General features: G+C 37.5%; 104 protein-coding genes, 1 tRNA gene and 2 pseudogenes (2 of these 107 running past the window's edge). 58 read left to right on the forward strand and 49 right to left on the reverse strand.

Annotated features, from left to right (window positions below; genetic code table 11):
• The 6 genes from ANA_RS02930 to ANA_RS02955 form a co-directional block, all read left to right on the forward strand.
• On the forward strand, positions 1-29 hold the 3' end of the coding sequence (locus ANA_RS02930) for a YbjN domain-containing protein (RefSeq protein WP_015078557.1). It extends 451 nt beyond the left edge of the window; the window shows 29 of its 480 coding nt (coding positions 452-480); its start codon lies beyond the left edge, outside the window; the stop codon is at positions 27-29.
• Between the two features lie 35 nt (positions 30-64).
• Positions 65-790 (forward strand): lipoate--protein ligase family protein, encoded by a 726-nt coding sequence (locus tag ANA_RS02935; RefSeq protein WP_015078558.1) that lies wholly within the window; start codon positions 65-67, stop codon positions 788-790.
• Positions 791-1,433: 643 nt separating this feature from the next.
• Positions 1,434-2,282, forward strand: coding sequence for a hypothetical protein (locus tag ANA_RS02940; protein WP_015078559.1), 849 nt, complete (start codon positions 1,434-1,436; stop codon positions 2,280-2,282).
• Positions 2,283-2,340: 58 nt separating this feature from the next.
• On the forward strand, positions 2,341-4,449 hold the full coding sequence (locus tag ANA_RS02945; RefSeq protein ID WP_015078560.1) for an ATP-binding protein: 2,109 nt from the start codon (positions 2,341-2,343) through the stop codon (positions 4,447-4,449).
• A gap of 27 nt (positions 4,450-4,476) precedes the next feature.
• Positions 4,477-7,206: a DNA translocase FtsK gene (locus ANA_RS02950; RefSeq protein ID WP_015078561.1), complete on the forward strand. Its 2,730-nt coding sequence runs from the start codon at positions 4,477-4,479 to the stop codon at positions 7,204-7,206.
• Positions 7,207-7,303: 97 nt separating this feature from the next.
• A complete protein-coding gene (locus tag ANA_RS02955; protein WP_015078562.1) occupies positions 7,304-8,188 on the forward strand; it encodes a ParA family protein in 885 nt (294 codons plus the stop codon).
• 53 nt (positions 8,189-8,241) lie between these two features.
• On the opposite strand, the gene ANA_RS02960 is transcribed toward ANA_RS02955, so the two are convergent.
• From ANA_RS02960 to ANA_RS02975, 4 genes and pseudogenes are all read right to left on the reverse strand, one after another.
• Positions 8,242-8,781 (reverse strand): hypothetical protein, encoded by a 540-nt coding sequence (locus tag ANA_RS02960; RefSeq protein ID WP_015078563.1) that lies wholly within the window; start codon positions 8,779-8,781, stop codon positions 8,242-8,244.
• A complete protein-coding gene (locus ANA_RS02965; protein ID WP_015078564.1) occupies positions 8,778-9,059 on the reverse strand; it encodes a hypothetical protein in 282 nt (93 codons plus the stop codon). The genes ANA_RS02960 and ANA_RS02965 overlap by 4 nt, the downstream gene beginning before the upstream one ends.
• Complete coding sequence (locus ANA_RS02970; RefSeq protein WP_015078565.1) at positions 9,059-9,796, reverse strand: TIGR04255 family protein; 738 nt, start codon at positions 9,794-9,796, stop codon at positions 9,059-9,061. Before ANA_RS02970 ends, ANA_RS02965 begins: the two co-directional genes overlap by 1 nt.
• Before the next feature lie 101 nt (positions 9,797-9,897).
• Positions 9,898-10,223, reverse strand: a pseudogene (locus tag ANA_RS02975) (glutaminase); the annotation flags it as partial.
• A gap of 766 nt (positions 10,224-10,989) precedes the next feature.
• Here ANA_RS02975 and ANA_RS02980 point away from each other — a divergent pair.
• From ANA_RS02980 to ANA_RS02990, 3 genes are all read left to right on the forward strand, one after another.
• Positions 10,990-12,105 (forward strand): septal ring lytic transglycosylase RlpA family protein, encoded by a 1,116-nt coding sequence (locus ANA_RS02980; protein ID WP_015078567.1) that lies wholly within the window; start codon positions 10,990-10,992, stop codon positions 12,103-12,105.
• Positions 12,106-12,253: 148 nt separating this feature from the next.
• Positions 12,254-13,873, forward strand: a complete 1,620-nt coding sequence (locus tag ANA_RS02985) for a bifunctional pantoate--beta-alanine ligase/(d)CMP kinase (protein ID WP_015078568.1) — start codon at positions 12,254-12,256, stop codon at positions 13,871-13,873.
• 385 nt (positions 13,874-14,258) lie between these two features.
• Positions 14,259-14,861: a superoxide dismutase gene (locus tag ANA_RS02990; RefSeq protein ID WP_015078569.1), complete on the forward strand. Its 603-nt coding sequence runs from the start codon at positions 14,259-14,261 to the stop codon at positions 14,859-14,861.
• A gap of 108 nt (positions 14,862-14,969) precedes the next feature.
• Here the strand turns inward: ANA_RS02990 and ANA_RS02995 are convergent, their stop codons facing one another.
• The 6 genes from ANA_RS02995 to ANA_RS03015 form a co-directional block, all read right to left on the reverse strand.
• Positions 14,970-16,313, reverse strand: a complete 1,344-nt coding sequence (locus tag ANA_RS02995; RefSeq protein ID WP_015078570.1) for an O-antigen ligase family protein — start codon at positions 16,311-16,313, stop codon at positions 14,970-14,972.
• The gene (locus ANA_RS03000; RefSeq protein WP_015078571.1) at positions 16,295-17,137 is read right to left on the reverse strand and encodes a YaaW family protein; all 843 of its coding nucleotides are present in this window, start codon (positions 17,135-17,137) and stop codon (positions 16,295-16,297) included. Before ANA_RS03000 ends, ANA_RS02995 begins: the two co-directional genes overlap by 19 nt.
• A 235-nt stretch (positions 17,138-17,372) precedes the next feature.
• Complete coding sequence (locus ANA_RS03005; protein WP_015078572.1) at positions 17,373-18,620, reverse strand: DUF4912 domain-containing protein; 1,248 nt, start codon at positions 18,618-18,620, stop codon at positions 17,373-17,375.
• 324 nt (positions 18,621-18,944) lie between these two features.
• Entirely contained in the window at positions 18,945-19,169 is a 225-nt protein-coding gene (locus ANA_RS24030) for a hypothetical protein (RefSeq protein WP_083881415.1), read from the reverse strand.
• The gene (locus ANA_RS03010; protein WP_015078573.1) at positions 19,127-21,412 is read right to left on the reverse strand and encodes an IMS domain-containing protein; all 2,286 of its coding nucleotides are present in this window, start codon (positions 21,410-21,412) and stop codon (positions 19,127-19,129) included. The genes ANA_RS24030 and ANA_RS03010 overlap by 43 nt, the downstream gene beginning before the upstream one ends.
• Before the next feature lie 251 nt (positions 21,413-21,663).
• Entirely contained in the window at positions 21,664-21,972 is a 309-nt protein-coding gene (locus tag ANA_RS03015; protein ID WP_015078574.1) for a DUF3067 family protein, read from the reverse strand.
• Between the two features lie 36 nt (positions 21,973-22,008).
• On the opposite strand from ANA_RS03015, the gene ANA_RS24035 reads away from it, so the two are divergent.
• On the forward strand, positions 22,009-22,515 hold the full coding sequence (locus tag ANA_RS24035; protein ID WP_235081935.1) for a hypothetical protein: 507 nt from the start codon (positions 22,009-22,011) through the stop codon (positions 22,513-22,515).
• 224 nt (positions 22,516-22,739) lie between these two features.
• Positions 22,740-23,279, forward strand: coding sequence for a cytochrome b6-f complex iron-sulfur subunit (gene petC / locus ANA_RS03020; RefSeq protein ID WP_015078576.1), 540 nt, complete (start codon positions 22,740-22,742; stop codon positions 23,277-23,279).
• Positions 23,280-23,300: 21 nt separating this feature from the next.
• On the opposite strand, the gene ANA_RS26815 is transcribed toward petC, so the two are convergent.
• Entirely contained in the window at positions 23,301-23,501 is a 201-nt protein-coding gene (locus ANA_RS26815) for a hypothetical protein (protein ID WP_162471188.1), read from the reverse strand.
• Between ANA_RS26815 and petA the strand changes: the two genes are divergently transcribed.
• Both petA and ANA_RS03030 read left to right on the forward strand, forming a co-directional pair.
• Positions 23,404-24,405 (forward strand): cytochrome f, encoded by a 1,002-nt coding sequence (petA, locus tag ANA_RS03025; protein ID WP_015078577.1) that lies wholly within the window; start codon positions 23,404-23,406, stop codon positions 24,403-24,405. The genes ANA_RS26815 and petA overlap by 98 nt on opposite strands.
• A 235-nt stretch (positions 24,406-24,640) precedes the next feature.
• Positions 24,641-25,411 (forward strand): glucosamine-6-phosphate deaminase, encoded by a 771-nt coding sequence (locus tag ANA_RS03030; protein WP_015078578.1) that lies wholly within the window; start codon positions 24,641-24,643, stop codon positions 25,409-25,411.
• Positions 25,412-25,453: 42 nt separating this feature from the next.
• Here the strand turns inward: ANA_RS03030 and ANA_RS03035 are convergent, their stop codons facing one another.
• The 4 genes from ANA_RS03035 to ANA_RS03050 all read right to left on the reverse strand — a co-directional run bounded on the left by ANA_RS03035 (position 25,454) and on the right by ANA_RS03050 (position 29,373).
• On the reverse strand, positions 25,454-26,149 hold the full coding sequence (locus ANA_RS03035; RefSeq protein WP_015078579.1) for a DevA family ABC transporter ATP-binding protein: 696 nt from the start codon (positions 26,147-26,149) through the stop codon (positions 25,454-25,456).
• A gap of 6 nt (positions 26,150-26,155) precedes the next feature.
• Positions 26,156-27,331, reverse strand: coding sequence for an ABC transporter permease DevC (devC, locus tag ANA_RS03040; protein WP_015078580.1), 1,176 nt, complete (start codon positions 27,329-27,331; stop codon positions 26,156-26,158).
• Between the two features lie 138 nt (positions 27,332-27,469).
• Positions 27,470-28,672, reverse strand: coding sequence for an ABC exporter membrane fusion protein (locus ANA_RS03045; protein ID WP_015078581.1), 1,203 nt, complete (start codon positions 28,670-28,672; stop codon positions 27,470-27,472).
• 371 nt (positions 28,673-29,043) lie between these two features.
• Positions 29,044-29,373: a hypothetical protein gene (locus ANA_RS03050; protein WP_015078582.1), complete on the reverse strand. Its 330-nt coding sequence runs from the start codon at positions 29,371-29,373 to the stop codon at positions 29,044-29,046.
• A gap of 897 nt (positions 29,374-30,270) precedes the next feature.
• Between ANA_RS03050 and ANA_RS03055 the strand changes: the two genes are divergently transcribed.
• The 11 genes from ANA_RS03055 to proC all read left to right on the forward strand — a co-directional run bounded on the left by ANA_RS03055 (position 30,271) and on the right by proC (position 49,210).
• Positions 30,271-37,059 (forward strand): type I polyketide synthase, encoded by a 6,789-nt coding sequence (locus tag ANA_RS03055; RefSeq protein ID WP_041457612.1) that lies wholly within the window; start codon positions 30,271-30,273, stop codon positions 37,057-37,059.
• A gap of 113 nt (positions 37,060-37,172) precedes the next feature.
• Positions 37,173-39,857 carry a PfaB family protein gene (locus ANA_RS03060; protein WP_015078584.1) on the forward strand — a complete coding sequence of 895 codons (2,685 nt, stop codon included), beginning with the start codon at positions 37,173-37,175 and terminating at the stop codon, positions 39,855-39,857.
• Positions 39,858-39,996: 139 nt separating this feature from the next.
• On the forward strand, positions 39,997-41,595 hold the full coding sequence (locus ANA_RS03065; RefSeq protein WP_083881495.1) for a PfaD family polyunsaturated fatty acid/polyketide biosynthesis protein: 1,599 nt from the start codon (positions 39,997-39,999) through the stop codon (positions 41,593-41,595).
• Positions 41,596-41,741: 146 nt separating this feature from the next.
• Entirely contained in the window at positions 41,742-43,070 is a 1,329-nt protein-coding gene (locus ANA_RS03070) for a phthiocerol/phthiodiolone dimycocerosyl transferase family protein (RefSeq protein WP_015078586.1), read from the forward strand.
• Positions 43,071-43,376 carry a phosphopantetheine-binding protein gene (locus tag ANA_RS03075; protein WP_015078587.1) on the forward strand — a complete coding sequence of 102 codons (306 nt, stop codon included), beginning with the start codon at positions 43,071-43,073 and terminating at the stop codon, positions 43,374-43,376. It begins immediately after the preceding gene.
• Between the two features lie 140 nt (positions 43,377-43,516).
• Positions 43,517-45,376, forward strand: a complete 1,860-nt coding sequence (locus tag ANA_RS03080; RefSeq protein ID WP_015078588.1) for a TubC N-terminal docking domain-related protein — start codon at positions 43,517-43,519, stop codon at positions 45,374-45,376.
• 117 nt (positions 45,377-45,493) lie between these two features.
• Positions 45,494-45,868, forward strand: a complete 375-nt coding sequence (locus tag ANA_RS27320; RefSeq protein WP_015078589.1) for a hypothetical protein — start codon at positions 45,494-45,496, stop codon at positions 45,866-45,868.
• Positions 45,869-46,423: 555 nt separating this feature from the next.
• Positions 46,424-46,702, forward strand: a complete 279-nt coding sequence (pipX, locus tag ANA_RS03090) for a transcriptional coactivator PipX (protein WP_015078590.1) — start codon at positions 46,424-46,426, stop codon at positions 46,700-46,702.
• Positions 46,699-47,367 (forward strand): YggS family pyridoxal phosphate-dependent enzyme, encoded by a 669-nt coding sequence (locus tag ANA_RS03095; protein WP_015078591.1) that lies wholly within the window; start codon positions 46,699-46,701, stop codon positions 47,365-47,367. Before pipX ends, ANA_RS03095 begins: the two co-directional genes overlap by 4 nt.
• A 367-nt stretch (positions 47,368-47,734) precedes the next feature.
• A complete protein-coding gene (locus ANA_RS03100; protein ID WP_015078592.1) occupies positions 47,735-48,337 on the forward strand; it encodes a cell division protein SepF in 603 nt (200 codons plus the stop codon).
• A gap of 57 nt (positions 48,338-48,394) precedes the next feature.
• The gene (gene proC, locus ANA_RS03105; RefSeq protein WP_015078593.1) at positions 48,395-49,210 is read left to right on the forward strand and encodes a pyrroline-5-carboxylate reductase; all 816 of its coding nucleotides are present in this window, start codon (positions 48,395-48,397) and stop codon (positions 49,208-49,210) included.
• Between the two features lie 87 nt (positions 49,211-49,297).
• Here proC and ANA_RS03110 read toward each other — a convergent pair whose 3' ends face one another.
• The 5 genes from ANA_RS03110 to ANA_RS03130 all read right to left on the reverse strand — a co-directional run bounded on the left by ANA_RS03110 (position 49,298) and on the right by ANA_RS03130 (position 51,971).
• Complete coding sequence (locus tag ANA_RS03110; protein WP_015078594.1) at positions 49,298-49,669, reverse strand: DUF5615 family PIN-like protein; 372 nt, start codon at positions 49,667-49,669, stop codon at positions 49,298-49,300.
• The gene (locus ANA_RS03115; protein ID WP_015078595.1) at positions 49,666-49,896 is read right to left on the reverse strand and encodes a DUF433 domain-containing protein; all 231 of its coding nucleotides are present in this window, start codon (positions 49,894-49,896) and stop codon (positions 49,666-49,668) included. The genes ANA_RS03110 and ANA_RS03115 overlap by 4 nt, the downstream gene beginning before the upstream one ends.
• A gap of 34 nt (positions 49,897-49,930) precedes the next feature.
• Complete coding sequence (locus ANA_RS03120) at positions 49,931-50,173, reverse strand: DUF2281 domain-containing protein (RefSeq protein WP_235081938.1); 243 nt, start codon at positions 50,171-50,173, stop codon at positions 49,931-49,933.
• Positions 50,174-50,281: 108 nt separating this feature from the next.
• Positions 50,282-50,533: a hypothetical protein gene (locus ANA_RS03125; protein WP_015078598.1), complete on the reverse strand. Its 252-nt coding sequence runs from the start codon at positions 50,531-50,533 to the stop codon at positions 50,282-50,284.
• 208 nt (positions 50,534-50,741) lie between these two features.
• Positions 50,742-51,971 (reverse strand): GTPase domain-containing protein, encoded by a 1,230-nt coding sequence (locus ANA_RS03130; protein ID WP_015078599.1) that lies wholly within the window; start codon positions 51,969-51,971, stop codon positions 50,742-50,744.
• A 360-nt stretch (positions 51,972-52,331) separates the two neighbouring features.
• Between ANA_RS03130 and ANA_RS03135 the strand changes: the two genes are divergently transcribed.
• The 5 genes from ANA_RS03135 (at position 52,332) to ANA_RS03155 (ending at position 56,688) form a co-directional block, all read left to right on the forward strand.
• On the forward strand, positions 52,332-52,514 hold the full coding sequence (locus tag ANA_RS03135) for a type II toxin-antitoxin system HicA family toxin (protein ID WP_015078600.1): 183 nt from the start codon (positions 52,332-52,334) through the stop codon (positions 52,512-52,514).
• Positions 52,511-52,738, forward strand: a complete 228-nt coding sequence (locus ANA_RS03140) for a type II toxin-antitoxin system HicB family antitoxin (protein ID WP_015078601.1) — start codon at positions 52,511-52,513, stop codon at positions 52,736-52,738. Before ANA_RS03135 ends, ANA_RS03140 begins: the two co-directional genes overlap by 4 nt.
• 27 nt (positions 52,739-52,765) lie before the next feature.
• Positions 52,766-53,374 (forward strand): type I restriction endonuclease, encoded by a 609-nt coding sequence (locus ANA_RS03145; protein ID WP_015078602.1) that lies wholly within the window; start codon positions 52,766-52,768, stop codon positions 53,372-53,374.
• Positions 53,375-53,411: 37 nt separating this feature from the next.
• A complete protein-coding gene (locus ANA_RS03150; RefSeq protein WP_015078603.1) occupies positions 53,412-53,846 on the forward strand; it encodes a DUF29 domain-containing protein in 435 nt (144 codons plus the stop codon).
• A 160-nt stretch (positions 53,847-54,006) separates the two neighbouring features.
• Positions 54,007-56,688: a DEAD/DEAH box helicase gene (locus ANA_RS03155; protein ID WP_015078604.1), complete on the forward strand. Its 2,682-nt coding sequence runs from the start codon at positions 54,007-54,009 to the stop codon at positions 56,686-56,688.
• 212 nt (positions 56,689-56,900) lie between these two features.
• On the opposite strand, the gene ANA_RS03160 is transcribed toward ANA_RS03155, so the two are convergent.
• Complete coding sequence (locus ANA_RS03160) at positions 56,901-58,745, reverse strand: tetratricopeptide repeat protein (RefSeq protein ID WP_015078605.1); 1,845 nt, start codon at positions 58,743-58,745, stop codon at positions 56,901-56,903.
• 331 nt (positions 58,746-59,076) lie between these two features.
• Here ANA_RS03160 and ANA_RS24040 point away from each other — a divergent pair, with 331 nt between their 5' ends.
• Positions 59,077-59,310, forward strand: coding sequence for a hypothetical protein (locus tag ANA_RS24040; protein ID WP_083881416.1), 234 nt, complete (start codon positions 59,077-59,079; stop codon positions 59,308-59,310).
• Here the strand turns inward: ANA_RS24040 and ANA_RS03165 are convergent.
• The gene (locus ANA_RS03165; protein WP_148279018.1) at positions 59,261-59,902 is read right to left on the reverse strand and encodes a transposase; all 642 of its coding nucleotides are present in this window, start codon (positions 59,900-59,902) and stop codon (positions 59,261-59,263) included. The two genes, ANA_RS24040 and ANA_RS03165, sit on opposite strands and share 50 nt — an antisense overlap.
• A 355-nt stretch (positions 59,903-60,257) precedes the next feature.
• On the opposite strand from ANA_RS03165, the gene ANA_RS03170 reads away from it, so the two are divergent.
• The 3 genes from ANA_RS03170 (at position 60,258) to ANA_RS03180 (ending at position 63,803) form a co-directional block, all read left to right on the forward strand.
• A complete protein-coding gene (locus ANA_RS03170; protein WP_371260397.1) occupies positions 60,258-60,923 on the forward strand; it encodes an oxidoreductase in 666 nt (221 codons plus the stop codon).
• 179 nt (positions 60,924-61,102) lie between these two features.
• The gene (locus ANA_RS03175; protein WP_015078607.1) at positions 61,103-62,659 is read left to right on the forward strand and encodes a DEAD/DEAH box helicase; all 1,557 of its coding nucleotides are present in this window, start codon (positions 61,103-61,105) and stop codon (positions 62,657-62,659) included.
• Entirely contained in the window at positions 62,589-63,803 is a 1,215-nt protein-coding gene (locus ANA_RS03180; RefSeq protein ID WP_015078608.1) for a DUF790 family protein, read from the forward strand. The genes ANA_RS03175 and ANA_RS03180 overlap by 71 nt, the downstream gene beginning before the upstream one ends.
• Before the next feature lie 80 nt (positions 63,804-63,883).
• On the opposite strand, the gene ANA_RS03185 is transcribed toward ANA_RS03180, so the two are convergent.
• Together ANA_RS03185 and ANA_RS03190 are read right to left on the reverse strand one after the other, a co-directional pair.
• Positions 63,884-64,144, reverse strand: a complete 261-nt coding sequence (locus tag ANA_RS03185; protein ID WP_015078609.1) for a BrnA antitoxin family protein — start codon at positions 64,142-64,144, stop codon at positions 63,884-63,886.
• 38 nt (positions 64,145-64,182) lie between these two features.
• A complete protein-coding gene (locus tag ANA_RS03190) occupies positions 64,183-66,333 on the reverse strand; it encodes a peptidase domain-containing ABC transporter (RefSeq protein ID WP_015078610.1) in 2,151 nt (716 codons plus the stop codon).
• A gap of 200 nt (positions 66,334-66,533) precedes the next feature.
• Here ANA_RS03190 and ANA_RS03195 point away from each other — a divergent pair, with 200 nt between their 5' ends.
• A complete protein-coding gene (locus tag ANA_RS03195; RefSeq protein WP_051155164.1) occupies positions 66,534-67,475 on the forward strand; it encodes an HlyD family efflux transporter periplasmic adaptor subunit in 942 nt (313 codons plus the stop codon).
• A 492-nt stretch (positions 67,476-67,967) separates the two neighbouring features.
• Here ANA_RS03195 and ANA_RS03200 read toward each other — a convergent pair whose 3' ends face one another.
• Positions 67,968-69,626 carry a DUF3352 domain-containing protein gene (locus tag ANA_RS03200; protein WP_015078612.1) on the reverse strand — a complete coding sequence of 553 codons (1,659 nt, stop codon included), beginning with the start codon at positions 69,624-69,626 and terminating at the stop codon, positions 67,968-67,970.
• Positions 69,627-70,240: 614 nt separating this feature from the next.
• On the opposite strand from ANA_RS03200, the gene ANA_RS03205 reads away from it, so the two are divergent.
• On the forward strand, positions 70,241-72,856 hold the full coding sequence (locus ANA_RS03205) for a M1 family metallopeptidase (protein ID WP_015078613.1): 2,616 nt from the start codon (positions 70,241-70,243) through the stop codon (positions 72,854-72,856).
• 463 nt (positions 72,857-73,319) lie between these two features.
• Here the strand turns inward: ANA_RS03205 and mrdA are convergent, their stop codons facing one another.
• From mrdA to ANA_RS24045, 3 genes are read right to left on the reverse strand one after another with little or no spacing between them, the layout of a single operon-like run.
• Positions 73,320-75,098: a penicillin-binding protein 2 gene (gene mrdA, locus ANA_RS03210; protein ID WP_041457618.1), complete on the reverse strand. Its 1,779-nt coding sequence runs from the start codon at positions 75,096-75,098 to the stop codon at positions 73,320-73,322.
• 26 nt (positions 75,099-75,124) lie between these two features.
• Positions 75,125-75,322, reverse strand: coding sequence for a hypothetical protein (locus ANA_RS25600; protein WP_148279019.1), 198 nt, complete (start codon positions 75,320-75,322; stop codon positions 75,125-75,127).
• On the reverse strand, positions 75,267-75,410 hold the full coding sequence (locus ANA_RS24045) for a hypothetical protein (protein ID WP_168694533.1): 144 nt from the start codon (positions 75,408-75,410) through the stop codon (positions 75,267-75,269). The genes ANA_RS25600 and ANA_RS24045 overlap by 56 nt, the downstream gene beginning before the upstream one ends.
• Before the next feature lie 82 nt (positions 75,411-75,492).
• Here ANA_RS24045 and ANA_RS03215 point away from each other — a divergent pair, with 82 nt between their 5' ends.
• The 6 genes from ANA_RS03215 to recN all read left to right on the forward strand — a co-directional run bounded on the left by ANA_RS03215 (position 75,493) and on the right by recN (position 84,541).
• Positions 75,493-76,629, forward strand: a complete 1,137-nt coding sequence (locus tag ANA_RS03215; protein WP_015078615.1) for an ABC transporter ATP-binding protein — start codon at positions 75,493-75,495, stop codon at positions 76,627-76,629.
• A complete protein-coding gene (locus tag ANA_RS03220) occupies positions 76,630-77,712 on the forward strand; it encodes a polyamine ABC transporter substrate-binding protein (protein WP_015078616.1) in 1,083 nt (360 codons plus the stop codon).
• 152 nt (positions 77,713-77,864) lie between these two features.
• Positions 77,865-78,746 (forward strand): ABC transporter permease, encoded by an 882-nt coding sequence (locus tag ANA_RS03225; RefSeq protein ID WP_041457620.1) that lies wholly within the window; start codon positions 77,865-77,867, stop codon positions 78,744-78,746.
• Between the two features lie 60 nt (positions 78,747-78,806).
• A complete protein-coding gene (locus ANA_RS03230; RefSeq protein WP_015078618.1) occupies positions 78,807-79,913 on the forward strand; it encodes a Gfo/Idh/MocA family protein in 1,107 nt (368 codons plus the stop codon).
• A gap of 608 nt (positions 79,914-80,521) precedes the next feature.
• Complete coding sequence (locus ANA_RS03235; protein ID WP_015078619.1) at positions 80,522-82,618, forward strand: WD40 repeat domain-containing protein; 2,097 nt, start codon at positions 80,522-80,524, stop codon at positions 82,616-82,618.
• Positions 82,619-82,810: 192 nt separating this feature from the next.
• Positions 82,811-84,541, forward strand: a complete 1,731-nt coding sequence (gene recN, locus ANA_RS03240) for a DNA repair protein RecN (RefSeq protein ID WP_015078620.1) — start codon at positions 82,811-82,813, stop codon at positions 84,539-84,541.
• Between the two features lie 160 nt (positions 84,542-84,701).
• Here the strand turns inward: recN and murA are convergent, their stop codons facing one another.
• Positions 84,702-86,081: a UDP-N-acetylglucosamine 1-carboxyvinyltransferase gene (gene murA / locus ANA_RS03245; RefSeq protein WP_083881418.1), complete on the reverse strand. Its 1,380-nt coding sequence runs from the start codon at positions 86,079-86,081 to the stop codon at positions 84,702-84,704.
• A gap of 255 nt (positions 86,082-86,336) precedes the next feature.
• Here murA and ANA_RS03250 point away from each other — a divergent pair.
• The 3 genes from ANA_RS03250 to ANA_RS03260 all read left to right on the forward strand — a co-directional run bounded on the left by ANA_RS03250 (position 86,337) and on the right by ANA_RS03260 (position 88,342).
• Positions 86,337-86,420 (forward strand) — tRNA-Leu (locus ANA_RS03250).
• 55 nt (positions 86,421-86,475) lie between these two features.
• Positions 86,476-87,258, forward strand: a complete 783-nt coding sequence (locus ANA_RS03255; protein ID WP_015078622.1) for a TrmH family RNA methyltransferase — start codon at positions 86,476-86,478, stop codon at positions 87,256-87,258.
• A gap of 142 nt (positions 87,259-87,400) precedes the next feature.
• Positions 87,401-88,342: a LysR family transcriptional regulator gene (locus ANA_RS03260; protein ID WP_015078623.1), complete on the forward strand. Its 942-nt coding sequence runs from the start codon at positions 87,401-87,403 to the stop codon at positions 88,340-88,342.
• Positions 88,343-88,586: 244 nt separating this feature from the next.
• Here the strand turns inward: ANA_RS03260 and ANA_RS03265 are convergent, their stop codons facing one another.
• The 4 genes from ANA_RS03265 to ANA_RS03280 form a co-directional block, all read right to left on the reverse strand.
• Positions 88,587-88,802, reverse strand: coding sequence for a hypothetical protein (locus tag ANA_RS03265; RefSeq protein WP_015078624.1), 216 nt, complete (start codon positions 88,800-88,802; stop codon positions 88,587-88,589).
• Entirely contained in the window at positions 88,799-89,089 is a 291-nt protein-coding gene (locus ANA_RS03270) for a BrnT family toxin (RefSeq protein ID WP_015078625.1), read from the reverse strand. Before ANA_RS03270 ends, ANA_RS03265 begins: the two co-directional genes overlap by 4 nt.
• A gap of 319 nt (positions 89,090-89,408) precedes the next feature.
• The gene (locus ANA_RS03275) at positions 89,409-89,615 is read right to left on the reverse strand and encodes a type II toxin-antitoxin system HicA family toxin (protein WP_015078626.1); all 207 of its coding nucleotides are present in this window, start codon (positions 89,613-89,615) and stop codon (positions 89,409-89,411) included.
• A gap of 15 nt (positions 89,616-89,630) precedes the next feature.
• The gene (locus tag ANA_RS03280; RefSeq protein WP_015078627.1) at positions 89,631-89,834 is read right to left on the reverse strand and encodes a type II toxin-antitoxin system HicB family antitoxin; all 204 of its coding nucleotides are present in this window, start codon (positions 89,832-89,834) and stop codon (positions 89,631-89,633) included.
• Between the two features lie 510 nt (positions 89,835-90,344).
• Between ANA_RS03280 and ANA_RS03285 the strand changes: the two genes are divergently transcribed.
• Both ANA_RS03285 and ANA_RS03290 read left to right on the forward strand, forming a co-directional pair.
• Positions 90,345-90,593 (forward strand): hypothetical protein, encoded by a 249-nt coding sequence (locus ANA_RS03285; RefSeq protein ID WP_015078629.1) that lies wholly within the window; start codon positions 90,345-90,347, stop codon positions 90,591-90,593.
• Positions 90,593-91,009 carry a type II toxin-antitoxin system VapC family toxin gene (locus tag ANA_RS03290; RefSeq protein ID WP_015078630.1) on the forward strand — a complete coding sequence of 139 codons (417 nt, stop codon included), beginning with the start codon at positions 90,593-90,595 and terminating at the stop codon, positions 91,007-91,009. Before ANA_RS03285 ends, ANA_RS03290 begins: the two co-directional genes overlap by 1 nt.
• A 772-nt stretch (positions 91,010-91,781) precedes the next feature.
• Here the strand turns inward: ANA_RS03290 and ANA_RS03295 are convergent.
• Together ANA_RS03295 and ANA_RS26390 are read right to left on the reverse strand one after the other, a co-directional pair.
• On the reverse strand, positions 91,782-92,627 hold the full coding sequence (locus ANA_RS03295; RefSeq protein WP_015078631.1) for a DUF4238 domain-containing protein: 846 nt from the start codon (positions 92,625-92,627) through the stop codon (positions 91,782-91,784).
• Positions 92,628-92,844: 217 nt separating this feature from the next.
• Positions 92,845-93,021 carry a hypothetical protein gene (locus tag ANA_RS26390; protein WP_158310502.1) on the reverse strand — a complete coding sequence of 59 codons (177 nt, stop codon included), beginning with the start codon at positions 93,019-93,021 and terminating at the stop codon, positions 92,845-92,847.
• Between the two features lie 513 nt (positions 93,022-93,534).
• On the opposite strand from ANA_RS26390, the gene ANA_RS03305 reads away from it, so the two are divergent.
• The 3 genes from ANA_RS03305 (at position 93,535) to ANA_RS03315 (ending at position 99,053) form a co-directional block, all read left to right on the forward strand.
• Complete coding sequence (locus ANA_RS03305; RefSeq protein WP_015078633.1) at positions 93,535-97,521, forward strand: magnesium chelatase subunit H; 3,987 nt, start codon at positions 93,535-93,537, stop codon at positions 97,519-97,521.
• A gap of 154 nt (positions 97,522-97,675) precedes the next feature.
• Complete coding sequence (locus ANA_RS03310) at positions 97,676-97,918, forward strand: helix-turn-helix domain-containing protein (RefSeq protein ID WP_015078634.1); 243 nt, start codon at positions 97,676-97,678, stop codon at positions 97,916-97,918.
• Positions 97,911-99,053 carry a hypothetical protein gene (locus ANA_RS03315; protein WP_015078635.1) on the forward strand — a complete coding sequence of 381 codons (1,143 nt, stop codon included), beginning with the start codon at positions 97,911-97,913 and terminating at the stop codon, positions 99,051-99,053. Before ANA_RS03310 ends, ANA_RS03315 begins: the two co-directional genes overlap by 8 nt.
• A gap of 17 nt (positions 99,054-99,070) precedes the next feature.
• On the opposite strand, the gene ANA_RS03320 is transcribed toward ANA_RS03315, so the two are convergent.
• Entirely contained in the window at positions 99,071-101,386 is a 2,316-nt protein-coding gene (locus tag ANA_RS03320; RefSeq protein ID WP_200863840.1) for an N-6 DNA methylase, read from the reverse strand.
• 92 nt (positions 101,387-101,478) lie between these two features.
• Between ANA_RS03320 and ANA_RS03325 the strand changes: the two are divergent.
• From ANA_RS03325 to ANA_RS03340, 4 genes and pseudogenes are all read left to right on the forward strand, one after another.
• Positions 101,479-101,825: pseudogene (locus tag ANA_RS03325) on the forward strand (papain fold toxin domain-containing protein).
• 82 nt (positions 101,826-101,907) lie between these two features.
• Positions 101,908-102,198, forward strand: coding sequence for a PIN domain-containing protein (locus ANA_RS03330; protein WP_148279020.1), 291 nt, complete (start codon positions 101,908-101,910; stop codon positions 102,196-102,198).
• 3 nt (positions 102,199-102,201) lie between these two features.
• Positions 102,202-102,387, forward strand: coding sequence for a hypothetical protein (locus ANA_RS03335; protein ID WP_015078638.1), 186 nt, complete (start codon positions 102,202-102,204; stop codon positions 102,385-102,387).
• 295 nt (positions 102,388-102,682) lie between these two features.
• On the forward strand, positions 102,683-103,258 hold the full coding sequence (locus ANA_RS03340) for a Uma2 family endonuclease (RefSeq protein WP_015078639.1): 576 nt from the start codon (positions 102,683-102,685) through the stop codon (positions 103,256-103,258).
• 339 nt (positions 103,259-103,597) lie between these two features.
• On the opposite strand, the gene ANA_RS03350 is transcribed toward ANA_RS03340, so the two are convergent.
• The 11 genes from ANA_RS03350 to ANA_RS03395 all read right to left on the reverse strand — a co-directional run bounded on the left by ANA_RS03350 (position 103,598) and on the right by ANA_RS03395 (position 108,418).
• Positions 103,598-103,816, reverse strand: coding sequence for a hypothetical protein (locus ANA_RS03350; protein WP_015078641.1), 219 nt, complete (start codon positions 103,814-103,816; stop codon positions 103,598-103,600).
• Positions 103,817-103,924: 108 nt separating this feature from the next.
• Positions 103,925-104,182, reverse strand: a complete 258-nt coding sequence (locus ANA_RS03355) for a type II toxin-antitoxin system RelE family toxin (protein ID WP_015078642.1) — start codon at positions 104,180-104,182, stop codon at positions 103,925-103,927.
• Complete coding sequence (locus tag ANA_RS03360; RefSeq protein ID WP_041458214.1) at positions 104,183-104,398, reverse strand: hypothetical protein; 216 nt, start codon at positions 104,396-104,398, stop codon at positions 104,183-104,185.
• Positions 104,399-104,497: 99 nt separating this feature from the next.
• Positions 104,498-104,941, reverse strand: a complete 444-nt coding sequence (locus tag ANA_RS03365) for a type II toxin-antitoxin system VapC family toxin (RefSeq protein ID WP_015078644.1) — start codon at positions 104,939-104,941, stop codon at positions 104,498-104,500.
• Positions 104,929-105,150 carry a hypothetical protein gene (locus ANA_RS03370; RefSeq protein WP_015078645.1) on the reverse strand — a complete coding sequence of 74 codons (222 nt, stop codon included), beginning with the start codon at positions 105,148-105,150 and terminating at the stop codon, positions 104,929-104,931. Before ANA_RS03370 ends, ANA_RS03365 begins: the two co-directional genes overlap by 13 nt.
• Positions 105,151-105,263: 113 nt before the next feature.
• The gene (locus ANA_RS03375) at positions 105,264-105,614 is read right to left on the reverse strand and encodes a type II toxin-antitoxin system RelE/ParE family toxin (RefSeq protein ID WP_015078646.1); all 351 of its coding nucleotides are present in this window, start codon (positions 105,612-105,614) and stop codon (positions 105,264-105,266) included.
• Entirely contained in the window at positions 105,598-105,885 is a 288-nt protein-coding gene (locus ANA_RS03380) for a type II toxin-antitoxin system Phd/YefM family antitoxin (protein ID WP_041457626.1), read from the reverse strand. The genes ANA_RS03375 and ANA_RS03380 overlap by 17 nt, the downstream gene beginning before the upstream one ends.
• A gap of 211 nt (positions 105,886-106,096) precedes the next feature.
• Positions 106,097-106,228, reverse strand: coding sequence for a hypothetical protein (locus tag ANA_RS28080; RefSeq protein WP_256369479.1), 132 nt, complete (start codon positions 106,226-106,228; stop codon positions 106,097-106,099).
• A 110-nt stretch (positions 106,229-106,338) separates the two neighbouring features.
• Positions 106,339-107,316 carry a porphobilinogen synthase gene (hemB, locus tag ANA_RS03385; RefSeq protein WP_015078649.1) on the reverse strand — a complete coding sequence of 326 codons (978 nt, stop codon included), beginning with the start codon at positions 107,314-107,316 and terminating at the stop codon, positions 106,339-106,341.
• 281 nt (positions 107,317-107,597) lie between these two features.
• Positions 107,598-107,957 (reverse strand): DUF4870 domain-containing protein, encoded by a 360-nt coding sequence (locus ANA_RS03390; RefSeq protein WP_015078650.1) that lies wholly within the window; start codon positions 107,955-107,957, stop codon positions 107,598-107,600.
• A gap of 35 nt (positions 107,958-107,992) precedes the next feature.
• Positions 107,993-108,418 (reverse strand): Fur family transcriptional regulator, encoded by a 426-nt coding sequence (locus tag ANA_RS03395; RefSeq protein WP_015078651.1) that lies wholly within the window; start codon positions 108,416-108,418, stop codon positions 107,993-107,995.
• Between the two features lie 214 nt (positions 108,419-108,632).
• On the opposite strand from ANA_RS03395, the gene ANA_RS03400 reads away from it, so the two are divergent.
• The 5 genes from ANA_RS03400 (at position 108,633) to ANA_RS03425 (ending at position 112,955) form a co-directional block, all read left to right on the forward strand.
• Positions 108,633-109,205, forward strand: coding sequence for a peroxiredoxin (locus ANA_RS03400; protein ID WP_015078652.1), 573 nt, complete (start codon positions 108,633-108,635; stop codon positions 109,203-109,205).
• A 252-nt stretch (positions 109,206-109,457) separates the two neighbouring features.
• The gene (locus ANA_RS03405) at positions 109,458-109,709 is read left to right on the forward strand and encodes a hypothetical protein (RefSeq protein ID WP_015078653.1); all 252 of its coding nucleotides are present in this window, start codon (positions 109,458-109,460) and stop codon (positions 109,707-109,709) included.
• A 271-nt stretch (positions 109,710-109,980) separates the two neighbouring features.
• Entirely contained in the window at positions 109,981-110,232 is a 252-nt protein-coding gene (locus ANA_RS03410; protein ID WP_015078654.1) for a hypothetical protein, read from the forward strand.
• Between the two features lie 461 nt (positions 110,233-110,693).
• Positions 110,694-111,857 (forward strand): phosphotransferase, encoded by a 1,164-nt coding sequence (locus ANA_RS03420; protein ID WP_015078656.1) that lies wholly within the window; start codon positions 110,694-110,696, stop codon positions 111,855-111,857.
• 15 nt (positions 111,858-111,872) lie between these two features.
• On the forward strand, positions 111,873-112,955 hold the full coding sequence (locus ANA_RS03425) for a T3SS effector HopA1 family protein (protein WP_015078657.1): 1,083 nt from the start codon (positions 111,873-111,875) through the stop codon (positions 112,953-112,955).
• A 56-nt stretch (positions 112,956-113,011) separates the two neighbouring features.
• On the opposite strand, the gene ANA_RS03430 is transcribed toward ANA_RS03425, so the two are convergent.
• Both ANA_RS03430 and ANA_RS03435 read right to left on the reverse strand, forming a co-directional pair.
• Positions 113,012-113,800 carry a peptidylprolyl isomerase gene (locus tag ANA_RS03430; RefSeq protein ID WP_015078658.1) on the reverse strand — a complete coding sequence of 263 codons (789 nt, stop codon included), beginning with the start codon at positions 113,798-113,800 and terminating at the stop codon, positions 113,012-113,014.
• A gap of 209 nt (positions 113,801-114,009) precedes the next feature.
• On the reverse strand, positions 114,010-115,343 hold the 3' portion of the coding sequence (locus ANA_RS03435) for a glucose-6-phosphate isomerase (protein ID WP_015078659.1). It continues 253 nt past the right edge of the window; 1,334 of the gene's 1,587 nt are visible here — the last part of the coding sequence; the start codon falls outside the window, past its right edge; the stop codon is at positions 114,010-114,012.

Here is a 115,343-nt window from a genome sequence, read left to right on the forward strand (position 1 = left end):
ATCTGCAATCTGAGTTTGGTACAGTTTAAGTTTCCAGAATTTTAGTTTAGGGATGTGATATTTAATGCCGGATCAGCAGGTGTGGCGACTTATTCCGATTTTAGCAGCCGCTGGTGATGTTCAGATGGCTATAGACCGCTGGTTATTAGCACAGCATGAGTCAGGAAAACATCCGCCAACTTTACGTTTTTATACTTGGTCGCCACCCGCAATTTCTTTAGGTTATCATCAACGTCAATATCCCGAATTTTGGCAAAGTTTGCGGTGGAAAGGTGAAAAATTGGCTTTGGTGCGCCGTCCTACAGGTGGTAGGGCTGTTTTACATCAAGGTGATTTAACTTACTCTGTGGTAACATCTGGACTGAGGGGAAATCGGTTAGATGTGTATGGGCAGATTTGTGAGTTTTTGATTCAAGGATGGCGATCGCTCGATATAGAATTGTACTATGGTCAAGCTGGACGCGGTTATATTCACAATCCTAATTGTTTTGGGACTGCGACAGGTGCAGATTTAGTTTTAGCAGATGGTTCTAAACTGATTGGTAGCGCTCAATTAAGGAAAGGTGACGCAGTTCTTCAGCATGGTTCTATGCGATTGAATCCAGATGCAGATTTATTTGCAAAGGTATTTAATCAAGAGTTTTTTCATCCTATCCAATTTCCAGAAACTATCAATCAAGAAACAATAATTAAGGCTTTAATAGCCGCAGCTTGTGATTGTTTTGCTATGGAAATAGAGGTAATACCTTTGTCTCAAGATGAGTGGAATTTGATTTTGGCAAATTGTTGATTAGGGGAGGTTTTTATTCTACCCTATATTTTTTTCTCACGCCAAGATGCAAAGCAAGAAAGATATTAATTGCAGTCTGTAAGGTCTTTATCTCTAATAAATTGATACAGTGAATTTCCGGTAAATAATGTGCAAATATGAATAGTTAAACTTTTGTGAATGGGTAGGAAATGTCAAAGATAGAATGATCTGGTCATCTAAAAGATGATACATATAAATCTCGCTATATGGTGGAATTTATTTAAGTAGAACGGCTTGAATAATTCAAAGTTTGTAGTCAGGAATTTATTCGTCATTTGAGGGCTGAAGCCCTCACTACGAAATCATCTCCAGATTTTTTACATTACTTAATCTACTTTGATTTATTTTCGTCTACTTACTTAATATCTGTATAAAATTTTTCTAAAAAAGTCCAATGGATAGAAGATCCAAGTCTTCCCAATTTTTTGATGTCATGGAAGCTTGTAGAAAAACTCTAGAAAAAATCCGTCTTTTATTTAGAAAGTAATCAGTGAAAACTTGGATAATATTTTGAGTTTTTAGGGAAGAATCGCTCTTATTAGAGTTAATATAGAAACTGTGTGTTATTTTTTTGTGATTCGCGCTAAAGTAGTCAAGTATCGAATACAGCAAGACTAACCGTATGGAAACGAAAGAGTTAAAGTTCATCTTAAAACTGTTGGGATGTCCCAATTATCGTACTGGCTTGAGTTCCAGCACTTTTGATAGTTTTAAAAGTGAGAAAAACAAAATTTGTCGAGATTTGGGGGAACTGGAATATGTAGACTATTCCCGCGAAATTGCCACAGTCAAGATTTTACCTCCTGGTCAAGCACTACTGAAACTCGACTCGGCACAATTACCTATTGATGATAAAGAACTCAAGGTACTGGAGAAGATAGGTAAGAGTTCTGGAAAAATAGCCCCCAGTGAAATCAAAGTTTCATCGCTAAAATCAGATGAACGAGACGCAATCTTAAAAATCTTGAGTGAACGAGGTTTAATTGCTGCTGAAATCAAGATGAAAAGGGTTAAAGCTGAAGTTTGGTTAACGGAAAGAGGAATTGAAGTTTTGCGAGATGAATATAATCCCGAAGGAAAAGCAAATATAGACTTTAATTTGCTGGGTAATTATGTGCGGTTTTTACGGAAGAATTTGCGGGTTAAGTCAGAACAAGTTTCTACTCCTGATCATGTAGAATCATATTCTGATATTACTAGCAATATCAGTGATGAAGAAATTTTAGAGACTATCAAGAAATTAGATCGGGAATTGGGTACAGAGAATTATTTACCAATTTTCCATGTACGGCAAAAGTTACAACCGCCTTTATTACGAGATGATTTAGATCAGGCTTTGTATAGGTTGCAAAAAAGTGACAAAATTGATTTTAGTACCCTACAAGAAGTCAGTGCTTATACACCAGAACAAATTGACGCGGGAATTCCTCAAAATATTGGTGGACAACTGTTTTTTCTCATAGTTAATTAACAGTATTCCCGATATTTTTCATTTTTTCATTACTTCCTCCTCTCACTCACCCATATCTATGACAGACATTAACGACATTATTAAACGCGAGGTCAACCCTTTTGACATGATCAATTTAAAGCCCACTAATTTTTGGGCTGAAGAACAAGATTCAAAACTCATGGTTGAGTCAATTCATGAAAACGCAATCATAGAAATTGAAGGTTTACTTGATTTAGTAGGTAAAGATCATCGTAGCCGTACAGTTTTATTAGCTGGTGAGTCTGGTTCTGGCAAAAGTTATTTATTAGGTCGGCTTAAACGTACTCTTAACCCGAAAGCCTTTTTTGCTTATATTCTCTGCAACTGGCCTGATAGTAGCAATATCTGGCGGCATATTTTACGTCGTACTGTTGATAGTTTAATTCAAGTTCCTGAAGGAGAAAAAGAATCACAGTTAATGTTGTGGTTGAAAAGTTTAACCGCATTTACAAGATGTGATATCAAACAACGAATATTTAATGATAATTTTTGGGAAGCATTACAAAGTAATCGGCAAAAATTTATCAAACACCTCAAGGATAGTTATAAAAAAGCAGGTATTTATAACCCTGATATGTTTTTTGGAGTGCTACATGATCTCGCAAATCCAGAATTATATGATTTAGCTTGTGAATGGCTACGTGGTGATGATTTAAATGAAGATTCCATGAAAGAAATCAAGGTCAAAACTTGCATTGATACAGAAGATGCTGCAAAAAATATCTTAGCCAACTTTGGCAGAATTTCTACACAAACTCAACCGATTGTTTTATGTTTTGACAATTTAGATACTATGCCCCAGTTACCAGAAGGTTTTCTGGATATACAACCTTTTTTTAATGTCAATACCACAATTCATGGGGATAATTTAAAAAATTTCTTGGTGATAATTAGCGTTATTACAGATACATTGAAACGGCATTACGACCGGATTCTTCCAGCGGATAAAGCAGGAATATATAAAACAATTCAGTTGAAACGTATTAACATAGAACAGGCAGAAGCACTTTGGGCTTATCAACTTCAGCCATTACATCAATTAGCAAGTCCTAGACCTGAATCGCCTATTTTTCCCCTAAATCGGGAAATTTTAGAGAAAACCTATCCTGGTGGTAAAACTATGCCTAGAAATGCACTAACTCTAGGTCGTGAAGAATATCAAAAATATAAAGGTTCATTATTAGATGAAAAACCAAAGCCCGAACCAGTTACAATACAAATAAAGGTGACAACACCCGATGAAAAAACTATTCCTAAACCTATAATTATTGTTCCACCACGACATCAAGATAATCAAGATACAATTCAAGCAGAATTTCAATTATTATGGCAGCACGAGTATACAAAAAGCCAGGGGAAAATTACCAAGATTTCTTTGTTATCATCACCTGATTTAATTCAGATGTTGCAGCAGTCTATATCTACTTTAAAAATACAGGGAGTTAAGTCTAAACTTTTAAGCGGAAAATATGCTAGTTATTCCTTGAGTTATCAACATCCTACCAAGCGGGAAAAATTGGGTATAGTTTGGACAGAAGACTCCAATATGAATAGTTTTTATCATGTAATGAATGCTTGTCAAACAGTAATTCAAAAAAATCTCTGTCAAACTATGTACTTAATTCGTGGTGGGGATTTAGGAAAACCAAATCTGGCTGGAAATCAACTCTATAGACAGATTTTCACGGATACTAATCATGTTCATATTAAACCAAGTTTACAGTCTATTCACTATTTGGCAACATATCAAAGTTTGGTAAATTCTGCCAAATCTCAAGAGTTAGTAATTGGTGGAAAAACGATTAATTTACAAAGATTAGAAACTTTAATTAATGAATCTGAGATTTTGCATAAATGTACTTTATTACAGGATTTAGGTATTGTTTCTAAACAAGAAAAACAGTCAGATACAAATGGTAAGGTTAGAAAAGATTTAAGACCTGTTAAAGATTTCTTATTAAATCTCGTGAAAACTCAAGGTTATATGGGATTGGCTACATTGATTTCACAGGCTTCCAGTCAATTTTCTGATGTAAAAGAAACTGAAATTCGGAGTTTGATTGAACAACTATATCAAGAAAAAAAAGTGGAAACAGTCAATCCAGAAGCTAAATTATCAGAACAATTAATTTGTTTAATTCCGTAAGTTCATTTATTACAATATGATCAGCCAATGCACTACCTGACAGAAGCTTCTGAAATTTACAAGCAAATTTCCCAACTGTCCCTATCTAAAACTCTATGGATAGATACGGAAATTGCTGACTGGTATACTGATAAACCAAAATTAGCACTAATTCAGGTATTGGCTAATTATACAGACTTAACTGGTGAATCTGCTTACATTTTTGATGTTTTAGATAAACCTGATTTGGCTGTATATTTCATTAACCAAATTATGGTTAATCCGCAAATTGAAAAAGTTTTTCATAATGCTGGTTTTGATTTAAAATATTTAGGTAAGGAACTAGCCCAAAATGTCACTTGTACTTTAAAAATAGCGAGAAAAATCACCAAAGAAGTTTTAGAAACTACCAACCTAAAACTAAAAACTCTAGCTGCTGAACTCTGTCAATTTTCTCATGTAGACGCAGAAGAAGGAACAAGTGATTGGGGAAAACGTCCCCTGACTCAAAAACAGTTAAACTATGCAGCTATGGATACTGTTTATCTCGCTACTGTTCATTATCGCTTGCTTGAAATATCCAATCCTGATGTTATCAATCGTGTATTTAATATGGTAAATCACAAATCTGAAAATTCATCTTTAACTCCCACTAAAGTTAGATTAGCTTTTGAATGTCCTCGACTATTTTATCTCAATCACCATTTTAATTGTAAAGCAATATTCTCTCCTAAAGATACTCTTGGGGGTGTTGGTAATGTTTTTCATAAATTAGCAGATGATTTTATTAATTTACTGCTGATTGAACCCAGATTTAAAAATTTATTTAATCCATCTACAACACAATTAAATGTAGATCAAATTACATCGGAAATTCAACAATTATTCTATCAAATTAAGTTCTTTCCCTATTTACAAAATACAATTGTACAAGACGGAAGTAAAGCACCTGTATTATTACAAGTTTGGCAAGGTTTACAAGGATTAATTAAAAAGTTTACTGAATTGTTAGTAATTAATCGTCGTTATTGTAGTGCAGAAAAACTTATTTCTAATACGTTTATTTCTGGAGAACGCAATTTAGAACATTACTTTGATTTACCTAATGGGACAAAACAATTAATTAGAGGTGAGTTTGATTGTCTGGTTTTTAATTTTGAACTTAAACGCCTTTGTATGGTAGAATTTAAAACCTATCAACCTGTAGATTCAGCAGCACAATTAGCGCAAGTTTCTCTTTATAGTTATATGTTGTGGAAGCAGAAAAAAGCACCTGTTGATTCTGCTGTTTATTGTGTTTTACCAGAATTTAAAGAGTACAAATATTCTTGGGAACAGTTAGAAAATACGGTTCATCAATTAATTCCCTATAAATTATTACAAATGCAACAATGGTTAAGTTGGGAATCTCCCAATCCTAACCCACCACCTGCGACAACTCAACCTCATTTATGTGAAATTTGCCCCCAACAACAAAAGTGTCAGACTTTTTTCGATGTTGAATCTAATGCACCGCCAAATAAAGTTATTCCAGATAATGACAATCCTGATTTTATAGCACCTTCCAAAAAACGAGAAGATATATCTGACTTTTCACATTATTTGGAAAACCCAACACGAAACCTAACCCCCCAACCCCCTTCCCTACGAGGGAAGGGGGAGAATTCAAAGCCTCTCTCCTTGCAGGAGAGAGGTTTGGAGAGAGGTTTTTCAGATACTTTTAAAAGTCAGAAAGATACATTTATTAATGCTGATGAAATTGGCGCATCTTTAGTGGCAATTCTAGAATCTTTTAAGGTTAATGTAGATTATTATGGTGCTGATGTAAGTCCGGCATTTATTCGGGTGAAAATTAAACCACATTTAGGTGTGAAAGTTCCTTCAATTCTCAGATTATCCGCTGATTTACAAGTACAATTAGGGTTAGAATATCCGCCTTTAATTGCTCCCCAAGCTGGTTATGTAAGTATTGATTTGCCGCGTCAAGATAGACAAATTGCCAAATTTGAAGATTTTATTCAAAAGCAATTTTTAGCCCCAACAGCACCCGTAAAAATTGCCATTGGGGTGGGTATTGATGGTAAATTGTTAGAGGCTGATTTATCAGATCCAAATACCTGTCATTTTTTGGTGGGAGGAACAACAGGAAGCGGAAAAAGTGAATTTTTGAGATCCTTACTTCTCAGTTTAATCTATCGTCATTCTCCCCAACATCTTAAAATTGCCTTAGTTGACCCCAAGCGGGTAACATTTCCCGAATTTGAACAAATGTCATGGTTATATGCACCAGTTGTCAAAGATAGCGATCGCGCCGTAGAATTAATGCAGGAACTAGTTGCAGAAATGGAATCTCGTTATCAAAAATTTGAAAAAGCTAAATGTGCAGATTTAACCACCTATAATCAACGTTCTTCCCCAGCTTTACCGCGTATTGTCTGTATATTTGATGAATATGCCGATTTTATGGCAGAAAAAGAAATTCGCACCATATTAGAACAAAGTATCAAACGTTTAGGCGCAATGGCAAGAGCCGCCGGCATTCATCTAATTATTTCCACACAACGTCCAGAAGCCAGTATTGTCACCCCAATTATCCGTTCTAACCTACCTGGACGAGTCGCCCTACGTACCTCCAGCCAAGCAGATTCATGTATTATTCTGGGTGGAAAAGAAACAACAGCAGCCTATTTATTAGGCAAAGGTGATTTAGTTTACCAAGGTGGTTCGCACGGACAACGTCTTCAAAGCTTATTAGCACAAACTATTAAACTACCTTAAAAAAAAGATCCCCGACTTCTCTAAGAAGTCGGGGATCTAAATTTATTAGATAATATAAACGCTATATCATTGGGAAAGCGTCAGTAGGGGAATTAAAATGGGATATGTAATTGCAACCGCAAACATGAAAGGTGGAGTCGGTAAAACCACCATTACCGTGAATATAGCTACTTGTTTAGCCAAAAATCACGGAAAAAAGGTACTTGTCTTAGATTTAGATAGTCAAATTAGTGCCACGCTAAGTTTAATGTCACCAGTAGATTTTGCCAAACGTCGCAAACAAAGAAAGACATTTAGATATTTACTAGATCAAATTATCAACCCTGAACCAGAGGCAAAATTTACAATTGGGGACATCATTCAACCTCAACTTTGTAACCTGACAGGATTAAATTTATTACCGGGAGACATAGATTTATATGATGAATTTGTGGTTTCAGAAATGCTGCATAATCAATCAGTAGCATTAGGAGAACAGGATTTTGAAACCATCTGGAATCGCTTTGAAAGGGTCTTAATTAGAGATATTTTAGAACCTATCCGGGATGAATATGATTTTATTCTTTTAGATTGCGCTCCCGGTTATAATCTCTTGACTCGGAGTGCTTTAGCCACTAGTGATTTCTACATTCTTCCAGCTAGACCAGAACCCTTATCTGTAGTCGGAATTCAACTTTTAGAAAGACGTATTGCCCAATTAAAAGAAAGTCATGAACACGAAGCTAAAATAGATATTAAAATGTTGGGAATAGTCTTTAGTATGTCCAATGCTAATCTCCTGAATGGCAGATATTATAAACAGGTAATGCACCGAGTTATCGAAGATTTTGGAGTAGATAAAATCTGTAAAGCCCAAATACCAGTTGATGTTAATGTTGCCAAAGCTGTTGATAGTTTTATGCCAGTTTCCTTACTAAGTCCGAATACAGTCGGTTCTAAGGCATTTATGCAGTTAACTCAGGAATTGTTGCAGAAATTGTAAATTGAGAAATAAGGTATCTGACTTCGTTAAGAAGTCGGGTATCTGGGTATATTTTAAGAAAAAGGAGGTATTGAAGATGGTAAACCAACTCGCATAAATAATTTAGCAAATGCTTGAGAAAAATGTTCTAAATAAGGAGATTTTAACCGGCATCTAGAACCCAATTCTGTAGCGTGTTTTAAAATATATTCATAAGGTAAACTGTAAATTTGACGAAAATCCACAACTAACGCTTCCCTATTATTACCTGGATTTATGGGCGAAGCAAGTAGATGTAATCCCTCAATTCTACCTCTTAACACTTCATTCCATTTACCCTTTTTGGCAAATGCTGGATTGGCAATTTCATATTCAGATATTGAATAAATAGGACATAGTAAAACTTGACTAACTTTTTTATTATCTAAATCACAACTCTGAGTTAAAATAATTAAATCATATTCATTTACTTCTATTTCTATGTCCTGAGTTTCATAGTTTTTTCCAAAAGTTGTCGGATCAAATATTGGTAATGGCACAATACACCCAGGTAGGTAATCTCCTTGCCTGAGCGTCGCTTCATTTATCTGCACCCAAAAAGATTCTATCGTCATTCTTCTTCTAAAGGATATGGCATAGGTTTTCCACGCCCTTTAAATTTGGCACGCATAATTATACGTTCTGAGCGTTTTGGTAAAACAGGATTGTAATTTATTTCACTACTTATTTCAATAGATTCTAGATATTGCTTGATAAATATCAAATTACGCAAAATATCATCAATCTTGCGTCCTTCTGGACTTTGCAACTGTGAAGTTGCTTTTGTGTCTAACACTATTCGTCTTTGTGGGATAAGAGTCCCATTCGGACGTAGGGGGGTAATAGTAGCCATTAGTTAATCAACTCCCTTGTGCGTTCTGTAATACAAGCTTCAAAGGCTTGATTATTTTGTGTGTGCATTTGTTCTAGAAGTTCCCAAATTCCTAGTTCATTATTAGCAATATTCTGTTCCACAAATAAGTCTAAATCTAATAGTATAGAAACAACTTCTTCTGTAGGTGGTGTAACAATTGCTTGGTTAATAACTAGCATTGCTCCTAAATTATCCTGAGGAATTTGTAGCTGCATAAAATAGCCGCTTAGTCCTTGAGGTAAGTCACCAGAAACTTCAGGAAATGTCCTTAAATATTCTTGTAAATCACCAACAGGTAGAGGAATATCTAACCTATTAATATACCTAATTGCTAAACGAGTAATAGCTTGTGGATATGTCAATGATTGATATATACTCCACAATCGCTGGGCTTCATCTCGGAAGTTTTCCCAACAGTCGTAGGGCGCTAAACGACTGAAACTAAATCCATCCAATCGCATTTCTATAATATGCTTTTGGTCACTACTTAAGACTCTATAACCAATTTGAGATTGAGTGGCTGTGGGCTCTACAGTAGCAGCTACAATCATTTGTCCCTGCAAAATGAACACATCTTCGCACTTTGGGTACTCAGTTTGAATATTTGAGTACATTTGCCACAAAACATCGAGCTTAACTTTTGGCGACAGTTGAGCTTGGATGTTAATCACTGCTTCGGTGATTGGTGCGTGTGAATAGTGTTTTCTAGCTTCCATACTAGAACTATTGTAAACTGCCTTGTCAGTTGAAACAATACAAATTACACTACTTTACAATTTATATGGCTGTTTCTCAAGGCATTTTGTTTAAAAATAATTGCTATAGCCCCAGCATTTACCACCGGATGATCAGGACGCTTGGAATGTCCATCAAGGATAATGGCGTTAAATGCGCCTCCTGTCCATAAACAAAGACTTTGGCAATTAACTGAATAGTAAACAGTTGTTGAAAATCTCCAACTTCGTAAATTTGTCCGTTTGTGGTAACGCTACAAATCATCAATAAATCAGGATTTAATTTGGTAAGTTTGGGAATATAGTTGGCTACTACACCATCTTTCAGGGATTTATACTGGGAATGCAATTCTTTGAGCGTGTCTAAAAGTGCTGGTGGTAATATTTCTGGATTTTCTAGCTTAAAGATGGGGCTGATTGATTGATACAAAATTGATTGCTGGGGTTATTACGGTAAAAGCTACTATAAAGTAGTTTCTTATACCTAAAATGCTCATATATACGCGCTTACCACTCTTTTCATTGTCTCATTAATTATTTATCTCAGGATAAGAATAAATACTTACTGGAGATAAATCACTTTTATTGCTTGAGTAATTATTGTAATAATTAAAACTTATAAAGTTAAATACTTAATAGTATTTACTTATTTAGAATCTAGATAAAAAACTATCATCCTTGAGCGAAACAACCCAAGTATTTTGCAAATAAAATCTTTGTAGAGATTGGTTTTGCGCTAATTTTAGCTTCTAACAATCAAATTATTGAAAGTAAAATTTTATCTAAACGCAAATTGACTTGATCATTTTTCAATACTTAATAATTTACAACTACTGAGGATAAATGTTGGGGAGTAACCGTTGAATTATGTGATCAGCCAACATGAAGTTTCCCTAGGAAAATCTGGAAATTTCCCAAAAAAACGTTACATAGCCAAAATCCTGACTTGAACACGGTTTACAAGCTCAAACTCAACCGGAAATTTAAGCATTTCTTTCAGACTTCCGCTAAAACCCTGATCCCCAAGCCCAAAAATTCATGCTAATGTATTCGAGTTACAAAACGCAAAGTGAAAGCGGAACGGGTTCGAGTTTCCAAAGGGGATCACTATTCATCAAGTGAAAAACCCTAGCTAAATAAAACTTAAGTTCTATAGTCGCTTTAAAATCGGACGCATGAATCAAAGACATTTGTGGACTACAGTTGCCGTATTTCTAGCTGTTTTGGGTCTACCCTCAGTTGGTCGAACTCAAACCATTGCGGGAATTTCCCCAACTAGCCAAGCATCATCTGTGAATGATGCAGTCAAAGTAGGAGAGTACCAATCCCAGACAGAAAGCCCCATTTCCAATCCTGTGATTACCAGAATTCATCCTCACAGTATTCGCGGCTTACAAGCAGCAACTCTTTATATTCGGGATATTCCCGTTCTCACCTTTTTGGGTTCTAACCCAGTTACTAACAGCAAAACAAAAGTTGGAGTAATCGGCAATGGCGAGAATTTAAATTTTTACCCGCAGACTGCTACCAACTCCGCCAAAGTTACCAGTTTTAGCAATACTGGGAATGTAGTCAATTTTAACAAAAAAGTTAGATCCATTGACAATGATCCAGTTCAAAAAGCTAGTGTCATAGCCGCTAGAATCAATGAACTGATCGAAAAAAATGTAGACGCAAGTAAGATTACCGTCAGTTGGAAAACAGGAGATAACTCCACAATTAACAATAAAGCCCAAAAGCCAGGCTTCATCGTTCAACAACCGTCGGCAGATCGCTACACCATTACTATTGACGGTCAAGAACTGGTAGAAGTCAATAAAGTCACAATATTAGCAGATAGTACCAAAAATCTTGCCCAAGATGCCTTACAAGCAACTAATAGACTGCGGCGACTTATAGGTAACGCATCTCCTATTCAAGCAATTGCCAACTTACCAGTAGATAGATCAGTCTCCAGAGCCAGTCTACCGCAAAAGATTGCCTTTAGAAATATCAATCTCAGTTTTCAAGGGATAGCCTCTTGGTACGGATATGATGGCTCTGGCAATAAAACCGCCAGTGGTGAAAGATATAATCCCGAAGGATTAACTGCGGCTCACCGGAGTTTGCCCATGGGGACAAAAATCCGTGTCACTAACACCCGGAATGGTCGCTCTGTCGTCGTGCGAATCAATGACAGAGGTCCCTACATCCGGGGTCGAATTATTGACCTTTCCGCTGGTGCTGCCCGGCTATTAGGCATGATCGGCAGTGGCATTGCTCCAGTCAGTCTTGAGGTTTTAGGAAAATAACCCGTTTCCTCATTCCTACTCTCTTTTCGCTCTTCACTATTAAATTCCCCTGGTTCGTCCCTCCTATCCCCCAATTATCCTTTGCGCCACGCCGCGCTATCAGATATACACTAACGGGGGAAAGGATTATTGGAACTAGGGGTATTTTGTGCTTGTGCTGACAACAGTTGTAGCCTTACGCTGCTATTTAAATCGCCGTCGCTGGCCAAGCCATCTTAGGCTACCAGAGGATCTCGGACTTGATGAACAAACCAGTTGGTCTCCCACAGCAGTTGGTTTAGTGCCAACTATGGGGGGTTTACATCAAGGTCATTTAAGTTTAATTGAACGGGCTAAACAGGAAAATTCGACGGTGATTGTCAGTATTTTTGTCAATCCCCTGCAATTTGGACCAAATGAGGACTATCAACGCTATCCCCGCACTCTAGAGCAAGACCGACAATTTTGTGAACAGGCGGGAGTTGATGTGATTTTTGCCCCAACTCCGGAGGAAATTGGTGTCCCTGGGAAGAATATAGCAGCAACTCAGGTGACACAAGTGATCCCGCCATCTGATATGATATATAGTTTGTGTGGTAATTTTCGGCCGGGTCATTTTCAAGGTGTGGCAACGATTGTTACCAAGCTTTTTAATTTGGTACAACCTGACCGAGCTTACTTTGGACAAAAGGATGGTCAACAACTAGCAATTATTAAACGGTTAGTGGCTGATTTAAATTTGCCAGTAGAAATTGTTGCTTGTCCTACAGTGCGGGAATTGTCCGGCTTGGCTTTAAGTTCTCGTAATCAATATTTGACGGCTACAGAAAAAGAGCAAGCAACGGTGTTATTTAAAGGTTTACGGCAAGCTGAGGCGGCGTTTCGGGCTGGCGTTCGTGACAGTGGTGAACTCATAGCATTAACGCGGCAAGAAATCGCAAAAGTTAGCAATATCAGCTTGGAATATATTGAATTGGTTGAACCGAATACGTTGATGTTTTTAGAAAAAGTTGAGGATGAAGGAATGTTGGCGATCGCTGCTCGTCTTGGTTCTACACGGTTAATTGACAATACGATTTTGCGCGATGGCAACGACGGACTACGCCAACCAATCATTGCTATTGATGGTCCGGCTGGTGCTGGTAAATCTACCGTCGCTCGCCAAGTGGCACATCAGTTAGGTTTAGTCTATTTAGATACGGGCGCTATGTACCGGGCGATTACTTGGTTAGTGCTGGAACAGGGGATTGCCATTGATGATGATTGTGCTGTTGCTGAATTAGTTGCTGGGTGTAAAATTGAACTGACTCCCAGTCAAAGCCTGCAATCTCCCGTCAGAGTCCAGATTAATGATATTGATGTCACTCAGAAAATTCGCACAGTTGAAGTCACTTCTCAAGTATCAGCGATCGCTGCTCAAAGCACTGTGCGTCAAGCATTGGTTCAACAACAGCAAAGCTGGGGACAACGTGGCGGTTTAGTGGCGGAAGGTCGGGACATTGGCACTCATGTTTTCCCAGATGCGGAAATTAAAATCTTCTTAACCGCCTCTGTGGGTGAAAGAGCGCGTCGTCGTCAGCAAGACTTTCAAAAGCAAGACCAACCCGCAGTTAGTTTAGAACAACTAGAACGGGACATTGCTGAACGGGACTTGAAAGACAGCACTCGCAAGGTTTCCCCCTTGCAAAAAGCGGCTGATGCGATTGAATTACAAACTGATGGTTTAACAGCTTCTGAAGTAGCAGCACAAATTATTAGCCACTACAATCAACGGCTATCCCATTGGTAATTCGGGAATTTTTGAGTTGAAAATGGTGGTGAGTGCCGACGGACTCACCATTATTAGATTTTATTGCTTTGAACTACATCCTAAACTATTTGCAGATTGATTCATCTATCTTGAGATGGATATTAGTCTGAGTTAATCATTATATATTTTAGACTGGGCTTTTTTCTCACGCTTCAGGTGCAGAGGCAACAGAGGGAAGTTAGGAGTTTGGTCTAAATAGATGAAATTTGCTTTATTTATAAACTAATTGCTGGGAATTTTCAGTTTGGTAGTAGAATAATAATGTTAAGTTTTGTATAAAATTCCTGAATACGAAACCTGTAATTTGCCTAGCTCTGGCAATAGCTTTCAACTAGAAAACAGTAAAGAGAGGAGATCTCACACAATGGCATTTACCCAACTAGCTTTACCTTTTGCTTCTGATGCTTTAGAATCCTATGGCATGAAAGCGGAAACCTTTGAATATCACTATGGTAAGCATCATAAAGCTTATGTAGATAATTTGAATAAGCTTGTTGATGGTACAGAATTAGCTAATAAGTCTTTGGAAGAAGTAATTCAAATTGCTTTTGGTGACTCTGCTAAGGCTGGAATCTTCAACAATGCGGCTCAAGTTTGGAATCACTCTTTCTTCTGGAATTGCTTGAAACCAGCAGGTGGCGGCGCACCTACAGGCGCATTAGCAGCTAAAATTGAACAGGATTTTGGTAGCTTTGAGAAATTCAAAGAGGAATTTTCTACTGCTGCTGCAACTCAATTCGGTAGTGGTTGGGCTTGGTTGGTTGATGATGGTGGCACACTCAAGGTAATGAAAACCCCTAACGCCGAAAACCCCCTTGCACATGGTAAAAAAGCATTGCTTACCATTGATGTTTGGGAACACGCATATTACATTGACTTCAAAAATGCTCGTCCTGGATTCATCAAGAATTTCTTAGATAATTTGGTGAACTGGGATTTTGTCGCTGAAAATTTTGCAAAAGCTTAATGCTTAGATTTTAATGGGGAAAGGGGTAATTGATAATTGTTAATTACCCCTTTCCTCACAACTAATCCTCTTGTTAAGATTGCTTTACACATTTGGGTTTTCCCCAGTCTACCTACTTGTTTGACGTGATTGATATTCATACATAACTCCGCACAATGCAGCAACAAAAACCCAAGAGAGAGTATTCAACCGAATATCAAATGTGGTAACATCAACGGTATTAAATAATATCCACCCTATAAAAGTAATTAGATAACTAAAGAAGATTAGGCGATTTTCTGCTTCTATAGATGCAGAGATCCCCGATTTCTTTAAGAAGTCGGGGATCTTATTCTTATTGTTAAATAAAATTTGACTAGCTGCAATTAATATCCAAGCCAGCAAACCACAAAATAGCAAAGTAGTAATTAACCCAGTTTCCGCAGACAGCATTAAAAATAGGTTATGAGGATGGTTGACATCAATTTGCATTTGGGTTTTATAAAGTCCACTAAAACTGCGTAAACCTGAACCAGTTAAAGGATGTTGCTGAGTTAAATTCCAGGCAAATTCCCATTGGGTTTTCCGCATTAATTCCAGCGGTCTATCAGGAAACATATCATCATTTAACCGCGCCCAAATGCCGTAGGGAACAAAAAGGCGGAAAAATTGGGCAATAGGTGAAGGTGCAAAAGCTGCCAAGAAAAAACAACTTGTAATACTGACAACAGCAGCAACAATTAATCGCCAACCTTGATATAAAGCATAAACTAAACAGGCAAAAATAGTTATTCCCCAACCATTGCGAGAATTGGTTAATATCAAGGCGATAAAATTAGCAAATACCGTAATTGTTAAGAAGATAATCAGGCGATTTTTTTGCTTGAGTTTGTGATAGTTTTCCAGCAATAAACCTAAACCCAAAATAAAGATAGTTACTAAGTATGCGGCTAAGGTATTTGGGTGCATGAAGTTAGAAGCCATGCGTCCGGATAATGATTTTTCTGGTGCAACTATCCAATCAAAGACAATCCATAAAACCTGAAATCGGAAATTCCAACCGAGAAATAATTGCCCAAAACCGATGATTAAAACAGGTACAGAACCAAACACCATGATCCAAGAAATTTGTCGTAATTGGTTGGGTGTTTGCATCAGGGAAGTTAGTCCTGTAAAAAAGAAAAAGAAGGGGATGAAGTTGAATAAACCTAAAAAGGCATCTAATTTATGATAGGCAAATCCGGTAGTAATGAGTAGTAAGATACTCAAAAGAGCAAATCCCTTGTGAATTGGCCGATTGCTAATAAGCCGCGATTGTTTTCGCCAAGTTAACAATGATGCCACGACGATAGAAATACCGCCCAAAAATGGACTCAGGGGGCAAGATAATAGTCCAAATTGCAACCAATTCCAAGGGGTTTGCAAGCGGGAATTTGGATGATAAAAAGTTTTATTTATGCTATTTCCCAACATTCTGTACGGGTAAGACGAATTTGCGCGAGGGTGAAGACACAAGGAATAATTCTGCCATAGTTTGTGGCGATCGCTCTCCAACCTAAATCAGCAAAAAACCAAGCCCACATGACTGGACCGACCAAAGCAAACGCACTGCGAACCGCACCATAACGGGCTGCACTCATAGTCATACCTCGACGGGACATTTGTAAAGCTACATAGTTTTGAAACTGTTTGGTTGCTAATCCTGTACCTGTAATTGTGGCTTCTTTCGCTACCTGATAAGTAGCTAAATGAATAGCAAATTGACGGGCGATTTGTTGGAGAACAAAAGGTTGGATTACAGACGTTACAGCCAAGGCACTACCACCTTTAAATATTAATCCTAAAGGATCACGTTGCAATGATAATGGTAATGGTTGTTTAAGTTTTGATTGTGCTAATTGATGTTGAACATTAATAGTTAGTTGTTGTTTTTCCTGTTTTGGTAGTTTTTTCCAAACCTTTCCTAAGAGATGCAAAAATACTTCTGCTTCTAAATCAATTGTTGTTAGATCTTGATAATAGTGAATTTTCAAATATTTGCATACTTGAATTAGGGCTTGTCTGTAAGTTACTTGATCAGTACGTCCCCGTAATACTGTCATCCCGTCAGCAGCTAAAAAACGAAAGCGATTTTCTATTGTATCTAACCAAGTTTGACGATCTTGGCTTTGTACTGCAATGGGTTCGGGTGTGTGAACATAATCTAAGGGGTTAAACTTGCGACTAAACAGAATTGCTGTTAAGTCCTGTAGTTCCTCTTCTGTAGCTAGTTCCAATACCGCCCTGAGTTCTTCCAATTTCCCTTCCTCTCTTCGGTGCAGCTTATCTGTCCCCTATTCTACTATCTTATAAATCAAATCTTCCATATTTATTCTTAATTTATATTTTTCTTCCAGTCATTAACAATTGTGACAGTTGAGGTCGGAATGTGAGCTAAAGTTGTTTATTTTTTTCAGTAAAAAACCCGCTATAGGAATACTATAGCGGGTAAAATTAACAATTACAGTTATGGTTAATTTTCAGATACAAATATTATGCCAGCCATTCCAGAACAGCTTCATCTTTAGTATTAGTATGACGAGAAGGTGTTTCCCGCTCAAATTTCATGTGAATAGAACGGGTTTGTTCACCATCAGCCGCAACAGCTAAAATTGGATAGTCAATTAAACCATCTTGGAAGGACATTTGGAAGCGGAATGTACCATCGGAATTGAGTTTAATTGGACGACCACCAATGGTAACATTTGCATCAGGTTCAGTTGCACCGTAAACAATCAATTCAGCGTCAGCAACTAACCAGAATTTGCGAGGACGTGCAGGAACAGCAGAAGCGGAGAAACCGGACATTCCCACACCGGACATGGTTAAACCAGATACGGTAGGAACAGCCCACATACCCACACCAGATGGGAAAACGTAGGAACTGAGAGCTTGTTCGGGAGCAGCAGAACCGGGGACGTGCTGCATAGAACCGAAGATAGAACCTGCTACCCGTTGAGCTTCAGCGGATTCTGCTAGACCAAAGATTTGTTCGTAAATGGGATTTCCACCACCCGCAGTCGCAGCAGCAGCAGTTGCTAATTTCTTAGATGGGGGAACTAGTTCGTAGAAAGTCTTAGCACGCAGGTCTTCTTCAAAGTCTACGGTGATGAAGACATCTTCAATCCAATCGGAAGGATAGACGGGGGGAATATGTACTCTCGCCGAACGTGCTAATACTAACCAACCACCATCAGCGGTGCGATAACCAACATCTATCACATAATCGCGATCGCTCACGGGAATTGGCAAATACCATTCTCTCGCTAGTTCATCAGCAGGGTATTCTTGAATACTGTGGGGACTTTGATAATCTAGATCAACATCAGTGACATCATAAATCCGCAAAGCTAGGGTTTGTCCACCTTGACGACGCAGTGCTTCTTTATGGTCGTTAGGAATATCCCAGTAAGTGTAAGCCCATTGAGGATCACGAGGTAACAGAACAATCCGACTGTCACCATAACCAGCTGGTAAATCTGCTAGTGCTTCATCAACATCAGCGAGAGAACCACCAGTCCGATCTTCTTGACCTAACTCAAATTTTGCTGCTTCCACGGTTTCTTGTGCCTCCAGATTAGGGGATGAACTGAGCGAGAACTTACTATGCTGAACTTCTTCAATTGATGCTAATAACTGCGATTTCCGCATTCTGCTATAGCGAGATATACAGAATTCACTGGCAACTTTGCGTAATTGCCGTAGGGTCATCTCTTCTAGCGGTGGCCGTTCTTTTGCCATTGATTTGGACTCCAGTAGTTTACAAGGTAAATTATTTTTTCCGGGTTAAAAAAATTTTGATGAAATATCATCTACCCAGATTTTTTTATTCCTGACTCCTGGTTTGTCTCCAGTTTTAAATTTGTTTACTGTTTGTTTTTTATTAAGATACCAACTCATCGAAATTCCTAGTTATGCCGTTGTTTTGCATTTCTTTGGGATTGCCAAAAGTTGTTAAGTAAATATTAACCAGTAAAACTATCTAGGGATCAAGGGGTCTAAAGATAGGTTTTACTATATTTCACGTAGTTATCAGCCTTGCGGGGATCAGTTTGTCATGGAATCTTAATATAGTGATCTCAGATAGAGGATTACTGTCAAGGTTTGATGACATTGAGGGCAGGGAACATGGAAAAGAGTAGATTTAACAACGAACAACTGTACGGGCGAAGCATTTGGAGAACTATTTTTGGCAATGACCGATAATTTATCTTCCAAATGCTTCGCCCCTACTAACAACTGACCAATTACAAAAAATTCTGAATTACTGACATTCGCTGAATCAGCCATTTACCTTCTTTGCGAACCAAATCATAGCGAACGCGCAAGTTTTCATTAGAAGACTTTTTCTGCTGACTATTCTGATAGAACTGGGTAACTTCTTGTACCTTAGCGTCTACAGATACATAATCTTTATCTGTACCTTTTTTAGAAACAGCTACTATTTCTACATTATGTTTATATTGGCGATAGCGTTTCTCTTCTTGTTCTTGCTGGGCTACTGACTGCCATTGTGATAAAACTGCACCTGTTAAAATTTCCTTTAAACCATCAATGTCATGTTTTTGCCCTAAAGCTGAGGTTTTGACTGATAACCAAGTTTCAATTACTTCTTTTGCTGTCTCCTTGGTCAGTTCTTCGGTGCTTGATTCAGGTTCGCTGTTGGGGTCAGGAATGGTGATTGGTGGTTGATTTAGTTGTATTGCTAACTGTTCTCCCTGGAATGATGCACTGGGAAAGAAGATATTTTTGACCAAGCCAAAAGTTGTTGATACTAATAACGAAAAAATTAATACTCCTCCCAATGAGAAGAAAACTAGCCAAACTAAGCGTGTTTTTGGATCTAGACTACTGAGAAAATTAGTTTGAGACTGGATGAATCGCTGGGAAAGGTTATTAGCAGTAGGTTTACGTCTTCTGCGTTTGGGGGGTTGGTGGTTTGTTGCTGTGGTCGGAGTACCATTGGTTTGATGTGGTATTAGGTTCGGGGTTGCTGCTGTTGAGGGTATTTGTGATGTTTGATTTCCCGCATTTGCATTTGTTGGTGGATGATTCCATCTCGGTATGGAAACTTGGGTAGATTCAGGTTGAGGTCGAGGCTGGGTTTGTGGTAACTCAGGATTGACGGGTTGATGATGTTGCGGTGTTTGTGTGGTGTTATTAGTATGGTAACGAGAATTATTAATATCTGGTTGGGGAAAGGATTGATGATTAATTACTGACCATTCATTAGTAATTTGGGCATCGGTAGGTAAAGATTCTAGATAAGCTTGTACTTGTCTATCGGCAAAGTAATCTTTTAAAGAGGCTTGCTGTTTTGCTAAATCCCGAAAATGGGGAAATACTTCTTGCTGTAACCATTGTTCACTATATAAACATAGTCCTGGTAATAGGTCTGGTGAGTCTTGGGATTTTTCCCGAATAAAAGCTAAGGCTTCATATTCTTGACTTAGTTCTAAAACACGGGTGGCTTCTTCGGTTTGTCCCATTAGCAAAGCACAAAGCGATTGTTCTAAATGCACGTCTTGGCGTTTGCCTAATTGCATTAACATTTGCTTGGCTTGGCGAATTAATGCTGGTTGGCGTTGGGCAAAACCTCTGGCGATTAGGGAGTATACTGCTAAATATGTGGCCACGGCTGAGGGGCGTTTACTTTCTAATTCAAAGAGTTTATGCTGTTCTGCGACTGTTAAATAATGGCGAATTTGTTGGATAAATCGTAAAAAGTCATCTATATTTAATCCTGATTGATCATTGCCTGTACCATCAATACCGCCACGATCTTCTAAGATACTTTGTAATAATTCTAATCCTTGCCGACGTTTGGGAATTTGTGTTTGTGGTAGTGCTAATAGTTCCAAGATGCGGTAGGGACGCAGTTTGTAAAGATCAGCGGTCATTTCAGCGCGGACGCTGGGAAATAAGCCTTCTCGTGCTAATAATTCTTCACCTGTTTCTAAGGATACGGCGGCATTTTCATAGTGACCTTGTTGCCATTCTTCCCGTCCTAGTTCTAGGCAAGCTAGGGAGACGGTGAGGATAATATCTGGTAAGTCAGGGTTTTCGGGAATTTCTATTTGGGTAGCACGATGACCTGTTTTCAGACTAACTGAACTAGGTTTATTAACTAGGTACGGGCGACCAAGTTTTAATACTAATTCATATTCTCCTAGTTCTTGGAGGATTAACAAAGAGCCAACTAATCGCTCTGGGGTGATTTCAATGCTGAGACTTTGAGCATCTTGATCTTTGGAGTTATTATCTGTTAGGGTTTGTTGTGGAACTTGATCAGCAGTTTTGTTAGGAGTATAAACGTGAGCTAGATAAAGCTGATCGTAGGCTTTGCGCTCGTCGGTATCTAATAAAACCATATAAGCTTCTTCAATCAGCTTCTTGCGAGAAGATATAGATGTAGTCGAATATTCCCGTCGGGGCAATTGGACAATGCGATCGCTGTATGCCTGTCGCAATTGTTCCTCATTGGCCGCCAACGGTAATCCTAGAATTCGGTAATAATCAAGCGGAATTCGCACAGCTTACGTCCCCTGCACTGTGTTCTCGTAGCATCTCGTAAAAATTAACATAATTTACCCAGAGCGTTCCAGGCTTCTAAAACCGTCCCATAATCATAGCTTGATTAATACCGTGTTGACCTAGTACAATAAGTGTAGATAGTAACAGATATATTAGTCATTTCCGTTAATTTTTTTATATCTTCAGTTTAAGGTTATGGAGTTGGGAGTCAGGAGTTAGGAGTAACACCTTATTACCTATTGCCTAATTTTTAAACGATCCATTCTGAAGCGCGTTCACCTAAGTCCAGGGGGATACTAACTGCTTTACCAAGACGGGGACGCTCTTTGGTTTCTAGAATGAAAGTTTGTACTTGTTGTATTCCTCCCAAGGCATTGAGATAATTAGCAATGCTGTCAAGATGATCTTGGTAATCTGTTTCGCTTAAAGGGAAAGAGGCTTGTCCAAAGTATTTCCACATGATTTGTAGAAATATTTTGCCCTGAGTGCGGCGAAACTGGACATCATAAGGTTGTCCCCATTTATCAATCAACAGTTGGCGTAATTCCTTTCCGGTCATAGTAATTTTGGTCTGTTGTCCGTTGTCAGTTGTCAGTTGTTAGTAGGGGCGAAGCATTTGGAAGATAAATTATCGGTCATTGCCAAAAATAGTTCTCCAAATGCTTCGCCCGTACAGTTGTCCGTTGTCCGTTGTCCGTTGTCCGTTGTCAGTTGTCAGTTGTTAGTAGGGGCGAAGCATTTGGAAGATAAATTATCGGTCATTGCCAAAAATAGTTCTCCAAATGCTTCGCCCGTACAGTTGTCCGTTGTCCGTTGTCCGTTGTCCGTTGTTCGTTGTCTGTTGTTAGTAGGGGCGAAGCATTTGGAAGATAAATTATCGGTCATTGCCAAAAATAGTTCTCCAAATGCTTCGCCCGTACAGTTGTTCGTTGTTCGTTGTCCGTTGTCAGTTGTTCGTTGTCCGTTGTCAGTAGGGGCGAAGCATTTGGAAGATAAATTATCGGTCATTGCCAAAAATAGTTCTCCAAATGCTTCGCCCGTACCGTTGTCCGTTGTTAAGAAGTTTCCTTCTGTTCCCTGTTCCCTATTCCCTATTCCCTGAGCTTATCTAGATTTTACATTTAGTTATGATATTAAGTTCCGTGACTCCAGTATGATAAGGATATAAAGAAATGTAATGCTAACAGATAAAGATGCTCACTATGTCTTGCAACTGAGAATTAGGGTATCGCTGTGAGCGTTATGATTTCGATTCAGATAAGAGTGGCTCTTGTGCTGGTACTCTTGTCAAAATGATTAATAAATTACACAAACAGCGCGGAGATTATGGCTCAATTTTCTGAATCAGCAGATGTTCCCGATATGGGTCGTCGTCAGTTTATGAACCTACTCACTTTTGGGACTGTTACCGGAGTGGCGTTGGGTGCATTGTACCCTGTTGTTAGCTACTTTATTCCTCCTTCTAGCGGTGGTGCTGGTGGCGGTACAGTAGCCAAGAATGAATTGGGTAATGATGTTAGTGTTAGTCAATTTCTAGACAGCCATAATGTGGGCGGTCGCAGTTTGGTACAAGGACTCAAGGGAGATCCTACCTATATTGTAGTGGAAAGTAAAGAAGCGATCGCTGACTACGGGATTAATGCTATTTGTACCCACTTAGGTTGTGTTGTCCCTTGGAATGTGGCTGAAAATAAGTTTAAATGCCCTTGTCATGGTTCACAATATGACGCTACTGGTAAAGTAATTCGCGGTCCTGCACCAAAATCCTTGCCTCTAGCCCATGCCAAAGTGGCAGACGACAAAATTCTGTTAACACCTTGGACAGAAACCGATTTCCGCACTGGGGATGCCGCTTGGTGGGCTTAAATAGTGCAAAAGTTATTAGTCTCAAGTCAACAATCTAGGGCTTTTAATCAACTCTTGACTACTGACTACTGACCAATGACAACTGACAACTGACAACTGACCACTGACAAATGACTTTATAGAGATGAGAAATGCCCTTACACCTGCGAGGTTAACTCGCACTGCTAAAGCAATGGTTAATACATTGCTTATAGCGATCGCTACTGTGACTTTTTTCTTCACTAGCGATATAGCCGTCCCACAAACTGCTGCTGCCTATCCTTTCTGGGCGCAAGAAACCGCTCCTGCAACCCCCCGCGAAGCAACGGGTCGAATTGTTTGCGCTAACTGTCACCTAGCAGCTAAACCCACAGAAGTGGAAATTCCCCAATCTGTGCTTCCTGACACTGTATTTAAAGCCGTTGTCAAGATTCCCTACGATGCCACTGTGCAACAAGTGGGTGCTGATGGTTCTAAGGTGGGCTTAAATGTTGGTGCTGTACTAATGTTGCCTCAAGGCTTCAAGATTGCCCCAGAAGATCGCATTTCTGAAGAACTCAAGGCAGAAGTGGGTGATATGACATTCACTCCTTACAACGACAGTACAGATAATGTTGTCATTGTTGGTCCATTACCTGGTGAAGAATATCAAGAAATTGTCTTCCCTATTCTTTCTCCTAACCCCGCTACAGACAAAAATATCCACTTTGGCAAATACTCTGTTCATGTAGGCGGTAATCGTGGCCGTGGACAAGTTTACCCCACAGGTGAAAAGAGCAATAATAACGCATTCAACGCTTCTGCTGCCGGTACAATTAGCAAAATTGCTAAAACAGAAGATGAGGACGGTAACGTTAAGAATCTGATTAGTATCACAACTGCAACTGGTGATGTTGTTACAGATACAGTTCCTGCTGGTCCTGAACTAATTGTGACTCAAGGACAAGTAGTTACAATTGGTGATGCTTTGACTAACAACCCCAATGTTGGTGGTTTTGGTCAAAAAGATGCAGAAATTGTGTTGCAAGATTCTTCTAGAGTTGCATGGTTGGTTGCTTTTATCTGTTTGGTGATGTTGGCACAAGTAATGCTAGTTCTCAAGAAGAAACAAGTAGAAAAAGTTCAAGCTGCGGAAATGAATTTCTAAATCATAACTATGATTTGTGTGATTGATTTGATTGATTACAACAATCAGGGTTCAAGCTGCGGAAATGAATTTCTAAATCATAACTATGATTTGTGTGATTGATTTGATTGAGATGATTGATTACAACAATCAGGGTTGAGGATACTGACAAATTCTTTGCTAAATCATCAGCTATTTGACAGGCTTTTTGCCTGTCTTTTTTTATAATTGATAATTAGTAATTGGGAGTAAACAAATGATAGAACCTAGCAAATCTTTTTATGTTGATCATCTATTGGTAGAGGTTTATGCTTCTGAAATGGAAATGTCAGAAAGTGTGGCTAAAATCACACATCAATATTTACAAAATCTGCTTGATAAACAGGATACAGTTGCGATTTTATTAGCTACGGGAAATTCCCAAATTCGATTTTTGGAGGCTTTAATTGCTTTAGAGGGAATAGATTGGTCACGGATAATTTTATTTCATTTAGATGAATATTTGGGAATTACATCCGATCATCCTGCTAGTTTTCGGCGTTATTTGCGGGAACGGGTCGAAGAAAAGGTGTGTCCCCAACAATTTTATTATATAGCAGGGGATACATTACAACCAATAGCTGAGTGCGATCGCTATACTCGACTCTTAGAAAATCAACCTATTGACCTATGTTTTTTAGGTATTGGGGAAAATGGACATTTAGCATTTAATGATCCAGTGGTGGCAGATTTTCAAGATCCTGCTAAAGTTAAACTTGTCAAACTGGATCATGTTAACCGTCAACAACAAGTAAATACAGCATATTTTGCCAATTTAGCAGATGTTCCTCAATACGCATTTACTGTGACTATTCCCATGATTTGTCATGCTAAAAAAATAATTTGTTTAGCACCAGCAACCAGAAAAGCCCAAGTAGTTAAAACTCTGTTAACAGGAAATATTACTACTAATTGTCCAGCTTCTATTTTACGTCAACAACCCCAAGCTACTTTATTTTTAGATGTTAATTCTGCTAGTTTACTATAACTAGATCCCCGACTTCTTTAAGAAGTTGGGAATCTAAATAAATCAATCATGTTGGATTAAATAACCATCTTCCATATTAATGATTCTGTCAGCAATATCTAAAATTCGGTTATCGTGGGTAACAATTAAAATGGTGCAATCTTGTTCTTTTGCTAATTGCTGCATTAAATTAACCACATCTCTTCCTGATTTACTATCTAAAGCCGCCGTAGGTTCATCAGCTAAGACTAACTTAGGATGACTCACCAAAGCCCGCGCAATGGCTACTCGTTGCTTTTGTCCCCCGGAAAGATCGGAGGGGTAATAATTAATTCTATCTCCCAATTTCACAGCCTGGAGCATTGTTTCTGATTGGATATAAGATTCCCATTGAGAAATATTGCGTTGTAATTCCAAAGACATTTGCACATTTTGCATAGCTGTGAGGAAATCTAGTAAATTATGAGCTTGAAAAATATAGCCAATTTGTCGCCGTACCTGGACTAATTCTTCATTACTAGCACCTAATAATTCCTGTCCATTAAATTTTAAACTTCCCTCTTGGACAGAACGCAAACCACCAATTAATGTTAATAAAGTAGTTTTTCCTGAACCAGATGGTCCAGTCATAATCACAATTTCTCCAGCTTTGATAGTTAAATTAATATCAAACAAAGTTTGAGTTCGTAATTTACTATGACCAAAGTAATGATTAAGATTTGTGATTTTCAAAATATTGGCATCAGGTAAATATTGCATGATTAGTTAATTAAAGATTTCTGCTGGATCTACTTTACGGAGTTTATTGGTAGAAAAGAAACCAGAAGTTAAGCACATAATAATCACAGAAGTGAATACTAATGATCCCTTACTTAAATCCATAACAATTGGTAATTTAGTTGCATCTTTAGCAATATCATATAGCCCTAGAGAGATAGCAAAACCAGGAATAAAACCCAAGACAGCTAAAATTATAGCTTGCTGAAATACGACATTTAAAAGATATTTATTTCTAAATCCCATAGCTTTAAGTGTCGCAAATTGGACAAAATGAGTTGATATATTACTATAAAGGATTTGATAAACAACAATTACACCAACCACAAAACCCATCATTACCATTAAATTAAATACAAATCCAATTGGTGTTCTTAATGTCCAATAGCTTTTTTCAAAGTCAATAAATTCTTGGCGTGTCATTACCGTGACATCTTTTGGTAAACTATTAGATAAAGTTGTGAGAATTGTTTGGGGGTTAACATTAGGTTTTAGATGAATTAAGCCTATATCTATTTGATTTGATCTATGTTCTGGAAAGATTTTAAAAAAAGTAGAAGAACTGACTATTAAATTACCATCCACACCAAAGGAAGGACCAAGAGTAAATAAACCACTAACTTTAACTTTATAACCAATAGTTCCCAAATAACTAAATATTTCCATACCTATAGGTTGATTTTTTTGAAAATATTCAGCAATTGGTCCAAATTCTGGCCGGGCTGCGCGGTCAAAAAATACTTGATCAGGAATTTTTAGTAATTGAAAATCTTGATCTACTTCTGGTAATCTAAAGATAGATTTTACCGGATCAAATCCTAGAATGTAAATAGGATATTTGCGGCCATTAATGGGATTTTTGAGTTTAGCAAATTGGACATATAAAGGTTCAACAGATTCTATACCGTTAAAACCTAATATTTGATATAAACGACTACGAGGAAAGCTTTGAGTAGAAGTCAAAGATTTATATTGGGAACTAATTAAAAACAAATCACCTCGCAGGTGTTTATGGACTTGAGTAGCACTAGAATAAAGAGCATCTTGAAACCCAATTTGCATAAACATCAACACAGAAATAAAAGCAATCCCAGCCAATGCTACAAAAAAGCGCACTTTTTGTTTGATCAATTGTAGCCAAGGCAAAGGTATATTTAAAATCATGTTTTACCTCCTATTCCTTATATAAATGCACCCCACCCCGCAAGCGAGGAGGGGACTATGATGTATCTCATTCAAGTGCATACCGCTATATAAATCATCCAAATCAAATTAATCAGACAAATCATAGTTCAGACTTTGTTATATTTTAATAAGTGCCTGTACCTGTAAATTAGTTAAACTAGAAACTCGTTGATTATCTGCCGAGTTGTCAATGCGAATTTTCACATCAACTATTTTATTATCTGTATCTGAACCGGGATTAGTATTGAAGATATTTTGTCTACCAATTTGTAAACCAATATCTGTGACAGTTCCCTTTAATTTTCCGCTAAAAGCCTCACTGGTGATAGTTACTGATTGACCTAAACGAACTTTTTTAATATCAGTTTCGTAGACTTCTGCAACTACATACATTTGTTGAGTTTGTCCTAGTTCTACTATGCCTTTATTGCCAATTATTTCTCCTGGCCAAGTATTAATTTTTAGAACTTGAGCATCAATAGGGGAACGGATAGAACTTAAATTTAGCTCGGCTTGAGCTTGTTGAACAGATGCTATAGCACTTTTTACATTTGCTTGAGCTAGTTGCACATCTGTGGGGCGAATTTCGGCAATACTATTAAGTCTAGCTTGAGATTCAGTTAACTGTTTTTGCAAAGTTTCTATAGTTCGTTTTAGACTAGCATTAGCTTCATTAAGTTGTTGTTGCACAGTATCCCGGCGTAATCTTTTAGTATCTGCATCAGAAGCAGAAATAGCACCATCTTGATATAATTTCTGATAGCGTTGATTTTCGGTTTCTGAATTTTTTAGTTCAGCTTCTAAACGAGAAATTGTAGCTTTTTGAGTAGAAACTGATCCTCGTAAATCAGCTTCTAAACGAGAAATTGTGGCTTTTTGGGCTGAAATATCCCCTCCTTTTGCCCCTGCTTCTACTTGTTGAAGATTCGCTCGACTAACTTCTACTTGTCGGTTTGCTTTTTCTAAAGCTGCAAGATTAGGTATATAATTATCAAGAATTGCTACTAATTGTCCTTGACGAATTTTATCTCCTTTTTTAACTAGGAGTTGATTAACTCTTATCCCTGTTTGAGAATTAGGTGCGGAGAGACGAATTACTTCTCCTTGGGGTTCTAAACGCCCTAAAGCAGCAACAGCAGTAATAGTAGGGGCTGAAATGGGAGAAATAGAAGATATGGTCGGGGATGATTTAGACGTTTTCTGAAAATATGAAAGGCTATAGATAGATATTATGCTAGTAGCTATAACTCCAGCACTTCCTAACATTATCGGCCACAAACTCATAGGTTTTGTGAATGAGTGCTTTTCTTTGTGTACCATAATTTTGTCTTTTAAATTAGGAAATATGACAATATTTCTGACTCTAAATTAGAGACAGAAAAGCCATTACACTTGATAGCATCTCTTGATAACCTTATCTGGTTCAGTTAAGAAAAAAGTAGGTTGGATTAAGTGACAGCACCACCCAACATTATCAATCATTTTGTTGGGTTTCCTGCCGTCAACCCAACCTACATAATTAACTGAACTGGATTAATTGATAACCTTAATATCCAACAAAATACAACTAATCAAAAATTCTTTACTTTGGTTGACTAAATGGAAAGTTACATAAAATACTTAAATACTAAAATTCTGCCAGGTAATTGGTAATTAGTTGCTGACTATTACCAATTACCATGATCAAAATTTTATTTATTTAACACAACCTCTTTCTCTTTTTTCTTCCGCATGATTGCCAAATATTCGCTGCGGGTTCCGTCTACTCGATAATGATCACAAATTTGACAAAGTTTGAGAAGATCCAAGCGACTGAAGATTTTTTGATGTTCAATAGCGTTGTCATTCCGCCACCGCCAGAATGTGGTTCTATCAATTCGACGATTGCTTTCAGGCCATCTTCTCCGTGATAGAAAATCTACTAATTCATCTTCATGAAATGAGTAACCTTTTGGTAATTTGAGGAGTTGTTCTCGTAACTCATTCAGCGGGATGAGTGGATCTAATTCAGATAGTCTCATGCCAGCAATTCCTTGTAGTTTTTGTAATTCCAATATTGCAGAAGCCAAATAATGCAATAACGTTTAATTGACTAATTTTATGCTCGAAGACTGTTTGAAATTCACAGTCTAAATTTCCCTGATTTAATAATTTAGAGTAAACTTATTTTTTGAGAATTTCAACCTATATGCAACAGATTGTTTCATAGAACCTTGTTTATCGCACTATCTGGGATTTGTAAAAATCGCAAGCCTCAAATTTTTAATTCTTTAAATAGAGGATTACTAATTTTGCATTATCTCAAATTTAGGACTTAAGTTGATGAAAAAATATATTTTTAACTCCTGAGATATATTTAATAGTGATCTATTTTACAAAGGTGAAAAAATATTTCTGGAGATAGATGTAAAAAATAACTATTTAGCATTAGAAACTAATGAACAATAATTACATATTGCACATTCTATTTTTATCCAGAGAATTTGTTATTCTTAGTTATTGTAAAATAAAGTTTTCAATAAGTTGGAACTAATAATATGCAATCTCTATGCAACTTTTGTCAAAATGGCTAAAACTTAGATAATAATTAGTGTATTGGATAAGCAAAGATATTTCTGCGACGACTCTATCAATTTTACATCTGCAAGACTTTTATAAAGTTGCACGTAAGTTGCTTATGAGTTGCAATAGGGTTGTCACCAAACTCAGATTAATATAGGCGGAAATTTAATTTATAGTCTGGAGGATTAATCAGACTATTTCATATTTAATCGCCACAATATTTATCAATAATTTATGTCGAGTTCAGATTTCAATACTGTTAAGAATGAAAATCAATTCTAGCTTAGTTTAATTTAGTCAAAAAACAAGCTGCTATTCACCTCTATATTGCTCGATCAAAAGAGGGAAATATGATCATGGCTGCTTCCAAATTTGAAGCTGCTTTTGCACAGTTGCAATCTGAAATTAGTAACTGTGAAAAGTCTGTACTCAAGATGATAAAGGTTAAAAAAAATATGCCTGATACCACAAAGATGAAAAATGAAATTAATGCTAAATTGCGAACAACTAATGTAGCAATTGTTGGGATGGCTTCTATTTTTCCCCAGGCGAAGAATTTACAGGAATACTGGGAAAATATTATTCAGAAAGTGGATTGTATTACTGATGTTCCGGCTTCCCGTTGGCAAATAGATGATTATTATGATCCTGACCCCAAAGCAGCGGATAAGACCTATTGTAAACGGGGTGGTTTTTTACCAGATATTGATTTTAATCCCATGGAATTTGGCTTACCTCCTAATATTTTGGAGGTGACAGATATTTCTCAATTACTCGGTTTGGTAGTGGCAAAAGAGGCATTAGAAGATGCTGGTTATGGGACATCTCGCCAATTTAATCACGAACGAACAGGAGTAATATTAGGAGTAGCAATTGGTAGACAATTGGCTGTTCCTTTAGGTGCAAGATTGCAAGATCCACTTTGGAAAAAAGTTCTCAAAAATAGTGGTTTATCAGACGAAGATAGCCAGAAAATTATTGAAAAACTCAAAAGTGGATATGTGCAATGGGACGAAAATGCCTTCCCCGGAATGTTAGCTAATGTGATTTCTGGACGTATCGCCAACCGTCTGGATTTGGGCGGAATGAATTGCGTAGTGGATGCAGCCTGTGCGAGTTCTTTGGGTGCATTAAGAATGGCTATTAGCGAGTTAGTGGAACATCGCGCTGACATGATGATAACTGGCGGGGTGGATACGGATAACTCAATTTTCGCCTATATGTGCTTCAGTAAAACCCCTGCTGTTTCCCCTGGAGAAAAGGTAAGACCCTTTGATACTGATGCAGATGGAATGCTATTAGGCGAAGGCGTGGGAATGCTGGTACTTAAACGCCTAGAAGATGCCCAACGAGATGGCGATCGCATCTATGCAGTCATTAAAGGGATGGGCAGTTCTAGCGATGGCAAGTATAAAAGTATTTACGCACCTCGCGCAGAAGGACAAATTAGTTCTTTGGTTCGTGCCTATGCAGATGCAGGTATTTCTCCTGCTAGTGTAGGATTAATCGAAGCACATGGCACGGGAACGATGGTAGGAGATCCTACAGAATTTACATCTATTACCAGCGTTTTTGGCGAAAATAACCCGAAAAAACAGCATATTGCTTTGGGAACTGTCAAATCTCAAATTGGACATACTAAGGCGGCGGCTGGTGCAGCTAGTCTCATCAAAGCGGCTTTAGCGTTGCACCACAAAGTCTTACCACCGACGATTAATGTCAGTAAACCCCATCCTAAACTGAATATTGAGAACTCCCCATTTTATTTAAATACGGAAACTAGACCTTGGGTAAGTCATCCTACCCAACCAAGAAGGGCAGGAGTCAGTGCTTTTGGCTTTGGTGGTACAAATTATCACGTTGTCTTGGAAGAATACGAGCATGAACATCATCACCCTTACCGTTTACACCATAGGCCAGAATCCTTACTGCTATTTGCCCCCACCTCTTCAGAGTTGTTATCTCGTTGTCAACAAATCCAGCAACAATTACAGATTGAGGGTAAAGAAAGACACTATCAACAATTAATTACTGATTCTCAAACCAGGAAAATTCCCGTTAATTATGCCAGAATGGGCTTTGTAGCTAATGATTTAGCGCAAGCTGAGGAATTACTAAAAATTGCGATTGCAGGGCTAAAACAGAAGCCTGAAGCCGAATCCTGGGAACATCCTCAAGGGATTTACTACCGTCAAAAGGGGATAAATCCGACAAGTAAAGTAGTGGCTTTGTTTTCTGGACAAGGTTCACAATACTTAGAAATGGGGCGGGAGTTGGTGATGAATTTTCCCTGCTTGCGCCAAACCTATACGCACATGGATAGCCTTTTGTGTGAGGACGGGTTACAGCCCTTGTCAACGGTAGTATTTCCTCAGCCTGTTTTTGATGAAGCACAAAAGCAAGTTCAGTTAGCAACGTTGCAAAAAACTGAATATGCACAACCAGCAATTGGAGTATTTAGTGCGGGTTTATATAAAATTTTGCAACAAGCTGGATTTAAACCTGATTTTGTTGCTGGTCATAGCTTTGGTGAATTAACAGCTTTGTGGGTTGCAGGTGTATTAAATGAAGAAGATTATTTGTTCTTAGCAAAAGCTAGAGGACAAGCTATGGCTGCACCGGCAAATCCCAATTTTGATGCTGGAGGAATGTTAGCCGTTAAAGGAGATATTCAGCAGATAACGGCAGTAATTAAAAAGTTTCCCCAGGTAGCAGTTGCTAATAAAAATTCTCAGCACCAAATAGTATTAGCTGGGAAGAAAGAGGAAATTAGTCAAGTCCAAGATATTCTCAAAAAACAAGGTTTTACTACTTTTTTATTAGGAGTTTCCGCAGCATTTCATACACCATTAGTATCTCATGCTCAAAAACCTTTTGCCCAAGCTGTTGAAAAAGTAAATTTCAACGAAGCACAAATTCCCGTTTATACTAATGTTACAGGTGGCTGTTATCCTCAAGAACCCCACGCTATCCAAAAAATCCTCAAAGAACAATTGTTCAATCAGGTATTATTTCAGCAGGAGATTGAAAATATTTATGCTGCTGGTGGTTATTGTTTTGTGGAATTTGGTCCTAAAAATGTGCTTACAAATTTGGTAAAGGAGATTTTAAATGATCAACCCCATATAGCTATAGCTGTAAATCCAAATCATACCAAAAATAGCGACAAAACTCTTCGACAAGCCATAGTTCAATTGCAGGTAGCTGGGTTATCTTTGCAAAATTTAGATCCCTATCAAGTCGTAACTAAAATTCCCGAAATTCCTCAACAAAAAGTTTTGAATGTGCGGTTAAATAGTACCAATATTACCGAAAGAACTCAAAAAGCCTTTGCGAAAGCCTTAGAAAATGGTCATCATGTAGGGGTGATATCTTCCCAACCAACAATTAACGAAAATTACCCAACTTCATTTAACGAAAATCATCAACCACAGGGTAACGAAAAGCCTCCAACTTCATTTAACGGAAATCATCAACCACAGGGTAACGAAAAGCCTCCAACTTCACTCAACAGTAAATTAGAAAAAGTAGAAATTCACCCTCAAAATTCTGAAAAAGTTATTCACAGCTTAGAAAATTTCATCACAGAATTTAGTCAGCAACAACGGGACATTATCCATGTTCATGAACAATCTTTGCAAAATCAAACAGAATACACAAAGACATTTTCTCAATTAATGCAGCAGCAGTATTCATTATTGGGAAATAATGAACCTACAGAACATCAATCTCAAACTCAGCAACTAGCAATTTCCAATTCTGAACAGAACATGATGCGGTTTCATGATCATCAAGGTGATACCCTCCGCATTCATGAACAATATCTCAAATATCAACATGAATATACCCAAAATTACTTTCAACTTCTGCAAAAACATTTTCATTTACTGACTTCAGAAAATAAAGTCATCAATTATGTAAATCATCCTCAACCCACTTTTTCTCCCCAAATTCAACAAGACTTAGAAAACGATGAAAAAACCGACTTATCTCCACCTCTTCCTCTCTGTACCTCCGCGCCTCTGCGTGAAGAAAAAATCATCCCAAATATAGATAAAGCCACCCTTAGTCAAACTCTACTAAACGTTGTCAGTGATAAAACAGGCTACCCAGTAGAAATGTTAGAACTGTCAATGGATATGGAAGCAGATTTAGGAATTGATTCTATCAAACGAGTCGAAATTTTAGGAGGTTTATTAGAAATATATCCCGATTTACCTAAACCCAACCCCGAAGAATTGGGACAATTAAGAACTTTGGAACAAATTGCCGAATATATGCAAACTTTAGTTTCAGATGTCTTAAATCAACAGATAGAAACATCAACCGCAATTATTACCACAGAGGTATTAGTAGAAGTTCCTCAACCGGAATTAATAACATCCACACCTGAAATTGAAGAACAAAAAGCAGAAGTAGAAATTCCCGCAGATTTAAGCGATATTCTGTTAACAGTTGTCAGTGATAAAACAGGCTACCCAGTAGAAATGTTAGAACTGTCAATGGATATGGAAGCAGATTTGGGAATTGATTCTATCAAACGGGTAGAAATTTTAGGAGGTTTATTAGAACTATATCCCGACTTACCTAAACCCAACCTCGAAGAAATTGGAGAATTGAGAACTTTGGCCGAAATTGCCACTTATATGCAGCAACAAGCCCAGGGAATTTCTAATTTATTGACTGAAGAAATAGTAGAGATCACAACAACCACATTTCTGCCAAATATCCGCCGCAGTATTGCCAAATTACAGCAACTTCCCACACCTGATAGTTTAGAATTTTCTCTTCCTGAAAACCACATTGTATTAATAACTGATGATGGTTCTTCTACTACTGAAAAATTAGCAGAAAGTTTGACAGCTAAAGGTTGGAAAACTGTAGTTTTAAGTTTCCCTGGAATTGATTCAAATATTCATAAAGGAATCAATAGAGTAGTTTTAACTGATTGGAATGAAGAAAATTTACAACAACAGTTAGAACAGATTGCTGATAATTATGGTACCGTAGCTGCATTTATTCATCTCCACCCAGCAACACCATTAGACATAGATAAATCCATTCTGCGTCACGTCTTCTTAATCGCTAAATACCTGAAAGAACCACTCAACAAAGCCGCAAAATTTGGCCGCAGTTGTTTTATTAACGTTGCGCGTTTAGATGGTGAATTTGGATTAGGAGAAACCCATGATTTTAGTGCAATTTCCGGAGGATTATTCGGACTTAGCAAGAGTATTAATCAAGAATGGGAAAATGTATTTTGTCGTTCCCTTGACTTAAATCCAGAAATAGATCCAGAAACATCTGTAAAACATATCCTCGCGGAAATTCATGATTCAAACTTGTTAATTCAAGAAGTAGGATATAGCAAAAAAGGAAGAGTCACTTTAATTGCAGACTTCAGCCCATTACCAACTACTAATTCTCAAAGAGAGATTACCAAAGATCAAGTTTTTCTAGTTAGTGGTGGTGCAAAAGGAATCACAGCCCAATGTGTCATTAAAATCGCCCAGCAATATCAATGTAAATTTATTCTTTTAGGGCGTTCCAGTCCAGAACCTGAACCAGTTTGGGCAGAAAATTGCGAAAATGAAGCAGAATTAAAACAGCGAATTTTAGAAAATTTCCAAGCCCAAGGGGAAAAAGCAACACCAATAATGGTACAGAAAAAGTATCAAGCAATTTCCTCACAGCGAGAAATTCAAAGTACTCTTAAAGCCATTGAACAAGCAGGAGGAAAAGCAGAATATCTGAGTGTAGATATTACCGACACAGTATTACTAGAATCAAAACTTGCAGATGTAATTGAACGTTTTGGGGCGATAACTGGCATAATTCATGGTGCAGGAAACTTAGCTGATAAACGCATTGAAAAAAAATCAATTCAGGATTTTGAAAATGTTTATGCAGCTAAAGTTAAAGGTTTAGAAAATCTTCTGCGGTGTGTACCAGCGAGTCAATTGGAATATTTAGTTTTGTTTTCTTCCGTGGTAGGATTTTATGGCAATGTGGGACAATCAGATTATGCCATAGCCAATGAAATCCTGAACAAATCTGCCCATTTAATTAAACATAATTACCCCAATTGTCATGTCATGGCTATTAACTGGGGTCCCTGGGAAAGTGGCATGGTATCATCAGAACTAAAGAAAGCTTTTGCAGAAAGAGGAATTGAAGTTATTCCCGTAGAGACAGGAACACAAATATTAGTTAATGAACTAACTACCGCTAATCAAGACACAGTTCAATTAGTGATTGGTAGTCCCTTAACTTATGTTCCTGCAACCTTATCTAATGAGCTAAAAACCTATCGAATTAACCGCCAATTAACATTAGCAGAAAACCCATTTTTACATGATCATGTTATCCTCGGTCGTCCCGTACTTCCTGCCACCTGTGGGTTATTATGGATGACTAATGCTTGTGAACAACTCTATCCTGGATTTACAGCCTTCGGTTCTCCCAATTTCAAAGTTTTAAAAGGCATAGTTTTTGATGAAACCTCAACAAATGAGTATGTTTTAGAAATTCAAGAACTTGCAAAACATGAAAATCAGAAAATAGAATTTGCTGCTAAAATTAGTAGTAAGACATCAGACGGAAAAGTCCGCTATCATTTCAGCACAAATCTAATTCTCAAACGAGAAATCCCCACACCTCCTAATTATGGAAACCTGAACTTTAATCAGGATGAAAATCTCCTCAAAACCAATCAAGAATTATATCAAGTAAATGCTTCTAGCCTATTTCATGGAGTCACCTTTCAAGGTGTAAAATCAGTTTTAAATACCAGCCCTAGTCAGATAACGATTGAATGCTACTTACCAGAACCCACAGCACAACAACAGGGACAATTCCCAGTGCAAACATTCAATTCCTACATAGCAGATGTCCAGATTCATTCTCTCTGGATTTGGACACAACATTTTCATCAAGTTGGATGTTTACCATCAGAAATTAAGAACTTTGAACAATTTGCAAAAGTGCCTTTTGGTGAGACATTTTATGTGACTTGTGAAGTGCAATCAAAGACAGAATCATCGGTGGTTACAGATGTGATTACCTATGGTCATCAAGGACAAATTTATAATCGCATGATTGGCGCTAAAGGAACAATTCTACCTCGACAAATAGTCAAAGATTAGATTTTTTCACGCAGAGACGCAGAGGCACGGAGAGAATTAAGAGTGTATTTATCTGCAAATATTTTTTCTGTGTCCTCTGTTTCGGTTAGTTTATAAAAAAATGGAGAATCATAATGAAATCAATTGCACAGAATCAAAAGTTAGCAATTGTCGGTATGGATTGTTTTGTGAGTAGTTCACCAACATTAAATAAGTTTGAACGTCTGATTTATGAAGGTAAGCAAAATTCAGTTACATCTGAAAATTATCAGCAAACTCCTTTAAGTCGAGAGGTGATCAATTCTGCGCTGGAAGATGCTAAAATTCAACCAGATAGAAAGATAGCTTTAATCATCATTTCTCCCACAGAAAATTCTGCTAAATTAGCTAATTATATTTCTGCTGAATTAGCATTTTTTGCCGAAGAAAATTCGCTTTTATCAGCCTTGGATGTCAGTAAAAAATTATTAATTTCCCAACAAGTTGAAGCTGTTTTAATTGTCGGGATAGATAAGAATTACCAGATAGAAATTAATCCGACTGGATATGCTTTCAGTTATGACGAAAAAGCTCAGAGTATCATAAAAACAGCAGGTGCTGCCGCAGTAGTATTACAACTGTATGAAACAGCCAAGCAACGAAATCATTGCATCTATGCAGTCATTGATGGTTTGAGTGTAGTGAAAGATGCTCCAAATCATCCAGAAACTGTTAAGCAAGCTTGTCAAGAGGCGTTTCAAATAGCAGATGTTAATGCCGCAGATATTGGTTATTTGGAAGTTGTTGCTAGTGGGATTCCTAACGCAGATATAGCGGAAATTCAAGGTTTAATATCGGCTTATCAGACAGGGGCAGAAAATCTGAGTTGTGCCTTGGGTAGTGTTAAAGCAAATATTGGCAATACACAAGCCTCTGCGGGCATATTTAGCCTCATTAAAACCGCACTTTGTTTATATTATCGTTATATTCCCGGTGTTCCCCAGTGGTTCAATCCTAAACAGCCAGAAATTTGGCATGGAAGCCCCTTTTATGTAGCCGTAGAATCAAAACCTTGGTTTTTAGAACCTGGTGCGACTAAAAGAATAGCTGCGGTAAATATAATGGAAGAAGATAATATTTATGGACATTTAATTTTGTCAGAAGAAATCAGCCAGATAGAACGCAGTAGTCAATATTTAGCAGAAATGTCCTATTATTTATTTCCCATTGCGGCTGATGATCGTGCTTCTTTATTAACACAAATTACCGCACTTCAACAAAGTCTCACAGATGTTTCTTCTCTATCGCAACTTGCTAGTGATTATTTCCAAAAATATCAGCAATATCAACAATCAACTTACGCTTTAGCAATTCTTTCACGACATCCAGAAGAATTAAAACGAGAAATTGAAAGGGCAATTCAGGGAGTGAAAATTGCTTTTGCCACTGGCAAAGATTGGCAAACTCCTCTTGGTAGTTATTTTACAGTTAATCCCCAAGGAAAAAAAGGTCATATTGCTTTTGTTTATCCTGGTTCTTTTACTTCTTATATAGGAATGGGACGAAATATTTTCCGTCTTTTCCCTCAACTCTACGATGATGTTGTTGTTAAAAGCGTTTATAATCGAGCCGCTGACATTGAAAAATTTATCTATCCTCGCAGCATTAATAAATTATCAAAAAGACAACTAGAAACTATAGAACAAAAATTAATAAATGATCCAGTTTCTATGCTGGAATGGGAAGTTGGTTTAGCGAGATTAATGACAGTAATGCTGAAAAATCACTTTCGCATTCAGTCCCCCTATGCTTTTGGATATAGCCTTGGTGAAACTAGCATGATGTTAGCACAAGGGGTCTGGACTAGCTTTAAAAGTACCAGTGATTATTTGAATTCATCCCCTTTATTTAAAACCCGGCTATCTGGTCAAAAAAATGCAGTTCGTCAGCATTGGGGATTACCTTTAATTTATACAGGTAAAAGCGAAGAATTTTGGAGTAACTATATTTTGATATGTTCCTCTTCCCTAGTCCAAGAAGTCCTAAAAAATGAAAGTCGGGTTTATATCGTTTTAATTAATACACCTGAAGAAGTCATTATTGCTGGTGAAACTCAAGCTTGTGAAAGAGTTATTCAAACATTAAAATGTGACGCTTTTCCAACATCAATTAATCATGTAATTCATTGTGAACCAATGCACTCTGAATATGATGAATTAGTAAAAATCAATACCTTACCTAGCCAAGCAAATTCAAAAACAATTTTCTACTCTGCGGCAGAATACGCACCCATGAAAATTGATAGTAATTTAATAGGCAAAAATATTGCTAAAGCCCTTTGTCACCAACTTGATTTTCCTCGCTTAGTTAATCGTGCCTACAATGACAATATCAGAATCTTTATTGAAGTTGGTGTTGGTAGTAACTGTAGTCGGTGGATTAGCGAAATTCTCAAAGACAAAGAACATCTAGCTGTATCTCTAAATAGAAGAGGTGTAGATGATCATACCTCCATTATTAAAGCCTTAGCCAAGCTATTTAGTCATCGAGTTGAATTGGATTTATCACCTTTATATTCTTTTCCCAACATCAAATTGGATCAAGATCATGCTTGCGAAAATCAGTCATCTTTTCCAGATAATTCCTTATTAAATTATGAACACAAAATAAAATCCACCCCTAATTATAAAAGTTTAAATGATCATCATGTCCGGCTGGCTAAAGCACACGGATTTTTATTAAAGTCCCGGCAAACATCACTTCAACAACTTAGTCTCTTTCTCCAGCAGCAATTAGATTTGTACAAAAAAATGGTGACCCAAGTTAGAAAAGAAAAGTAGAAATACAGAGTAATTCTTGTGAATCTATTGTGGGATAGGCATCTTGCCTGTCCAAAACATTCAAATTGATGATTAGAGGTTAAATAACGTGGTTAATTTAGAAAACAAATATCAACAACAACTCAAATTTTCTCCTTCAATGAATAACAATTATCAAGGATGGCAAGGCGATTTAAATACTGTGTCTTTTGATGCAGTAAATATTAAAAATAAACTGATGAATTTAAATTCTCCTTGTTATATTCTGAATAAAGAAGGACAAATTGGCATTAGCAATGAAGGCAGTTTATCATATAGTGCTAACGGTAAAACTCAGAAATTGGAAATGCTTTTAACTGTTCCTACTATCGGATTTCATCAATTAGGTGATCCAACTTTTCTAGAGTTCTACGGCGTAAAATATGCCTATATGACTGGGGCAATGGCTCAAGGTATTGCATCTGAAGAAATGGTAATTACCTTGGGAAAAGCCAACATTTTAAGCTCCTTTGGTGCAGGAGGTTTATCTCCTTCCCGGATAGAAACAGCAATTCACAAAATTCAACAAGCTTTGCATAACAAATCTTATGTTTTCAACTTGCTTCATAGTCCTAGCGAACCTGCTATTGAACGGCGTTTAATTGATTTGTATTTACAGCATCAAGTCAGAATAATTGAAGCCTCTGCATTCTTAGATTTGAGTGATAATATCGTCTACTATCGGGCTGCTGGACTAAGTTTAAATTCAGCTAATGACATTGAAATCAAAAATAAAATTATTGCCAAAGTTTCCCGGCGAGAAGTTGCCACTAAATTCCTCCAACCTGCACCCACAAAAATTCTCACCCAATTAGTTGAACAAGGATTAATTAGCGAATTGCAAGCTAATCTTGCCGCGAAGATTCCTATGGCTGATGATATTACCGTAGAAGCAGATTCAGGAGGACATACAGATAATCGTCCCTTGGTTTGTTTATTACCTTCTATCTTAGAATTAAGAGACGAAATTCAACGTAAATATTGTTATAAACAACCTGTAAGAATTGGGGTAGCTGGGGGAATTTCCACACCCCAATCAGCACTAGCAGCCTTAATGATGGGTGCAGCTTATATTGTCACCGGTTCTATTAATCAATCTTGCCTTGAAGCTGGGACTTCTGAATATACAAAAAAGCTCCTAGCTGAAGCAGAAATGACTGATGTAATGATGGCACCCGCAGCAGATATGTTTGAAATGGGAGTCAAATTACAAGTTCTTAAGCGGGGAACTCTTTTCCCCCTTCGCGCTCAAAAACTAGGGGAATTATACAGAAATTATAATTCGTTTGCCGAAATTCCTCCAGATGAAATAGAAAAGTTAGAAAAACAAATTCTGCGAAAAACAATTGCCGAAATTTGGCAAGAAACATCTACTTATTTATCTCAACGTAACCCAGAAAAATTAAGCAAAGCAGCTAATAATCCTAAATTAAAAATGGCATTAATATTTCGCTGGTATTTAGGACTATCTTCCCGGTGGTCAAATACTGGAGAAAAAGGTCGGGAAATTGATTATCAAATCTGGTGTGGACCAGCAATGGGAAGTTTTAATAATTGGGTACGTCATTCTTACTTAGCAGATATCAATAATCGTCGAGTAGTTGATATAGCCGATCAAATTATGACAGGTGCAGCGTATTTATATCGTATTCAAAACTTAAAAATTCAAGGCTTACAAATGCCAGAAGAATTCAGCCAATATCATCCACAAAATTTGTAGTTAGCACTATACAGCATTTCCTCTGTGATCTCTGTGCCTCTGTGGTTCGTTATCAAAATACAATAATGCCCACAACATAAACAAATCAAATTAGATTTATATGCAAGTGAGGGATTTATCCCTCACTACCAACAACGGTGATAAAAATGGCTATAAATAGAAAATTAGGACAGCTAGAAGAAACAATGGAAATCCTGAATCAACGAGCTAAAACATGGAACTTAGTTACCATTAGCCGGATTCAAGGAAATATTCAAGAAACGGTTCTCAGACAGTCTTTAGATATTATTCAATATCGTCATCCTGCGCTTAATGCTCATATTATTAATTCTAGAAATTCCTACTATTATCAGTCCAAAGGTACAGGAAAACTTCCTTTGCAAGTTGTTAATATTAGAGAAAGTCAGGAATGGGAAGCAATCGTTAATACAGAAATGAATCAGGTAATTGATAGTAGTAAATATCTGCTACGAGTCGTACTTGTAAAAATATTAAATCAGCAGAATATTAATTATCTAATTACAACTACACATCATGCTATTACCGACGGTTTATCAAGCATCCAACTTCATTCAGAAATTTTAACCTACTGTCAAAAAATTACCGCAGGTAAATCCATTCCAGCAGTTACTACGTTAGAACCACTTCCACCCATTGAAAAACTATTACCTCCATGGACAAATAGTTTTAAAGGCAAACTAGGGAGAATTGCTTTATTATTAAATCTCGCACTGCAAAAATATTGGAATCAACCAAAAACATTAGGAGTAGAAAAATATGTTCCCATTTCTCAACGGCGTTGCGAAATTATTCATAGACAACTTAGCGAAGAATCAACACAACAGTTTATTCAGCAATGCAGACAAGAAAAAACTACAGTACAAAGTGCTTTATGTGCGGCATTAATGTTAACAGTCTCCAAACAACTGACTAAAAGCCATGAAGATAATATTCGAGTTAGTTGTTTATCATATCTTGATTTAAGAAGACGGTTACAACCAGAAATTAGTCAAGAAAATATGACGGTTTTAGCAGCCTCTATCATGGGATTTTATCGAATTACTAATAATATATCTTTTTGGGAATTAGCGCGAAAAGCAAAACATACTCTTAATAAAAAAATTAGCCAAGGAGAAATTGTTCAAATGATATTTCTCGCTAAACAATTGATAAATTTTTCTTTGCTATTCCCGAATCAAGTATCTGCTACAGTTTCAGTTTCTAACATTGGTAAAGTTAATATTCCCCATACTTATGGAGAATTAGAACTAGAAGAAATCAGTTTTGTTGGTTCTCATGCTTTATATGCAGGAATGTTTATTGTTCACGCTGCTACTTTTCAAGAAAAAATGACTTTAAATTTTGTTTTTTCTCAACCTGCACTTAATCGCCAAACCATAGAAAAACTTGTTGATAATTGCATTGATTATATCATGAAGATCTCATCTCATTACTTAATACCAGGAGGTACATAAATGAATAACAATCTCTCTCATTCCCTACCCGACAACCAAGATAACGCCACTAAAATTCAAGCTTGGTTAGTTTCCGAAATTTCCTCTTTACTGGGAGTTAATCCAGAAGAAATAAATATTCGTGAACCTTTAGATAGTTACGGTTTAGACTCAGCACAAACCATAATTATCGCTAGTAGAGCCGAAAAGTTTTTGGGATTTAAATTATCACTTATCCACCTTTGGTATTATCCCACCATTGAAGAACTTTCTCTCAGATTATCTGAAGAATTAGAAAATTCCCAGTCAGAAATTATCCAGATATAACCTCTACAAATTCTGTTTAATTACTGATAAACCAGTTTTTCCTCCTTGATTATTGGGACACTTCGCTAGATTAGGATAGCCTAATTCAGCCAGGTGTCCTCTTTTCTAACTTCCTATTTTTAAATACAGGAAATTTTGTTATGAACGCAGCAGAAATTTTAGCAAAACTCACTCAACAAGGTGTCTTATTCTGGTCAGAAAATAGCAAGCTAAATATTCGTTCTCCCAAGGGTGTAATTACTCCAGAAATACAAATAGAAATAGCTACATATAAAGAAGATATTTTAGCATTAATCCAGGAAATGAATGTTACAAATAACTATGCCCATGAACCTTTAACTCAAGGTATTAGTTTACAAACTATTGGTAAATTAATTGGTGGCTTTTCTGGAGAATCACCCACAGGATATCAAGCACCAATTATTAATCCTCAATTCATGGCTGAAAACTTAAAAGTTACTTTTAGACCTTTACCCGATAATTATCATCATCAAGTTATTGTCAGATTTCGCCAACAATTAATTTTCTATCTGCAAAAGCATGGTGTGAAAGTAATTCCCTGGAAAGAAGCCACAACCGAATTAAAACATACCATTAAAATCCCCATTATTAACTGGCAGAAATCTTTAAAAATGCAGAGTGTCAGAGCAGATATTGATGCTGTAATAGACGTAGAAAGACCAAACTCATGGTTAAGAAAATTAGGAATATTTATAGCTGAGGCTTGGTATAAGTTATCTTATACATGGTTGAAAGAAAAACAGCAAATGTCCGTTATTGAAATTGCTAAATTAAGTAGTTGGGCTGAAGATCATGCTGCCAAATATGTGGAAGATCCGACAAATACACAAGTAATAATTCTCACTGATATAGATGCTGAATTTGTTAATCCACTCACACCTTATTCAGAAAAAATTCGCATTGGTATCAATACACTAGTTAAAACCTTTTCAGAAATTGTTATTGGTGTATCTGATGAAAAATTTTCTATTTTGAATATGAATCTTTCTGATTCTAAATTCGCTCCCCATGAAATTGAAAATTTTGCTTTAAAATCACTTATCCCTAAAGTATTTGTCCCCATTACTCCATTATTAATTAGTCGCTTTGAACTAGGAGAATATAATCCTCATCTATCAAACTATGCCGGAAAGCTGGTAAAATTAGGGCAAGAATTAGCATCTACAGGTTTATTTCCCGCCGGATTTAAATTAAATGAAGTTATTAAAAGAAAATCCCATAGAGACATTGTTAATGTCATCGTTAATGGCAGAACAGGAGTATCTTATGGTTTTGTGGCTTATGCTGAACCTCCTCATTATGTCGGTAAGCCAGAAATCACTATTGATGAATGGGAGAATTTATTACCTGTAGCCGGATTTAGTAGTTATGAACTTCGCCAAAATGAACAAGGTAGACGTTTTATTAAACTAAATATCAACGCCGAAAATAGATTTAAGCAAATACCTGATATTTGGTTAGTTAGTTCTCGTTCTGGGGCAAATAAAACGGATTTAAACATTGATTCTGATATTCTGCGGATTGGTTTACAAGATAAATTACATCTGCAATTACCATTAGGAAGTAATTCAAAAAAAACAGATATCAAACCTTCCTATGATATCTATGTCATGTTAGCTATTAGTTTAGCTGCCGCTTTATATACACCAGAATTAATTGCCAATGGTGCGCCCATAGTTCACTTTCATGGCTATCCTAGTTTTGATTGGTTTCAAGAAAATGAATATTGTGTCGGGATGAATAATCCTTCTGTACCTTGTGGAACTTATGAATCAGGGGTTTTCAATTTTCTAGGAATTGCTGATTTAGGTGATCAAATAATCAATGATGTCAATTTAATTAGCTTAGTAGAACCAGATCATGGCACAAATTTTATTGCTAATGATTTGGAGTATTTAGTAAATAGGTTAAAAGCTGGGTGCGTAACTGGACAAATTGAACTAGGTGGGAAAAATTTTCCTTCTCTTAAGAATCGGTAACAAGATCCCCGACTTCTTCAAGAAGTCGGGGATCTGACTCTGGTAAATAAGCAACGCATTTATCTTACAATATATACATAATATACATAATATACATAAAGCAGAAAGACTAAAGACATGAAATTCCTAAGAACAGACGTTCCGATCACTTACGAGAACAGGAAGTCGCTTAAAATATCGGATCTAAAGGAGATTGGGTTTGAGTTAAAGTTTTTCTGTCCCAGTAAGGCGGGTTATATACTCACGTTTACGAAAGCCTGGGATATGGCACCTGTAGCGTTCTGCGAAGACGAGCGCACAGTGCTTTTCGTTACAATGAAACTAGCTCGAGAGATCATTGATCTCATTGAGGAGGAACTCGACTACGATGAAATGACAACAGAGGAACTTCACCTCTGCAAAAAGGAAAAGGAATTATTAATGCTTGCGGCAAAAGCAGCAGGGTTGCTTCTCCTCGTTGGTAAATTGGCGCATGAATTCCCGGTATTCTAGATTTAAGCAATGAATTTAGGTGTTTTCATCCGTCGAGAGACAGAAGCCCTCAATTCTAATATGACATTTTTCATCTCGTTCCCAGTCTCGGACTGGGAATACTATCTAGAGGCTCTGCCTCTATTGTTATTCAAGGCAGAGCCTTGAGAATTCATTCCCATACAGAGTATGGGAACGAGAAAAAATTTTCTTCTTTCTTCTTTCTTCTTTCTTCCTGACTCCTTAATCTCCTGACTCCTGACTCCTACTATATGCCGGCTGGATAAATGTCCATTTTTGCGCCGTTGGGTGAGAATTGTGGCAGGATAGAAAGAAGCCTGTGCAACATCACAGACTTAAAAGGGTGTTGTTTTGCTTCAGAAACCGTCAAGAAGATTGTTAGTTTCGCACTGTCAACGAAAAATTTGGCGGAAGGGATATACTATCCTCTGAATGTTAGTAAATTGCAGAACAAGCTATAGCGGTTGTCAGTTGCATGAAAACATCCAGTTATCATCAAACTTTTCACCCTGTTCCCCGTTCCCGGCTACATATACTCCCCACCCTGACTAGGAAATGAATCCAGAAAACTCAGAAACTTACATAAATCATCCAACTTGGGGTTTACTCTATAGGATCTGTATGGTTGATGAGAACCAGGATCTGTTTACCACACTCTACGCCCAACGCTTATTTTTTCTGGTAACAACTGAGCTTAAAGCCCTGAAATTTCAGCCAATTGGCCGGACTGAAGCCAGAATGATGCTGGAAAATCGCCTACGGACTTTGCGCCGCAGTGGTAATTCTCAAGAGTACGAGCAACTTCAAGGTGTATTTCAGCGCACATTCCAATGAATAGTTCACTTAGCGATCGCCTTACTCAAATTCGCGCCTCACTCCCATCTACAGTGAGGTTGATTGCTGTTACAAAAAGAGTATCTACCGAATTAATGCGGGAAGCATACACCGCAGGAGTTCGTGATTTTGCCGAAAGTCGCATCCAAGAAGCTGCCAGTAAACAAGCCGAATTGCAAGATCTATCGGATATTACCTGGCACTTAATTGGACATCTGCAAACGAACAAGGCCAGAAAAGCCTTAGAACTATTTCAATGGATTCACTCCGTTGATAACTTGCCGCTGGCACAACGCTTAAATACTCTAGCGCAAGAACTGGGAGTGAATCCTAACGTATGCTTACAAGTCAAACTTCTCCCCGACGCGAATAAATCTGGTTGGATGGTTCCAGAATTATTAGCTGACTTGGCAGCACTCAACCAATGTCAAAATTTACAAATTCAAGGTTTGATGACAATTCCGCCGCAAGGTTTGGCGGATGCAGAAATTTTAACACTATTTAATAGTACATACAAATTAGCACAAACCATCAAATCACAAAATTGGCCAGATATTACAATGCAGCAATTATCAATGGGTATGTCTGGTGATTACCAATTGGCAGTGCAAGCAGGAGCAACAATGGTACGATTAGGTACAATTTTGTTTGGTGAACGAGCGTAGATATAGCTGTAGCCTTGGTTCTAAACACCATGATTGGCAATCGGTTGCAAATTTATTCTACCAAATATTCATAATTGTCAAAAAATATAATATTCTCATAAGTAATTCTGAATTGCAAAGGTGGTCAGACCCCCTTTATTTTTAATGATCATTAGGCTACAATTTTAACTCAATGTTACAGATTCGTTAATGTGCAGGCATTAACATGAGTATCTGTTGATAATTGAGAATTTGTACTAAAGAGTAAAATCAGTAGTACAATTGCTACGTCAAACATCTACTATAGTTACGACTACTGCCTAAAAGGAACTTTAATGTAACTTATAGCCAGGAAAATTAGGGGAATTTTAATCCGGGAGCGTACAACATGAGTAATATATTTTCCAAACTCAGGGACTTTGTTGGCTTAAATGAGCAGGTAGAATACGAATACTACGAAGAAGAAGCTGATACAGCCAATAACTATCAAAACATCTATCAGCAAGAAAATCCTCAACCAGCGCCACAGGAAACTACTCCTGCCAATCGGCGTTGGCGGGAAAATCCACCTACCACTACTGAAGAAGTAGCAACAACAGTATCCAAACCTATGAGTAATGTTATTGGTATGCCAGGCGCAATTAATGGAATCTCTGAAGTTCTAGTCCTCGAACCTCGCACATTTGAAGAAATGCCCCAAGCGATTCAAGCATTGCGCGAACGCAAATCAGTAGTATTAAATTTGACCATTATGGACCCCGACCAAGCTCAACGTGCAGTTGACTTTGTTGCCGGTGGTACTTATGCCTTAGACGGACATCAAGAACGAATTGGTGAAAGCATCTTCTTGTTTACTCCCAGTTGCGTGCAAGTTAGCACTCAAGGTGGTTTAATACATGAAGTGCCTATCAGCCAAGCTCGTCCCGCTCGTCCCGCAGCGACAGCAGCAACGACCGCTTGGGGAAATGAACCCACTCGGATGGCACAGTAAGGTAAATTAGTCATTAGTTCTGATAATTAATTGACCACTAACTAGTGACTAATGAAAATGAATATAAAATTTGGCTTAATTGGCGGTGGGGTAATGGGAGAAGCTCTATTATCCCGCCTTATTGTCAGTGGTATTTATCAAGGCTCAGAAATCATCGTCAGTGAACCCCAGGCTGAACGCGGTAGCTATTTAGAGCAGCAATATGGGGTGGTTGTAACTACGGATAATAGCTTGGTGTTAGGGGAAGCGAAAACAGCGGTGATGTTGGCAATCAAACCCCAAATATTTACGGCTGTGGCTCAAGAATTAGCAGATATCCTGCCCACAGAACATTCACCCCTGATCATTTCTATCCTCGCGGGTGTAACTTTAAAACAATTGGAAGCAGCCTTTCCCCAAGTTCCCATAATTCGGGCTATGCCTAATACTCCCGCTACAGTAGGTGCAGGGGTAACGGCAATTTCTTTAGGTGCATATACTCATCCCCATCACCAACAAACAGCACAGCAGATTTTTACCGCTGTGGGGGAAGTCGTCGAAGTCCCGGAAAGCCTCATGGATGCGGTGACAGGATTATCTGGTAGTGGACCGGCTTATGTGGCATTGATGATTGAAGCGTTGGCTGATGGAGGTGTGGCTGTGGGTTTACCAAGAGCGATCGCTCAACAACTAGCTGTACAAACGGTATTAGGAACAGCTACACTGATACAAGAAACAAAAATCCACCCAGCGGAACTCAAGGATAGAGTTACCAGTCCTGGGGGGACAACCATTGCCGGTGTCAGCGCCTTGGAAAAAGCCGGTTTTCGTTCTGCTATCATTGAAGCCGTCAAAGCCTCAAAAGAACGCGCTCAGGAATTGGGGAAAGGGTGATAAGTGAAGTTTTTTTATGATATGCAGCACGGGAAATTACAAAATACAGCGGTTTATGGTTGAAAACCCAGAAATATCCACTCCCTCTTAACCACGTTTAATGGGTAAAATACGCACCCTAGATTGGGCTTTGTCAACTGTTAGCAACGCACCGGAAAAAAGAGAAGATTCAAACTGGTTCAGGGCTGAAATTACTATATTTTCAATGCTACTAGGCAAAATATCCTGAGTCCGAACCTGAATAACGCTGGGAGTATTTGCACCTGTGGCAGCTAATAGAGAACCGAAGTCTAAATCGTGGGTAAAGACGATATATCCATTAGTTCTTGCCCACTCCATAATTACCGAATCTTTCTCACGGGTATCGCCAACTGTAGACCAGTGGACAGCGGTAATGTTATACCTCCCAAAAACCGCTACCCAATCAGGGGAAAGATTCATATCAATCAAAATTTTCATGCACTTATCAACGGGACTTCAATTTCTTCAGCCCGCCATGCAGCATAGGCAAGAGCTTCATAGATATCTGCTTCTTCAAGGTATGGGTAAGCCTTGAGTATATCATTTGCACTGTGTCCAGATGCCATTAGTCCAACGATAGTACCAACTGTGACACGCATTCCCCGGATGCAGGGTTTGCCGCCCATTACTTCTGGGTTACGGGTAATTCTGGTGAGGTTTTGCATAGCTGATTAAATTGGGAAACCAGAAATGGCTGCGTTAATCTTTTCCATTATCACTCTTTTTGACTGAACTTCCCAAGGCTGCAATTGAAAGCAAAAAGTTTTTACTAGTTTTTTGGGATTGTTTTTGAGTTGCTTTATAGCGCAGGTAATCAATAAAATTGATGAGTTCAGTGAGTGAATCTTCTGGCAATGTCTTAATTGACTCAATAATCTGCTCTCGGTTTTTGGTTAAAGTATCCATATATTGATTTAAAGGAATGCGGCTTACTTCAAACACACTATTCTATTCTGGCTGAAATTGCTAAATTAGCTGTTAGAAAATGTTGTAGTTCTTGGATCTGTTGATCACATTTGTTGATATCAAACTTATAAGGAAAAAGTGTGATCACGAATAATCTTCCTTTTTGCGGTCAATAATATCAATTATCAAAAAACCCTGATCTGTTTTTTTAAATAGTAACCGCACAGTGGGATCTACTCTGACTACCCATGTATCTGTATCCTCAAGTTTATCAGACTTTAAGCTCTGTGATTTATCGACATCTAGCTGCTTTATTACTTTAGAAACCCTATTTTTCTGACTTGATGGCATGGTTTCATAAGCCATCAAAGCTTTTTCTCTAAATTGCACAGTCATATTTATATCTCCATAAACTAGCAGCAGGGGAAGAAATCAAAGGTTTACCCCTATATCATAGCCTTATTTAATCCGCTTCATTAACGTACCCTAAAATATAGTGCGATAGCGAAACGCTCCGTAGGAATCGCTATCCTCAATTTCATTAAATTGGTCTGGGAGAGCGATCGCACTTTTTAAATCTGGGCAAATCCAAGACGTTATTTAACTACAAATTGCCAGACTCTAATTTTTTCTTGATTTGATCGAGATAGGCTTTTCCATCACGAATATTAGGATATCCTGATTTAATCCATTGAATTAAAGCCTCACCAAGCACAAGCACCCTTTTTTGAGATTCATTCCATTCTTGAATAGTGCCGTATACGGTAACTGCCAAAGATACACCAAATGTGAAAGGAGCTAATGCAATACCTATGACACCCCATAATGCCTCAATTTTTGCTGCGCTCCATACACCCTCCCAAAACACCTTGCTAATAGATTCAGCATTTTGCATTTTTTCTGCTGGAACACCCATAATCTCACAAATTATCAGATTCATCTCATGTAATTTTGCTGGGAAAAAAGTAACAGAAGAAAAAGGAATGAGTGCTGATGCTGCATTGCCTTCTGCATATTCAGTCACTATTCTTCTGGCTACTTGCTCTCGTACTTGCAAAATATTACTCTCAATATTAGTTAAAGCCTGTTTAGCTGGATCAATCACTTTAATTAAGGTGCTACTGTAATCAGCGTGATTATATAACCAGTTCATCAAGTCTTTTGGAGGTGGCTGTCTCTTGTAAGATTCAGAATCAGCATCAAAAAGAGATGCAGAACCAAAAACAATATCAGTTTCAATATTGTTTACAAAAGGTTTCATCTTGGATTTTATAACTTCAAGAATTCGTTCTTTGTCAGCACGGGGTTGGTTTTGAAATTTATCATACTTATTAAAAAAGACGACGGTAGGAAGTCCAGGCATAATTTTGGTTGCCCATCTAAACAACTCAAGTTCTGGTTCATAGGGCTGATCATCTATTACAAGTATCTTTACGTGCGCTCGACGAATATTTTCTTTGGCTTCTTCATCATCAGCCAAGTTGTGCATAATACCGGGTGTATCATGGATTTCCCACTTATCAAGTTTTATTGAACCATTAGCTTTTATGGCTGTACCTTGAATAACATCAGTTTTGTAAACATCAGCTTTTAAGAGAGCATTTGATAAAGAGGATTTACCTGCGTTTACTTTACCCATTACTACTATCCTGATATGTTGCTCTTGAAGTGCTTCCAGAATTGCGTCGAGAGTATTAAACTCATCGATAATCTGTTCTTTTTCACTTTGACTTATATCCAAATTTACTAATTGAGTTTGAAGAGGCTTTAGTTTTCCATGAATATCTTCTCGTATTGATTTCAAAGATTCCAAACGATTAGCTTGTAATGTCATAGTTTTTCCCTTTCCTTAAAGATTTGAATGTTGATTGATTGGGTTTCGATTACATACCCATCATACCTACACTATATCGCACTACTATAGTATTTTTCTGTTTTTATACATAATTTTTTTATATAACGTCTGTATCCAGGTATTAGACAGAGTTTTTCTGTAGTAAGCTGTATTAACACTGTCCCATCTGGGTTTTTGCTCTCAACGTAGCAAATCACTAATCAAGTTACAGCAAATTGTCATCAAACCCGGAACAAGAACCCCACCCCCAACCCCCTCCCCGCAAGCGATGAGGGGGCTAAGATGTACCTTATATGATTGGAAATCGCTGTATGATAGTAAATAGTCTGCTTGTAAATTATGAAGGTTAAAGAAGTTCTAAAAATTCTGGAAGCAGATGGTTGGTATATAGATCGTACCAGAGGTAGTCATCGTATCCTCAAACATCCAAGCAAATCAGGTATTGTAGTTGTACCCGGAAAGCCAAGTGATGATATTCCAGTCGGTACACTCTCATCAATTTGGAAGCAAGCAAAATTATGAACGAAAAAATGATTGAGTACACAGTCATCTACGAACGTGGCCAGACAAACTGGGGCGCTTATGTTCCCGACTTACCTGGTTGTGTCAGCATTGGCGATACTTTAGCAGAAGTACAGGAAAATATTAAAGAAGCGATCGCATTATACCTAGAAGTATTGAAAGAAGATGGACAACCCATACCCGAACCATCTACAGAAGTTGGTAAAGTTGCAGTGACGATATAATCACAGCTACCGGGATAGAAATCCACCATGCAAACACTAGCCATTACTGAAACCATCGCAGAAGCAGAAAAACGATTTGGCTTGAGTCGGAGTAGCTTGGATTTTTTTACAGAATGGCATGATCAATTACCTGAAATTAATCCCAATGACCGTACCAACCTAGAAATTCTCTGGAAACGTTATCTTTATCATCGTTCAGGTGGGCATTTATTAGAAAGTACGGTAATGCTATTACTCGTTTCTCCATTACTTACCATTGCAGGTTTATATGATCCACCTTTTCGCATCAAAGCAGAAGAATCTGTACAAATAACAATAGCTGATGGCGAAGAAATTCTTCAGGGTCGAATAGATTTACTGGTATTGCAAGACAACTTATGGATAATTGTTTTAGAATCAAAAAAAACCATGTTATCAGTTTGGTCAGCATTGCCACAAACCCTGGCTTACTTAATGGCTAGTCCCAACACTAATCTACCTAACTTTGGAATGTTAACCAATGGTGACGATATTGTGTTTGTCAAACTAGAAAATAAACACTATGCCATATCACGAGTGTTTGCACCACTTTCCACCCAAAGCGAATTAGAATCTGCCTGTCGAGTTCTGTGCAAAATTGCCGAAATAGTAAAATGATAAAAAAGTGTAAAATTAGGGAAAGAGGAAAAATACTATGCTAACCCAAACAGATTACGCCCTCTGGATTGAAGAGACAATTAATCTATTGAAAGAGCAAAATTATCATAGTGTTGACTGGGAAGACTTAATTGAGGAGATTGAAAGTTTGGGAAGGAGTCAAAAGCGAGAATTGCGAAATCGGCTCATCACAATGTTAGAACATTGTCTTAAACTTTGTTATTCAGACTACGTTCAAGACTATCGTGGTTGGACAGAAACAATTAAGCGTAGTCAGCGAGAATTGAAAGGCTTATTGGAAGACTCTCCCAGCTTAAGACCGTATTGGGATGAAATATTTATAGAATGTTATATCAGCGCATTAACGACTCTGCGAGAGAACTCTGATTATCAATCTTTTTCTTTTCCTGATGATTGTCCTTTTCCTCAAGAAATAGATCAAATTTTGCAACAAACTTCTTGGCGGAAGTAGTCAGTGTAATTGCCTGTCGAGTTCTCCGCAAAATTGCTGAAATAGTAAAATGATTAAAAAAAGCTCAGTAATAGCCTCACAACTTGCGCTTTTCATGTCAACGTAGCAAACCACGAATCACGTTATGATAGTGGATAGTCTGCTTGTAAATTATGATTGAGTGAATTATTCTGCCTTCGCTAATGAAATTGACCTTGGGTCAATCTTCCCCTTTGAATTAGATCAATTCCAGAAAGAAGCGATCGCCTCCCTCAATGCTGACCGTTCAGTAGTCGTCTGTGCGCCCACAGGCTCAGGAAAGACCCTCATCGGGGAATATGCTATCTATCGTGCCTTATCTCGCGGGAAACGGGTATTTTACACCACTCCCTTAAAGGCATTATCTAATCAAAAACTTCGAGACTTCCGCGAAAAATTTGGCTTTGATCAAGTTGGACTCCTCACGGGAGACGCTTCCATTCACAGGGATGCACCAATTTTAGTCATGACCACAGAAATTTTCCGCAATATGCTCTATGGCACACCCATAGGTCAAATCGGGATCTCCTTAGCTGACGTTGAGGCTGTAGTGCTAGATGAGTGCCACTACATGAACGATCGCCAACGGGGTACAGTTTGGGAAGAATCCATCATCTACTGTCCCCGCAGCGTCCAACTTGTAGCCCTTTCTGCCACCGTTGCCAACAGTGATCAACTTACCAGTTGGTTAAATCATGTTCATGGTCACACAGACCTGATTTACTCCGATTTTCGCCCCGTTCCCTTAGAATTTAACTTTTGTAATCCCAAGGGCTTATTTCCCTTATTAAATGAAACTAATACCAAAATTAATCCCCGCCTAGTCAAAAAGGCTAAAAAAGGATATTGGGAAAAAGGCAAAGCTGGTAGACCAGAACCGCCCGGTATTATTTATACCCTCAGCCAACTGCAAGAACGGGATATGCTCCCTGCGATTTACTTTATTTTCAGTCGTCGGGGCTGTGATAAGGCTGTCGAAGAAGTTGGTGATTTATGGTTAGTTAATAATGATGAGTCCCAAATCCTGCGGCAACAAATTGATGAATTTTTACGCAAAAACCCTGATGCTGGCAGGGCTGGACAAGTTGCCCCACTGTATCGAGGCATAGCTGCCCATCATGCCGGGATTTTACCAGCCTGGAAAGGATTTGTCGAAGAACTGTTTCAACAGGGATTAATTAAAGTTGTATTCGCTACGGAAACCTTAGCAGCGGGAATTAATATGCCCGCCCGGACAACAGTAATTTCTACTTTGTCTAAGCGGACTGATAATGGACACCGCTTACTCAATGCTTCGGAATTCCTGCAAATGGCAGGTCGCGCTGGTCGTCGGGGCATGGATCTCCAAGGCTATGTAGTGACATTACAAACTCCTTTTGAAGGAGCTAAAGAAGCGTCTTATTTAGCTACATCTAAGGCTGATCCCTTAGTTAGTCAGTTTACACCCAGTTACGGCATGGTATTGAACCTGCTGCAAACTCACACCATCGAAAAAGCCAGAGAACTGATAGAACGAAGTTTTGGACAATATATGTCCAACTTGCATTTGCAACCAGATTTTGAAGAACTGGCGCAAGTTCAAGGCGAATTATCGCAAATTCAGTCACAATTGGCAGCTATTGATGAAAATGAATTGATGCAATATGAAAAATTGCGTCAACGGCTGAAAGTAGAACGGCAAATTTTCAAAACCTTACAAGAACAAGCACAGGAAGATAGACAGGCACAATTGGCAATGATGCTAGATTTTGCCATATCTGGAACTATGTTGAGTCTCAACGACAGAAACGCCATGTCACCCCTACCGATAACAGTAGTGTTGGTTGACAAAGCCGTGAGTGTGGGTGAAACATCTTACTTTGTCTGCTTAGGGCAAAATAACCGTTGGTATGTAGCAACTTCAGCAGATATATTAGATATGTATGCGGAAATACCACGGGTAGAAGTTCCAGCGCAGCTAATACCACCTTCAGAATTGAGCTTGAAACGAGGACAATCAATCCGTGGTGATGAAAGCACGATAGCGATCGCTCAGAGTATACCCAATCCTGAAGAATTTAATCATCTACCGACAGAGGTACAGGAGCAACTCAGTCGCTTAACTGCGGTTCAAGAACAGTTAGAAACCCATCCCATTTATAAATCGGGGAATATTGCCAAAATATTTAAAAATAGAGCGCGTTGTGTGGAACTAGAAGCAGAACTTGAACATTTACAAGAGCAAGTATCATTACAATCCCAACGATATTGGGAAGAGTTTCTCTGTTTAATTGAAATCTTGCAATCCTTTGAATGTTTAGATAATTTAGTCCCCACAAAATTAGGACAAATTGCTGCGGCTATTCGCGGTGAAAATGAATTATGGTTAGGTTTAGTTCTGTCCAGTGGAGAGTTAGATAATATTGGTCCCCATAACTTAGCAGCAGTAATAGCCGCTTTGGTGACTGAAAGCCCCCGTCCAGATACAAAAGTTGACTTTAATCTATCTCCAGAAGCGGACGCAGCTTGGTTAACATTGCAACCCATTCGTCGTTCTGTATTAAAGGTGCAGTATCGTCATGGGGTAGCCTTACCTGTAGGTTTAGAAACTCGTTTTATCAGCTTAATCTCTTTGGTGGAACAGTGGGCATTAGGGGTAGAGTGGAAAGTATTATGTGAAAAAACCACTTTAGATGAAGGAGACGTAGTGCGAATTTTACGCCGCACTCTGGATTTATTATCTCAGATTCCTCATGTTCCTAATTTACCAGATATGTTGCGGCGGAATGCTCAACGGGCGATGCAATTAATTGATAGATTCCCTGTGAATGAAGCAATGGAGTAATCAGTTAAAAGAATGCAGAATTTAGAATTTAGAATTACGTTTTGCAACGGGGATTTTACCCCGACGCAAAACCCGCTGCTTGTAGAAGCAGGGGACTTTAACCCCCAAAGGTAAGTTAAAAAATCTCTAATTTGCACAGCATATTTAAATTAAACCATTGTGGGACAGGCAAGATGCCTGTCCCAGTTGTGCAATTTGAATAATATTTCCAATTACATCTCTTCTTGATATTTCACTAACAATGTAGGAATATAATCATAGCCATCAACACCAATAATGGCAATCATTTTGGGGCGATTTTGTTGGAGTAATAATTGGAATTTGTCTGTACCAATTTGTCCCCTAATAATAGTCAATAAACCAGCAGGTTGTCGCCATTCATCAGAAGCAATTTGATCTAAAAGATACATTCCCAGACTACCAGTATAACTGGCTTTTTCATAATTAGCCATAAGATAATTAGCTTCAGCTAAATATGCTAAATTTCTGCCTTGTAAATACAAATCTCCGGAAATTTGGGCGGCTTTAAAGGCATTTTCTAAATAGTTAATTGCTGTTGGATATTGTGCGGTAACTAAATAAGCAATTCCTAAACTACTAAAACATAAAGCTTGACTTTGTAAATCATTTAATTTTTCTGCTAGTTTTAATCCTTGTTCCAGATAGTTAATTGCAAATTCATAAACTTCTGGTTCACTAAGTTCTGTTTGCTTGGCTTGCATGACTTCGCTATAACCTAGATTTACTAAAGCGTTAGCTTCTCCAGTTTTGTCCCCGGTTTGTCTACTAAAAATTAATGCCCGTTGACTATAATTAATTGCTTCACCATAATTTTGTTGTTGCACATAAGTCCGACTCAGATGGTTAAGATTGGCGATTTCACAGATTTTATCTCCGGCATTTCTGGCTATTTCTACGGCTTGTTGATGAAAATCAAGGGAGCGATCATATCTGCCTAAACCGCGCTGGGAATACCCCAATAATGTCAAAATCCGGGCTTTTTCTTGAGTACCTTCGGCAGAACGTAAAGGGGCATCTAAATAATCTAAAGCATCCCGCAAATAACTACCAGAAAATGAGGCAAAAATCCCACCGTAAAGGGGAAAGTAAGGACGTTGGGCAAAGGTTCGCAAAATTTGCAGCATGATTTGCGATGCACTGTTACTATATATTAAAGCTTGATTTTGAAAACCGCTGGCTAATTGACTCCAAATTACGGCAAATGTTAAAAATGTGGAAATAGATAATTTGGGTCCTGCTTGAATATCATAAGCTTGTTGGTCAAACCAATTAATTAAACCCCTTTGTAAAAGCTGTAAAATTATTGTTAATTCTACCCAATTACTCAAACTAATTGCCTGTTGTTTTTCGGCAAATTCTAGGGCTGATTGTTCTACTGCTAAGGTATGAAAAAAGGCTTGGGGAACTTCACTATTAACTACTTTAGCCCAACTTGCCCAGGGACTATTTTCCCCAGGTACACCTCCAAATCCTAATGAATTTTTGCGTTCATACATCCAATTCAGTAAATTTGCTTGGATTCTTTGCCAAGAAGCGATACCACGATTAATCCCGTCAGCAATTTGCTGAAAATCTTGATTAGCACTGGCAAATTGTTGTAAAGATTTGGCTAACTGTTGAAGTTGAGACAAATTTAAGGGATACTTTTGATTGGGATCTGTAGCTCGTAATAAAGCCGTTAATCGTTCATCTGCGGTAGCTGTGGTAATTTCCCGCATAGACAAAGAAATCGCTTCAGTGGCTTTATTTTGTTCTTGCCACCGTTGCCATTGAGTTTGGATAGTTTTAGCCGCGCGTAAACTCCGGGTGGCTTTGGCTTTTTTCAGTTCATCGGTTTCCGAGTCTACCTGAGATTGTATCGTATTCAGGCGATCGCTCAAAACTAATTCAAACACCTCCCCAGTCCCGGAAGTGATACCTTTGAGCAACATTTGATAAACCTGCTCTACAGAGCTAATTTTACCCTTGAGAGTGGTTTCGATAATATCGTTAATTAAAGCGAGATAATGCTCGCGTAATGGTAAAGAGTCTGACACTTTAGCTAATAGAGAACATCACAACAATTCTCATTGTAGCTGTTGCAGGTTGAGAGATTGGGAATTGACTGTGATTAAATTCCCATAAACATAAGTTTGAAGACTGAGCGATAGAATCTAAAATAATCACAATTTGGCATCTCAATTACAACAGCGATCGCGCACAGTGACAAAATCTGGTAAATTTTGGATTATATAGGTTAGGCGTTGGAAGTCTGTTTGTGATAGTTGTACGGTCATGGGTATTGTATTCTATTGAAATTAGGTAATAAATTTTAGTTTAGAGCAAGATTTATAATCTAAGCTATATATAAATGAGGTCAGATTGAGTATGATTGCACCTACAGAAATTCGTCAAAGGGCAATTGCACTCCTGGAACAATTACCGGGAGAATCTTTAGTAAAAGCAGTTGAATTTTTAGAATCTCTTTCTCATCAAGCTTTACAGGTATCAGAAACAAAGACATCTGACACCAGAGAAACTGATTTAATTTCAATACCCGTGAATGAAATTGTCAAACTGCTTGTGGGGGAAGGATTTTCAAGTCTTTTTCTATATCTCTGATTTCAGATTTATGGGAAGAGTTTTTGCGCTTGAATTTGGACATTTTAATTTTGACAACACGGGGATTAATACGTTTTCGTCGGGGGCGATCAATTTCAGACTGGGAAATTAATGATAATAAATATTGATGTTGAATTTCTCGTAATTTTAAGGATGAATGGCTGATGAGTTGTACTAAATCTATAACTAGTTGCAAAGATTCAAGAAAACTAAGGAGTAAAGGATTTTTATTATATTCGTTAGCAGATTGGTAAATTAAATCGCGGAGTAGATTATAAGCAATTAACATAGCATAAAGTTCTTGTTCGACTAATTCAGATGTTTTGCTCCGAAAAATAGTGGGCATTTGTCCTTTGAGCGTAGCACATTGATGTGTTTTTATTTCACAGAAACTAATTTCCACCTCCCATCTGCAATGATAGTGAATAATTAATTCTTTGGCAGAAATATTAGGGTCAATAATACTAGTAACTAAACGACGAGGGAGAAAACCAGGAATTTGATATTCAATAACTCGGACAATGATACTTTCCTGATTCCATTGTTTATGCGATTCTGTAGATTTTTCTAAATTGAGAATTGTGCCAGTAATTTAGTCATTAAAGTCCTCTCACCAGTTCCTTTACCTTGGCTCGATGACTTGAAATAAACTCTTATAAAGCTTAAATATTCTTTCATATTTTGTCAATATATACTATCAGGCTACTCATTTTGGAGCAGGAATAAAAATTCTCGACGAAAAAAATGACACATTTATGATTTTTTAAATTTGATTTCAAATAATTGACAAGATTGATGATTTATAAATTCAAGAAAAATCTCATGATCATATAATTTTAGATACATTTTGCCTGGAGTTTAGACTAAACTGAAGTTATTTTTATGCCTTAATATTTGCAGAATTAATATTAGTAATTATTTGTAGGCTATTAATTTCATTCACGGGTATTGCCTTTAGGTTAGAAAGTCCTGCTCCCAAAGCATTGAGTATTGAAGATATTAAAGAACTGATTGCATCATTTGTAAATGCGGCTCAACGTTCCCTAGCAGCCGGATTTAACTTAATTGAAATTCACGCGGCTCATGGTTACTTGTTGCATGAATTTATGTCTCCACTGAGCAATCAGCGGACAGATGAATACGGTGGCCGTTTTGAAAATCGGATTCGGTTTTTATGTGAAGTAGTTCAAGCCGTGCGAAACATTTTACCAGATCAGATGCCGCTGTGGGTGAGGATTTCTGCCATTGATTGGATTAGTGATGGTTGGGATATTGAGCAAAGTATTGCCCTCTGTCATATTTTAAAATCCCTGGGTGTTGATTTAATAGATTGCTCATCAGGGGGAATTGTACCTGGAGAGAAATTTGTCCTTGGTGCTGGTTATCAAACTGCTTTTAGCGATCGCCTTCGCCGCGAAGCTAAAATCGCTACCGGAGCAGTGGGCATGATTACAGAACCGGCACAAGCCGATCAGATCCTTCGCACTGGACAAGCAGACATGGTGTTAATCGGTCGAGAAATGTTACGTGATCCTTACTGGGCAAGGCGGGCTGCAAAGCAACTACGCCAACCTGTATCAGTCCCCAAGCAGTATGATCGCGCTTGGCATTAAGAACATCTAAAACCAAATTAATATGAAGCTGCATAGAATAAAATATCAAGAATAATTGACCGCAGATAAACGCAGATAAACGCAGATAAATATGGATGATTATTATTCTGTGCTCTCTCTCAATCCCCATTTTGCGTTATGAGTAGTTACATCAGTGTAACTGGATTGAGAGAAAATAAATGGCTCGTCACCCGACTTTAACTTTTGATCGTGGTACGTTAATTTTACACCCACCACCACGCAGTAAAACTTGGATAGATTATGCAATTTGGGATGATAGAATTGAAAAATTCCGTATTCCGGCAATTAGATACCGTTCCTTAGTTGAAGCACTCCAAGCAGAAGCCACAGATTTTATTGATCAAGCTAAGGCTTTTTATCCCTTAGAGTTGGTTGCCAGTTTAGAAATGACTCCCTATCCTCACCAAAATGAGGCGTTAGCGGCTTGGAAACTCGCAGGACGACAGGGGGTAGTTGTGCTACCGACAGCAGCGGGTAAGACCTATTTAGCCCAAATGGCGATGCAAGCCACACCGCGCACCACGTTAATTGTCGTCCCCACCTTGGACTTAATGCACCAGTGGTATGCTCACTTAGTAGCGGCTTTTCCTGACGGGGAAGTAGGTTTACTGGGGGGTGGTTCGCGGGATAGAACCGCAATTTTAGTTGCTACCTATGATAGTGCGGCTATTCACGCAGAAAGTTTGGGTAATAAATATGCTTTGATAATTTTTGATGAATGTCACCATTTACCTACAGATTTTAACAGAGTTATTGCGGAATATGCGATCGCTCCCTATCGGCTAGGACTGTCCGCAACCCCAGAACGCACAGATGGTAAACACGCTGATTTAGATATCCTCATTGGTAAAGAAGTTTATCGCAAATGCGCTGAAGATTTAGCAGGAAAAGCTTTAGCTGCTCATGAAATTGTGCAAATTAAGGTTAAATTATCCCAATTAGAACGAGAAAAATATAATCAGTTAATTCAAACTCGCAATGATTTTTTAAAGCAATCAAAAATATCTTTAGGAAGTCTCCAAGGTTGGCAAATGTTTGTGCAAATGAGTGCGCGTTCTCAACCTGGACGTAGGGCAATGTTATCACATCGTCAAGCCAAAGAAATCGCTTTAGGCACAGATGGTAAAATCCGGGTACTTGTAGACTTATTAGCCACCCATTATCCCGAAAGAATTTTAATTTTTACCGCTGACAATGCCACAGTTTACCGCATTTCTCAAGACTTATTAATTCCCGCGATTACTCATCAAACACCAGTTAAAGAAAGACATGAAATCCTAACTAAATTTAAATCAGGTGAATATAATACTTTAGTTGCTTCTAATGTCTTAAATGAAGGTGTAGATGTCCCCGCAGCTAGTATTGCCATTATTTTATCAGGAACAGGTTCAACGAGGGAATATATTCAACGTTTAGGGAGGATTTTACGCAAAGGTAATATAGAAAATAAACAGGCAATTTTATATGAAGTCATAGCCGAAGATACCAGCGAAGAAGGAACTTCAACCAGACGCAGAGGAGAAAATAATAGTCAGGAAGAAAAACCGCAAAGAGCAAATTTACAAGTTGTTTATAGTAGTGAAAAGAAAAGCGATTTAAAAGCAGCAGAACAGTTAGAAATTAATTATTCAACCGAAAAGAAAGATGTTACCAACAGACCTACTGATACACCGCCAAAACGGCGAAGAAATTATCCCAAAAAGACTGAAACTTGATCAAAAACATTTGAATCTAGCAACTGAATTAATTAGCTTTTTTCAGGAAGCAGTCGGAAAAACTCAAGGATTATTAGAACGTCAGTTAGCAGACTTTGAAGGAGATACCACAGATTACCGCATGAAACGGGGTTTAGCTTATATTCTGAAAAGTGGTTTTTGTACATTTGAAGTAGTTAGTCCCCTCGAACCTCCCATGTTAAGAGCAAAAGTATTTGCATTAGCAGCAAAATCCGTTGCTAGTCGAGAATCAACTGATATTATTTTAAATAAAATTGCTGATGATTTAAGTCAAGAACTCAACCAAGAAGTTTTACCTGCTCAAATAAAAAATGGACTTTATGCTGATTTATCAGAAAATAAAATTTTAACTGCTTTTGATGCACCTAAACCAGAAGAAGTTTTACATCGTTATAATTTATCTCAAGTCCAAGGAGTTTTTTATAAAGCTAGTCAATTAGTATTAAATGCACATCGCAATGTTCCCGGAGAATATAAACTCTTATTTCGTTATTTAAAGCTATTTCAACTAATGGCTTATATTGAAGGTGATGCTGATCATGGTTTTACAATTAGTGTGGATGGTCCTACCAGTTTATTTACTCCCAGCACCCGCTACGGTTTAGCCATAGCCAAACTAATTCCGGCTTTACTTCATGTCACCAAATGGAGTTTATCAGCAACCTTAAAAACCCGTGATTCTTATACAAACGAATGGAAAACCGGACGATTCACCCTCAATTCAGAATGTGGATTAGTATCCCATTATCCCCCAGGTAAACCCTATGATAGTATGTTAGAAGAATCCTTTGCGAGTAAATGGGATGGCTTAAAAAGTGGTTGGATCTTAGAACGAGAAGTAGATTTAATTCCCATTCCTGGTAGTGTGATGATTCCCGATTTTCGGCTAGTTCATCCAGACGGACGGGTGTTTATCTTAGAAATTGTCGGTTATTGGCGACCAGAATATTTACAAAAGAAATTTGCTCAAGTTAGAAAGGCTAATTGTGATAACTTAATTTTAGCAATTTCCGAAAGATTGAACCTAGAAAAAGCCGGAATTAAACTAGATAACGTTCCCGCAAGGATAATTTGGTTTAAAGAAAAACTCTTACCAAAATCTGTATTAGCCGTCATGGAATAATCACAATTTTATATGAAACTGTACAGAATCATAAAAATCTGCGTTTATCTGCGTTTATCCGCGTTCAATTAATCATAAACTTAACTAACAAAAGTTACAGCCCGCAGTTCTTCTTGAAAGACTCGGCGTAGTGTATCTTCATCTAAGGGGGGGTTGGCTTGATCAAGATATTCTCGTAACGCTTGGTTCATCATTGTTTGATAACCTTTCCCTTCAGCGTCTCCTTTTTGTCTAAACGCTTCCAAAATATCATCATCAATATAGATGGTAATACGAGTTTTACCTTGTTGTGGGATAATCGCACCCCGTTTAGCTTGATCAAAATCATATTCCGGTTTCATATTCACGTCTCTCCTTAGGAGTAGCAGGACGGGCAATGTCATAACGTACTTAAAAATTTTAAATGTTCTCCCTCAATTTTCAGAACGTCATTTAAATTTTCCTGTAATTTTAATCGTCCCTCTTCCATATAAATTATCTCATCTGCTCTACGATTGACGCTAGGACGATGACTAATAACAATCGTTGTTTTTCCCTTACGTGATTCAAATAGTTTATCTAGTAGTTTGGCTTCACTAATAGGATCTAAACCAGCAGTAGATTCATCTAAAATTAAAATAGGTGGATTATTAACGATAGCTCTAGCAATGGCTAATCTTTGTCGTTGTCCTCCTGATAAATTTGATCCAAATTCTCCCAATACAGTCAGATATTTCTCAGGAAGATTATCAATAAATTTATCAGCTTCGGCAATTTGACAAGCTTTAACTATTTCTTCAAAGGTAAGATGTGGTGAACCTAAGCGGAAGTTTTCGATAATACTTCTACTCCAAAAATGAGAGTCTTGAGAAACTAAAATAACCTGTTTTCTAATACATTCTGTGGCTAAGTTTTGTAAATTATAAACTCCTACTTTAATTGTTCCTCCTTGTTGTTCATATAATCCTGTAATTAATTTCACTAATGTACTTTTACCGCAACCTGATTGACCAATAATTGCTGTTACCTTACCACCTGATATCTTTACATTAAAATTATCTAGTAAATCTAATCTTCCTGAATGATGAAATAGTAATTTTTCACAATAAATATCATCAGTATCTCTAATATTTGCCCATTCTTTCTGCTGGTCATTTTCTATTTCTGAATGATAATCAATTACTGATGTTAATCTTTCAATTGCAGTTTTAACTCTGACAACCTCATCAATTAAACCAATAACTGCACCAATAAAACCAGAAAAATTACCATTCATGCTATTAAAAGCTAATAATTGCCCAATAGTTAGTTCTTTACTAATGACAAAACTGCTACCTATCCAAAGTAAAGCAACTCCTCCAATACTAGAAATAATACCAGAAAAGGTACTATTAGTAATTCCTATTTGGGCTGTTTTAAACCCTAAATTAGCAAGTCTTCCAAATCTACTTTGTAAATCTTCCCAAAATTGAGGTTCTGCGGTGGTTGTTTTTAGAGTAACTGCACCTTTGAATGTTTCTACTAAGATACCTTGATTTTCTGCATCTAAAACCATAATATCTCGAATTTTTCGACGCAAAGGTATGAGAAATACTAGAGGTGATACAGCATTTAAAATGGTTAATAATATAATGAATAAGCTAAGTTTCCAGCTATAAAACAGCATTAAAGCAAAAGAAATAACTGCAATAAAGAACTGGCTGGGTAAACTAATAACTATTTGACTGACTAATTGATTAATTTGTTGAATATCTTGTAAACGACTAATCACTTCGCCACTGCGGTGGGTTTCGTAGTAAGTTAAGGGTAACCGGAGTATTTTTCTGGCAAATTCTTTAACAAATCCTAATTCTAAACGTTGAGCAAATTGTGTAATTAAATTAGCTTGTACTACTCCTAAACAACTACTAACTAGATTCATGACGATAATGGCTATTGCTATTCCTCGCAAAATATTTGTATCTCCACGAATTAGCACATCATCAGTGAGAATCTGAATTAAAAATGGTGAATTCAAAGACAAAATACCAACGCAAATATTAATTAAAAATGCTACGAATAGAATGAATTTATAAGGTTGAACACGGTGGATAAAGCGACTGATACCTTGAACTTTATCATCTGGCTGTTGTGCAAAGCGAATTGGATCAGGTTGTAATAAAAGTGTCGTTAATCCTGCCCAATTTTGAGCCAGTTCTTCACGGGTAATATAACGAATTCCCACACCCGGATCAGCTATAATATATTTTTTGCCTTTTTGTCCATATAATACTACATAATGATATCCTTTCCAGTGAATAATCGCTGGTAAAGGTGCATCTTTCATTTTGTCGAATATTTCTGGTTGCGCTCGTTTTGATACAGTATCAAATCCCAGGTTTTCCGCACCTCTTCTTAATCCGGTTAATGTTGTTCCTAATTGTCCTGTGCCGATAGCTTCTCTAATGCGGTTAATATTAAAATTCTTTTTATAATATTTAACAATAGTTGCTAAACAAGCAGCACCACAATCTTCTTCGTTTTGTTGTAGGACAATGGAATATTTTTTCATGAATATTGATAACTATCTTTAGTTATGTACAACAAACGTCTCTATAGATTTGGTTATTTTGTCTGAGGATTTTATACAGAATAATGGTAGGGGTTTAGCATTGCTAAACCCCTAATATCTATAACTATCTACGAGTAGAGAAAGAGTATGGAGAGCGTAGTTTAGCTGTAAAAGCTCAGGTTAATGAAGCTAAGGCAAATGTGCAAGTTGCTGAGGAAGAATGGCAAAAAGCCCAAAGTGATCTCAATGCGTCCGAAGCATCTTTACGTTCTAGTCAGTCTGCCTTGAGGATAGCACAGGAAAAACGGGAACGATATCAAAATGTAGGACAATCTGCATTAGGTAAAAACCTATTAGAAGAAGCACAATTAGCAGTTGAACAACAACAGGAAGCAGTAGCAGAACGCACCGCATTATTACAAAGTCAAAAGCAAACTATAATCCGTCAATCCAAATCCTTAGAATCAGCAAAAGCCAGATTACAAGCAGTATTAGCTACTCTTAATCCTAGTGATGGATTAGTAAAAATAGCTCAAGAAAAAATTGCCCAAGAAAAAGCATCAGGAATGGCCAGTTTAGCTCGTTTAAATCAAGAGGGTAATAGTTTATTACAGCGTCAAAGCGAACTAAAAAAACAATTTTGGAGTGATAGACAAGAATTTTTGCAAGTACAAAAAGATATCAATAAAACTGTTGTTTCTGCACCAATATCTGGAGTTATTCTGAAGTTAAATTTGCGTAACACTAATCAAACTGTCCGCACAGGAGAAGAAATTGCTCAAATTGCTCCTAGTAATACTCCTTTGGTAATTAAAGCTAGGGTTTCTACACAAGATATTGGTAAGGTTAAAATTGGACAAGTCTCACAAATGCGAGTGAGTGCCTATCCTTATCCAGATTATGGTATTTTAAAAGGGGCAGTAATTGCAATTTCTCCTGATGCAATCACCCCACAAAATACAGGCAATAATCCGGTTATTCCTTACTATGAAGTAACCATTAAACCAGACAAGTTATATTTAAAAGATGATTCAAAAAATGCTTTACAGTCTGGAATGGAAATGCAAGCTGATATTATTGCTAAAAATGAAACTGTGTTAAAGTTTATTCTTAGAAAAGCACGGTTGTTGACTGATTTGTAAAACTACAATACTCTTATAATGGAGGTTAGAGCTAATTGTATCTAAGAGGATGTTTGAAAAGTATCAGAATTAATCGAGATCCCCCCCACCCCCCTTACAAAGGGGGGCTAAATTCCTCAAAGTCCCCCTTTTCAAGGGGGATTTAGGGGGATCTGCGGGTGTCAGATCCCACACGAAAAAGTTTTCAAACAACCTCTAATAACAAAGAGATATTTTTCTATATTTTGGATTCTCAAAAGTAGAGCTAAACTCTTTGCTACAAACCGATCTATTTTGACTGCACATAATCATAAAATCCATTAATTCATCCGTTCTTATCTGCGTTTATTTGCGTTCATCTGCGGTCAATTATTCTAGAAATCTGATTCCAGTGAATAAGGTGCGTCAGAGAGAAGATATCTGTTTTTTACGAAATTATCGGGTCTGACGCACCCTACAAACTACTCTCTGTGCCTTGTGCGTCTGAAAGTGAAAAAAATTCAAAAAAGAATATTATTTCCCTTTACCAGATTTAAGAGATAACAGCATCTCCATTTGAGTCAGAGATTTACTAGGACTATTAACAGTCACACCAATACCACGAAGAGAATCGAGAATAGCAGTAGCGTCCGCAGGTAAAGGTTGACTTTGAGCGGATAAACGCTCAATTATGGTTTTGGTTTTTTCCATATCTAAATAGAAATAACCACCATTGGGTTTTTGTAAAGAACCTGTAACAGTTTTAAAAGTATCACTTTGATCAAGTGATGCACCTTTGCGATCTGCCAGTATTTCCGCAACGGGTCCACCAATAGCCAGAAATGCTGTATTATCATTGAGCCAACCATGTGCCACTAGAGCGCCTTGTTGGGGGATTTGCCATTCTGTGACATTTTTACCGCCAATGGTTCTTTGAGCGACATTCAGCCGTTGCTGTTTGGCAAAATTATCGAGTTTAGTGAAAGTGGCTTCAGCAGTTTTGCGATCGCTCGTATCTAATACTAGCGCACCTCCAAAACCGGTATTAGCTAATAAACCTTGATTAGATTGAATTGCACCTAAACCAAACTCTCCATTCATCCAGCCAAAAATATCTTTATCTAAATCAATTTGCAGACTTTTTAATTGAGTCCGCGCTTGTTGAATTCCTTGATTTAATTCGGGATAATCTTTAGATTGTTCCACAAAAGTTTGCCAACTTTTACTAATACCTTGTCCACTAGCTAAAGCCAAAGTTTCACTGGGGAATTGTCCCACAATTTTGGCGGGAGTAGTTTGATATTCAAATTTATTCAGTTGGGGATCTAAATTCACAATTGCTTTTAATCTTAATCCGCCATCATCTATGCCCACACCTGCTGTCAGTGATTTGACTTGCTTAATTTGCGCGAGGGTTTGTGGAGGTAATTGTTTAGATTGAGGATTGAAAGCAGTTAATTGTTGTACCATATTGGCATAATCAGGAACATAAATTTGCGCTAAACTGTTTTTAACATCCACACCTTTGCTAAGAATATCATTTGCCCCTTCTTTACTAGCAAAAGAAGGTTCACCTTTATAGGTATCAATCGCTTTTTCTACAGATTGTTTATTGGATGTAAACAGCAAATGGTCATTATTCAAAACTGTTACATAAGTCGGTTGACCTTGACCAGTAGATTCGATAATTTTTTGACCTTTGTAGTCCGATTCCTGAATTTTGACGTTTTTTTGGTCTTTCAACTTATTGGCAAATTTCAAAGCAGCTATTTTATCTTTAATCCCTACCACTAACAAATAATTTGGGGCTTCGGAGGCGGGAAAGTTATTCTCGGATACTTTTTTTGCATCTGGTGGTAGTACCGCAATCATCACCCCACCAACCCAAGGTTTGATATCTGCTTCGTAAGAAATTTTATGATCATTCAACATTTGTTGGTTGAAACTCTGGAATTCTTTTGCCAGTAATTTCTGCGCTTCCGGTGTACCAAACTGCTGTAACTTATGCCAGGATTCAGGATTAGTGTCAATATAAGTTGCCATTAGAGCAGTTGCAGGTACTAATTTAGCACTACCTAAAGGACTAGAACTATCACCACCACCCTTTAGATACATATAAGCTGCTATGCCTCCTGCTATAATTACAGCAGTACCGATTATAGGGATTAAAAATGATGATTTCTTTTCAGACATTGGTAAATGCTCCTTGTTGTTGTAAATTTTATTGCAGAATCTACGCAATGATCATTGGTAGACAGAGGATTTTATCTAATGGAGAACCCATGAAAAACAAGTATATTTTGGGGATTTTGTCAACTGAGTTGATATCAGTAAATATCGCATATTGAGTATAAAAGGGTTGAAAATACCTCGCGGTTAGAGACAGTTTACAATCAAGTGGTGAAAAAACATAATTCCCAGAGATTTTGATGTTTAAATCCTTTTTTTATCCCTAATTTCCGCTAATTTTACGGTAATTACTGATATAATTAACGGTTTATGCTCACCAAAAAGTTGTAATTGGGTCTAAATAATACTCCATTATGGTTAAGGCTGAATCCGCAAATGATATCTTATTCCTGTGAAAACAATAGTCAATTTCTCATCTCCAAGTTATTCTAAAACTAATCTATATGGAAAATTAGTAGTATTTGTACTCAATAACAAATGATCACGGATCAAGATTCTCTTGAATCAAGGTAGGGAAGAGTTTGCTGATCAAAAAATGTCATACTACGCTACACTTCTTTACTTGTATGATTTACATCCCATTAAATCTTTTAGAATTAGAAGGCTAGAAATAATAAATGTTGCAGTTTTATTTTGATACCGAAAAAACCGGACACAACCGTTTTGAGTTACCAGGGGCAAAACCACACTATAACCCTGACCGACCTGGACAGGTAGAACATATTTTTCTGGATCTGAGTTTGGATATCCCTAACCAAAGTTGCTACGGAACTTGTAGTATTCGCCTATTACCAGTGCGGAATGGGATTGATAGATTGACTTTGGATGCGGTAAATCTGAAGATCACCGCTGTACAAGTAAACGCAGTTGAGCAAAAATTTGAATATGATGGCGAAAAACTTGGTATCTACCTGTCACAACCCACTGAAATTGGTCATCGCTTGTTAATTGCGATCGCCTACGCCGCCGAAAAACCCCAACGGGGCATTTACTTTATTCAACCAAACAAACACTACCCCCACAAACCGACCCAAGTCTGGACACAAGGAGAAGACGAAGATTCTCGCTACTGGTTTCCCTGTTTCGACTACCCTGGACAATTATCAACTTCAGAAATTCGCGTTCGTGTTCCCAATCCCTTAGTAGCTATCTCCAACGGTGAACTAATTGACACCGTAGAGGAGGCAAAATACAAAACCTACCATTGGTCACAACAACAAGTTCATCCTACCTACTTGATGACCTTAGCCGTTGGTGATTTTGCGGAAATTCGGGACGAGTGGCATGATAAACCCGTTACCTACTACGTCGAAAAGGGACGAGAAGCAGATGCTCAACGCAGCATGGGCAAAACTCCCCAAATGATTGAATTTCTCAGTGAAAAGTATGGTTATCCTTACGCTTTCCCCAAATATGCTCAAGTTTGCGTAGACGACTTTATTTTTGGAGGCATGGAAAATACTTCCACAACTCTATTAAGTGACCGATGTTTACTAGACGAACGAGCAATATTAGATAATCGTAATACCGAAAGTTTAGTTGTCCACGAACTTGCACACCAATGGTTTGGGGATTTGGTGGTAATTAAACATTGGTCCCATGCTTGGATTAAGGAAGGCATGGCTTCCTATTCAGAGGTAATGTGGACCCAACGGGAATATGGCGACCAAGAAGCCGCATATTATCGGTTAAAGGAAGCGTGGAGTTATTTAAGTGAAGATAGCAGTCGCTACCGCAGACCCATGGTAACTCATGTTTACCGGGAAGCAATTGAACTTTATGACCGCCACATTTATGAAAAAGGATCTTGTGTTTATCACATGATTCGGGCAGAATTGGGTGATGAATTATTTTGGCAAGCAGTCCAAACATTTGTTCAAGACAACGCCCACCAAACTGTCGAAACGATAGACTTATTAAGAGCAATTGAAAAAGCCACAGGACGAAATTTGGCTTTCCTGTTTGATCAATATGTCTATCGTGGTGGTCATCCTGATTTTAAAGTAGCTTATGCCTGGGATGGTGACGCAAATTTAGCGAAGGTGACAGTCACCCAAACCCAAGCCAAAGCCGATAGTAAGGATTTATTTAATCTCAGGATTCCCATTGGTTTTGGATATAAAGAAAATCCCCAACTCACAACTTTTACAGTTCGGGTACATGAAAAAGAACAAAGTTTTTACTTTCCACTAACACAAAAGCCTGATTTTATTAGCTTTGATGTGGGCAATAATTACTTAAAAACAGTCAAGTTAGAATTTCCAATTTCCGAATTAAAAGCCCAATTAGAATTTGATCCTCATCCCATTTCTCGCATTTATGCTGCGGAAGCTTTAGCGAAAAAAGGCGGATTAGAAGCGACTTTAGCCCTATCCTCAGCTTTGAAAAATGAGCCTTTTTGGGGTGTGCGGATCGAAGTTGCTAAGGAATTGGCAGAAATTCAATTAGATCAAGCTTTTGATGGTTTAGTAGCTGGATTAGATGATCCTAGTCCCTTTGTGCGGCGGGCTGTGATTAGTTCTTTAGCGCGAATTAAAACTCATGATAGCTATAAAGCTGTAAAGAGTGTTGTCCAACATGGGGATGCCAGCTACTATGTAGAAGCTGCGGCTTGTCGGACTATTGCGGCTATAGCAGCGGCACATTTGGAAGATAAACCCCATGAAGACAAGGTAATCAAGTTACTCAAATCTGTTTTAGAAGAACGGGCTGGTTGGAATGAAGTTGTCCGCAGTGGGGCTGTGGCTGGTTTAGCTGAATTCAAATCCTCAGAAGCAGCTTTAAGTTTATTACTGGAATACACGAAAGCTGGGATACCGCAACCATTACGTCTCGGTGCAATTCGCGCTGTTGGCAAAATTTCCACTGGTCAAACTCCCGCTAATATTGAACGAATTTTAGACCGATTAGCGGAAATTGCTAGAGAGACTTTCTTTTTAACTCAGGTAGCGGTTTTAACAGCCTTGGGACAAATGGAAACTCCCAAAGCCATTGGTATTTTGCAATCTTTAGCCAATCAAACCGCAGATGGCCGTGTTCGTCGCTATGCTGAAGAGGAAGTGAGTAAAGTGCAAAAGAATATTGGCACAGACAAAACCCTGAAGCAATTACGTGAGGAACTTGATCAAATTAAACAGCAAAATCAGGAATTGAAAAGCCGGCTGGAAAATTTGGAAGCGAAATCAAATTCAGAGGCAACGGGGAACGGGGAACAGGGAACGGGAAACAGATAAGAGGTTTTGAGCAACTTTACTTTTCGTTACATATTACTTTTCGAGAAGCCGCTCCGCGTCTACGGTTTTTTCCGTTCACCTACTTAGTCTGTCAAATTTATTTTGACGGGTTTTTGGTAGTGCGGGCATTTTGCCCGCTAATCATCAAGGACACCTAAAAACTTTTTGGATTTTTAGGTGTCAATTCCGGGGTTTTCAGCCTATTTTCTGATAACTCTACTTTAGGTAGTAGCAATATTTTTTAAGGTCGAGTAGTCTTAAATTTATTAATGCCTGAAAAACGTATATGTACCCTGGAGATAATTTCAGGGTATTTTTTTGTGTTTTTAACAATCACCTAAGTAAGTCTGCCCAATAAAATCGATATATGTTTAGTTTTGTAAAAACCGTGAAACACCCTATTTATAAGGTATTCGTTAATTTATATTTCGTTACATAGATTGATTCTTTAACGCCGACCTACTTATTTTCGAGCAAAATGTTTTTCCATTACTTCTAAAATCATGGGTGCTGCAACACTACCACCACCACCACCGGAATGTTCAGCAAAGGCCACCACTAAAATTTCTGGCTTATCCGCAGGTGCATAAGCCCCAAACCAAGCGTGATTTTCTTTAACTCCTTTCTTCCAAGCTTCAGCCGTCCCACTCTTACCGGCTACCGGGGGAAGAGAGGGGACATTTAAGACCTTACCTGTACCTTCACTAACCACCTTTCGTAATCCTTCACGCAAAATTTTGACAGTTGTGGGCTTGAGATTTAATGATTCTCTCCAGCTTTTAGCTTCTTCATTATCTTTCAACACATGGGGTTGGACGCGATAACCACCATTAGCCGGAACAGCAAACATCACAGCGACTTGTAAAGGTGTAGCTTGTAAAGCACCTTGGCCAATGGACATATTCACAGTGTCACCGACACTCCAAGGTATCTTCCATGTTTTCTGTTTCCAATTTTCATCGGGAACTAAACCCTTGGACTCTTCTGTAGTAAATTCAAAGCCGGTTTTTTGACCAAATCCATATTTACGAGTCCATTCGATCAATGTTGGTCCACCGACTCGCTTACCAATTTGATAAAAGAAGGTATCGCTACTCCACTGCATCGCTCCTACAAAACCCAATGGTCCAAAACCAGCATGATTCCATTCACCAAAGGTAGTCCCACCAATAGTTAAAGAACCGTAGGTTTGTAATACCGTATCAGGAGAAAATTTACCTGATTCTAGTGCAGCGGTTGTGGTGACGATTTTAAAGGTACTGGCTGGAGGAAAGACACTAATGGCACGATTGACTAAAGGATGTTCAGAACCTTGGACAGTTTCCCAATCTTTTTGAGAAAGTTTTTGTTTAGAAAAGATATTGGGGTCAAAGGTGGGATGAGATACCATGGCTAAGATAGCCCCATTTTTAGGGTCAATGGCGACTATTGCGCCATTGCGTTTACCTAAAGCTTTTTCTGCTGCCATTTGTATATCTAAATCTATGGTCAAGTGCAGATCATTACCAGCTTTCGCTTGTTTGCTCCCCAATATTCGTAGAGGTATACCGCTACCATCTACTTCTATTTGCTGCCCTCCCCATTCACCTCTTAACAATTTTTCATACGCTTTTTCTACTCCCATTTGACCCATGACATCTCCTAATCTGTAGCCTTCAGCTTTCTTTTTTTCCAACTGTTTAGCGGTAACTTCACGGGTGTAGCCAAGTATATGAGCCAACTCTTGACCATGAGGATAATAACGCACCGCTTCAGTATTTATTTCTACTCCTGGTAGTTCATTTTCATACTCTTTTAAGGCTGTTACCTGTGCTTCGTTTAAATTGCGAGCGATGCGAATTAGTGAAGAATGATTAACAGCAGATTGTTCAAGTGTTTTCTCGATCTCTTCTGGGGAGGTGTCAAGAATTTTGGCTAGACGTGGACCAACTACCGGCCAGGAGGGTTTGGTATGTGCCATTGGCCACAAATATACAGATCGGGGATAACGGGTGCTGGCTAATAATTTACCATTTCGGTCAAAAATATTACCTCTTTCTGGTTGTTTGGAAATAATCCGAATCCGATTAGATTCTGCGCGGATGCGGTGGTTTTTTCCTTCGATAATTTGTAAATATATTAATCTAGCGCCGATACCAGATAACATTAATAATGTGAATAAAATTACAAATGTGGATTGGACACCACGTCCAACTGTGCGTGTATTTTTTTTTATACTAAATAATGATGATAAGATAGCCATAGGAATTGGGGAGTGGGGAGTGGGGACTAGGGACAACGAACAACTGACAACTGTACGGGCGAAGCATTTGGAGAACTATTTTTGGCAATGACCGATAATTTATCTTCCAAATGCTTTGCCTGTACGGGCGAAGCATTTGGAGAACTGTTTTTGGCAATGACCGATAATTTATCTTCCAAATGCTTCGCCCCTACTGACAACTGACAACTGTACGGGCGAAGCATTTGGAGAACTATTTTTGGCAATGACCGATAATTTATCTTCCAAATGCTTCGCCCCTACTGACAACTGACAACTGTACGGGCGAAGCATTTGGAGAACTATTTTTGGCAATGACCGATAATTTATCTTCCAAATGCTTCGCCCCTACTGACAACTGACAACTGACAAGATTATGGCTCAAACTGCGATACAGAATCAAAGAGGTTCAAAAACATTACAGCCACTTGATGTTGAATTGCGTAATGTATTTAAGTTTTTCAACCAAGAACCCGCAGTCCACGGAGTGGATTTGGATGTTAGGCAGGGAGAGTTCTTTAGTATTTTAGGTCCATCTGGTTGTGGAAAAACAACGACACTCCGCTTAATTGCTGGATTTGAAAGGGTGGATGCTGGTAAGTTACTCATTCAAGGTCAGTTAATGACTGATGTTCCTCCTTATCTGCGACCTGTGAATACTGTATTTCAAAGTTATGCTTTATTTAATCACTTGAATGTGTGGGAAAACATTGCTTTTGGATTGCGATTAAAAAAAATATCCAAATCGGAAATTGCTAGTCGCGTTACAGATGCTTTGAAACTAGTAAAAATGGAAAGTTTGCGATCGCGTGTTCCCAGTCAACTCTCCGGTGGTCAACAACAGCGGGTAGCCTTAGCAAGGGCTTTGGTTAATCGTCCCGCAGTCATTCTCCTCGATGAACCTTTGGGAGCATTAGACTTAAAACTTCGCAAGGAGATGCAGGTTGAGTTATCTAATCTTCACAAGGATTTAGGGTTAACTTTTGTGATGGTGACACATGATCAGGAAGAAGCACTATGCTTATCTGATCGCATTGCGGTGATGAATCAAGGCAAAATAGAACAAATTGGTACTCCTAGCCAAATTTACGAAAGTCCGCAAACACCTTTTGTGGCTGACTTTATTGGTGATACTAATCTATTTAGCGGTGAAATTGTGGAAGTAGATGCAGAATCTGTGACAATTTCTACTAAAACCGGATTAACCATAATTGTTGGTCGTAATGAACAAACTCCTCTAAAAATAGCTCAAAGTGTTGTTGTTAGTGTGCGTCCTGAAAAAATTCAACTTTCCCTTTATCAACCTAATATACCCACAAATTGTTTCGAGGGACGACTAATTAATGTCATGTATTTAGGAACTCATGTTAATTATGTTGTGGAATTAATCAATGGTGTGAACCTCAATGTTTTACAACCCAATACTTATGGTAGCTTACCAGATAGAAATACACCCATTTATGCTTGGTGGGAAAAATTTGACTGTTTAGCTATTAGTCAAGATGTAAATTAGATGACTAACAGACGGAATTTTCTCAAAAAGATGGCGGCATTTTCTACCTTATCTTTAGGTAGTTGTGGTTGGCGACTAGCTAATGTGGGGTCAAACTATATTAGCTCTAATCAAAGTGACAAACTATATATTTATACCTGGACTCAATATACAGATAAAGAATTAATAACTACCTTCACGACCCAAACAGGTGTGAAAGTAATAGCAGATGTATATGAATCCAATGATGTGATGTTGGCTAAGTTGCAAGCTGGAGGTGGTGGTACTTATAGCATCATTTACCCATCTGACTATATGGTACAAAAGATGGCGGAAAAAGGGTTATTAATAGAAATAGATCATAGCCGTTTAATTGGCTTAGATAATTTATTTCCCCAGTTTAATAATCCTAGTTATGACCCTAATAACCGTTACAGTATTCCTTTTAATTGGGGAACAACGGGTTTATTATATAATTCAGAAAAACTCACAAATGCCCCTGAAGATTGGGAGTATCTTTGGCAAAATCAAGATCAACTAAATAAACGCTTTACCTTACTCAATGATGTGCGAGAGGTAATGGGTGCAACATTACGGATGTTGGGCTATTCCTATAATTCCCAAAATGAAAATGAGGTTAAACAAGCATATCAGAAATTGCAGATATTAAAACCTGCTATTGCGGCTTTTGATACAGATGCTTGGCAAAATAAAATTCTGGCGGGAGATTTAGCGGTCGCTATGTGTTATTCTGCTGATGCCGTCAAAATTTGCCAGGAAAATCCCAAACTCAAATTTGTAATTCCTCGTAGTGGTTCTTCATTATGGACTGATACTATTGTCATTCCCAAATCTAATCCTAATATAGCTGGTGCTTATGCCTGGATTAATTTAATTTTGCAACCAGAAGTAGCAGCAAAAATTTCTGAAAGATTATATATTTCTACTCCTAGTCGGGCAGGATTTGAACAGTTACCAAAAGCAATTCAAGAGAATACTAATTTATTTCCTCCTCAATCACTTTTAGCAAAATGTGAACGTCTGACACCTTTAGGAAAATTTGAAGAGATTTATGAACGTTATTGGACTCAATTACTAACTTAAGGAGTCAGGAGTCAGGAGTCAGGAGAAAGAAGAAAGAAAGAAGGAGGAAAGGAGGAAAGAAAGAAGGAGGAAAATATTTTGTCCTATGGCTTTTACCGTAAATATTAATATCTCATTCAAGTGCATACCGCTATACAATCACTAATTTGCAAATGGAATCTTCTAGCGACCTGAACAAAATAGAGAAATTACAACCTGCTGGGAAAAATTGGTTATCTCCTTTGGGCTTACTAGCACCATCTGGTATTTGGTTATTAATGTTGCTAGTTTTGCCAACATTAATAATTTTTGAGTTAAGTTTAGTCCCGGATATTCGACCAGGAGATTTAGTAAATCCCAGCGGTTTAGGTAACTATCTTCGCATTTTTGAACCGATTTATTTAAAGGTGATATTCAACTCACTTCTTTTGGCATTTGGTACTACTATTATTACTTTAATTTTAGGTTTTCCCGTTGCTTATTGGATTGCTTTAATAGCACCGAAGCGGTGGCAAACTTTATTAGTATTAGCTTTTGTTTTACCTTTATGGACTTCTTCTTTATTGCGTTCTTACGCATGGATTACAATTTTACGTCCCACTGGATTATTAAATAGTATATTAGCCAGTTTTGGTTTACCCGCTATCAATATTTTGAACAGTAACTTAGCGGTATTAATTGGCATGAGTTACAGCCTGTTACCCTACATGGTATTAATTTTATATGCTTCCTTAGAAAAGTTAGATAAACAATTGTTAGAAGCTGCTGCTGATTTGGGTGCAAATCCCATGCAAACCTTTTGGAAAGTGACTGTACCTCAAGTTTTACCAGGAATTGCGGCTGGTTCGCTACTAGTTTTTATTACTGGGTTAGGAGATTTTATAGACCCAGAATTACTGGGTGGTACTTCGAGTATGACTGCTGCGCGGTTAGTTTATAATCAGTTTCTAGGTGCTAGTCAAAATTGGGGGTTTGGTTCAGCATTGAGTATGGTATTGATTTTGATGGTGAGTATTGCAATTGCTTTCGTGATTAAATTTGATCAAACTAAATAATTGATTTTCTATCTTCACAAAGGTACAATTATTTTTAAGTAAACTTAGCAAAGACTAAACATGATTGGGGTAGCAGTTATTGGCACGGGATTTGGTCAAAAAGTCCATATTCCCGCATTTCAAGCACATCATAATACTAAGATTGTCGCTGTTTATCATCGAGATGTCAATAAAGCAAAAACTATTGCAGAAACTCATAATATCCCTTATGCAAGCGATAATTTAGCCGAAATTCTAGCTTTACCGACAGTTGAAGCTGTCAGCATTTCCACACCGCCATTTTTACACTATGAAATGGCTAAACAGGTTTTGCAAGCTGGTAAACATCTTTTGTTAGAAAAACCTATAACTTTAAATGTCAATGAATCTCAAGAATTATATCAATTAGCCAAAAATCAAGGTGTAATTGCCACTGTAGATTTTGAATTTCGGTTTGTTCCAGAATGGCAATTTTTTGCTCAACTTCTTGCTGAAAATTATGTGGGGAATATCCGATTAATTAAAATTGATTGGTTGGGTTCTTCTCGCGCTGATACTTCTCGTCCTTGGAATTGGTATTCTACTCAAGAAAAAGGTGGTGGTGCTTTAGGTTCTTTAGGTTCTCATGCTTTTGATTATATTAATTGGTTATTTGGTCCAGTTCACAAATTAAACGCTCATTTAATTACTGCTATTTCGGAAAGAGTTAATCCAGTAACTGGAGAATTACAAGCAGTTGATACTGATGATACTTGTTTATTATCTCTAGAATTGGCAAATGGTACACCTTGCCAAGTTGCTATTAGTGCGGTTGTTCATGCAGCTAGAACTCATTGGATAGAAGTTTATGGTGATAAGGGAACATTAGTTTTAGGTAGCAAGAATCAAAAAGACTATATTCATGGTTTTCGGGTTTGGGGTTCTCAACCGGGAGAATCTTTAACAGAAATAGCAATTCCCCAACAATTTCTCTTTCCTCAACATTATCATGATGGGCGAATTTGTGCTTTTCTTCGTGTTGTTGATGAATGGGTAAAAGGAATTACTAATCATCAAGAAATTACACCTTCTTTAAAAGAAGGGGTTTATTCGCAATTGTTAATGGATTTATCCCATGAATCTCATGAAACAGGAAGTTGGGTAAATGTGCCAAGTTTGGAAGAGTTGGTTCTACCGCTCCCCTTGTGATTAAATATCCCTTTTATATATCCAGAACCATTGATGTATATAAGTTTTAAGTTTTATCCAAATTAATAGCGATTCCTATGTCCTAGGTCGCGCTAGTAGTTCGTCAAATTTATTTTGACGGGTAATGATCGGAAAAAACTTCTGTTTTTCCCTCCTCTTCTCCCCCTGCTTGCCTTTACCCGTCATTTTTGGATTGACAGACTACTAGTTCCCTCTTAATGAGAACTTGGTCTTATGTCTTAGTGTAACTGATACATTATAATACTAATGCTACCTTAATAAAACCCACCTTCCGCTTGTTCCTGATAATGGATTTTAATACCATTTTTGGTAATTCATAGCGGCTCTTGTGTCTTTTCTCTACTTAGAATCTCATGTAATCAATAAGCTAAGGATTTTACTAGGGTATTGACATCTGGAAATTTTATGCTATTGTCAAGATATACAATCTGGAAGTTTTCATATCTAAAAATTAGCGTTGCGGAAGGAAAGAACTTTTTGCACGCAGAGACGCAGAGGCGCAAAGAGTATAAAGTTTTATTTGCTGAATTTTATTGACTATGTTTTGTGATATAGTAATCACGACTTGACAAGTAATACCAGTTAACATGAATAATCGTCAGTTGCTAAAATTTAGCGAGTATGTATGTTTGGGGTTATCAGTATTAGGAACAATAGTAGCGACAGCGACGCAACAGGTGGTTTATGCAGTTATTCCCCTGAGTTTAAGTGTAGCTTTAAATTTAGTTAATCGTCCTAAGTTTAATTATTCCCAATCACAAATTGAGCAATTACAAACAAGTTTGCAAAATATCACTGAAGAATTTCACCAAGTAGAAAAAACCATGAATACCTCTAATCAACGTTTGGAACAAATCGAAGCTTGGAGACAACAACTCAGCCAAATTATTGACCAAACTATTGAAAGTGCTATTAATGAACGTTTGGGAAAACTTGAAGTGTACAAACAGGAAATTAGTCAAATTGTTGACCAGAAAATTCAAATATCAATGCAAAAATTAAGTACAGAATTTAATGCAGTTAATCAACAAATGCAAATTGTCAATAATCGGGTACAGCAATTAGATGTTTCTCTGGAAAATTTGAGTTCTACTGTTGATAAAGATGAATATTTAAGCAATATGGCAGAATTGAAGACTGAATTATCACAAATCAATCAACAGCTACAAGTCTTTAGTTCTCGATTTGCAGAAATTGAACCTTCTATCAAAAATGGCAATGAAAGCAGTCAGCAACAATTAGCAGAATTACGGGATAATCAAAGTCAGAAATTTACCCAAATTCATCAACAAATCGAAGTTGTTAATTCTCGATTTGCAGAAATTGATAATTCAACACAAAAATTACATCAGACAATTTTAGAACAAAACCAATCAATAGGTGAAATTAAAGAAAAGCAAGAAAGTGAAATTTCCAAAAATAATGATATCCTTGATTCTATTAACCAACGGTTGACAGATGGATTAACAGAATTAGATAGTTTATTTACAGCTTTGGTACAACCGTTACAGGTTGAAAATAAATCAAATTCGCAAACAAATCCAATACCAGAAACAGCAAGTCAAGAAAGAGAAGAAATTAATAGAATTAATAACTTAGATTCTATTGGAAATTCTATTAACGAATCGTTAAAAACATTAGATGTATTAACGGAATTAAATACTTGGTTTAACCCGTCACAGTTAGGAAATGAATCAAGTATAAAAGAATCAGATAATTATCAAGAAACACTAGAAGTAATTCCTACCACATCTATAACAGATGACAAAACAGGAAAATTAGTATTTTTCAGTAATCTCAAAGGACATGAAAATAAAGTTCTCTCTGTAGCTTTTAGTCCTGATGGTAGATTTTTAGCAAGTGGTAGTGATGATACAATAATTAAATTGTGGGATTTAGCAACTCAGCAACATCGCACCTTTGCAGGACATGGAGAATATTCTTGGTCTAGAGGGATTAATTCCCTAGATTTTAGTCCAGATGGTAAATTCTTAGTCAGTGGAAGTGATGACAAAACTATTAAATTGTGGGATGTAAATTTAGGAATAGAAATTTTCACTTTTACAGGACATCAAGAAAGAGTTAATGCTGTCTCATTTAGTCCCTTGGGAAAAATTTTAGCAAGTGGGAGTAAAGACAAAACAGTTAAACTGTGGTCATTAGAAACAGGAAAAGAAGTTTACTCTTTCAAAAGTCATACCGATGATGTTTTATCTGTAACTTTTAGTCCCGACGGTAAACTATTAGCTAGTAGTGCAGGTGGTAATGATAAAACTATCAAGATTTTACAATTAGCTGAAAATAAAGTGAAAACATTAACAGGACATTCTGATTGGTTTGGAGGGATTACTTCTCTAGCATTTAGTCCCGACGGAAAAACTTTAATTAGTGGTAGTCAAGACAAAACTATTAAACTTTGGAATCTAGAAACTAGTCAAGAAATTAAAACCTTATCAGGACATTCTGATCATATTTGTTCCGTTGCATATAGTCCCAATGGACAAATTTTAGCGAGCGCTAGTAAAGATAAAACAGTGAAATTATGGTCAGTCGCTAGTGGAGAAGAAATTTCCAGCGTAAAATGTACCGATTCTGTAATTTACTCAATTGCTTTTAGTCCAGATGGTAAAATATTAGCGGCTGGGAGTGGAGATACAACCATTACTATGTTTCCCATAGCCTAAGTTTGATTCTACAGGTAGGGTAAAGCCTGAACTAAACCCTTACACCTCTAAGTTTTGAGCGTTGCTGATAGCCATATTGAAGTAAAAAAAAGGAAAATTAAAAATCTTCACCTTTGCGCCTTTGCTTCTTTGTGCCTTTGCGCGAAACATAATTTGAAACCGGGTAAATCTGCAATAGTAAGGATTATTTAAATGCTGCTATATTTAAGAATTGAAAATTTCGCCTTAATTGATCATTTGGAATTGGATTTTGGTGCGGGTTTGAATGTGTTGACGGGAGAAACCGGCGCAGGAAAATCAATTATATTAGATGCTATTGATGCGGTTTTAGGTGGTAAAGTCTCTAGTCGGGTGATTAGAACTGGCACAAATCGCGCTATAGTGGAGGCGACTTTTAGCGTTACTCCGCCCCTAGCAGCTTGGTTGAGTGAACAAGAAATTGATTTAACCGATGATCATGCTGTGATCATTAGTCGAGAAATTGCCACTACTACCAGTAATATCCGCAGTCGGTCACGGGTGAATGGGGTACTGGTGAATCGCCCCTTAATGGCAGGATTACGGGATAACTTGGTAGAAATTACGGCACAAGGGCAAACGGTACAAGTGGGACAATCTGCCCAAGTTCGAGATTGGTTAGATTTATATGGTGGTGATGCTTTGTTGCACAAACGCCAAAATGTCGCTGCTGCTTTCATTGTATATCAACAAGCCCGGCAAGCGCTGGAAAAACGCCGGACATCGGAACGGGAACGGCTGCAACAATTGGATTTATTAACATATCAAGTCCAAGAATTGGGCGCTGCTAATCTTGATGATGCCCAGGAAATGGAACAATTAAATCAAGAACGGGAACGCCTGAATCATGTTGTGGATTTACAACAAATGAGTTACAAAGTTTATCAGGCTTTGTATCAAGATGATCAGGAAACTCGGACTGCTGCTGATTTATTAGCCGATGGAGAGATGACATTAACTCACATGGTGGAGTATGATTCTCAATTACAATCTTTGTTGGAATTGGTGCGAGATGCCGTTGCAGCGGTAATGGAAGTGGGGAGACAAATTAGTATTTATGGAGAAGGGTTAGAAGCAGATCCGCAACGGTTGGAAGAGGTGGATGAACGGATACGGGAATTAAAACAAATTTGTCGCAAATATGGACCGACTCTGACGGAAGCTATTTCTTATTATGAACGTATTCAAACTGAATTAGCTGAATTAAATAATAGTGAACAATCTATCGAAACTTTAGAACAACAAGAACAATTATCTTTACAAGAACTCCAACAAATTAGTCACCAATTAAGCCAATTACGGCGGCAAACTGCGGCTAATTTAGAATCTCGGTTATTAGCTGAACTCAAGCCGTTAGCGATGGATAAGGTGAAATTTAAAGTAGAAATTGTCCCCATTTCTCCCGCAGCTACAGGTGCAGATAAAATTACTTTTATGTTTAGTCCTAACCCCGGTGAACCTATTCAACCATTAACAGAAATTGCTTCTGGTGGAGAAATGAGCCGTTTTTTACTAGCTTTAAAAGCTTGTTTCCATCAAGGAAATGAAGTGGGAACAATGATATTTGATGAAATTGATGTGGGAGTTTCTGGTAGAGTTGCCCAAGCTATAGCGGAAAAATTGCACCAACTTAGTCAAGGACATCAAGTATTATGTGTAACTCATCAGCCTCTAGTTGCCGCAATGGCAGATCGTCATTTTCGCGTTGATAAATTAGTTATTAATAAAGCCAGAAATAGTAATGATGAACAGCGGACTGTGGTGAGGGTGACAAGTTTGGATAATTTAACTACTCGTCGGGAAGAATTGGCTCAGTTAGCTGGTGGTAAATCGGCAAATGAGGCAATTTCTTTTGCTGAATCTTTATTATTACAAGCTGCTAATCATCGGGAAAGGGGAAAATAGATGGTGAAATTGTCTGATAGCCTAGCGTGGTGCAAGCCGGATCAGGATGTCCAGGATTTTAGCAACTTTGTCAAATTTAATCAATAGCCAAAAGCGATCGCACTTCGCACAATACGGAGAGCGATCGCCATTAAGTTTACAACAACAAAATACTCAAACCTTAGATAGAAACTGAGGCTGGGGGATTAATGTTATTAACAAGTAAATCTGCATCTTTTGACGCTTCATTTACACGAATAATTTTTGCTCCTAATTGCTGCAACTTCAGATCCAGACGATCATAACCCCGATCTAAATGGTGTAATCCTTGCACTGTTGTTGTTCCAGATGCTGCTAATCCGGCGATAACTAAGGCTGCGGAAGCTCTTAAATCTGTACCTATAACTGGTGCGCCTGATAACATTGGCACTCCCCGCACAAAAGCAGTATTACCTTTAACACGGATATCTGCACCCAAACGATTCAATTCGGAAGCATGACGCAAGCGATTTTCAAAGACTGATTCATTAATGATACTGTCACCTTCTGCTACAGCTAGTAAAGCCATAAAAGGTGCTTGCATATCCGTGGGAAACCCAGGATGAGGCAAGGTATCAATATTTATAGCCTTGAGAGTTTTCGCTGGTAAAATCCGTAAGCAATCTTTTCCTTCCTCAATAATTGACACGCCAATCTCTTGCAATTTAGCAATAACTGGGATTAAATGATCCGGTACAATTGGGGATAGAATAATTTCAGAGCGGGTAATTGCTCCAGCGATTAACAAAGTCCCTGCTTCAATGCGATCAGGAATAATAGTATAGTCGGTTGAGTGTAATTTAGGTACGCCAACTATAGTAATTGTACTTGTTCCCGCACCTTGAATTTTTGCTCCCATTGAGTTGCAGAAGTTAGCTAAATCAACTACTTCTGGCTCTCTGGCAGCATTATCAAGGATGGTTTCTCCATCTGCTAGAGTAGCAGCCATCATCAAGGTTTCCGTCGCACCGACACTGGGAGTATCTAAGTAGATTTTCGCGCCTCTTAACCTACCATTATTTCCGGGAACATGAGCATTACAAATACCATGTTCAATTTGCACCTCTGCGCCCATTGCTTGCAGTCCTCTGACGTGCAAATCTACCGGTCTAGCCCCTATGGCACAACCACCCGGCAAGGGCATTTGTGCAACTCCTAGTCGGGCTAAAATTGGACCAATGGCAAAAAAACTGGCTCGCAGTTGGGTAACGAGTTCATAAGGGGCTTTAGATGTGGTAATTTCCCGCGCATCAACATCTAAAATGTCCCCTTCTCTATTTAAACGTAATCCTAAAGCTGATAGAACTTGTCCCATTCGCGCTACATCCGCCAATAAAGGAACGTTGCGAATGCGACAATCGCCAGAACAGAGGAACGTTCCCGCCATGATTACCAGTGCGGAATTCTTAGCCCCGCTAATGTTTACATGACCGCCCAAAGAATGCCCTCCACTGATTTGCAAGACTGAGGAGTCTGCTTCTAGTGAAGATTTGGCATCTGGTAAGCTGCTAGAAGAATTAATAAGCCTACCTCCAAAAGTAAGTAATTATAAAGGTTTGATGTTGGTTTTGATTCTATCTCGACAATCATCTAGCTAAAAGCGGGAAGATTTTTCTTGAAGTTGTCAAATGCCATAAAGTCGTTAGATTCTATCATGCGGTATGCCAGTTTGATTGGAAAAATCGGGATTAGCTAGATGTCTATTCTGGCAAATTTTTTCTTGACAAATGAAAATGATTAGGACATAATGATAAATCGTAAATAAGATTCAATTCCAGCGGAACTGGCGGAATTGGCAGACGCGCTAGATTCAGGTTCTAGTGCCTTCACGGGCTTCCGGGTTCAAGTCCCGGGTTCCGCATATCAGTATATCAATTTTGGATTGATCTCAAATCCGAAATTTCAAATCTAAGATTGTGTTAACAAGTTTACAAAATTCCCTAGTTAAACAAATCCGCAAGTTGCACTCCACCAAGGAGAGAAATAAGCAACAGCTTTTTTTATTGGAAGGAACGCATTTATTAGAAGAAGCTTGTGCGGTTAGCTATCCTTTAGATGCGGTATGTTGCACTCCTCAATGGCAGGAAACACATCCCCAATTGTGGGAAATTATTTGTGGTCAATGCTATCGTGTTGAAATTGTTAGTCCAGAAGTTTTAGCAGCAATGGCAACAACTGTCAATCCTGATGGTATAGTGGCGATAGCTCAACGAGAAGCACAAGCAAGACAAATTCCGTTTACTGGTTTAGTTCTGGCTTTGGAAACTGTCCAAGATCCTGGTAATTTGGGGACGATGATTCGCACAGCCGCAGCGGCAAGTGCATCAGGTTTGTGGTTAAGTGAAGATAGTGTAGACTTAGATAATCCCAAGGTTTTACGCGCTTCTGCTGGGCAATGGTTTCGTTTGAATATGGCTGTAAGTGGAGATTTGAAAGCCACAGTTCAACAAAGTCAGCAAGCAGGAATGCAGGTAGTAGCTACCTTACCTCATGCCGATTTAACTTATTGGCAGGTAGATTGGTGTAAACCTAGTTTAATATTATTGGGTAACGAAGGGGCAGGATTATCAGCGGATTTAGCCGCGTTGGCAGATATTCAAGTAAAAATTCCTCTTAATCCTGGGGTGGAATCCTTGAATGTAGGAATCACTGCTGCTTTAATGTTATATGAAGCCCAAAGACAGAAAATTTCTGGATAATCTTCAGTTATAGATTTTTGTTTTTATGTGAGAGATTTAAGATTGGACTTGAGAACTTTGTATAAATAACACTCAAAATTTTATTAGTGTTACAGAATACTATATTATTATATATAAAAATTGTTATCAGAGGAGAATCGGCTTGAACCAAGCGACATTGCACCAGTTGAAGGTGTTCGAGGCTGCTGCCCGGCATGGTAGTTTTACACGCGCTGCGGAAGAGTTGTTTTTGACTCAACCTACCATATCCATGCAAATTAAACAGTTGACGAAATCCGTAGGTTTGCCATTATTTGAACAGGTAGGAAAGCGTTTATATTTGACACAAGCAGGACGGGAATTATTTGCTACTTGTCGGCAAATTTTTGAGACTATGGACAAGTTTCAAATGACGATTGCAGATTTAAAAGGACTAAAGCAAGGACAATTAAGGCTGGCAGCAATTACCACAGCAAAGTATATTATTCCCAGATTGTTGGGGCCTTTTTGTCAGCTTTACCCTGGGATTGATATTTCTCTCCAAGTCACAAATCATGAACTGATTTTAGATCGGATGATGAGTAATTTAGATGACTTGTATATTATGAGTCAGATTCCCGATCATTTCGATGTCAGTTTTCAGCCATTTTTAGAAAATCCTTTAGTAGTTTTTGCACCAGCTAATCATCCCTTAGCGAAGGAAAAAAATATTCCTATTGAACGTTTAGGTGATGAACTGTTTATTATGCGTGAACCGGGTTCAGGAACTCGCAGCGCTGTCCAAAGTCTATTTGAGGAACATGGGGTAAAAGTGAAGGTGAAGTTGGAATTGGGGAGTAATGAAGCGATTAAGCAAGCGATCGCTGGTGGTCTAGGTATATCCGTATTATCTCGTCATACTTTACTCACGGACATTGCGGAATTTAGCATTTTAGATGTCCAGCACTTTCCCATTAAACGCACTTGGTATATGGTTTATCCTGCTGGTAAGCAATTATCCATTATTGCTCATACCTATTATGAGTATCTTTTAGATGCAGCGAAAAGAATTACAGAGCAAGGTGGTTTAATCTTAGATCATAATTTGGTGGAAACTAATCTTTAGATCAAGCTGCTGTAGATACATAATCACATGGCTATGTATCTAAAAATTACCAGTAGCTAAACGTAAATACAGGTAAATTAATGTATGAAAAATTACTCTAAAAGATTCCTAGGTCGCGCTAGTTCCCTCCGGGACGCAATGCGTTCGCTATCGCTCACAACCCCTTAATTTTAAACAAACTGCTTGCAGCAGCGCAACGCTTACGCACCCCAACATCCCCAAACAGCGATCGCACTATACAGATTTAATTGTTGCTTTCTATCAACGATAACCTACGTTTATTTTCCATACATTCACGCAAATAAAGATTAATTAAATTCAAATAAGAAATACCTGTTTCTTGAGCTATTTCTTCAAAGTATTGAATTATATCCTTTTCTAAATCAATTGTAACTTGTTCTTTTAATTGTTTAGAATAGGGATTTTTAACGGATTTAGAAAAATCATAATTTTCTCTCATAGGAACTCCTGATATTGTTTGTGTTCTAGTTTATTTGCTTTTCTGGCTGAAATAATCCGAATTATTGCATCATTTTCTCGATAACAATGACAAACAACTAAAAGGCGATAATAAACACTGATTCCTAATAAAATAAATCTATCTTCATCTTGAGAATGATCGGGATCATAAATTAAACGAGCATTATCATCAATAAAGGCAGATTTTGCTTCTTCAAAAGAAATCCCATGTTTTTGAATATTACTCTCGGCTTTTTGTGAATCCCAAGTAAATTCCAACTTATTCATTATTATACTAAATTTTAAATTTCTATTCCTAAAATTTACATTATGATTATGCCACAAGTTATAGATTATTCAGACGATTCCTAGGTCGCGCTTCCTATCGCACACAACCACCCTAATTTTAAACGAACTGCTTGCAGCAGCGCAACGCTTACGCTCTCCCAAACAGCGATTCCTACGGAGCGCTTCGCTATCGCTTACAACTACTCCTAATTTTAAACGAACTGCTTGCAGCAGCGCAACGCTTACGCTCTCCCAACCAACATCCTAAACAGCGAACTGACAAGTTAGAGCTTGCACTATTGCCCCCTCTGGTTGACTTCTAAGGAGATTTCCACTCTTCCCCTGGGATCATAGCTGTAACCATAATGTTACGTAATGTTCCAGTGGGCAAATCTCTACCTTGATGAAAAGGCACAATAACTTGGGTGTCTTGAGCTTGACTACGCCATTTTCTATGACTACCTTTCTGAGATATCAGTTCAAAGCCATGTTTACGTAATATGCGTTCAACATCATCAGCCTTCATTACTCCTGAGTCGAGTCATCCGAGCATAACCTCACGGATTACTGCTCCAGGAAGAAGTTGAATAGTATCAGGCTGTAAATAAAGCTTGATCGCTTCTCTTATATTATTAAGGGCTTCTTCTTGTGTAACACCAGCAGAGGTGCATCCAGGGAGTTCTGGACACCAAATTGCCCATTCGCTTGTTTCTGGATCAGGTTCAAGTATGACTCGCCACTTCATAGTTACTATAATATTTGTAGAATTAATCTCAATCATAGCAAACGGTTCTTCGTAGTATCCTGGCACTACAAGATTGGCGATTCCTTGGTCGCGCTGTACGCGATCGCACCCCAACATCCCCAAAACGCTATCGCTCATAACTACCCCAATTTTAAACGATTCCTAGGTCGCGCTTCGCTATCGCACCCCAACACTCCCAAACAGCGATTCCTAGGTCGCGCTTCGCTATCGCTCACAACCACCCTAATTCTAAATGAACTGCTTGCAGCAGCGCAACGCTTACGCTCTCCCAACTTATTCCTAAATGGCGATTCCTGCGGAGCGCTTCGCTATCGCTCACAACCACCCTAATTTTAAGCGAACTGCTTGCAGCAGCGCAACGCTTACGCACCCCAACATTCCCAAACAGCGATTCCTACGTATCCCTTCGCTATCGCACAAATAATTTGTAGAAGGTTTAAAAATTTGATATGATGTTAATGAAAACTGTTTAATTTTTGCAGAAAAACTATGTCTCAAGCAACTGATAAACCTATAATTCAAGAAAACACACTGTTAGATAAATTTAGAAATCTAACTATTGAACAACAACAAACTATCTTAGATTTTATGGAATTTATGCACAGTAAAAAAACAAAATCACAAGACAATCAAGAGGTTTCAGCTTATGATTTAGCTAAGGAATGGGCTGGATCTGTAGAAAGTGGGATTAGTGATTTATCTACTAATAAAAGGTATCTTCAAGGATTTGGTAAATAATGAAATCAGAAATTATTATAGATACTTCGCCTTTAGTGGCTTTTATTGATAAAAGTGATAATCTTCATAAATGGACAGTAGAAAAATGGAAAAATTTACGTCCCCCTTTATTTACTTGTGAAGCGGTTATTGCGGAATCTTGTTTTTTATTACAAAATGTTCATGGAGGAGAAAGTGCTATTTTATCTTTATTGGAAGCAGAAGTAATTAAAATACCTTTTAATTTAAGTGAAGAAGTAACAGTAATTAAGCAATTAATGAAACAATATCACTCCGTTCCTATGTCTTTAGCTGATGCTTGTTTAGTAAGAATGAGTGAATTAATTAGAGGAAGTAGTGTTTTCACTTTAGATAGTGATTTTAGGGTTTATCGTCAATATAAAAATAAGGTTATTCCTGTTATTATGCCTGAATAACATCATTGAATTGCACCACAGTCTCCTGATCGCACCCCAACATCCCCAAATAGCGATTCCTAGGTCGCGCTTCGCTATCGCTCCCAACCCCCTAATTTTAAACTATCACTCTCCCGACTTATTCCTAAACAGCGATCGCTCACAACTACCCCAATTTTAAGTGATCGCCATCCTAACTTATGGCTAAATGGCGATTCCTACGGAGCGCTTCGCTATCGCTCACAACTACCCTAATTTTAAGCGATCGCCTATTTTTCTTGATTCAGGAGTGAACGCTGATAAACGCAGATAAACGCGGATTTTTTGTCTGAATCAGGATGTCCAGGATTTGAGGATGTACAGGATGTAATTGCTCATTTGTTTGTTGGTGGTTAATATTGTAATTGTCTGATAGCGTAGCGTGGCGTTAGCCATATCAGAATAAACAAAATCATCCCCAAATTTTCACCAACAATTATTAAATAACATCCTGTGAATCCTTTAATCCTGGTTATCCTGATTCAGACAAAAAAATTCTAACTGACCACAAACCAATTCTTGATTATTGATTGATCTGTAATTTTCCTACTTGAAGAAATAACGAACCACTTCAGACACAGAGGAAGAAGATTATCTTTGGGTTATAAGATCCCCGACTTCTTCTTTGATCACATCAATCAATTATCTGTTATGTTCAGAAGTCGGGGATCTAGTTAGAGTGCTTCGCTATCGCTCACAACCACCCCAATTTTAAACGATCGCAATTCCAACTTGTTCCTAAATGGCGATCGCTCTAATTTATCAGTCCTTTAAAATCTTCAAATATATTGTCCTTAAATTCTTCAATGCAATGGGAAGAATCTTTCTTACTTAAGATACACTTCCAATAAGAAGGAATATCCGTACCACAAAACCTATCTATATCTCGTTGATAGATATTCTGCCAGATATTATTCAATGTGTTTTCAGTTTGAGAAATATTAAATCTAACTGAGGCTAGAAATTCTATTTCATTGATACATATAGAATCTAATGTATCAGTATCTTCTTTTTGATAGCATAAACAATAATCTGGACTTATGGGGAAATAAATTCCTTCTGCTGTTGGAGACCATAATACAGGAGAATCAGAGATGATATATTTCGCATCTTCATTGGATTTTATAAGCTTTAATCTCAGCTTGTAAAGAATATCAGAAACGTGATTAATAAAATTTTTATCCAATAAATTCAGTCCCTGAATTTGCTTTGCATCTCTTTTATTAGTAGTCAAAGATATAGCAATATTATTGACGGCAGGCGATCTCATGTATTGATATGTGACATACTTAGCAAGGTTTTTCCTATCATTTTCATCAAGAATCTCAACACTAACTTGACCAACTATTTTCTTAACTATTGGGGAAATTAGTCCATCAATTTCGTCAAAAACTTGTTTGTCATAATCAAGAGTTTCAACTGTATCTTCATCTTCAATATCTAGAGAAAAACAATAGAAACTTTTTTCCGCACATAGATTTTCAACGGTGCTGTTAATGATTTTACCATCCTGATCTTTCATTAAACAAAATACATTTTTAGTGTTAATAAAATTTCTAAGGATCGAGCGAGGAACATAATGCTGATTGTATTTTTTCATTTTACTGCCTAACTAATTATTACAAGGAAATTTTTCGTGTAATGCTTTTGCTTTTGTATACAAATAATATAGTAAGCATTACAGACAAATTTTGTCAAGTTATTATGCAGGAATTTTCTATATAATACCCCTGTTTAGAGGCGTAACGCAGCAACCCCAATGATTTTGGGTAATTTACCGTCTAATCTAAAACCGAAATCTCTTTTAGAGATAATTCCTATACATCATCTTCCCAAATATTTCTTCCATATTCATCAAGTTCGCAAATTCCATAGCCTTCACGTCCGTATAGTTCAGATTCACTTTCAGCATAATAAGGTTCATCATCTTCATCATGATAATATTCATCATCACGAAAATATTCGTCTTTTGTCACAGATTCGTCTTTTGTCATAGATTGAACATTTATTTGTTCATTTAAATTTGTTTGATTGTTTTTTAGCTCTAACTTTTCAGCTTTACTATTAATGATAGATATAAGCCAGCAAAGAAAACCAAAAATAATTGCGAAGAATAAAAATACTGACATACTACACCACACCCCATCTAAATATCAACTAAGCAGCATTGACACGGCAAAAAATCGCTGAAAATGTGGAAATTAGAGCGATCGCCCAACTCAAAACCAGAATATCACAATACTGTCAGCACTAACGTTTTGTTACATAACAGCATAGCTATTGTAAACAAAATTTAAAAACAGGTGAGAAAACCTGTATTCTTTGTTAAGATTCATTAATAAATATGTTGTTTTCTATATCATTTTGTGTCAGATATAGGACAAAACCCCCACAGAATCCGAGTTTTCTGCTAAAAAACTCTTATTGCCGAAAATAATTGCAGTTACAAACGGCCATATTAGCCGTGACTAACTTCATGAGAACACGCTTGAAAGGAGCTTATTTGAATGTTTACCCAAGTCAAGTCCACGATTCGACATATTGCACCTGACGATTTACGGGGACGTAAATTAATCAAGGTTGTCTATGTCGTGCTTGAATCCCAATACCAAAGTGCATTATCGCAAGCGGTACGGGAAATTAACGCTAATCATCCCAGCGTAGCCATAGAAATCAGTGGATACTTGATTGAAGAACTACGCAACTCTGAAAACTATGAAGAGTTGAAACGCGATATAGCCAGTGCTAATATATTCATTGCTTCTCTGATTTTTATTGAAGACTTAGCACAGAAAGTAGTTGCCGCAGTTGAACCCCATCGTGATAACCTAGATGTGTCGGTTGTCTTCCCCTCCATGCCCGAAGTTATGCGCCTCAATAAAATGGGTAGCTTCTCTTTGGCGCAATTAGGACAATCCAAGAGCGTAATTGCTAACTTCATGAAAAAGCGCAAAGAAAAATCTGGCGCTGGTTTCCAAGACGGAATGTTGAAGTTATTGCGGACTCTTCCCCAAGTGCTGAAATTCCTCCCCATGGAAAAAGCACAAGACGCGAGAAACTTCATGCTCAGTTTTCAGTATTGGCTAGGTGGTTCAGCGGAAAACCTGGAAAACTTCTTGCTGATGCTGGCTGATAAATACGTATTGAAAGGCGTAGAAAAAGAAAGTTTTGCTGCTGCTAAGTATGAAGCACCAGTTGTTTATCCCGACATGGGAATTTGGCATCCTTTAGCGCCGACTATGTTTGAGGATGTGCGAGAATATCTGAACTGGTATTCTGCTCGCAAGGACATTTCTAGTAACCTGAAAGACCCCCTTGCACCCTGTGTAGGTTTGGTTTTACAACGAACTCACCTCGTTACTGGTGATGATGCCCATTATGTGGCAATTGTGCAGGAATTGGAATCATTAGGGGCAAGAGTTCTCCCTGTTTTTGCAGGTGGTTTAGATTTCTCTAAACCGATAGAAGCTTACTTCTATGAACCAATTACCAAAATGCAGTTAATAGATGCGGTGGTATCTTTAACTGGTTTCGCTTTGGTGGGTGGACCCGCTAGACAGGATCATCCTAAAGCCATTGAAGCATTAAAACGGTTAAATCGTCCTTACATGGTTGCCTTGCCTTTGGTCTTCCAAACCACCGAAGAATGGCTAGATAGCGATTTGGGGTTACATCCCATTCAAGTGGCTTTACAGATTGCTATACCTGAACTAGACGGCGCAATTGAGCCAATCATCCTATCAGGTAAAGATGGGGCAACAGGCAGAGCGATCGCTTTACAAGATAGAGTAGAAATAGTTGCTCAACGCGCCTTAAAATGGGCAAATCTGCGCCGCAAACCCAAACTAGACAAGAAAGTTGCCATCACCGTTTTCAGCTTCCCTCCCGACAAAGGTAACGTGGGTACAGCCGCATATTTAGACGTATTCGGTTCTATTTTCGAGGTTTTACAAGGACTCAGAAACAACGGTTACGACGTGCAAGACATTCCTGCAAACGCCCAAGAGTTGCTAGAACAAGTCATCCACGACGCACAAGCACAATACAACAGCCCCGAACTCAACGTTGCTTACAAAATGTCTGTGCCAGAATATGAAGCACTGACACCTTACTCCCAACGCTTAGAAGAGAACTGGGGACCACCTCCCGGAAACCTCAACAGCGATGGACAAAATCTGTTGATTTATGGGAAACAATTTGGTAATGTGTTCATTGGTGTCCAGCCAACATTTGGTTATGAAGGCGACCCCATGCGGTTGTTATTCTCCCGTTCCGCAAGTCCCCACCACGGTTTTGCAGCTTACTACACCTATCTAGAACGGATTTGGGGTGCTGATGCTGTGTTACACTTTGGTACTCATGGCTCGTTGGAATTTATGCCCGGTAAGCAAATGGGAATGTCTGGTGATTGTTACCCAGATCAACTAATTGGCTCAATTCCTAACCTGTATTATTACGCAGCTAATAACCCCAGTGAAGCCACAATCGCTAAACGTCGGAGTTATGCAGAAACAATTTCTTACCTGACACCACCTGCGGAAAATGCTGGTTTATACAAGGGTTTGAAAGAACTCAGCGAGTTAATTGCTTCTTACCAAACTTTGAAAGACACTGGCCGGGGCGTTTCCATTGTCAATTCCATCATGGATAAATGCCGCATTGTCAACTTAGACAAGGATATTGAGTTACCAGAAACCGATTCTAAGGATATGTCCTCGGAAGAACGGGATAACATTGTTGGTAGCGTTTATCGGCGGTTGATGGAGATTGAATCGCGCTTATTACCTTGTGGACTGCACGTGATTGGTAAGCCTCCTAGTGCCGAAGAAGCGATCGCAACTTTGGTCAATATAGCTAGTTTAGATCGACAAGAGGAAGAAATTCAAGGTTTACCGGGAATTATTGCCAGAAGTCTGGGACGCACCATTGAGGATATCTACAGAAACAATGATGCCGGAATTTTGGCAGATGTGCAATTATTACAAGATATCACCCTCGCTACTCGTGCGGCTGTTACAGCCTTAGTTCAAGAACAAATTGACGCAGAAGGTCGAGTTATCGCGGTTTCCAAGTTGAATTTCTTCAATATGGGGAGAAAAGAACCTTGGGTAGAATCACTGCATCAATCAGGTTATCCCAAAGTTGACACCTCTGCATTAAAACCTCTGTTTGAATATTTGGAATTCTGCTTAAAACAAGTTTGTGCAGATAACGAACTGGGTGGACTTCTCCAAGGTTTAGCCGGTGAATATATTCTCCCTGGTCCCGGTGGAGATCCTATCCGTAATCCTGACGTATTACCCACTGGTAAAAATATTCACGCTTTAGATCCCCAATCTATCCCCACTTCCGCCGCAGTCCAATCTGCGAAAATCGTCGTGGATAGGTTGTTGGAACGGAACAAGTCAGAAAATGAAGGAAACTGGCCAGAAACCATTGCCTGTGTCCTCTGGGGTACAGATAACATCAAAACCTACGGCGAATCCCTCGCCCAAATTATGTGGATGATTGGTGTGCGTCCAGTACCCGATGCTTTGGGACGGGTGAATAAGTTGGAATTGATACCTTTATCAGAGTTGGGTCGTCCTAGAATTGATGTTGTAATTAACTGTTCTGGTGTATTCCGCGACTTGTTCATTAACCAAATGAATTTGCTAGACCAAGGTGTAAAAATGGCTGCGGAAGCTGATGAACCTTTGGAAATGAATTTTGTCCGCAAGCACGCTTTGAAACAAGCGGAGGACATGGGCATAAATCTGCGTCAAGCTGCAACTCGCGTTTTCTCTAATGCTTCTGGTTCTTATTCTTCTAATATTAACTTAGCGGTGGAGAATAGCACTTGGGATAGTGAAGCTGAGTTACAGGAAATGTATTTGAAACGGAAATCTTTCTCTTTCAATTCTGATAATCCTGGGGTTATGGATGAGTCGCGGGAGATTTTTGAAACTACTTTGAAAACTGCTGATGCAACTTTCCAGAATCTCGATTCTTCGGAAATCAGTTTAACAGATGTTTCCCACTATTTTGACTCAGATCCGACTAAGTTAGTAGCAAGTCTGCGTGCAGATGGTAAGAAACCATCTTCTTACATTGCAGATACAACTACAGCGAATGCACAGGTGAGAACTTTATCAGAAACTGTGCGTTTAGATGCGCGGACGAAGTTGTTAAACCCCAAATGGTATGAGGGGATGTTATCTCACGGTTACGAAGGTGTGCGCGAACTTTCTAAGCGGTTGGTAAATACTACTGGTTGGAGTGCGACTGCTGGCGCTGTGGATAACTGGATTTATGAGGACACGAACGAAACTTTCATCAAAGATGAGGAAATGCAAAAGCGTCTCATGAATCTCAATCCTCATTCTTTCCGCAAGATTGTTTCTACTTTGTTGGAAATGAATGGACGCGGTTATTGGGAAACTAGCGAGGAGAATTTGGATCGGTTACGTGAGTTGTATCAGGAGGTAGAAAACCGGATTGAGGGAATTGAGTAGAATCTATCACTCAGACTTAAAAAATTATCACTAATAGAAAGGAGCTTAGATAGCTCCTTTTTTTTATAAAAAATTATACTACATAAACTTATAGTGTGCAAAACTCCACTAATAATGTATAGACTTTCCCTGCTGAGTATTTAAAGATGTTGATGTGGAAAAAATAAAAGACGAAATTGAATACCGTTTTGGAAAAGCAATTCGGAGAAGACGGCGAGAACTAGATTTGTCGCAAGAACAGCTTGCTGAAAAAGCTGGTCTTCATCGTAACTATATTTCGGGGATTGAATCAGGTACTCGTAACCCTTCCTTAAAAAATATAGAAAAGCTGGCTAAAGCTTTAGGTATTTCTATTTCTGATCTTTTCTCAGAATATAATATTGAAAACAATGAATAGTATTATTGAGCAAGTAAAGATTATTCTGGACGAAGAACTAAAAGCAATTGATTTGAGCAAGGAACAAAGTAAATTAGACACAAGCATTAAGAAAAAACAGTTTAAACTTATTTCACTCTGTAACAAAGTTTTGCCTATCTTACAACAAGAACCTGAGATAGATAAAAGATGTTTGCAACTTGAGAAATTTTTAACAGAACAACAGATATTTAGCAGTTTAACTGATATATTCAGATTTTCTTTTTTTATTCAAATTGTCAGAGAAAAAGGAGGGTCTGCTAATTACACTAGAAGATGGTCTGAACATTTGAAATTAGAAGATCCACGATACAGTAAATATGAAAATTGTGTAGATATATTTATTAGAATATTAAGTGATTTAGTAAATTTTTTAGAAATAGAGGAAAATACAACAAATTTTATTCAACTCCAAAATTGGACAAAATTTTATTGGATTGACTATCAACACAAAATAAATGATGATAGTATTCACAAAGTTGATAATATAAAAGTTATTAATTTCAGTAGACATCAATTGATATTGAAAATCTTTAATTTAGAAAAATTTTTAATAAATGGAACTAAAAATCCAGATTATTATAAACTCTTTAAAGAAATTTATAATAAAGTAAGAACTAAAGCCTATTTAACAGATCGCAGTCAAACAGGAGACTATCCAACTAATCGTGAAATAAGATGGGAAGTACATCCAGAGTCTATAGAGTTTGCTTTTGTTCGAGATTGTCAAGAAATAGAATACAAATTAATTACACAAATTTTAGAATTTAAAGGATTTCCGGTAGATATTATTCAGAGTCTTGAAAAAGAAAAAATAATTGAACAAGGGGAAATTATTCCCGAATCTTGCAAATGTCCCATAACAATGGAAAATTTGTTGTTTACTGATTTTCAAAATGAATTATTAAATCGTACTCATGGGGAATCTAAGTTTCAAGTAGGTCATATAGTTCCTAGAAAAGCTAAAGGTGTAATTGATCTTCAAATACAAAGTGGAGAAAATATTTGCTGGATTAGTTCAGAAGGTAATGAAATCCAGCAAAATCGCTCAGTAAATGAAACTAGAAATTTATTAAAAAAGATTTTTAATAACTATAAAGACAACAATCTTTTATAAATACTAAATTTTCGCTTTTAACTAACTAATTCAACACAGGCTTGTCTAGCGAGTTCACGTGCTTCAATTCTATCATCTATGGATCTTTTTACTATTTGTGTAATTTTTTCCTTTAATTCACAGTCTTTAGGAATAGGTAAAATAATTTCACCTAGTCTATCACCCAATGAATCAATAATATCTTGAGTGAATCTTTTAGCCTTGATCTGCATAATTACAGGTTCGGAACTTAAAGCTGCTATTAATAAATATGCAGATAATTTAGAATTATCTTTTATTCTCAATTTATAAATGTGACTTTGAAATACTATTCTCTTATCATATTTCGTAATATAAGCACAGTGTCCTACTAAATATGTTCCGTCTCTCACCATAAGAATATCACCTTCTCTGACATCTTGTTTAGCAGCAAGAGAACGATAAATTTCTTCACTTAAACAATGTTTAGGATTTCTTTTTATTTCCCAGTTAGAAATATCTGAAGTTCTTACAAATGGAATATCACCAGTTCCATAATTTTCTTTACCTACTTCATCACCTGTTGTTACATCTAGTAAACCCTGAGAGATTAATTCAGATATGGGAATCAAATCATGGGTATTATGCAATCTTTGCAATTCATTAATTATTTCTGGGTTATAATAACGAGGGGCAAGAATGTAATCTGTAATTTTACTAAATTCTACCTCGTACCCTAAACTAGAATTAACTAGATTATTCTGTCTATATTTATGATAATTTAAGGCAATAGTTGGCAGATCGTCCCTACTATTTTTCCGTCCTCTGCTATCATGTCCACATAATTTAGCATCAGCCATAAAAATATTATTCTTCTGCTGTATATTTGCTTCTTTTTTCTTATGTAAGACTAATAAACAAGTTTTTGTATGAGTACCACTTTTTCCTGAAACCTTAAATAATTCTTCTGGCATTCCTATAACCGCTTTGATATCTGCTTTTTCTTCAATATAATTAATAACATAGCGATAAGTTTTACTAGAAATTAGACTTTCTGGAACTACTATACCTAAACGTCCTCCAGGTTTAACTAAAGAAAGACATCTTTCAATAAATAATACTTGTGGAGGTACAGAGGATTGCAGTTCATTGGATTTAATAAAATTATCTGATTTTTTATCTAAATGCCATTTATAACCTAATTCAAAAGTTCTTTGAGTGTTACTAGAAGCGGCAACAATTCGAGTCCCAAAAGGTGGATTTGCTAAAACAATATCAAAAGTACCAAGTTTATCCTGTAATGATTTATCTACATCCCAAGCCAAAGAATCACCACAAAATATATTAGCTGATGTTTTAGTAAATAATGATAATCTAGCTGAGGCAAGCCGAACTAAATAATTATCTTTATCTATACCAAAAACATATTGATTTACCTCTTCAGATGTAATTCCTAAATTAATAAGATGACGTGCTGCTGAGTTTAAAAAACCTCCAGCACCACAAGCAGGATCTATAATTGTTTCACCGGGTTGTGGATTAATTAATTCAACTAATAAATCAATAGCATTTTGAGGGGTAAAAAACTGTCCTTCTTTTCCCTTAACAATAGAGCTAGTAAAAACTTCATAAGCATCTCCGAAAGGATCATAACTCCATTGATGAATATCAAGTATTTCTAATTTTTGATCAACAAATTCTAAACTATTTTTATCTAGCTGTAATTTATCTTGAGAATTAAATAAGTTAGGTAATAGAATCTGAATTTCGCTAAAAGTTTTTTGATATTGTTGTTGAATACTTAATCTAGTATCGGGGTTAATTACTATATTTTGGTGTTTTTTTAGATAAATCTTGCAAAATAAACACTTAATAACTTCCTCTAGTAAAGTTTCATCACGGGTAGCGCCTATCATTTGGCCTGCTAAATAGTTACGGATTTGGTGTAGTGCATCTTTGTAATCTAATACCAGAGAAAGTTGTGCAACATTTTGATGAGTTTGTTTAACTTTCTGTTTCATACAATTTAAGTTTTTATTTTTGACGTTTTTCCAGCATAGCACCTTTCTTTCACTTTCTTGATACACGGAGGAGTTTGTATGATAGTCATCGCTTTTGGGATGTTGGGAGTGCGATCGCTTTTGGGAATGTGGGGAGTGCGTAAGCGTTGCGCTCCGTAGGAATCGCTGTTGTGGATGTGGGAGTGCGTAAGCGTTGCGCTCCGTAGGAATCGCTTTTTGGGATGTGGGAGTGCGTAAGCGTTGCGCTCCGTAGGAATCGCTTTTTGGGGGTGTGGGAGTGCGTAAGCGTTGCGCTGTTGCAAGCAGTTCACTGCTGTGGATGTGTGTGAGTGCGTAAGCGTTGTGCTGCTGCAAGTAGTTCGCTTTTTGTGGGTGTAGCGAAATGCTCCGCAGCGATCGCTTTAGTGATAAAATAACCACTTATCTTTGACTCTTTAGGAGAAAACTTGATTCCAGTTAGTATTAAGCAAATCTACAAAGTTAAAGAAATTATTGCCAAATATAAGAATCTGGAATGTGTTGAATGCGCTCAAGCTATCCAAACTTGGTATCACAGAGAATTTCGGGAAAGCGGCTAAAACTTTATACAGGTTCAGGAATAGGACGCGATAGTTATATCTATGATGAAAGTGTTTCTGGGGATGCAATCTCTATTAATGGTCGTCATCAAGGGATTATGATTATAATAGATGGAGTAGAAATGATATTTGATAATCATCATCCTGATGGAATTACTAGAAATCAATGGTTAGCCAACTTACTGTTTTATAATAAACTGTATAACGGGCAGTAGTTCCAAACCACAGAAGAAACTTTTTAGGTGTTAAAACATTTCTCAAGCTGTTTTAGATGAAGTTGCCGCAGGAGATATAGAAATAGCTAATAAACGGCTAGAATTGCTGGAAAACTTTGAACTTTTATCAATAAACGAAACTGTTATAAATCTTGCAGAACAATTTATTAATAAAAGTAACCTACCTTCTAAAGCTGCCACAGATGCAATACATATTGCACTAGCTACAATTCATGGTATCGATTATCTGTTAACATGGAATTGTAAACATATTGCTAACGCACAAATTCAGAAAAAATTGGCTCAAGTCAGTTTAGACTTTGGCTATGAAATGCCAACTATTTGTACACCTTACGAATTAATGGAGCGATAAATTATGTGGGAAGATGAAATTGTAGAAGAAATTCATCACGTTCGAGAAGCCTACGCTAAGTCCTTTAACTATGATTTGCGTGCCATATTTTTGGACTTACAAAAAAAGCAAAATTCAAGCGGACATAAAGTTGTTACACTACAACCAAAACTAAGGTCTAACAAATTATTGGAAGGTACAAAATCATAAATAAATGCGATAGCGAAAACTAACCTAATTCTTTCCGCAAGATTGTTTCTACTTTGTTGGAAATGAATGGACGCGGTTATTGGGAGACTAGCGAGGAGAATTTAGACCGGTTACGTGAGTTGTATCAGGAGGTGGAAAATCGGATTGAGGGTGCGGAATGTGGGTTATATAGGCAGGTATAAAACCTGCCTATTTTTGATTTTTTTGCACGCAGAGGCGCAGAGGCGCGGAGAAAGAGAGAGATTGGTTTATGATTTGAGTAAAGTGATAATTTTTGTAATTGTGGGATATGGCTATGAATGCTTTAACTGTGAGTTTAAAATCAGTGATAGATATGACTGATGATCAGTTTTTTCAGCTATGTCAAAATAACCGGGAATTGAGATTTGAAAGAACTGCAAATGGGGAATTAATTATTATGCCACCAACGGGAGGAGAAACGGGAAATAAAAATGCGAGAATTACTCAACAAGTAATGAATTGGACTGATGTTGATGGTACTGGGATAGCTTTTGATTCTTCCACTTGTTTTAAGTTACCTAATGGTGCAGATCGTTCTCCTGATGCTTGTTGGATAAAGTTGGAAAGATGGGATGCTTTAACTGATGAGGAAAAACAAAAGTTCCCCCCGATTTGTCCTGATTTTGTAATTGAGTTACTTTCTCCTAGTGATAGTTTGAAAACTACACAGGAAAAGATGAGGGAATATATAGATAATGGAGTGGGTTTGGGTATATTAATTAATCGTAAATCTCGTCAAGTGGAGATTTATAGACCAGGAAAAGAGGTTGAGGTTTTGGATTCTCCTGTTACGGTTTCGGGGGAAGATGTTTTAAAGGGTTTTGTTTTGAATTTGGGGATGATTTGGTAGTTTATCACGTAGAACAAGAGTAAATTTTTAAGATGTAGATAGTGTCTATAATTATGAAATCAAAACATTACTTAGCATTAACATTTAGTTTAAGTTTAGCTGTGCTAAATTGTAAAATCTTACCAGCTTATGCACTGCCAGAACAAAGTATAAAAACAGTAATTAAATGGTCTCAAAATCATGCAAAAATTCCACCTTTAACTTCTGTTAAAAAGCTAGAAGAAGGTTATCCAGGCTATAGTAGTAAAACCTCTTTTAAAAAATATTCTGTTAGTTTTAATGTTTGGATAAATTCAAAAGGTGCAGTATCTAAAGCCACAGTTTGTCCCTGTAATTGTTCTATCCATTGCATTTTCCACGTTCCTGATTAACATATTCTTGAGCATCAATACCTTGCCAAATTTCCTTACCTAAACCTTCTAAATCTAGGATACTACGCTTTTTTGATTTATCTATAACGCGATTACGAACCACTGATATTAATTCAGCTACTAATTTAAGTTGTTCTTCAGCAGTTAAATTTTTAGCTTGCTGTAGCAATTCTTGATAATTAGACATACATTTTTTTGCTTAATAGTACCACTGAATTATATCATAATTTTATATTTTGACAGTGTGCGTAAGCGTTGCGCTGCTGCAAGCAGTTCGCTTTTTGGGGATGTTGATCTAATAAATTTCTCTACGATGACCAATTCTAATGATAATGATTAATTGTTCTTCTATATCTAACTCATAAATAACTCGATAATCACCCACTCTTAACTTATAAAAACCTGACCATTGACCTGTAAGAGATAGAGGAGTTATCTGCTCAAAATTGACACTTAACCATTGAATTTTATTCAGAATCCGCAGACGCACAACCTGATCTAAATTATCTAAATCAGTGATAGACTCTGATTCAAAACTTACAGAATAACTCATTTAACGTTCTATCCCGTACCTTTTATAAACTTCGGCTAGAGGAATAGTAGGTCTTCCTTCTTGACGTTTACGCCGGATTTCCAATAAACTTTGCTTGAATGATTCTTTAATTTCCTTATCCTCATCAGGATCACCGAAGTATTCATCTAGCATTTCATCTACAGTAGTACGGATTAGGTTTTGTAACTGTTCCGCCGTCATTTCTTTAATTTGCATAGTTTCTTTAAACAGTGAACTATAGGAATGATTATACCAGTTAAGAGAAAATATTGCGATAGCGAAGCGCGATCTAGGAATCGCTGTATTCAAAAACACTCAACTCATCAACTGATTTAAAACCAAAACCGTTAACCCTGGTAAAGAAGGTAAACGAATATCATTTGTTAAGAAAAAAGACGCACCACCATAAATAGCAGTGGCCATTTGAATAGCATCCGGTGTTCTTAAATTGTAATCTGCTCTTAATTTGGCTGCATTTTCAGCAATATCTGGTAAAACTTCAATAGTTGTTAAACCTTGAGAATTGAAGAGAATATCACGATATTGTTGAGCCAATATTGTATTTCCTGCACGTAAAGGATAAACTAATACTTCTGATATAGTTAAAACTGACGTAACAACACTAAAATCACCTCTATACATGGCTGTAAAAAAAGTATCTGTAACTTCTAAATAAATAGGATTTTCTTCTATAAAATAAATTAGCGGTGCAGTATCTAAACCTATAATTTTACCCTGTAATTTATTTAACCATTCCATGAATCACGCTCCTGATTAACATATTTCTGAGCGTCAATATTTCCCCAAATTTCCTTACCTAAACCACGCAATTCTAAAATACTACGTTTTGGTTTTGATGTCATTTTCAATTGTTGACGAATTAAGATAGATAAATTTTCGACTAATTTAAGTTGTTCTTCTGGAGTCAGATTTTTAGCCTGTTGTAACAATTCTTGATAGTTAGACATACATTTTTTGCTTATTTATAGTTTTAAGCCTAATTTAACTATACGCTGTTTTGGGGATGTGTAGGAGTGCGATAGCGAAGCGCGACCTAGGAATCGCTTTTGAGTCTCAAATTTTATAACTCATCTCCTAATAAATCCTGTATATTTTCCAATCTCTGCTGAGAACCATGACGAACACGATGAATATATACAACTCCTTCCTCTCCTTCCTCTTCCCCAAGGTTTTGAACCGTAAATAAAATCAAAAATTGTTTTTGGTAAAGAAGTTGTCGAACATCAATTCCCATATACCTACTTTCTATAGCTAAAGAACAACGTTGGGGAAAATTTTCCAACGTCAGCATAATTTCATAACATCCCCGCACCCAACGAAAAGCTCGTTCCTGTGACTCCTCTTTTATCCACAGGAAAATACTCTCAATATCAGCAATAGCACTAGGTGAAATCTCAATCCGGTATGCCATATTTTTCCTTAAATTCTGCAAATGCTTGATTTAAGGGCATACCCTCACCTTGCTTAAACTCATTTATACTTTGACGGATCTTAGCAACAGATTCCAGTAATTCCAGTCTATCAATAAGTTTTTGATAACTTTCAGCATCTTGAACCACAGCAGCAGCTTTACCATTCACAGTCAGCACAATGGGAGATTTAGTTTCTTTTAACTTATCCAGAAACATCTTTGCTCCACGCTGAAATTCTGATAAGGGGTGAATATCGCTTAGGCTAAACATGATAATTTCAACAAATTATTTGATAATTTCATGTTAATTGTATGAAAATATTTTGTCAAGGGAAGATATAGCTGTTTTGGGATGTGTGAGATAGCAATAGCGAAACGCGACCTAGTAATCGCTGTTTAGGGGTTTAGGGATGTGCGTAAGCGTTGCGCTGCTGCAAGCAGTGCGCGACCTAGGAATCGCTAAAATAGACTTCATTTACAAACTACCAAACAATAGCAACCAAAGCCGAAGCAGTTATACTTTTATCGCACGTCAATAACCGTACAATTTCACCTTTAGGGTCATTAATAAAATCCTTAGTGCGAGCATCTTGCTCGCTAATGCTGTAACTCACGCAGATGGAATGTGCTGTAAAGTAAGGGTTTAGTTTAAAATATACCAAAAAATCTCACGCCCAAACACAAAAACACTCTTTGCGCCTGGAGGGTGAGATAATATCCTAACTTACAACCACCGAGCCGCATCCTTAGCGTGGTAAGTCAAAATCAAATCAGCACCAGCCCGTTTAAAGCCAGTCAGAGTTTCCATAACAACGCGCTGCTCATCAATCCAACCATTTAAAGCCGCAGCCTTCACCATCGCATACTCACCAGAGACATTGTAAGCCGCCACAGGTAAATTAGTAGCTTCCTTGACGCGCCAAATAATATCCATATATGCCAAAGCTGGTTTTACCATGAGCATATCAGCACCTTCAGCAATATCCAACTCAATTTCTTTTAGCGCTTCCCTAGCGTTACCCGGGTCCATTTGGTAAGTGCGTCTATCCCCGAATTGTGGTGTTGAGTCCGCCGCATCTCTAAATGGCCCATAATAAGCCGAAGCATATTTAGCAGCATAGGACATAATGGGAATATCTTCAAATCCCGCCTCATCCAAACCTGCGCGAATAGCTTGCACAAAACCATCCATCATCCCCGAAGGTGCGATAATATCTGCACCAGCTTGAGCTTGAGAAACTGCGGTTTTCTTTAATAATTCCAAAGTTGGATCATTTAAAACCCTTCCAGTTAAATCACCAACTTGTAAATAACCACAATGACCATGACTTGTATATTCACATAAACAAGTATCAGCCATAACAATTAAATCAGGAACAGCATTTTTAACTGCGGTTGCTGCTTTTTGAACAATACCACAATCATGCCACGCCCCGGTAGCATCTATGTCTTTATCTGCCGGAATTCCAAATAAGATAATTGCCGGAATTCCTAAATCATAAACTTCCTTAGCCTCTTCAACAATCTTATCTACTGAAAGTTGATAAACACCGGGCATAGATTTGACTTCCTTGGCAATACCTTCTCCTGGTACTGCAAACAATGGATAAATCAAATCGTTAGTAGTTAAAACGGTTTCACGTACCATCCGACGCAATTGGGTATGGCTACGCAGACGACGAGGGCGATGTATAGGAAACATAAATTTTGTGCAGACAAAATAATACAATGGACACAGAATAAAGCGTCACAAAAGCAAGTTTTTAACTTGCTCTATTCAGACAAACTACAAGCAGTGCGTAACTGTCTTTTGCCCTACTGTTGATGAAGCTGTGGGGCAATTTTATATTTTACAACTTGATAGACATTTGCTTATAACAAATTTGCAAAAAATAATCTTAAAAAATCATGGAATTAATTTTGGTAAGTTGTTTAATCAAAAGTCTATGATTAATTAAATTACCATATTTTCCCTGATTTGATCTAAAAAACTCGAAAAATAAACGGATAACGGCAAGGTTGATTAGGATCACTAAAAACGCCAATTAGCGCCCAAATTGTCAATCCCCAGTGGAGGATATAACCTAAACCTGCGAGTGGAAACAAGATGAATAATGGTAAAATCAACCAACCAAACAGAAAAAACAATGCTCCCAGAATTGCTCCATATAACCAAACGTTAAAATGGAAATTGATAGATTCTTTGGCATTCTCTTTGACAACAGGATCATCTGATACAAATAGTATGGCTATGGGTAAGCCAACGGAGACAATTGTGGTACTAAAAAAAATTGCTCCATGACACAATGCTGATAATAATTTACGTTTATCGCTGTCGTACATTGTCTACTCCTATGCAATTCTAGTTAACTATTATATCAAACATGGGTGCTGCAAACATCGCACACTCCCTCAACTGTCACTTCATACCGTTCCACTTTTAACCCCTGTCGCAATTGACTGACATCAATATCGGGGAAAGTATTCCAGTTGATATCTTCAATTGCACCACAGCAGTTACAGCGAAAATGATGGTGGGGGGCAACGTTAGCATCATAACGGGAGACACCCTCCTCTAATAGCACTTCTCGCACCAAACCCACCTCTCGCAGTGCCTGAAGTGCCGCATATACGGTTGCCTGAGAAGAGGTGGGTGCTTCATGATTCAAGTCCCTCATAATTTGATCAACCGTCGGGTGATCTCGTCTGGCTAATAGGTTGGCATAAACGCCAAATCGCTGGGGTGTGACTCGCAACCCTCTAGTTTTCAAGGTTTTGACAATATCATTAGCTTTTTGCTGCATAGGATTTACTTAGCTATATAAAAATATAATCCCTCATTATAACGTTCATTTTTTAAGAACTAATATTTTTTAATAAATACATTATAAAATAAGTATTTATGACTATTGACTAATTCATAAATCAGAATTATTCTGATTTATGAGATAAGCTACTGATGCTCTAAGCAAAAGCAGCAACACGAGTTAAAATCTTCCATCTAAAAAAGAGGTATTTATGACTGCTATTACTCACGTTCCAAATGTAGTATTCAAGACTCGTGTGCGGGATGAATCTATCGGTGGACCAAATCCTTACACTTGGAAAGATGTCACCACACAAGAAATTTTTGCCGGTAAGAAAGTAGTATTATTTGCGCTTCCTGGTGCTTTCACTCCTACCTGTTCTTCTACTCATTTGCCTCGCTATGAAGAACTGTTTGAGGAATTCAAAGCGCAAGGTGTTGATCAAATCATTTGTTTGTCAGTTAATGACGCATTTGTAATGTTCCAATGGGGCAAACAACAAGGCGCTAAAAATGTTTTCTTGTTACCAGATGGTAGTGGAGAATTTAGCCGCAAAATGGGAATGTTAGTTGATAAATCTAACATCGGTTTTGGAATGCGTTCTTGGCGTTATGCAATGGTTGTTAATAACGGCGAAATTGAAAAAATGTTCATTGAACCAGGTTTTGAAGATAACTGTGGTAGTGATCCTTTTGAAGTATCTGATGCTGATACCGTTCTTGCTTACCTCAAAGGTGTAGAACGTCCTGCTGCGGTTGCACCTCGGTTAGCATTTGTTGGTTAATTACTAAAGCTAGAAAGAAACTTCCACCTTTTGATAGAGGTAGATAGTTTTTAATTCATCTAAGGCAAGGGAAGTTACTTTTATGAAACTTCCTTTGCTTTTTTTGTTTTGATAGACAAAATACCCTTGATTCTGTCTAATAAATTAGTTTCAAATCATTTATTTTGTCAGATACTATTCCAGAATATAAGAGCAGGATAAATTTATAGCCTGATTCCATATAAATGGAGCATTCAAGGAGGTGAATCAACAATGAGAATTACAATTTCTGAATTAGAAATTAGGCTTGCAGAACCGATTCTGGATCAACTAACACCTTGGGAAATGAAGACTCTTAAAGGTGGTTACGTGATGAGAAAAGACAGAATAAATCCGCCAACAACCAATATAACCAATACAACTGATCTTTCAACAGTATTCAAAGAACTAGACAGTAGTATGGAAAAGTGGAAAATCAGCCTCAAAGATACAACAGATAGCCTAAGAAGCAAATTCGATTTTTAATATCTGCTGTGAAAAAATTCAATATTTTACTTATTTTCGTGTGTTTTCAGATTTATTAACCTGAAGATACACGATTTTTTATGGAGGTTAATTCCATAGTTTGCAGTTTTTATAAAAGACAGAATTCAGATATTTGTGTCTTTTTTACTAGGTTCAAAGCCTTGATTTTTCTATTTTTTATGAATAAAAATAGGAGTAACGGTTAAGGAAACACCAACTTAACCGACTCACAAATTCTAACTTACAAAAACAAATCTTCTTGGAGGAAATTATGGCAACTATTACCCTTTCTCAACTAAATACAACTGGTTCTGAATTATTTGCAGATTCTGAAAGCTATCTTAATGAATTGAATGATGCAGCTTCCGTATCAATCAATGGTGGTGGTAGCGATTTCAGCGGTTTTAGTGCTTATGGTGACTTTGGTGTTAAATATCTAGAATTCTTAGTTGATGGCTATGCGATTGCTAGTATTAAGCATATCGCTAAATCCTTCAGCAATGATTCTCACTACGGACACTAATTACTTGGCTTTGTAGTCAACTACAAAGCCGATATAACTATCCAGGAGTAAAAGTAAAAACTAATCTATGTTACTTACATGAGATTGATTACTAATAATTCTGGATAGTTAATAAAATTGCAGTACACAAAAATCGAATCTTTCTAGAGGTAAGAAATGGCAAACATTAGGATTTCTAATCTAGAGAATACTGACGAAAAAAAGTTTATTATTAATTTAAGTAATCTGGACGCAGTATATGTATTTGGAGGTGAATATAATAATGCTAGTCAAATACTTAATTATGGGGTTAAGGCTCTAGAATTTGTCTTAGTAATTTATGCTATAGATGCCATTTCACTATTAACGAAGACATTTAGAAAATAAATAATTTTCAACCTATCAAGTTAATGATTTTACTAAAACTGAAATTAACTCAGCAATAGCAATTTTACACACATATATTATTATCATTTGAAATCATGCCATTCTTAATAAGTTTTGCAAATGTTTTCAATTACCTTGTTGAAAACAAAATTTGTCAGCCACAAGAGGAGTCCCTAAGTAAAATCGAATTAAAATCTGCTAAAAACTTTAACCTATTAATCACTTTATCAGATGGTCGTCAACTATTAGTAAAACAAGAGCGTTATGATCAAAATGGTAAAACTTTAGGTGAATTTATAGATGAGTGGAGAGTTCATGCTTTTTGGCAAAAATTCCCAGAAATAAATCATTTACGATCATCTTTGTCAGAAGCAATTCATTTTGATTTAGAAAACTCTATCATTGTTTTTAACTATCTAAATCAATATCAAGACTTAGCTGAATTTTACGCGAAAGATCAGGAATTTCCGGAGGAAATTGCTCAGGTAGTTGGAACAACTATTGCAGCTATTCATCGCATGACAATAGACAATAATAACTATCAAAAGTTCTTTGAAAATTCTTTAAAATCTCAAAATATTAACAAAGGATTAGATAGAATTACACCAGAAATATTTGGTCAACTTCCGGCTGATGGTTTAAAGTTTTTTACTCTCTATCAACGTTACGATAATTTAGGAAAAGCAATTACACAATTAAATCAGGCTTTTACTCCTGCTTGTCTCACCCATAATGATCTCAAACTTAATAATATTCTTGTATCTTTGAACTGGGAAACAGACATAGAAGATAAATTACCTGAAAATAAAAATATCATCCGATTAATTGATTGGGAAAGAGGCAGTTGGGGAGATCCTGCTAATGATTTAGGCACAATAATTGCTAGTTATCTGCAAGTTTGGTTATATAGCATAGTCTCTAGTAAAACCATACCAATTGAGGAATGTTTGCGTTTAGCTGCGATTCCCTTATCAATGATTCAACCTTCTTTATCAACATTAGTTACTGCTTATTTAACTACTTTTCCAGAAGTTTTAGAATTGCGTCCAGATTTCTTACAATTAGTGATGCAGTTTAGCGGTTTAGCTTTAATTAGAGCTATTCAAGCTAGACTTCAACATGAAAAAACCTTTGATAATTCAGGTATTTGTATGCTCCAAGTTGCTAAGAGTTTATTATGTCGTCCTCAAGCATCTATTCCCACAATTTTGGGGATGGAATTGTCAACAATAACTGCTAAAAATTTATCTCTTGTTTAGAGAAGGAAGGCTTATATGCAAGTATTAGATTCTATCTATAATCAACTTTTTCAACTTCCAAAAGAATTACAAATAGCACTGCAAAATATTGTTGATCATCTGGAAATTAAATCATTTTATTCTATTAAGCATCCAGATTACAAATTATTAGAATTGCCAGAATCAGTAATCGCTCGGTTTAAAAATCTATCCTTAGATATTCAAGAGAAGCATTTGCGTATTCACTTACGTAATTTTCTCTATAGTGCTTATTACAATGGTTCTTGGCATGATTCTCTTGGTGATGACAATCAAATAAATAACCTCAGTAATAATAGCTTATTTGGCATGGATCTGGCATTTTACGAAAAACTCCATACGAGTAATACAGGTGGAGGTTATTGGAGTAAAAATTGGTTAGTAGTTAATGAAGAAGAAGATGGTTGTTTAGCAGTCCAAAAAAATGGGTTGACTTTGCATATTGAGCGAGATCTATATTTATCAGAAATTGATAAATCAGCTAATGTTGGTGATTTGGTGGGAATCAAAATGCCTAAAAATCTAGTCCAAAATGGGTTTTATATGGCAGTATCTAATCTAGGCACTCAAGATAATCAAGATATTGTTAGAATCTACTTTAATGTATCACCTGATGGGGCGGTATCAGTGATGGATAATGTGACTAGAGAACTCAATAATATGCACATTGCTTTCTCATTTAAAGCTCTATATAATCCTGATGAATATAGCCGTTATGATTCGGCAGTTCTTTACTTTAATAAACATCAATATAAAACAATTTATCCTATGTTACAACAGGTATATTCAGAAAATCAAGATAGTTTTTTCCCACAAGTACCGTTGTTTACTAAGCAACTAGCACCAGGATTAGGTTGTGCTGAAGAACCAACTAATAAACTGGCAGAAAAAGAAAGTTTTGGGACTAATCGTTGTCAAATGATTGCTAATGGTTTAATTGCTGCTTGGCAAGGGGGGAATAATCATCCTGAAAGTCGTATGAAAGCTATTTTGGAACAATTTGCATTACACAAAATTAATTTACAATATCCTTATCTTAATCCCGATTCAAAGGATATTTATACTACTTTAGATGGATGATACTCACTCAGATCCCCGACTTCTTTAAGAAGTCGGGGATCTAACTATTTTCAATTTTAACTAGCTTCACTAAATATTTCTATGGGAGAAACAGGAGAATTTATTTCATCTCCTAATGTGGCAACAATTTCTAATTTATTAACTTGCTCTTTTAACCAATTGCTAAATAAATCTCCGAGAATTGCTACGCGCATTTGTTCATTCAATTCGGGGGCAATAATTTCTTCAACTATAATGATATGGACTCCTTTAGGTGTAATGACTGGTTTAATAATTTCTGGGGGATTAGCTGCAAAAACTGCGGCAGCAATTTCTGGTCGAAAATCACTACGTTTGCGGATACCTTGATATCCTCCAGCGCGACGAATTTCGGGATTTTCGATATATTGACGAGCTACTTCTTGAAAACTAATTTCTCCTTCTTGAAGAGCATAAAATATTTCTAAAGCTAGATCTTCATCATCTAATATGACTTCATAGGTAACTGCTCCGCTGTAATCAAGTTGGTGAGCATAAAAGAATGGTTCAACTTTTTCAGCGAATAAATGATGAGCTAATTTTGCTGATAGGAGATTGAGATTTGCTACTTCTTCAAAGTTATCTAAGGAAAGATAATGTTTTTGTAACCATTGCCATGTGTCCTCTGCTTTAAGTAGATTATTAACTAATCGTAAACTATCTGCGGATTGTTGTAATTCTGCTATTTCGATGGTAATATTTTCTTTTTTAGCAGTTTCTGTAATAATTGTTCTGGTGGCGATCGCTTCTAACAAACTAGGGATTTGACAAGATATTTTGAGGTGATAAATAATATCTTCTTTGGATATTTTTACAATATTGGACATAATTTAATCTCCTGAATTTACTGAATTTATTAAAAATTCTTTTTTCTGGCTTAAATAAGTTATTAGCGTATCTATCATATTTACCTAATATGTTATTTTTTTATCTCTATCTAATGATACTTTTAATATTTTTGATAATTTATAGCCACAAAACAAGATCCCCGACTTCTTAAAGAAGTCGGGGATCTAAATTAAGGGGATCTAAATTTTTAACCGAGAGAAACAGTTAAACTTCCAGGTTTAGCTAAATCACCAGTTAACACCACACCCCGATTATTGGTGTGTAAATGACGGAGAATTTTGTAAATTGCTTCCACTTCCTCAGCAGCGCCGGACATATCTGCAAGTTCAGAAATAGAAAGTGCTTTTTTCTGAGTTTTTAACACTTCTAAGACTCGGTTTTGTAAATCCAGAATCACAGCAGCGGCTTTTTTACCAGCTTCCACACCTGGTTGGTGATAAGCATTGACATTTATTAAACTGGCATATAAACTCACAGCCCGTTCATACAATGCAATTAACGCGCCAACTGTGCGAGCATTAACTTGAGGAATAGTGACTGTAATCGAATCGCGGTGATTCTCATACAATGCTTGACGAGTTCCTAACAAGAAACCACAAAGATAATCACCGGAAGTGACTCCAGGATCAACTTCTACGGATTTTCCTTGACGATCTTCCAAAACTTCAATTAAGGTAGCAAAGAAATTGGGGACACCTTCGCGCAACTGTTGCACATAGGCGTGTTGGTCGGTAGAACCTTTGTTACCATAAACTGCAATCCCTTGAAATACAGTCTTCCCATCTAAATCTTTTTCTTTACCCAAGGATTCCATGATCAGTTGTTGCAAATAGCGGCTAAATAGCAACAGGCTGTCTTTGTACGGGAGGACTACCATATCTTTTTCACCTTTGCCATTTCCTGAGAAATACCAAGCAAGGGCTAATAAAGCGGCTGGGTTGTTTTTGAGATTGGGGACGCGGGTGGCATCATCCATTTCTTTTGCACCATCCAGCATGGCACGGATATCAATGCCCTGTAATGCCGCAGGTACTAGCCCTACAGCGGACATTTCTGAGGTACGTCCACCTACCCAATCGTACATGGAAAACCGGGCTAACCAATTTTCAGCTTTGGCGACTTGATCCAGGTTGCTATCTTGTCCGGTAATCGCAACTGCATATTTAGCAAAGTCTAATTTTTTGGCTGTGTAGGCTTGTTTAACCTCAATCATGCCGTTGCGAGGTTCGGGTGTGCCTCCAGATTTGGAAATGACTAATACCAAAGTGGTGGCTAGTTTATCGCCAAGTTGGGCAAGAACCCGGTCAATTCCGGTGGGGTCGGAATTGTCTATAAAGTGAATTTGTAGGGGTGGTAGGTCGGGGGATAGGGCTTGGGTGACAAATTGTGGACCCAAGGCTGAACCACCAATACCAATGGAAATGATATCTGTAAAGCGGCATTCCTTGGGGGGATGAATTGCCCCGGTGTGTACCTGGTCGGCAAATGCTTCGATTTGTTCTAAGGTTTGAACTATTTCTT

Origin of the sequence: Anabaena sp. 90, assembly GCF_000312705.1 — a bacterium.
GTDB classification, from domain to species: domain Bacteria; phylum Cyanobacteriota; class Cyanobacteriia; order Cyanobacteriales; family Nostocaceae; genus Dolichospermum; species Dolichospermum lemmermannii.

What these genes read in the sequence shown, in the direction of transcription:
- ANA_RS02935 (WP_015078558.1), top strand. Translation starts at nt 65, where the DNA reads ATGCCGGATCAGCAGGTGTGGCGACTTATTCCGATTTTAGCAGCCGCT.
- ANA_RS02940 (WP_015078559.1), top strand. Translation starts at nt 1,434, where the DNA reads ATGGAAACGAAAGAGTTAAAGTTCATCTTAAAACTGTTGGGATGTCCC.
- ANA_RS02945 (WP_015078560.1), top strand. Translation starts at nt 2,341, where the DNA reads ATGACAGACATTAACGACATTATTAAACGCGAGGTCAACCCTTTTGAC.
- ANA_RS02950 (WP_015078561.1), top strand. Translation starts at nt 4,477, where the DNA reads ATGCACTACCTGACAGAAGCTTCTGAAATTTACAAGCAAATTTCCCAA.
- ANA_RS02955 (WP_015078562.1), top strand. Translation starts at nt 7,304, where the DNA reads ATGGGATATGTAATTGCAACCGCAAACATGAAAGGTGGAGTCGGTAAA.
- ANA_RS02960 (WP_015078563.1), bottom strand. Translation starts at nt 8,781, where the DNA reads ATGACGATAGAATCTTTTTGGGTGCAGATAAATGAAGCGACGCTCAGG.
- ANA_RS02965 (WP_015078564.1), bottom strand. Translation starts at nt 9,059, where the DNA reads ATGGCTACTATTACCCCCCTACGTCCGAATGGGACTCTTATCCCACAA.
- ANA_RS02970 (WP_015078565.1), bottom strand. Translation starts at nt 9,796, where the DNA reads ATGGAAGCTAGAAAACACTATTCACACGCACCAATCACCGAAGCAGTG.
- ANA_RS02980 (WP_015078567.1), top strand. Translation starts at nt 10,990, where the DNA reads ATGAATCAAAGACATTTGTGGACTACAGTTGCCGTATTTCTAGCTGTT.
- ANA_RS02990 (WP_015078569.1), top strand. Translation starts at nt 14,259, where the DNA reads ATGGCATTTACCCAACTAGCTTTACCTTTTGCTTCTGATGCTTTAGAA.
- ANA_RS02995 (WP_015078570.1), bottom strand. Translation starts at nt 16,313, where the DNA reads ATGTTGGGAAATAGCATAAATAAAACTTTTTATCATCCAAATTCCCGC.
- ANA_RS03005 (WP_015078572.1), bottom strand. Translation starts at nt 18,620, where the DNA reads ATGGCAAAAGAACGGCCACCGCTAGAAGAGATGACCCTACGGCAATTA.
- ANA_RS24030 (WP_083881415.1), bottom strand. Translation starts at nt 19,169, where the DNA reads ATGGCTGATTCAGCGAATGTCAGTAATTCAGAATTTTTTGTAATTGGT.
- ANA_RS03015 (WP_015078574.1), bottom strand. Translation starts at nt 21,972, where the DNA reads ATGACCGGAAAGGAATTACGCCAACTGTTGATTGATAAATGGGGACAA.
- petC (WP_015078576.1), top strand. Translation starts at nt 22,740, where the DNA reads ATGGCTCAATTTTCTGAATCAGCAGATGTTCCCGATATGGGTCGTCGT.
- petA (WP_015078577.1), top strand. Translation starts at nt 23,404, where the DNA reads ATGAGAAATGCCCTTACACCTGCGAGGTTAACTCGCACTGCTAAAGCA.
- ANA_RS03030 (WP_015078578.1), top strand. Translation starts at nt 24,641, where the DNA reads ATGATAGAACCTAGCAAATCTTTTTATGTTGATCATCTATTGGTAGAG.
- ANA_RS03035 (WP_015078579.1), bottom strand. Translation starts at nt 26,149, where the DNA reads ATGCAATATTTACCTGATGCCAATATTTTGAAAATCACAAATCTTAAT.
- devC (WP_015078580.1), bottom strand. Translation starts at nt 27,331, where the DNA reads ATGATTTTAAATATACCTTTGCCTTGGCTACAATTGATCAAACAAAAA.
- ANA_RS03045 (WP_015078581.1), bottom strand. Translation starts at nt 28,672, where the DNA reads ATGGTACACAAAGAAAAGCACTCATTCACAAAACCTATGAGTTTGTGG.
- ANA_RS03050 (WP_015078582.1), bottom strand. Translation starts at nt 29,373, where the DNA reads ATGAGACTATCTGAATTAGATCCACTCATCCCGCTGAATGAGTTACGA.
- ANA_RS03055 (WP_041457612.1), top strand. Translation starts at nt 30,271, where the DNA reads ATGGCTGCTTCCAAATTTGAAGCTGCTTTTGCACAGTTGCAATCTGAA.
- ANA_RS03060 (WP_015078584.1), top strand. Translation starts at nt 37,173, where the DNA reads ATGAAATCAATTGCACAGAATCAAAAGTTAGCAATTGTCGGTATGGAT.
- ANA_RS03065 (WP_083881495.1), top strand. Translation starts at nt 39,997, where the DNA reads ATGAATAACAATTATCAAGGATGGCAAGGCGATTTAAATACTGTGTCT.
- ANA_RS03070 (WP_015078586.1), top strand. Translation starts at nt 41,742, where the DNA reads ATGGCTATAAATAGAAAATTAGGACAGCTAGAAGAAACAATGGAAATC.
- ANA_RS03075 (WP_015078587.1), top strand. Translation starts at nt 43,071, where the DNA reads ATGAATAACAATCTCTCTCATTCCCTACCCGACAACCAAGATAACGCC.
- ANA_RS03080 (WP_015078588.1), top strand. Translation starts at nt 43,517, where the DNA reads ATGAACGCAGCAGAAATTTTAGCAAAACTCACTCAACAAGGTGTCTTA.
- ANA_RS27320 (WP_015078589.1), top strand. Translation starts at nt 45,494, where the DNA reads ATGAAATTCCTAAGAACAGACGTTCCGATCACTTACGAGAACAGGAAG.
- pipX (WP_015078590.1), top strand. Translation starts at nt 46,424, where the DNA reads ATGAATCCAGAAAACTCAGAAACTTACATAAATCATCCAACTTGGGGT.
- ANA_RS03095 (WP_015078591.1), top strand. Translation starts at nt 46,699, where the DNA reads ATGAATAGTTCACTTAGCGATCGCCTTACTCAAATTCGCGCCTCACTC.
- ANA_RS03100 (WP_015078592.1), top strand. Translation starts at nt 47,735, where the DNA reads ATGAGTAATATATTTTCCAAACTCAGGGACTTTGTTGGCTTAAATGAG.
- proC (WP_015078593.1), top strand. Translation starts at nt 48,395, where the DNA reads ATGAATATAAAATTTGGCTTAATTGGCGGTGGGGTAATGGGAGAAGCT.
- ANA_RS03110 (WP_015078594.1), bottom strand. Translation starts at nt 49,669, where the DNA reads ATGAAAATTTTGATTGATATGAATCTTTCCCCTGATTGGGTAGCGGTT.
- ANA_RS03115 (WP_015078595.1), bottom strand. Translation starts at nt 49,896, where the DNA reads ATGCAAAACCTCACCAGAATTACCCGTAACCCAGAAGTAATGGGCGGC.
- ANA_RS03125 (WP_015078598.1), bottom strand. Translation starts at nt 50,533, where the DNA reads ATGACTGTGCAATTTAGAGAAAAAGCTTTGATGGCTTATGAAACCATG.
- ANA_RS03130 (WP_015078599.1), bottom strand. Translation starts at nt 51,971, where the DNA reads ATGACATTACAAGCTAATCGTTTGGAATCTTTGAAATCAATACGAGAA.
- ANA_RS03135 (WP_015078600.1), top strand. Translation starts at nt 52,332, where the DNA reads ATGAAGGTTAAAGAAGTTCTAAAAATTCTGGAAGCAGATGGTTGGTAT.
- ANA_RS03140 (WP_015078601.1), top strand. Translation starts at nt 52,511, where the DNA reads ATGAACGAAAAAATGATTGAGTACACAGTCATCTACGAACGTGGCCAG.
- ANA_RS03145 (WP_015078602.1), top strand. Translation starts at nt 52,766, where the DNA reads ATGCAAACACTAGCCATTACTGAAACCATCGCAGAAGCAGAAAAACGA.
- ANA_RS03150 (WP_015078603.1), top strand. Translation starts at nt 53,412, where the DNA reads ATGCTAACCCAAACAGATTACGCCCTCTGGATTGAAGAGACAATTAAT.
- ANA_RS24040 (WP_083881416.1), top strand. Translation starts at nt 59,077, where the DNA reads ATGATTGCACCTACAGAAATTCGTCAAAGGGCAATTGCACTCCTGGAA.
- ANA_RS03175 (WP_015078607.1), top strand. Translation starts at nt 61,103, where the DNA reads ATGGCTCGTCACCCGACTTTAACTTTTGATCGTGGTACGTTAATTTTA.
- ANA_RS03180 (WP_015078608.1), top strand. Translation starts at nt 62,589, where the DNA reads ATGTTACCAACAGACCTACTGATACACCGCCAAAACGGCGAAGAAATT.
- ANA_RS03185 (WP_015078609.1), bottom strand. Translation starts at nt 64,144, where the DNA reads ATGAAACCGGAATATGATTTTGATCAAGCTAAACGGGGTGCGATTATC.
- ANA_RS03190 (WP_015078610.1), bottom strand. Translation starts at nt 66,333, where the DNA reads ATGAAAAAATATTCCATTGTCCTACAACAAAACGAAGAAGATTGTGGT.
- ANA_RS03200 (WP_015078612.1), bottom strand. Translation starts at nt 69,626, where the DNA reads ATGTCTGAAAAGAAATCATCATTTTTAATCCCTATAATCGGTACTGCT.
- ANA_RS03205 (WP_015078613.1), top strand. Translation starts at nt 70,241, where the DNA reads ATGTTGCAGTTTTATTTTGATACCGAAAAAACCGGACACAACCGTTTT.
- mrdA (WP_041457618.1), bottom strand. Translation starts at nt 75,098, where the DNA reads ATGGCTATCTTATCATCATTATTTAGTATAAAAAAAAATACACGCACA.
- ANA_RS25600 (WP_148279019.1), bottom strand. Translation starts at nt 75,322, where the DNA reads ATGCTTCGCCCGTACAGTTGTCAGTTGTCAGTAGGGGCGAAGCATTTG.
- ANA_RS24045 (WP_168694533.1), bottom strand. Translation starts at nt 75,410, where the DNA reads ATGCTTCGCCCGTACAGTTGTCAGTTGTCAGTAGGGGCGAAGCATTTG.
- ANA_RS03215 (WP_015078615.1), top strand. Translation starts at nt 75,493, where the DNA reads ATGGCTCAAACTGCGATACAGAATCAAAGAGGTTCAAAAACATTACAG.
- ANA_RS03220 (WP_015078616.1), top strand. Translation starts at nt 76,630, where the DNA reads ATGACTAACAGACGGAATTTTCTCAAAAAGATGGCGGCATTTTCTACC.
- ANA_RS03225 (WP_041457620.1), top strand. Translation starts at nt 77,865, where the DNA reads ATGGAATCTTCTAGCGACCTGAACAAAATAGAGAAATTACAACCTGCT.
- ANA_RS03230 (WP_015078618.1), top strand. Translation starts at nt 78,807, where the DNA reads ATGATTGGGGTAGCAGTTATTGGCACGGGATTTGGTCAAAAAGTCCAT.
- ANA_RS03235 (WP_015078619.1), top strand. Translation starts at nt 80,522, where the DNA reads ATGAATAATCGTCAGTTGCTAAAATTTAGCGAGTATGTATGTTTGGGG.
- recN (WP_015078620.1), top strand. Translation starts at nt 82,811, where the DNA reads ATGCTGCTATATTTAAGAATTGAAAATTTCGCCTTAATTGATCATTTG.
- ANA_RS03265 (WP_015078624.1), bottom strand. Translation starts at nt 88,802, where the DNA reads ATGAGAGAAAATTATGATTTTTCTAAATCCGTTAAAAATCCCTATTCT.
- ANA_RS03270 (WP_015078625.1), bottom strand. Translation starts at nt 89,089, where the DNA reads ATGAATAAGTTGGAATTTACTTGGGATTCACAAAAAGCCGAGAGTAAT.
- ANA_RS03275 (WP_015078626.1), bottom strand. Translation starts at nt 89,615, where the DNA reads ATGAAGGCTGATGATGTTGAACGCATATTACGTAAACATGGCTTTGAA.
- ANA_RS03280 (WP_015078627.1), bottom strand. Translation starts at nt 89,834, where the DNA reads ATGAAGTGGCGAGTCATACTTGAACCTGATCCAGAAACAAGCGAATGG.
- ANA_RS03285 (WP_015078629.1), top strand. Translation starts at nt 90,345, where the DNA reads ATGTCTCAAGCAACTGATAAACCTATAATTCAAGAAAACACACTGTTA.
- ANA_RS03290 (WP_015078630.1), top strand. Translation starts at nt 90,593, where the DNA reads ATGAAATCAGAAATTATTATAGATACTTCGCCTTTAGTGGCTTTTATT.
- ANA_RS03295 (WP_015078631.1), bottom strand. Translation starts at nt 92,627, where the DNA reads ATGAAAAAATACAATCAGCATTATGTTCCTCGCTCGATCCTTAGAAAT.
- ANA_RS26390 (WP_158310502.1), bottom strand. Translation starts at nt 93,021, where the DNA reads ATGACAAAAGACGAATCTGTGACAAAAGACGAATATTTTCGTGATGAT.
- ANA_RS03305 (WP_015078633.1), top strand. Translation starts at nt 93,535, where the DNA reads ATGTTTACCCAAGTCAAGTCCACGATTCGACATATTGCACCTGACGAT.
- ANA_RS03315 (WP_015078635.1), top strand. Translation starts at nt 97,911, where the DNA reads ATGAATAGTATTATTGAGCAAGTAAAGATTATTCTGGACGAAGAACTA.
- ANA_RS03335 (WP_015078638.1), top strand. Translation starts at nt 102,202, where the DNA reads ATGTGGGAAGATGAAATTGTAGAAGAAATTCATCACGTTCGAGAAGCC.
- ANA_RS03340 (WP_015078639.1), top strand. Translation starts at nt 102,683, where the DNA reads ATGAATGCTTTAACTGTGAGTTTAAAATCAGTGATAGATATGACTGAT.
- ANA_RS03350 (WP_015078641.1), bottom strand. Translation starts at nt 103,816, where the DNA reads ATGTCTAATTATCAAGAATTGCTACAGCAAGCTAAAAATTTAACTGCT.
- ANA_RS03355 (WP_015078642.1), bottom strand. Translation starts at nt 104,182, where the DNA reads ATGAGTTATTCTGTAAGTTTTGAATCAGAGTCTATCACTGATTTAGAT.
- ANA_RS03360 (WP_041458214.1), bottom strand. Translation starts at nt 104,398, where the DNA reads ATGCAAATTAAAGAAATGACGGCGGAACAGTTACAAAACCTAATCCGT.
- ANA_RS03365 (WP_015078644.1), bottom strand. Translation starts at nt 104,941, where the DNA reads ATGGAATGGTTAAATAAATTACAGGGTAAAATTATAGGTTTAGATACT.
- ANA_RS03370 (WP_015078645.1), bottom strand. Translation starts at nt 105,150, where the DNA reads ATGTCTAACTATCAAGAATTGTTACAACAGGCTAAAAATCTGACTCCA.
- ANA_RS03375 (WP_015078646.1), bottom strand. Translation starts at nt 105,614, where the DNA reads ATGGCATACCGGATTGAGATTTCACCTAGTGCTATTGCTGATATTGAG.
- ANA_RS03380 (WP_041457626.1), bottom strand. Translation starts at nt 105,885, where the DNA reads ATGTTTAGCCTAAGCGATATTCACCCCTTATCAGAATTTCAGCGTGGA.
- hemB (WP_015078649.1), bottom strand. Translation starts at nt 107,316, where the DNA reads ATGTTTCCTATACATCGCCCTCGTCGTCTGCGTAGCCATACCCAATTG.
- ANA_RS03390 (WP_015078650.1), bottom strand. Translation starts at nt 107,957, where the DNA reads ATGTACGACAGCGATAAACGTAAATTATTATCAGCATTGTGTCATGGA.
- ANA_RS03395 (WP_015078651.1), bottom strand. Translation starts at nt 108,418, where the DNA reads ATGCAGCAAAAAGCTAATGATATTGTCAAAACCTTGAAAACTAGAGGG.
- ANA_RS03400 (WP_015078652.1), top strand. Translation starts at nt 108,633, where the DNA reads ATGACTGCTATTACTCACGTTCCAAATGTAGTATTCAAGACTCGTGTG.
- ANA_RS03405 (WP_015078653.1), top strand. Translation starts at nt 109,458, where the DNA reads ATGAGAATTACAATTTCTGAATTAGAAATTAGGCTTGCAGAACCGATT.
- ANA_RS03410 (WP_015078654.1), top strand. Translation starts at nt 109,981, where the DNA reads ATGGCAACTATTACCCTTTCTCAACTAAATACAACTGGTTCTGAATTA.
- ANA_RS03420 (WP_015078656.1), top strand. Translation starts at nt 110,694, where the DNA reads ATGCCATTCTTAATAAGTTTTGCAAATGTTTTCAATTACCTTGTTGAA.
- ANA_RS03425 (WP_015078657.1), top strand. Translation starts at nt 111,873, where the DNA reads ATGCAAGTATTAGATTCTATCTATAATCAACTTTTTCAACTTCCAAAA.
- ANA_RS03430 (WP_015078658.1), bottom strand. Translation starts at nt 113,800, where the DNA reads ATGTCCAATATTGTAAAAATATCCAAAGAAGATATTATTTATCACCTC.